The organism is Nocardia vermiculata NBRC 100427 (assembly GCF_001613265.1).
Taxonomy (GTDB): domain Bacteria; phylum Actinomycetota; class Actinomycetes; order Mycobacteriales; family Mycobacteriaceae; genus Nocardia; species Nocardia vermiculata.
Window position 1 is genome coordinate 572,963 of record NZ_BDCA01000001.1, and the last position, 115,343, is coordinate 688,305.

The 115,343-nt window shown below is 68.0% G+C and carries 101 protein-coding genes and 1 riboswitch (2 of these 102 running past the window's edge); of the genes, 36 read left to right on the plus strand and 65 right to left on the minus strand.

All coding sequences use genetic code 11. The annotated features are described in order from the left end of the window. Together NV2_RS02695 and NV2_RS02700 are read right to left on the minus strand one after the other, a co-directional pair. Window positions 1-456, minus strand: partial view of an FAD-dependent oxidoreductase gene (locus NV2_RS02695; protein WP_067868520.1) — the start only. The gene continues 1,128 nt to the left of window position 1, outside the view; the window shows 456 of its 1,584 coding nt (coding positions 1-456); it begins with the start codon at window positions 454-456; the stop codon falls past the left edge of the window. A gap of 14 nt (window positions 457-470) precedes the next feature. Beyond that, window positions 471-1,478, minus strand: coding sequence for an AurF N-oxygenase family protein (locus tag NV2_RS02700; RefSeq protein ID WP_067868523.1), 1,008 nt, complete (start codon window positions 1,476-1,478; stop codon window positions 471-473). A gap of 281 nt (window positions 1,479-1,759) precedes the next feature. Between NV2_RS02700 and NV2_RS02705 the strand changes: the two genes are divergently transcribed. Then, a complete protein-coding gene (locus tag NV2_RS02705) occupies window positions 1,760-2,422 on the plus strand; it encodes a GntR family transcriptional regulator (RefSeq protein WP_067868526.1) in 663 nt (220 codons plus the stop codon). After that, entirely contained in the window at window positions 2,419-3,723 is a 1,305-nt protein-coding gene (locus NV2_RS02710; RefSeq protein WP_067868529.1) for an MFS transporter, read from the plus strand. Before NV2_RS02705 ends, NV2_RS02710 begins: the two co-directional genes overlap by 4 nt. A 70-nt stretch (window positions 3,724-3,793) precedes the next feature. On the opposite strand, the gene NV2_RS02715 is transcribed toward NV2_RS02710, so the two are convergent. The 8 genes from NV2_RS02715 to NV2_RS02745 all read right to left on the minus strand — a co-directional run bounded on the left by NV2_RS02715 (window position 3,794) and on the right by NV2_RS02745 (window position 10,399). Next, on the minus strand, window positions 3,794-5,023 hold the full coding sequence (locus NV2_RS02715) for an Hsp70 family protein (RefSeq protein WP_157102710.1): 1,230 nt from the start codon (window positions 5,021-5,023) through the stop codon (window positions 3,794-3,796). Between the two features lie 295 nt (window positions 5,024-5,318). Next, a complete protein-coding gene (locus tag NV2_RS02720; RefSeq protein ID WP_067868532.1) occupies window positions 5,319-6,314 on the minus strand; it encodes a sulfate/molybdate ABC transporter ATP-binding protein in 996 nt (331 codons plus the stop codon). Then, entirely contained in the window at window positions 6,311-7,120 is an 810-nt protein-coding gene (cysW, locus tag NV2_RS02725) for a sulfate ABC transporter permease subunit CysW (protein WP_067868537.1), read from the minus strand. The genes NV2_RS02720 and cysW overlap by 4 nt, the downstream gene beginning before the upstream one ends. Before the next feature lie 136 nt (window positions 7,121-7,256). Further along, window positions 7,257-8,138: a sulfate ABC transporter permease subunit CysT gene (gene cysT / locus NV2_RS02730; protein WP_067868540.1), complete on the minus strand. Its 882-nt coding sequence runs from the start codon at window positions 8,136-8,138 to the stop codon at window positions 7,257-7,259. Beyond that, a complete protein-coding gene (locus NV2_RS02735) occupies window positions 8,138-9,211 on the minus strand; it encodes a sulfate ABC transporter substrate-binding protein (RefSeq protein ID WP_067869294.1) in 1,074 nt (357 codons plus the stop codon). Before NV2_RS02735 ends, cysT begins: the two co-directional genes overlap by 1 nt. A 200-nt stretch (window positions 9,212-9,411) precedes the next feature. After that, entirely contained in the window at window positions 9,412-9,501 is a 90-nt protein-coding gene (locus tag NV2_RS32925) for an Ms4533A family Cys-rich leader peptide (RefSeq protein WP_312030890.1), read from the minus strand. A gap of 224 nt (window positions 9,502-9,725) precedes the next feature. Then, window positions 9,726-9,986 (minus strand): hypothetical protein, encoded by a 261-nt coding sequence (locus tag NV2_RS02740; RefSeq protein WP_067868543.1) that lies wholly within the window; start codon window positions 9,984-9,986, stop codon window positions 9,726-9,728. A 113-nt stretch (window positions 9,987-10,099) separates the two neighbouring features. Then, a complete protein-coding gene (locus tag NV2_RS02745) occupies window positions 10,100-10,399 on the minus strand; it encodes a hypothetical protein (RefSeq protein WP_157102712.1) in 300 nt (99 codons plus the stop codon). A gap of 91 nt (window positions 10,400-10,490) precedes the next feature. Here NV2_RS02745 and NV2_RS02750 point away from each other — a divergent pair, with 91 nt between their 5' ends. Further along, on the plus strand, window positions 10,491-12,554 hold the full coding sequence (locus NV2_RS02750) for a glycoside hydrolase family 15 protein (protein WP_174550539.1): 2,064 nt from the start codon (window positions 10,491-10,493) through the stop codon (window positions 12,552-12,554). 34 nt (window positions 12,555-12,588) lie between these two features. Here NV2_RS02750 and NV2_RS02755 read toward each other — a convergent pair whose 3' ends face one another. The 3 genes from NV2_RS02755 to lepA all read right to left on the minus strand — a co-directional run bounded on the left by NV2_RS02755 (window position 12,589) and on the right by lepA (window position 18,858). Then, on the minus strand, window positions 12,589-14,373 hold the full coding sequence (locus tag NV2_RS02755) for a P-loop NTPase family protein (RefSeq protein ID WP_245662406.1): 1,785 nt from the start codon (window positions 14,371-14,373) through the stop codon (window positions 12,589-12,591). Beyond that, window positions 14,370-16,781 carry a hypothetical protein gene (locus tag NV2_RS02760; RefSeq protein WP_067868546.1) on the minus strand — a complete coding sequence of 804 codons (2,412 nt, stop codon included), beginning with the start codon at window positions 16,779-16,781 and terminating at the stop codon, window positions 14,370-14,372. The genes NV2_RS02755 and NV2_RS02760 overlap by 4 nt, the downstream gene beginning before the upstream one ends. Window positions 16,782-17,016: 235 nt before the next feature. After that, entirely contained in the window at window positions 17,017-18,858 is a 1,842-nt protein-coding gene (lepA, locus tag NV2_RS02765) for a translation elongation factor 4 (protein ID WP_084473783.1), read from the minus strand. 86 nt (window positions 18,859-18,944) lie between these two features. Here lepA and NV2_RS02770 point away from each other — a divergent pair, with 86 nt between their 5' ends. From NV2_RS02770 to NV2_RS02780, 3 genes are all read left to right on the plus strand, one after another. Further along, window positions 18,945-19,511 (plus strand): type II toxin-antitoxin system PemK/MazF family toxin, encoded by a 567-nt coding sequence (locus NV2_RS02770; RefSeq protein ID WP_067869304.1) that lies wholly within the window; start codon window positions 18,945-18,947, stop codon window positions 19,509-19,511. A gap of 212 nt (window positions 19,512-19,723) precedes the next feature. Next, complete coding sequence (rpsT, locus tag NV2_RS02775; protein WP_067868552.1) at window positions 19,724-19,987, plus strand: 30S ribosomal protein S20; 264 nt, start codon at window positions 19,724-19,726, stop codon at window positions 19,985-19,987. 150 nt (window positions 19,988-20,137) lie between these two features. After that, window positions 20,138-21,205, plus strand: a complete 1,068-nt coding sequence (locus tag NV2_RS02780; protein WP_067868555.1) for a phosphatidylinositol-specific phospholipase C — start codon at window positions 20,138-20,140, stop codon at window positions 21,203-21,205. A gap of 22 nt (window positions 21,206-21,227) precedes the next feature. Here the strand turns inward: NV2_RS02780 and holA are convergent, their stop codons facing one another. The 12 genes from holA to NV2_RS02840 form a co-directional block, all read right to left on the minus strand. After that, window positions 21,228-22,199 (minus strand): DNA polymerase III subunit delta, encoded by a 972-nt coding sequence (gene holA, locus NV2_RS02785; protein WP_067868557.1) that lies wholly within the window; start codon window positions 22,197-22,199, stop codon window positions 21,228-21,230. 201 nt (window positions 22,200-22,400) lie between these two features. Further along, window positions 22,401-23,999, minus strand: coding sequence for a ComEC/Rec2 family competence protein (locus tag NV2_RS02790; protein ID WP_245662407.1), 1,599 nt, complete (start codon window positions 23,997-23,999; stop codon window positions 22,401-22,403). After that, on the minus strand, window positions 23,996-25,126 hold the full coding sequence (locus NV2_RS02795; protein WP_245662408.1) for a ComEA family DNA-binding protein: 1,131 nt from the start codon (window positions 25,124-25,126) through the stop codon (window positions 23,996-23,998). The genes NV2_RS02790 and NV2_RS02795 overlap by 4 nt, the downstream gene beginning before the upstream one ends. A gap of 124 nt (window positions 25,127-25,250) precedes the next feature. Beyond that, window positions 25,251-26,093 (minus strand): DegV family protein, encoded by an 843-nt coding sequence (locus NV2_RS02800; RefSeq protein WP_067868563.1) that lies wholly within the window; start codon window positions 26,091-26,093, stop codon window positions 25,251-25,253. A gap of 17 nt (window positions 26,094-26,110) precedes the next feature. Further along, entirely contained in the window at window positions 26,111-26,923 is an 813-nt protein-coding gene (gene octT / locus NV2_RS02805) for a diglucosylglycerate octanoyltransferase (protein WP_157102730.1), read from the minus strand. Window positions 26,924-27,104: 181 nt separating this feature from the next. Further along, window positions 27,105-27,794, minus strand: a complete 690-nt coding sequence (locus tag NV2_RS02810) for a histidine phosphatase family protein (protein ID WP_067868567.1) — start codon at window positions 27,792-27,794, stop codon at window positions 27,105-27,107. Beyond that, window positions 27,791-28,204 (minus strand): ribosome silencing factor, encoded by a 414-nt coding sequence (gene rsfS / locus NV2_RS02815; RefSeq protein ID WP_067868571.1) that lies wholly within the window; start codon window positions 28,202-28,204, stop codon window positions 27,791-27,793. Before rsfS ends, NV2_RS02810 begins: the two co-directional genes overlap by 4 nt. Continuing rightward, the gene (gene nadD, locus NV2_RS02820) at window positions 28,201-28,842 is read right to left on the minus strand and encodes a nicotinate-nucleotide adenylyltransferase (RefSeq protein ID WP_084473785.1); all 642 of its coding nucleotides are present in this window, start codon (window positions 28,840-28,842) and stop codon (window positions 28,201-28,203) included. The genes rsfS and nadD overlap by 4 nt, the downstream gene beginning before the upstream one ends. Window positions 28,843-28,853: 11 nt before the next feature. Further along, window positions 28,854-29,564: a hypothetical protein gene (locus NV2_RS02825; protein WP_067868577.1), complete on the minus strand. Its 711-nt coding sequence runs from the start codon at window positions 29,562-29,564 to the stop codon at window positions 28,854-28,856. Between the two features lie 55 nt (window positions 29,565-29,619). Next, complete coding sequence (locus NV2_RS02830) at window positions 29,620-30,987, minus strand: vWA domain-containing protein (RefSeq protein ID WP_245662423.1); 1,368 nt, start codon at window positions 30,985-30,987, stop codon at window positions 29,620-29,622. A gap of 141 nt (window positions 30,988-31,128) precedes the next feature. Further along, window positions 31,129-32,061: an AAA family ATPase gene (locus tag NV2_RS02835; RefSeq protein ID WP_247609854.1), complete on the minus strand. Its 933-nt coding sequence runs from the start codon at window positions 32,059-32,061 to the stop codon at window positions 31,129-31,131. Between the two features lie 128 nt (window positions 32,062-32,189). Next, window positions 32,190-33,458: a glutamate-5-semialdehyde dehydrogenase gene (locus NV2_RS02840; protein ID WP_067868584.1), complete on the minus strand. Its 1,269-nt coding sequence runs from the start codon at window positions 33,456-33,458 to the stop codon at window positions 32,190-32,192. A gap of 78 nt (window positions 33,459-33,536) precedes the next feature. Here NV2_RS02840 and NV2_RS02845 point away from each other — a divergent pair, with 78 nt between their 5' ends. The 4 genes from NV2_RS02845 (at window position 33,537) to NV2_RS02860 (ending at window position 36,619) form a co-directional block, all read left to right on the plus strand. Then, a complete protein-coding gene (locus tag NV2_RS02845; protein WP_067868587.1) occupies window positions 33,537-34,010 on the plus strand; it encodes an SRPBCC family protein in 474 nt (157 codons plus the stop codon). Window positions 34,011-34,055: 45 nt separating this feature from the next. Then, the gene (locus tag NV2_RS02850) at window positions 34,056-34,964 is read left to right on the plus strand and encodes a ribokinase (RefSeq protein WP_084473786.1); all 909 of its coding nucleotides are present in this window, start codon (window positions 34,056-34,058) and stop codon (window positions 34,962-34,964) included. A 116-nt stretch (window positions 34,965-35,080) separates the two neighbouring features. Next, window positions 35,081-35,953: an IclR family transcriptional regulator gene (locus NV2_RS02855; protein WP_084473787.1), complete on the plus strand. Its 873-nt coding sequence runs from the start codon at window positions 35,081-35,083 to the stop codon at window positions 35,951-35,953. Window positions 35,954-35,989: 36 nt separating this feature from the next. Then, window positions 35,990-36,619 carry a PadR family transcriptional regulator gene (locus tag NV2_RS02860; protein ID WP_067868597.1) on the plus strand — a complete coding sequence of 210 codons (630 nt, stop codon included), beginning with the start codon at window positions 35,990-35,992 and terminating at the stop codon, window positions 36,617-36,619. A gap of 1 nt (window position 36,620) precedes the next feature. Here the strand turns inward: NV2_RS02860 and NV2_RS02865 are convergent, their stop codons facing one another. Then, window positions 36,621-37,283, minus strand: a complete 663-nt coding sequence (locus NV2_RS02865; protein ID WP_067868600.1) for a class I SAM-dependent methyltransferase — start codon at window positions 37,281-37,283, stop codon at window positions 36,621-36,623. Between the two features lie 129 nt (window positions 37,284-37,412). Between NV2_RS02865 and NV2_RS02870 the strand changes: the two genes are divergently transcribed. Next, on the plus strand, window positions 37,413-38,657 hold the full coding sequence (locus tag NV2_RS02870) for a bifunctional 3,4-dihydroxy-2-butanone-4-phosphate synthase/GTP cyclohydrolase II (protein WP_067868601.1): 1,245 nt from the start codon (window positions 37,413-37,415) through the stop codon (window positions 38,655-38,657). Here NV2_RS02870 and NV2_RS02875 read toward each other — a convergent pair. Both NV2_RS02875 and NV2_RS02880 read right to left on the minus strand, forming a co-directional pair. After that, a complete protein-coding gene (locus NV2_RS02875) occupies window positions 38,654-39,016 on the minus strand; it encodes an MmcQ/YjbR family DNA-binding protein (RefSeq protein ID WP_067869318.1) in 363 nt (120 codons plus the stop codon). The two genes, NV2_RS02870 and NV2_RS02875, sit on opposite strands and share 4 nt — an antisense overlap. 60 nt (window positions 39,017-39,076) lie before the next feature. Next, entirely contained in the window at window positions 39,077-39,988 is a 912-nt protein-coding gene (locus NV2_RS02880; RefSeq protein WP_067868605.1) for an LLM class F420-dependent oxidoreductase, read from the minus strand. Between the two features lie 170 nt (window positions 39,989-40,158). Here NV2_RS02880 and NV2_RS02885 point away from each other — a divergent pair, with 170 nt between their 5' ends. From NV2_RS02885 to NV2_RS02895, 3 genes are all read left to right on the plus strand, one after another. Beyond that, window positions 40,159-42,495: a LuxR C-terminal-related transcriptional regulator gene (locus NV2_RS02885; protein WP_067868607.1), complete on the plus strand. Its 2,337-nt coding sequence runs from the start codon at window positions 40,159-40,161 to the stop codon at window positions 42,493-42,495. A gap of 42 nt (window positions 42,496-42,537) precedes the next feature. Next, the gene (locus NV2_RS02890; RefSeq protein ID WP_084473788.1) at window positions 42,538-42,741 is read left to right on the plus strand and encodes a hypothetical protein; all 204 of its coding nucleotides are present in this window, start codon (window positions 42,538-42,540) and stop codon (window positions 42,739-42,741) included. 95 nt (window positions 42,742-42,836) lie between these two features. Beyond that, on the plus strand, window positions 42,837-44,060 hold the full coding sequence (locus NV2_RS02895) for an RtcB family protein (RefSeq protein ID WP_067868609.1): 1,224 nt from the start codon (window positions 42,837-42,839) through the stop codon (window positions 44,058-44,060). A gap of 86 nt (window positions 44,061-44,146) precedes the next feature. On the opposite strand, the gene NV2_RS02900 is transcribed toward NV2_RS02895, so the two are convergent. Beyond that, on the minus strand, window positions 44,147-44,626 hold the full coding sequence (locus tag NV2_RS02900; protein WP_067868611.1) for a hypothetical protein: 480 nt from the start codon (window positions 44,624-44,626) through the stop codon (window positions 44,147-44,149). A 152-nt stretch (window positions 44,627-44,778) separates the two neighbouring features. Between NV2_RS02900 and NV2_RS02905 the strand changes: the two genes are divergently transcribed. The 3 genes from NV2_RS02905 to ligD all read left to right on the plus strand — a co-directional run bounded on the left by NV2_RS02905 (window position 44,779) and on the right by ligD (window position 49,009). Beyond that, entirely contained in the window at window positions 44,779-45,663 is an 885-nt protein-coding gene (locus NV2_RS02905; protein WP_067868613.1) for an alpha/beta fold hydrolase, read from the plus strand. A 92-nt stretch (window positions 45,664-45,755) separates the two neighbouring features. Beyond that, window positions 45,756-47,846, plus strand: a complete 2,091-nt coding sequence (locus tag NV2_RS02910) for a RecQ family ATP-dependent DNA helicase (protein WP_067868615.1) — start codon at window positions 45,756-45,758, stop codon at window positions 47,844-47,846. A gap of 200 nt (window positions 47,847-48,046) precedes the next feature. Next, complete coding sequence (ligD, locus tag NV2_RS02915; RefSeq protein WP_067869324.1) at window positions 48,047-49,009, plus strand: non-homologous end-joining DNA ligase; 963 nt, start codon at window positions 48,047-48,049, stop codon at window positions 49,007-49,009. An 81-nt stretch (window positions 49,010-49,090) separates the two neighbouring features. On the opposite strand, the gene NV2_RS02920 is transcribed toward ligD, so the two are convergent. Then, entirely contained in the window at window positions 49,091-49,552 is a 462-nt protein-coding gene (locus tag NV2_RS02920) for a nuclear transport factor 2 family protein (RefSeq protein WP_067868618.1), read from the minus strand. A gap of 199 nt (window positions 49,553-49,751) precedes the next feature. Here NV2_RS02920 and NV2_RS02925 point away from each other — a divergent pair, with 199 nt between their 5' ends. Then, entirely contained in the window at window positions 49,752-50,684 is a 933-nt protein-coding gene (locus NV2_RS02925; protein WP_067868621.1) for a D-isomer specific 2-hydroxyacid dehydrogenase family protein, read from the plus strand. Between the two features lie 48 nt (window positions 50,685-50,732). Beyond that, on the plus strand, window positions 50,733-51,824 hold the full coding sequence (locus NV2_RS02930; protein WP_245662410.1) for a methyltransferase: 1,092 nt from the start codon (window positions 50,733-50,735) through the stop codon (window positions 51,822-51,824). On the opposite strand, the gene NV2_RS02935 is transcribed toward NV2_RS02930, so the two are convergent. From NV2_RS02935 to NV2_RS02970, 8 genes are all read right to left on the minus strand, one after another. Then, on the minus strand, window positions 51,802-52,374 hold the full coding sequence (locus NV2_RS02935) for a hypothetical protein (protein ID WP_067868624.1): 573 nt from the start codon (window positions 52,372-52,374) through the stop codon (window positions 51,802-51,804). The genes NV2_RS02930 and NV2_RS02935 overlap by 23 nt on opposite strands. 247 nt (window positions 52,375-52,621) lie before the next feature. After that, the gene (locus NV2_RS02940; RefSeq protein ID WP_067868625.1) at window positions 52,622-53,584 is read right to left on the minus strand and encodes a UbiA family prenyltransferase; all 963 of its coding nucleotides are present in this window, start codon (window positions 53,582-53,584) and stop codon (window positions 52,622-52,624) included. A gap of 46 nt (window positions 53,585-53,630) precedes the next feature. Beyond that, window positions 53,631-54,590 (minus strand): ScbA/BarX family gamma-butyrolactone biosynthesis protein, encoded by a 960-nt coding sequence (locus tag NV2_RS02945; RefSeq protein WP_067868626.1) that lies wholly within the window; start codon window positions 54,588-54,590, stop codon window positions 53,631-53,633. Further along, complete coding sequence (locus NV2_RS02950) at window positions 54,587-55,489, minus strand: nucleoside-diphosphate kinase (protein WP_067868627.1); 903 nt, start codon at window positions 55,487-55,489, stop codon at window positions 54,587-54,589. The genes NV2_RS02945 and NV2_RS02950 overlap by 4 nt, the downstream gene beginning before the upstream one ends. After that, entirely contained in the window at window positions 55,486-56,589 is a 1,104-nt protein-coding gene (locus NV2_RS02955) for an SDR family oxidoreductase (RefSeq protein WP_067868630.1), read from the minus strand. Before NV2_RS02955 ends, NV2_RS02950 begins: the two co-directional genes overlap by 4 nt. Then, window positions 56,586-56,837 carry an acyl carrier protein gene (locus NV2_RS02960; RefSeq protein ID WP_067868633.1) on the minus strand — a complete coding sequence of 84 codons (252 nt, stop codon included), beginning with the start codon at window positions 56,835-56,837 and terminating at the stop codon, window positions 56,586-56,588. The genes NV2_RS02955 and NV2_RS02960 overlap by 4 nt, the downstream gene beginning before the upstream one ends. Then, window positions 56,834-60,223, minus strand: coding sequence for an AMP-binding protein (locus NV2_RS02965; protein WP_067868636.1), 3,390 nt, complete (start codon window positions 60,221-60,223; stop codon window positions 56,834-56,836). The genes NV2_RS02960 and NV2_RS02965 overlap by 4 nt, the downstream gene beginning before the upstream one ends. Next, window positions 60,213-62,897 (minus strand): phosphoenolpyruvate synthase, encoded by a 2,685-nt coding sequence (locus NV2_RS02970; protein ID WP_067869330.1) that lies wholly within the window; start codon window positions 62,895-62,897, stop codon window positions 60,213-60,215. Before NV2_RS02970 ends, NV2_RS02965 begins: the two co-directional genes overlap by 11 nt. Before the next feature lie 191 nt (window positions 62,898-63,088). On the opposite strand from NV2_RS02970, the gene NV2_RS02975 reads away from it, so the two are divergent. The 3 genes from NV2_RS02975 (at window position 63,089) to NV2_RS02985 (ending at window position 65,544) form a co-directional block, all read left to right on the plus strand. Continuing rightward, window positions 63,089-63,793 (plus strand): ESX secretion-associated protein EspG, encoded by a 705-nt coding sequence (locus NV2_RS02975; RefSeq protein WP_067868639.1) that lies wholly within the window; start codon window positions 63,089-63,091, stop codon window positions 63,791-63,793. A gap of 294 nt (window positions 63,794-64,087) precedes the next feature. Beyond that, window positions 64,088-64,462 (plus strand): hypothetical protein, encoded by a 375-nt coding sequence (locus tag NV2_RS02980; protein WP_067868641.1) that lies wholly within the window; start codon window positions 64,088-64,090, stop codon window positions 64,460-64,462. Beyond that, window positions 64,459-65,544: a hypothetical protein gene (locus tag NV2_RS02985; RefSeq protein ID WP_067868644.1), complete on the plus strand. Its 1,086-nt coding sequence runs from the start codon at window positions 64,459-64,461 to the stop codon at window positions 65,542-65,544. The genes NV2_RS02980 and NV2_RS02985 overlap by 4 nt, the downstream gene beginning before the upstream one ends. A gap of 105 nt (window positions 65,545-65,649) precedes the next feature. Here the strand turns inward: NV2_RS02985 and proB are convergent, their stop codons facing one another. From proB to NV2_RS03040, 11 genes are all read right to left on the minus strand, one after another. Next, window positions 65,650-66,777 (minus strand): glutamate 5-kinase, encoded by a 1,128-nt coding sequence (gene proB / locus NV2_RS02990; protein ID WP_067868647.1) that lies wholly within the window; start codon window positions 66,775-66,777, stop codon window positions 65,650-65,652. A gap of 139 nt (window positions 66,778-66,916) precedes the next feature. Beyond that, window positions 66,917-68,377: a GTPase ObgE gene (gene obgE, locus NV2_RS02995; RefSeq protein ID WP_067868649.1), complete on the minus strand. Its 1,461-nt coding sequence runs from the start codon at window positions 68,375-68,377 to the stop codon at window positions 66,917-66,919. Between the two features lie 125 nt (window positions 68,378-68,502). After that, window positions 68,503-68,769, minus strand: a complete 267-nt coding sequence (gene rpmA / locus NV2_RS03000) for a 50S ribosomal protein L27 (protein WP_067868651.1) — start codon at window positions 68,767-68,769, stop codon at window positions 68,503-68,505. 48 nt (window positions 68,770-68,817) lie between these two features. Further along, the gene (gene rplU / locus NV2_RS03005; protein ID WP_067868653.1) at window positions 68,818-69,129 is read right to left on the minus strand and encodes a 50S ribosomal protein L21; all 312 of its coding nucleotides are present in this window, start codon (window positions 69,127-69,129) and stop codon (window positions 68,818-68,820) included. A gap of 333 nt (window positions 69,130-69,462) precedes the next feature. After that, window positions 69,463-72,957 (minus strand): translation initiation factor IF-2 N-terminal domain-containing protein, encoded by a 3,495-nt coding sequence (locus NV2_RS03010; RefSeq protein WP_084473789.1) that lies wholly within the window; start codon window positions 72,955-72,957, stop codon window positions 69,463-69,465. A gap of 516 nt (window positions 72,958-73,473) precedes the next feature. Continuing rightward, window positions 73,474-73,881 (minus strand): nucleoside-diphosphate kinase, encoded by a 408-nt coding sequence (gene ndk / locus NV2_RS03015; RefSeq protein WP_067869332.1) that lies wholly within the window; start codon window positions 73,879-73,881, stop codon window positions 73,474-73,476. Between the two features lie 46 nt (window positions 73,882-73,927). Next, a complete protein-coding gene (locus NV2_RS03020) occupies window positions 73,928-74,350 on the minus strand; it encodes a DUF4233 domain-containing protein (RefSeq protein ID WP_067868655.1) in 423 nt (140 codons plus the stop codon). Between the two features lie 45 nt (window positions 74,351-74,395). Next, complete coding sequence (folC, locus tag NV2_RS03025) at window positions 74,396-75,820, minus strand: bifunctional tetrahydrofolate synthase/dihydrofolate synthase (RefSeq protein ID WP_444980690.1); 1,425 nt, start codon at window positions 75,818-75,820, stop codon at window positions 74,396-74,398. Window positions 75,821-75,870: 50 nt separating this feature from the next. Beyond that, complete coding sequence (locus NV2_RS03030; RefSeq protein ID WP_067868656.1) at window positions 75,871-78,573, minus strand: valine--tRNA ligase; 2,703 nt, start codon at window positions 78,571-78,573, stop codon at window positions 75,871-75,873. Between the two features lie 378 nt (window positions 78,574-78,951). After that, a complete protein-coding gene (locus NV2_RS03035) occupies window positions 78,952-79,941 on the minus strand; it encodes a YegS/Rv2252/BmrU family lipid kinase (protein ID WP_067868659.1) in 990 nt (329 codons plus the stop codon). Then, window positions 79,938-81,515, minus strand: coding sequence for an FAD-binding oxidoreductase (locus NV2_RS03040; protein ID WP_067869338.1), 1,578 nt, complete (start codon window positions 81,513-81,515; stop codon window positions 79,938-79,940). Before NV2_RS03040 ends, NV2_RS03035 begins: the two co-directional genes overlap by 4 nt. 139 nt (window positions 81,516-81,654) lie before the next feature. Between NV2_RS03040 and NV2_RS03045 the strand changes: the two genes are divergently transcribed. Then, window positions 81,655-82,266, plus strand: a complete 612-nt coding sequence (locus tag NV2_RS03045) for a TetR/AcrR family transcriptional regulator (RefSeq protein ID WP_067868671.1) — start codon at window positions 81,655-81,657, stop codon at window positions 82,264-82,266. A 39-nt stretch (window positions 82,267-82,305) separates the two neighbouring features. Further along, complete coding sequence (locus NV2_RS03050) at window positions 82,306-83,871, plus strand: glycerol-3-phosphate dehydrogenase/oxidase (protein ID WP_067868674.1); 1,566 nt, start codon at window positions 82,306-82,308, stop codon at window positions 83,869-83,871. Between the two features lie 68 nt (window positions 83,872-83,939). On the opposite strand, the gene NV2_RS03055 is transcribed toward NV2_RS03050, so the two are convergent. Both NV2_RS03055 and NV2_RS03060 read right to left on the minus strand, forming a co-directional pair. Then, complete coding sequence (locus NV2_RS03055; RefSeq protein WP_067868677.1) at window positions 83,940-84,734, minus strand: VOC family protein; 795 nt, start codon at window positions 84,732-84,734, stop codon at window positions 83,940-83,942. Window positions 84,735-84,814: 80 nt separating this feature from the next. After that, the gene (locus NV2_RS03060) at window positions 84,815-85,243 is read right to left on the minus strand and encodes a hypothetical protein (protein ID WP_157102713.1); all 429 of its coding nucleotides are present in this window, start codon (window positions 85,241-85,243) and stop codon (window positions 84,815-84,817) included. Window positions 85,244-85,445: 202 nt separating this feature from the next. Between NV2_RS03060 and NV2_RS03065 the strand changes: the two genes are divergently transcribed. From NV2_RS03065 to NV2_RS03080, 4 genes are all read left to right on the plus strand, one after another. Continuing rightward, the gene (locus NV2_RS03065) at window positions 85,446-87,749 is read left to right on the plus strand and encodes an FdhF/YdeP family oxidoreductase (protein WP_067868685.1); all 2,304 of its coding nucleotides are present in this window, start codon (window positions 85,446-85,448) and stop codon (window positions 87,747-87,749) included. A 50-nt stretch (window positions 87,750-87,799) separates the two neighbouring features. Beyond that, a complete protein-coding gene (gene fdhD, locus NV2_RS03070) occupies window positions 87,800-88,636 on the plus strand; it encodes a formate dehydrogenase accessory sulfurtransferase FdhD (protein ID WP_067868687.1) in 837 nt (278 codons plus the stop codon). Window positions 88,637-88,719: 83 nt separating this feature from the next. After that, a complete protein-coding gene (locus tag NV2_RS03075; RefSeq protein ID WP_067868689.1) occupies window positions 88,720-89,094 on the plus strand; it encodes a nuclear transport factor 2 family protein in 375 nt (124 codons plus the stop codon). A 92-nt stretch (window positions 89,095-89,186) separates the two neighbouring features. After that, on the plus strand, window positions 89,187-89,720 hold the full coding sequence (locus tag NV2_RS03080; RefSeq protein WP_067868691.1) for a hypothetical protein: 534 nt from the start codon (window positions 89,187-89,189) through the stop codon (window positions 89,718-89,720). Between the two features lie 210 nt (window positions 89,721-89,930). Here NV2_RS03080 and NV2_RS03085 read toward each other — a convergent pair whose 3' ends face one another. After that, complete coding sequence (locus NV2_RS03085; protein ID WP_067868694.1) at window positions 89,931-90,380, minus strand: MarR family winged helix-turn-helix transcriptional regulator; 450 nt, start codon at window positions 90,378-90,380, stop codon at window positions 89,931-89,933. Between the two features lie 45 nt (window positions 90,381-90,425). Next, a complete protein-coding gene (locus NV2_RS03090; RefSeq protein ID WP_067868697.1) occupies window positions 90,426-91,025 on the minus strand; it encodes a TIGR03086 family metal-binding protein in 600 nt (199 codons plus the stop codon). A 141-nt stretch (window positions 91,026-91,166) separates the two neighbouring features. Between NV2_RS03090 and NV2_RS03095 the strand changes: the two genes are divergently transcribed. Further along, window positions 91,167-91,745: a carboxymuconolactone decarboxylase family protein gene (locus NV2_RS03095; RefSeq protein WP_444980691.1), complete on the plus strand. Its 579-nt coding sequence runs from the start codon at window positions 91,167-91,169 to the stop codon at window positions 91,743-91,745. Window positions 91,746-91,829: 84 nt separating this feature from the next. On the opposite strand, the gene clpX is transcribed toward NV2_RS03095, so the two are convergent. From clpX to NV2_RS03120, 5 genes are all read right to left on the minus strand, one after another. Continuing rightward, window positions 91,830-93,110, minus strand: coding sequence for an ATP-dependent Clp protease ATP-binding subunit ClpX (clpX, locus tag NV2_RS03100; protein WP_067869340.1), 1,281 nt, complete (start codon window positions 93,108-93,110; stop codon window positions 91,830-91,832). Between the two features lie 375 nt (window positions 93,111-93,485). Continuing rightward, window positions 93,486-94,151 carry an ATP-dependent Clp protease proteolytic subunit gene (locus NV2_RS03105; RefSeq protein WP_067868714.1) on the minus strand — a complete coding sequence of 222 codons (666 nt, stop codon included), beginning with the start codon at window positions 94,149-94,151 and terminating at the stop codon, window positions 93,486-93,488. 35 nt (window positions 94,152-94,186) lie between these two features. Continuing rightward, on the minus strand, window positions 94,187-94,774 hold the full coding sequence (locus NV2_RS03110; protein ID WP_067868715.1) for an ATP-dependent Clp protease proteolytic subunit: 588 nt from the start codon (window positions 94,772-94,774) through the stop codon (window positions 94,187-94,189). A 262-nt stretch (window positions 94,775-95,036) separates the two neighbouring features. Continuing rightward, on the minus strand, window positions 95,037-96,458 hold the full coding sequence (gene tig / locus NV2_RS03115; protein WP_067868718.1) for a trigger factor: 1,422 nt from the start codon (window positions 96,456-96,458) through the stop codon (window positions 95,037-95,039). A 241-nt stretch (window positions 96,459-96,699) separates the two neighbouring features. Continuing rightward, window positions 96,700-97,287, minus strand: a complete 588-nt coding sequence (locus tag NV2_RS03120) for an FKBP-type peptidyl-prolyl cis-trans isomerase (RefSeq protein WP_067868729.1) — start codon at window positions 97,285-97,287, stop codon at window positions 96,700-96,702. 256 nt (window positions 97,288-97,543) lie between these two features. Here NV2_RS03120 and NV2_RS03125 point away from each other — a divergent pair, with 256 nt between their 5' ends. Together NV2_RS03125 and NV2_RS03130 are read left to right on the plus strand one after the other, a co-directional pair. After that, window positions 97,544-99,955 (plus strand): phosphoketolase family protein, encoded by a 2,412-nt coding sequence (locus NV2_RS03125; RefSeq protein WP_373863529.1) that lies wholly within the window; start codon window positions 97,544-97,546, stop codon window positions 99,953-99,955. Window positions 99,956-100,083: 128 nt separating this feature from the next. Further along, a complete protein-coding gene (locus tag NV2_RS03130; protein ID WP_157102714.1) occupies window positions 100,084-100,713 on the plus strand; it encodes a condensation domain-containing protein in 630 nt (209 codons plus the stop codon). Between the two features lie 46 nt (window positions 100,714-100,759). Here the strand turns inward: NV2_RS03130 and NV2_RS03135 are convergent, their stop codons facing one another. Continuing rightward, complete coding sequence (locus NV2_RS03135) at window positions 100,760-102,820, minus strand: ArnT family glycosyltransferase (protein WP_067868735.1); 2,061 nt, start codon at window positions 102,818-102,820, stop codon at window positions 100,760-100,762. Between the two features lie 300 nt (window positions 102,821-103,120). Here NV2_RS03135 and NV2_RS30605 point away from each other — a divergent pair, with 300 nt between their 5' ends. Next, window positions 103,121-105,046 carry a DEAD/DEAH box helicase gene (locus NV2_RS30605; protein ID WP_084473790.1) on the plus strand — a complete coding sequence of 642 codons (1,926 nt, stop codon included), beginning with the start codon at window positions 103,121-103,123 and terminating at the stop codon, window positions 105,044-105,046. Here the strand turns inward: NV2_RS30605 and NV2_RS03145 are convergent. From NV2_RS03145 to NV2_RS03170, 6 genes are all read right to left on the minus strand, one after another. Further along, window positions 105,043-105,357 (minus strand): DMT family transporter, encoded by a 315-nt coding sequence (locus NV2_RS03145; RefSeq protein ID WP_067868738.1) that lies wholly within the window; start codon window positions 105,355-105,357, stop codon window positions 105,043-105,045. The genes NV2_RS30605 and NV2_RS03145 overlap by 4 nt on opposite strands. 17 nt (window positions 105,358-105,374) lie before the next feature. Next, a riboswitch (guanidine-III (ykkC-III) riboswitch) is annotated at window positions 105,375-105,442 on the minus strand. A gap of 129 nt (window positions 105,443-105,571) precedes the next feature. Continuing rightward, complete coding sequence (locus NV2_RS03150; protein ID WP_067868741.1) at window positions 105,572-106,270, minus strand: DUF8020 domain-containing protein; 699 nt, start codon at window positions 106,268-106,270, stop codon at window positions 105,572-105,574. Between the two features lie 50 nt (window positions 106,271-106,320). Continuing rightward, entirely contained in the window at window positions 106,321-107,619 is a 1,299-nt protein-coding gene (locus NV2_RS03155; RefSeq protein ID WP_067868744.1) for an MFS transporter, read from the minus strand. 28 nt (window positions 107,620-107,647) lie between these two features. Continuing rightward, window positions 107,648-108,865, minus strand: a complete 1,218-nt coding sequence (locus NV2_RS03160) for a CaiB/BaiF CoA transferase family protein (protein WP_245662411.1) — start codon at window positions 108,863-108,865, stop codon at window positions 107,648-107,650. Window positions 108,866-108,875: 10 nt separating this feature from the next. Next, complete coding sequence (locus NV2_RS03165; RefSeq protein WP_067868746.1) at window positions 108,876-110,345, minus strand: dihydroorotase; 1,470 nt, start codon at window positions 110,343-110,345, stop codon at window positions 108,876-108,878. A gap of 40 nt (window positions 110,346-110,385) precedes the next feature. Next, on the minus strand, window positions 110,386-111,747 hold the full coding sequence (locus NV2_RS03170; RefSeq protein ID WP_218018941.1) for an FAD-dependent oxidoreductase: 1,362 nt from the start codon (window positions 111,745-111,747) through the stop codon (window positions 110,386-110,388). A 210-nt stretch (window positions 111,748-111,957) separates the two neighbouring features. Here NV2_RS03170 and NV2_RS03175 point away from each other — a divergent pair, with 210 nt between their 5' ends. The 4 genes in view from NV2_RS03175 to NV2_RS03190 are tightly spaced (at most 3 nt apart) and all read left to right on the plus strand, a layout consistent with a single transcriptional unit that may run on beyond the window. Then, complete coding sequence (locus tag NV2_RS03175) at window positions 111,958-112,752, plus strand: IclR family transcriptional regulator (RefSeq protein WP_067868753.1); 795 nt, start codon at window positions 111,958-111,960, stop codon at window positions 112,750-112,752. Then, window positions 112,749-113,582 carry an HpcH/HpaI aldolase/citrate lyase family protein gene (locus tag NV2_RS03180; protein WP_067868754.1) on the plus strand — a complete coding sequence of 278 codons (834 nt, stop codon included), beginning with the start codon at window positions 112,749-112,751 and terminating at the stop codon, window positions 113,580-113,582. The genes NV2_RS03175 and NV2_RS03180 overlap by 4 nt, the downstream gene beginning before the upstream one ends. 3 nt (window positions 113,583-113,585) lie before the next feature. Continuing rightward, window positions 113,586-114,425: a cyclase family protein gene (locus tag NV2_RS03185; RefSeq protein WP_067868756.1), complete on the plus strand. Its 840-nt coding sequence runs from the start codon at window positions 113,586-113,588 to the stop codon at window positions 114,423-114,425. Further along, a protein-coding gene (locus tag NV2_RS03190) for an MmgE/PrpD family protein (protein ID WP_067868759.1) crosses the window boundary here: on the plus strand, window positions 114,422-115,343 show its 5' portion. The gene runs 506 nt beyond the window's last position; the window shows 922 of its 1,428 coding nt (coding positions 1-922); its start codon is at window positions 114,422-114,424; its stop codon lies off the right edge, out of view. Before NV2_RS03185 ends, NV2_RS03190 begins: the two co-directional genes overlap by 4 nt.

Below are 115,343 nucleotides of genomic sequence, written 5' to 3' on the forward strand. Positions count from 1 at the left end.
GGGTGCCACCCCGTGCCGAGCCAGACCATAAGGCACCGGCAGCCGGTCGAACACCGTCACCGACACCTCCGGCTGCGTCAGCAGTTCGTCGGCGGCATACATCGCCGAGGGCCCCGACCCGACGATCGCAACCCGCAACGGGCCGTGCCCGGGAGCCACCTCGGCCGGTGGCACCGGCTGCGCCAGCACCGGGCGCGGCCGATCGAACCGATAGAAGTCGGCATTGATCTCGATGAAGGGCTGCTGTTCGTCGGTGAGCTTCTTCGAGGAGGTGATCGCGTCGACCGGACAGGCGGTCGCGCAGGCCCCGCAGTCCACACAGGACGCGGGGTCCACGTACAGCATCTCCGCGGTCGCGAAATCCGGTTCGTCGGGCGTGGGATGGATGCAGTTGACCGGGCACGCGTAGACGCAGGACGCGTCGCTGCAGCACGACTGGGTGACTACATACGGCACTGTACGGCTACCCTTCAGGCTGCTGCGCGCTTGGTGCGCAACGGTTCCGAGCGGTACCGGCTGGCCGGCCCGTCGATCTTCAACAGCTTCCAGACGTTCTTGGCCACCGGATTCATCAGTCCGAGGTCGTGCGCGAGCGCCCGCACGTCGACGAAGTAGTCCGCGAAGGTCTTACGCGCCTCGGCCGATCCGTAGAACAGTTCCTTGCGCACCTCGTCCGGAATGTCGAACTCCTCGAAGAACGACTTCGGCGGTGTGGCGATGGACCGGCCCAGGATCCACATCACCAGCGGCATGGCCAGCGACAGCACGAAACGCTCGCGCGCATTGCGCTCGGGGACATGCTTCTTCAGGTACTCGTGCGCGAAGGAGATGTGACGCGCTTCCTCGGCCACATGGATCGCCATCACACCGCGCATGATCGGGTGCACGTCCTCACCCGAGCGCAGGATCTGCTTCTGAATGTGGTCGATCGGCTCCTCGCCGGCGAGCACGGCCATGAAGAACAGGTTCGGGAACCAGGAGGCGACCGGAGCGGCGGCGTACTTGAACTTACGCACCAGCGGCCCCATACCCGGAACGTCGATGCCGATCCGGTTGACCATCTCCTGGAACATCAGGGTGTGGTTGTGCTCCTCGATCATCTCGTGGGAGCAGTACCGGAATTCCGGCGAACCGTTCGGCAGGTCGAAGTTGTGGGTCACCATGCCACTGATCAGGATCGACTCGAACTGCAGACCGACCTTGGCCACATTGGCCTGGCGATACTTACCGAGGGCGATCTTCACCTCGTCGGGCAGCGCCAGGTACCACGGGTGGCGCCCCAGCGGATCGGCCGATTCGGGCAGGATCCAGCGATGCTCGCCGGCGTCGGGAGCGAAGTCGGGATTGTCCCAGTCGATGTCGGTGAACGGATCGAAATGCCGGTCGACCGAGCCCTCGGACAGCAGAAGCAGCTTCTGGGCGTATTCCATGGCCTCGGCGACCACAGGGTCCACGTCCGGCGTCGCGGCAACGGACATCGTCGTCACAGCCTCTCCCTCTCGCACGGTTAACTGTTTCCCATGGTTACACCTACAGCGTCGGAGGTCAACAGCAGCCGGGCCGCCCACGGGACACAATCGCGCAACCATCCGAGCCAGACACGAAAACCCCAGTTCACCAGGGACGAAAAAGGTATTACCGGACAGTTTTGTGACTGGCGTCACGGACCGTGAATCGACCTCGGCAAGCCCCGAGAGCGGGCCGCCGGTGTCGACGCCCACATAGATATCCACCCCCACGCAGGGCTAAGCTACAACTTGTGTCTAAGACGTATTCATCGGCCGAGCGTGCCTATCGCGAGATCAAGGAACGCATCCTGACCGGGACCCTTCCCGGCGGAGAGCTGATCAGCGAGGGAGAGATCGCGACAGATCTCGGCACCTCCCGCACCCCGGTGCGGGAGGCCTTCCTCCGACTCGAGACCGAAGGCTGGATGCGGCTGTATCCCAAACGCGGCGCACTCGTGGTACCGATCTCGTCGCACGAGGCCGAACACGTCGCCCACGCACGGTATGTCGTGGAAACCGCAACGGTGCGTGCGCTCACCGGCGACGACCGCACCGCACTCGCCACCACGCTGCGTGATTCGCTGACGCGTCAACGCGAACTGCTGAGTGAACTCACCGAATCCGATCCCCAGGTGCTGGCCCGCTTCGCCACCGAGGACACCGACTTTCACCGCACCTATGTCGTCGCCGCCGGCAATCCGCTGCTCACCGGGTTCTACGACTCGCTACGCGAGCGGCAGCGCCGGATGAACAGCGCCGCCCTGCACCGGGCGCCGGCACATGTCGCCCGCATCGTCGAGCAGCACGCGCAGCTGGCGGACCTGATCGCCGCCGGAGACACCCAGGCATTCGACACCGCGCTCGCCGAACACCTCGCGGGCGTCCATCAGCTGGAATTGAAAGGACTCCGATGAGCGCCCCCGCCGTCGACCACCGATTACCGAACCACCGCACCGTGGGCACCGACCCGCGGGTGTGGTGGGGCGTGGCCGCGGCCGTTTTCGCGATCGCCTGGGGCGGAAACGAGTTCACGCCGCTCCTGGTCATGTACAAGAACGACGGGCTGCCGGTCACCACCGTCAACCTACTGCTGTTCGAATACGTCCTGGGCATCGTGCCGGCGTTGCTGATCGGCGGACCGCTGTCGGATCGCTACGGCCGGCGACGGCTGCTGCGGCCCGCCCCCCTGATCACCGCACTCGGTTCGACCCTGCTCGCCTTCGGTGACGGCGTGGTGCCGATGCTGTCGCTGGGCCGGGTGCTGTGCGGTATCGGCCTCGGCCTGGCCATGGCGGTGGGCAGCAGCTGGATGAAGGAGCTCTCGCAACCACCGTTCGGACCGCAATCCGCCCTGGGCACCGGTGCCCGCCGCTCGGCGATGAGCCTGACCGGCGGGTTCGCGATCGGCGCCGGAGTGGCCGGAGTGCTGGCGCAATGGGCACCGTGGCCCTCGACCCTGGCCTATCTGATCAATGTCACGCTGTGCCTGGCCGCCGCGGTCTGGGTGCGGCGAGCTCCGGAAACCGTTGCCTTGCAGGCGGTCCGGAAACCGCTGGGCGAGGATCTGCGCATTCCGGCGGCCGGGCATCGGCGATTCGTGCGGATCGCGTTGCCGCTGGCGATGTGGCTGTTCACCTCCGCTGCCACCGCGTACGCCATCCTGCCGACACTGGCGGCGGACCGCATCGCGGCCGCGCCGATCGCCTTCTCCGCGCTGATCACCGTAATCACCCTCGGATGCGGCTTCGCCATCCAGTCGGTGGCGCGGCGGCTCGATCTGCCCGGTACCGCGCGCATCGCCGTGTTGTCGCTGCTACTCACCACGATCGGAATGACACTGTCGGTCTATGCGGCGGCATCGCTGGCGCTGTGGGCCGTCGCGATCACCGCCGCCGTACTCGGCTGTGGATACGGCATCGGCCTCGTCGCCGGGCTGCAGGAAATCGAGCGGATCGCACGGCCCGACGACCTCGCCGGACTGACCGCGGTCTTCTATTCGGTCAGCTATCTCGGATTCGGTGCGCCGGTCCTGTTGTCGCTGCTGCACAACGTCTGGAATCTCGGCTATCCGCTGATGTTCGCCGCCGGTGCCGTGATCGCGCTGGGATGTCTGGCGGTGGTGCTTGCCAACTATCGCGACGCGGACCTCGACGTGGTGTCCACCGGCGTATCCGGTGTCGAACCGGCCGTGGGCGCCACCGAATTTGTTCGCTGACGCCCACGCCGGCCACCGGTTCGTGATGTGCCCCGCCCCCGGTAGGGCGCGGGGCACACCACAGCAGCACTCAGTGCTGGAACTCGACCGGGCCGGCGGCGCCCATCGATGGTGTGCTGACCGCGTCGCCGACCACTCCGGTCGCAGCGAACAACGCGCCGCCGGCGGCCACGGCGACCGCCACCGCGGTCCGGGCCACGCGGCGCCGCACCATCCCGGGCACGACCACCGGTTCGGGCTCCGCGGCCGCCGCACTCTCGCGCGCGGCTGCGGCGGCACGCTCCCGGGCGGCATCGGCCGCACGACGAGCGAGGATGGCCGCGCCTTCGGCGATCGTGCGTTCCGGGTCGGCAGCGACGATCACCGGCCGCGCCAAGGCCGAGGACAGCACCGTGGCGACCTCGGGCGGACGGGCCGCCCCTCCCACGACCAGCACGCAATCGACATCCGCCATCGTGACGTCGGCGCGGCGCAGGCATTCGTAGACCACGTCCAGAGAGGCGCGGACATGGCCGGTACGCAGCGTCGTGATCGCCGCATCGTCCGAGGCCCCGCCCGCGCGCCAGTCCCGCTGATCGGCCAGTGTGGCACCGAACGCCCGGCCGCCGAATGCGTGGGAGCGCAACGGTGCTCCGATGAGCGGGCGCGACGGATTACCCGCGCCGATGCGCACCAGCGTCACCGTCAACCCGGCGCCGCCGAGGTCGTAGACCAACGCCAGTCCCGGCATCAGTGGTCCGTGCGCCACCGCCAGCCAGGCCGCGGCCGCCACCGGCTCCGCGATCAGTGCGGCATGTGACAGCCCGCTCTCGTCCAGCGCGGTGCGTAGTTCGGCCACTCGCTCCCCGGAGTAGCTGACCGGATGTGTCACCGCCACAGCGGTTTCCGACCGTTCCGCATTCCCGGCCACCACATGGGCGGAGGTTTCCGCCACCACCGTCCGGGCCACCGTCGCCACCAGGTCGGCCGCCGACAAGGCGCGATGGCGAACCCGTGCGGTCCGGGCGCAGGCCGTGAGGTCGGCGAAGTCGGTGAGTGCGCGACCGTGGCGGGGAATGCGCCCGACCCGCGCTGTTCCCGCACTGTCGAATGTGAGCGTGGTGCGCCACGTTCCCGGCGCGCCCGGTGGCTGCGACCGGCCGGGCCCCGAATTCCGGGTTCCGAGACCGGCGCTCGCGCGCCGGTCCGAGCCGGCGGACGCGCCTCGTCTGCGTCCGCGAGTGTTCTTACCGCGCTCCGGAGTATCGATGGCGCACACCGTGTTGACTGTGCCGATACTCACTCCGAGCCCAACCGTCATCACACAAATCCCCTCGATCGACGAGCGTACGTTCGCTATCTGACCCGATCCGGCATTCAGGCAACCATTGTGCTGAAAGCTTGCCAAGCACCGGACAACAGGTTGTCCGGTCTACCGCCGCACCAGGCTCCGACCTCGCCGATACCGTAACAACACCCGTCAACCTGCAATAACGATTCGGATAATTCGCACGCGCAGAGGACAATTCACGACACCGACCGACCGGTACCGATTTGCTGGACATGTCCTGTTGCGCGGCATCCGATCTCGGAGATCGCGCCGCCGCCCAGGGGACTCAGCGCACGGGCAGCTCCGGGATACGGGTGGCGCGGGCGTAGACCGTCTCCCCTTCGGCCAGCTGCAACGCTTCTGCATCGCCTCGGGTCACCTGTGCGGTGAACTGATCCCCGGTGGCCGCATTACGCAGTTCCAGACGGACCTCGAACCCCAGTCGCACGATCCGCTCCACGGTCGCCCGGGTGACGCCGGCCGACTCCGCAGTACCCTCGTGCTCGGCCAACGCCATGCCGGCATCGCGGCCGATCCGAATATCGTGCGGACGCACCAGATGTCCGTTGAGTTTTGCCACCGCGCCCAGGAACGACATGACGAATTCGTTGGCCGGCCGGTCGTACACGTCCTCGGGGCTGCCGATCTGCTCGATGCGCCCGGCATTCATCACCGCGATCCGGTCCGCGACGTCGAGCGCCTCCTCCTGATCATGGGTGACCAGCACCGTGGTCACGTGCACTTCCTCGTGCAGGCGGCGCAGCCAGGTCCGCAGATCCTGGCGCACCTTGGCATCGAGCGCCCCGAACGGCTCGTCCAGCAACAGCACCTTCGGATCGACGGCGAGTGCGCGCGCCAGCGCCATGCGCTGGCGCTGACCACCCGACAGCTGCGACGGATAACGATGCTGGAATCCGTCCAGGCCGACGATCCCGAGCAATTCGTCGACGCGCTTGCGGATCTCGTTCTTGGGCCGCTTGCGGATCTCGAGCCCGAAAGCCACATTCCCGCGCACCGTCATATGTTTGAATGCCGCGTAATGCTGGAACACGAAACCGATATCACGCTTCTGCGGCGACACCCGCGTGACATCGTTGCCGGCGATGGTGACGATGCCGGAATCCAGCGTTTCCAATCCGGCGATCGAACGCAGCAGCGTCGACTTCCCGGACCCGGACGGTCCCAGCAGTGCGGTCAGCTCGCCGGAGGGGATATCGATGCTCACATTGTCGAGCGCGGCGAAGGTGCCATAATTCTTCCGGGCATCGGTCACGGTGATCATTGGGCTTTACCCCGCTTACGTTCGAGAAGAGTCATCAGGAGGAGGGTGACCAGCGCCATACCCATCAGCAGGGTCGCCGCACAATACGCACCGAAGATGTTGCGGTCGTTCATATACCGGGCGTGCACCAGCAGGGTCAGGGTCTCACCACCGCCGGGCAGTCCGGTCGAGACCATGAGCACCGCACCGAATTCACCGAGCGCTCGCGCGACGGTGAGCACGATGCCGTAGGTCAGACCCCACCGGATCGCCGGCAACGTGATCCGCCAGAAGGTCTGCCGGCGCGAAGCCCCCAGGGTGGTGGCGGCCTGCTCCTGATCGTCACCGATCTCGTGCAGCACCGGCTCCACCTCGCGCACCACGTACGGCAGCGTGACGAACAGCGTGGCGATCACCATGCCGGGCAAACCGAAAATCACCCGGAAGCCCAGATTCTCGACATCACCGAACCAGCCACCCGCACCCCACAGCAGGATCAGTGAGACACCGACCACCACCGGGGACACCGCGAACGGCAGATCCACCACCCCCTGCAACAGACTGCGGCCCGGGAAGTTCCCGCGCACCAGCGCGGTCGCGGTGATGATGCCGAAAATGACGTTCAACGGGACCACGATGAGCACGATGATCATCGAGATGTTGAATGCCGAGATCGCCGCCGGCGTGGAGATCCAGTCATAGAACTGCCCGATACCGTGCTCGAAACTACGCCACAGAATGAGCGCCAGCGGTAGGACCAGCAACATCAGAATGTAGGCCAAAGCGACGGTACGCAGTGAAATTCGGGTAACCCCGGAAAGCTTCATCGGCTCGCTCCATCCAGCGGGAGAGCCCGCACCCCGGCGAGTCGGTGAAAGGCTGCGCCAGTGTATTTCATCGACACTCCCCTCTGCGGGAGAGCCCGCACCCCGGCGAGTCGGTGAAAGGCTGCGCCAGTGTATTTCATCGACTCGCCTGCTCTTTCCGGGCGCTGCGGTCGGCGAACAATCGCAGGACCAGCAGCGCGACGAATGCGATCACCAGCAGTGCGACCGAGACCGCGGCGGCATTGGTGGGCCGGTCGACCTCGATCTGCTGCTGGATGTACTGCGAGGCCACCTGGGTGCGGCCCGGAATCGAACCACCGATCAGCACCACGGAACCGAATTCGCCGATGGCCCGGGCGAAGGCGAGACCGCCACCGCTGATGATGGCCGGCGCGAGAGTCGGTAACACGATGCGGCGGAACGTGGTCAGATTGCTCGCACCGAGCGAGGCAGCGGCCTGCTCCACATCGGCGTCGGCCTCGATCAGCACCGGCTGCACCGCCCGCACCACGAACGGCAGGGTGACGAAGGCGAGCGCCACGATCACACCCGGCTGCGTCGCATTGAGATGCACATTGATCGGGCTCTGCGGGCCGTACAGCGACAACATGACGATGCTGGCCACGATGGTCGGCAATGCGAACGGCAGATCGATCAGCGCATTGACGACGCTCTTACCGGGAAAGTCGTCGCGCACCAGCACCCAGGCGATGAGGGTGCCCATGACGACATTGATCAGCGCCACCACCACGGAGACGACAATCGTCACCCGCAACGCGTCGACTGCCCCGGGCGCGGTCACCGCGTCCCAGAAACCGCTCCAGCCGTCGTCGAAGGAGTGGAAGGTCAACGCCGCCAACGGCAGCAGCACGATGATGCTCAGCCACAACGCTGCCGTCGAGACGCCGAGCGGGCCGACGGAACCGCTGACCCGGAACCAGGAACGGAGCCGAGTGCGTAACGGGGACGGGGGTCTGCTGCCGGCATCGGCGCCGGCACTGGTACTCGGTGCGCTCACTATTTCGTCGCCTTGTCGTAAATGGTCGCGATACTGCCGGATTCGGGAGCGAACAGTTCCTTGTCGACCTGCTTCCAGCCGCCCAGATCCGCAATCGTCCACAGGGTGCGCGGCTGCGGGAACTCGGAGGTGAACTCCTCGGCGACGCCGGGGTCCACCGGCCGGAAACCGGCACGCGCCCAGGCCCGCTGCCCAGCGGGGGTGAACAGGAAATCACGGAAGGCGACGGCGGTCTCCATATGCGGAGCGTTCTTCAGCACAGCGACCGGATTCTCGATCTTGAACGTCACCGGCGGCACCAGGTAGTCGATCGGCTCGCCCTCGCGCTGCGCGAAGATCGCCTCGTTCTCATAGCTCAGCAATACGTCGCCGGTGCCCTGTAGGAATGTCTCGGTGGCCTCGCGTCCGGACTTCGGCTGCACCCGCACATGGTCGGGCGAGATCAGCCGGCTCAGATAGTCCAACCCGGCCTGCGGGTTCTTCCCACCGTCGCTCTTGGCGGCATACGGTGCGAGCAGATTCCACTTCGCCGATCCGGAGCTGAACGGATTGGGGGTGACCACCTCGACGCCCGGCTTCAGCAGATCGTCCCAGTCGTGGATGCCCTTCGGATTCCCCTTGCGCACCGCCATCACCACGACCGAGCCGAACGGGATGCCCTTGTTCGCATCCGCATTCCATTTCGGATCGACCAGTCCGGCGTCGACCAGGCGGGTGATATCCGGTTCCACCGAGAAGTTGACGACATCGGCCTGGGCACCGTTCTTGACCTTGCGGGACTGGTCACCCGACGCTCCGTAGGACTGCTGCACCGCGACACCGGCACCGGCGGAGGTCTTGGCGAACGCCGGGATCACTTTGTCGAAACCGGGCTTCGGTGTCGCGTAGGCGTACAGCGTGAAGGTGCCGCCGCTACCACCGTTTCCCGAGGTACCGGGGATATCGCTGGCGCCGCCACTACAGCCGGCGAGCACGAGTGTGGCGCAGGCGACCACGAGGGCGATCACGAGGCGGGCACCGGAGTGGCGGCGCGTACGGCCGGTCCCGGCGGCGTACCGCGGGCTGCGAGACATCGGTCGAACCTTTCCTGCCATCCGCCACCGGCCGGTCGGCGCGGTGGCGGAGTACGGGGGAATATGTCGTGCACGGCGCTGGGGTCGCTGCCATCCGATCATCGAATCGTCGGTGCCGTCCAGGCCTGCGGCCGACGGCGAAACACATTCGGATACGGGTGAGCGAGCTGGATTCTACGGGCGCGCCACTCCCTTGCCCGTCAGCGACAGTGGATATCCGCAACCGCGAGACAGCCGACCGCGATCAACGCCAATTCATGGCGGACCTGCGGCACGGTGCTCGACGACATGGGCAGACTCTAACAAAGCGCCCCGAGGTGCGCGAATCGAAGTGGACATTTGTCACATCCGCGCAGATCACCGGGACACGCTCTCTACCTGCGACGACACCTGCCGCAGCGGTAGCTGTGGCAGGTGCACCGAGCGGGGCACAACACGAAGGGGCTCGCGCGCGGGTGGTACCGACCACATTCGCGTGCGAGCCCCGAAGCACACCGTCCGGCGGGCGGGTGCGCTATTCCTCGTCCTCGGCCGCCTCCGGCGGGCTCTCGTACAGGTCCAGCACCCATTCCTCGACGACGGTCTCGTCGCCGTCCTCGTCGGGTTCGTCGGGTCGCACGCGGTTCTGCAGCCGCACACCCAGGCCGAGCAGTTGCGCGGCGCGCACCATCTCGATCGCCTCGTCGGAGGCGATGTAGTGGGTGGCGATCAGCCGCGGGCCGTCCTCGATTTCGAGCAGTTGTTCGAGGTCCACGAATTCCTCATCGGTTGGCATGGGTGCACAGTACCCGCACCTGCCGACGCCTCACGGTCAGCGCGTGAACAGCCAGGCGACCACGATCAGGACGAGCAGGGCGACCAGCGCCAGTTGTACCCGGGAGCGTGGCATCAGACCGCTTTCTCGTGCATGGAACCGGAACCGTGCATCGAGGCGCCGGACAGTACCGGCTCGGGGCGCGGCACCGTGTCCTCGGAAACCTCCGGCGCCACGGGCACCTGGGGGGCCGAATCCGCGCGACGATCACGGCCCAATACCCGCAGCGCGAGCCGTAGACCACGGTCGAGCAGGTATGCCAGCAGGAAGCTGACCGGGACCGCCCCGATCAGGACCACGGCGAACTGCGGGATGAACGGCAACCCGGCCACCCACAGCTCGAAGCCGTCCCACCAGCCTGCAATGTGATGCACGCTCCCCAGCCTAGTCGGTGCGGACCCCGACCCGGCGACGGCGTAGCCGCGGTGTCCACCATTCGCGGGCCGCATCCCCCATCATGGCTGTATGGCGTCCCACGACGAACCGATGACCGATGCAGCGACCAGTACCGAATCCGCCATCGAAACTCTCGACGACATGTCACCGCCACGCGATGTGCTGGGTGACATCTCCGACGCCGCGGTCTCGGCGAACTATCTGCCGAGCTCGGCGGGAGTGGTCCACCGATCCTCCTACCCGCCGATCGACGACTACGCCTTCCTGTCCGATTGCGAGACCACCTGCCTGATCGCCCGCAACGGCGCCGTGGAATGGATGTGCGTGCCGCGGCCGGACTCGCCGAGCGTGTTCGGTTCGATACTCGATCGCAGCGCCGGCCATTTCCGGTTGGGCCCCTACGGCGTGAACGTGCCCGCGGCGCGGCGGTATCTCCCCGGCGGCATGATCGTGGAGACCACCTGGCAGACCGATACCGGCTGGATCATCGTGCGCGACGCACTGGTGCTGGGCCCGTGGCACAACACCGACAAACGCAGCGCGACCTACCGCCGCACCCCCGAGGACTGGGACGCCGAGCACATGCTGCTGCGCACCGTGAAGTGCGTGAGCGGCGTGGTCGAAGTCGAGATGAGCTGCGAACCTGCCTTCGACTACCACCGCGCCTCCACTCGGTGGGAGTACACCGGCGAGGTCTACGAACGCGCCACCGCGGTCGCGACCTGCGACGACGGCGAGATTCCGGGCGGCGAACTCACGCTCACGACCGATATGCGCATCGGGTTGGAAGGCCGCGAGGCACGCGCCCGCACGCGGATGCGTGAGGGTGATGCGCTGTACGTCGCCCTGTCGTGGTCGCCGCTGCCGGCCCCCGCCACGTTCGCCGAAGCCGAGCAGAAGATGTGGCAGACCACCGAATGCTGGCGGCAGTGGATCACCCTCGGCAAATTCCCCGATCATCCGTGGCGCGGCTATCTGCAGCGCAGCGCGCTCACCCTCAAGGGGCTGATCTACTCCCCCACCGGCGCGCTGATGGCTGCGTCCACCACCTCGCTGCCGGAAACGCCGGGCGGGGAACGCAATTGGGACTACCGCTACAGCTGGGTCCGCGATTCCACCTTCGCGCTCTGGGGCCTCTACACGCTGGGCCTCAACCGGGAGGCCGACGACTTCTTCGCATTCCTGCACGACGTCGCGACCACTGCCGACGGCGAGATGCGCCCGTTGCAAGTGCTCTACGGCATCGGCGGCGAACGAGTACTGGAGGAATCCGAACTCCCGCATCTGCACGGCTACGACGGAGCCCAGCCGGTCCGCATCGGCAACGGCGCCTACGAACAGCGCCAGCACGACATCTGGGGCGCCATCCTGGATTCGGTATATCTGCACGTGCGGTCGCGCCAGCAGGTGCCGGAAACGCTGTGGCCGATGCTCAAGGCACAGGTCGAGGCGGCCATCGACAACTGGCGTGCGCCCGATCGCGGGATCTGGGAGGTGCGCGGAGCACCGCAGCACTTCACCTCGTCGAAGGTGATGTGCTGGGTGGCGCTGGATCGCGGCGCCAAACTGGCCGAACTGCACGGTGAGACCGGCTACGCCGAACAGTGGTCGGCGATCGCCGCGGAAATCCACGCCGACGTCCTCGCGCACGGCGTCGACGAGCGCGGCGTGTTCACCCAGACCTACGGCGGCGACACCCTGGACGCCTCACTGCTGCTGGTTCCGCTGCTGCGGTTCCTGCCGCCCGACGACCCGCGAGTGCGGGCCACGGTGCTGGCCATCGCCTCGGAGCTCACCGAACACGGACTGGTCCTGCGCTATCGCACCGATACCACCGATGACGGATTGTCCGGCGCCGAAGGCACCTTCACGATCTGCTCGTTCTGGCTGGTGTCGGCGCTGGTGGAGATCGACGAGGTGCGCCGTGCCCGGCATCTGTTGGAACGACTGCTCGGATATGCCAGTCCACTCAAGCTCTACGCCGAGGAAATCGACCCCTACACCGGCCGGCACCTCGGCAATTTCCCGCAAGCCTTCACCCATCTGGCGCTGATCAACGCCGCAATGCACGTGATCCGTGCCGAACAGTCCAGGGGGGCGGGGCAGTTCCGCCCCGCCCATCCGGCCGGCTGAGGGCACACGGCACGACGGTGCCACGCACTCGGCGCTACGGTGCGTCCGCGGACTCGCGAATCTCCCGCAGGCGCACCATCGAGCGCTCGATCTCGGTGAGACGCCGCTCCCGGCTCTCCGGCGAATTGATCGCCGCGGCCTCCTCCGCCGCACGCAACGATTCGTCGACCGAACGCAAGTTCTGATCCGCCAGATCGGTGAAATGATCCCGGAGGATGCGTTGCGTAGCGCGCAGCCGGTGCCGCGATTCCTTGCCCACCTGGAAGATGACGTCGTCCATCAGCCGGGCCACCGCGACCTTGCCCTCGGACTGGCGGCGATCGCGGCGCAGCTTGCGGTCCTCCCACAGCGCACTGATACCGAGCAGTGCCGCGGCCGTACCCGAATACCAGTTCACCAGCGGCATTTTCAGCATGCTGGTGAGCACACCGACCATGAGCAGACCGCCGTAGGAGCCGCGCATCACGTTCAACACCGGCTGGATCAAGCCGACCTTCGCGGTATCCAGCGGCTCCAACGAGGCAACCGGCTCGAGCACATCGCCCGGATCCTCCAGTCGCAGATCGGGCAGCGGGACATCGCGCGAATCGGCCGGGAACTTATCGGTGACCTGTTCGGCCAGCTCCACGGCCCGATAGTGGGCGACGACGAAGTTCTCCTCGACCGCCTCACAGATTCGCGAATCCAGATCCGCGCCGAACTCGGTCCAGCGACGAGCCGGATCGTGTTTGGTGATCTCGGATTCCGCGTCGCGAACCAGACTGCGCAGCCGGTGGCGCAGATCGTGTTCGATATCGGCCATCAGCTCCGCGCACCCGTCGGCGAGAGTGACCTGCCAGTTGGCACTGCGCCGCCGCAGCTCGTCGGCCTCGGTGCGGGCCGACCGCAGCTGATCGGTGATCGCGCTGTAGCGGCGCGGATCCCGCAGCGTCTCCGCCTCACTACGCAGAGCCAATCCCAAATGATCGGTGATGGTCCGGATATCGCGCAGTGCTGCCTCCCGTGCCACCGCATCGGCGCGGGCGAGAACATAGCCGCGCAGATGGTCGATCAGCTGCGGCACACCGGATTCGATATCGCGGCGCTGGTCCCGGCCCGCCCGCAGATGCATCTCCGCGGAGATCGGCGCCACCGCGAAACCCAGTCCGGCGTCGTCGAGCAGCTCCCGGTTGCGTTGCTGCACATCGGCCCACTGGGGATACCGGTCGATCTTGTTGAGCACACAGATCACGGTCGGGCAGACCTGCCGGATACGTTGCAGCAGCGCGATCTGTTCGCCGGTGTAGGCCGTCGCGGCGTCACCGACGTAGAGGACGGCGTCGGCGGCGGCGATCAGCGACCAGGTGGTCGGGGCGTCAGCCGGCGCGCCGGGCGCGTCCATCACCACGAATCCCTCCCCCAGCAGCGGGCTGGGTTCGGTGAATTCGGCCCGGATCACATTGTTCGCCTGCAGTGCCGGACCGGGATTCAGCGGATCCACCGGCTGGCGTTCGGTGCGTCCGCCGGGCAGCGAGCGCACCAGAGTGGCGCTGGGCTCGGTCCCGTATTCGGCGATCACCGGAACACTGAGCGCACCACCGGTAGCGCTCACAGGACTACCGACCAGGCCGTTGACCAGCGTGCTCATCCCGTTCTTGGGTTCGCCGATGACCACCAGCCGGACGCGCGGATCGGCCACCCGAGCCCGCGACATGCTCAGCCGCCCGGTCAGGTCGGCCCGTCCCGCAGCCCGGGTCAGCTCCAGCAATTCGTCGATCTGCGCCAGCAGTGGCGCCATCGCCTCCGGGTGTTTGGCCCCGGAGGCCTCCACCGCCGTCACAGCGTGAGGTGCAGGTCGGCGACAGGATGGAGCACCAGGTGATGCGATTCGGCGTAACCGGTGTCGTGCAGACCGGCCGAAAGTCCGGTGGGAGCGACGCTGGTGAGACCGTGCCCGGGATCCGCGAACACTCCGGCATCGGGCGAAGCACTCACAGAGGAGATCGGCTCGACCGGCAGCCCGGCGTCCGGAACCGGATCGATCGTGGTCGGGGGTTTGACCGCGGTCGGGGCGGCCGGTGCGGTGTGTGCGGGCATGCCCGCGCCCGGATCGGCGGTGTGCGGTGCGGTCGGCTGCTGGGTGTGCTGCGTCGGCATCGATTGGGTCGGCACCTGCTGCGTCGGCCCGGTGTCGTGGTCACTGCTGGGCGCATTTCCCTGTGTCGGTCCCACCGCGCCGTCGGCGGTACCGGGCGCCGAGGTGTCCGCACCGGAGGACGTCCCCGGCGAATGGGTGGCGCCGGGAACACTCGTGGTGGCGTCGGGGCCGGTCGTCCCCGGTGTGGTCACCTGCCCGGAATCACCGCCGGAATGCCCGGAGTCACTGCCGGAATCGGAACCGGCACTGGTGGACGGCGGGTGCGTGGCACCGGTACCGGTCGAATCGCCGCTGCCGGGCCGGGTGGTGGTCGGCGTGCCGTGTTCGGTGGTGTCGCGGCCGGTGGACGTCCCGGGACTGGTCGTGGTGCCGGGCGTGCCGGTGGGCGCGACCACGGAGGAGTGCCCACTGCCGGTCGTCGGAGTGGTGCTGTGCGAGGTGCCGGGTGACGTGCTGGGATGCGACGTCCCCGGATGCGAGGTGCTCGGATGCGGCGTGCTGGTGGGCGCGTGCGTCGTGGTCGAGGTACCCGACGAATCATCGGCACCGGTGCCGGGAAATTCCACCTCCGGCACCGGATTCGCGGGCTGGTAGTCGAACAACGCCGGCACCGCCGCCGCGGGCGCGGTCAGCGGAGACGGCCCCGGATGGGCGGTGATCACGTTGGCCACCGGATGAGTAGCGGCCTCCGGCTGGATCGTGGTCTGCAGCGGCGTCGACGCCACCGGCTGCACCGGCACCGGTGCCGGGGCGGGTGGCGGCGGGGCCGGCGCGGCGACCACTGGAGCCGTCGTGATCGGCTGCGGCGCAGCCACACTCGCCATCTGCGGAGCCGGGAACGCCGCGGGCGCGGCGGGCGCCGGTGCGATGGCGGCATGCTGACCGGACACCGCGGCACTCTGGGTGGCCGCGACGCTCTGCGACGTCGCCACCCCTTGCGCGCCCGCCGTACTCGCCTGTGCGGCACCGGGTTCCACCGGCACACCGGCCGCCCCGACCGCCGCAGGCTCGGCACCGGCCGACGGTGCGACGGCGGCGCCCAGCGCACCGGGCACCCCTGCATCGGCGGATGACGGTGCACCGCCGGGGATCTCACCCACGCCGGAGCCGAGCCACTGGCCGTAGTCGTCGAGTTGGCTCCCCACGTCACCGACGGCGAAATCGACCTTCGTCTCCGTGGTCAACCAGATGCCGTCCAGACCGATATGCGCATCGACGTTCATCTCGGCGCCGAGGAAGATGCCGGGGTTGCCGCCGTCGCCGACTCCGTCGTAGTCGGGAGCGCCGACGCCGGACACATCGTCGCCCCAGCCGAGGCCACCCGGGCCCAGCCCGTTCATGCCCGGCAGGTTCAGACCGTTGGTGCCGGGCAGCCCCAGGCCGTGCCCCGGCAGCGGCGCGGTCGGGTGGGTGTCGGCGCCGGACAGATCGCCACCGTGCTGACGGTCGTCCTCGGCGGCCTGCTGACGAGGGAGGCCCAGCCCGGAATCGTTGGTGCCCCACCCGGGAAATCCCAGCCCGCCGGAGGAGTCCGCGGTATCGGCCGGATGTGATCCGGGGATCGAGAACCCTTGGTTCCCACCGGATCCTGGAAAATCGAAGGTATCGAGCCCACCGTTCGGGGCGTCGGAGCCCGGGATCGAGAACGGTGCATCGGTACCGCCCTGGGGAGTCGAGGGCAGCCCACCGACCCCAGGCGGCGGCGGTGCCTGCTCGGCGAACGGGAACTGCGGGACCGGGAATACATCGGTGCCGTACTCGTCGGCGAACACATTTCCCGGCGCGGGTGGGGGCTGCGGCGCCGAGTACGTCCCGAGGTCCGGCGGTACGGAGTCCGGAGAGGGGTCCGGATAGGTCACCACGGGACTCGGCACATCGGGATCCGGATCGACCGTCGACCAGCCGGTGAAGTGACTGTTGTGTGACTCGTTCTCCGGGGCCGGCGAACCGTTGGAGGCAATCAGTGCGCCACCTGTGACATATGCCCCGGCCCGAGCCACCCGCGCGACGCCGGTCGCGACGCGATACGCCGCATCACCGGCCTCTTCGCCCGCGCCCGCGTCATCGTCGAACGGCAGCTCACGCGTCATACAAACTCCACTCTCAGCGTTCGGGTCCGAAGCCGAACGGGGTGTTACCGAATCCGGGTCTCTTTACACATTATTTCCGGAAAACAGACCTGTCACATCCTTCAAGTCTTTTTCGGGGAGGAACGACACGCATAGTCGTGCCGACAGTCTGCCGCCGACCCACCCGTCCGGAAAGCCCCGAATCCGACGGGCAGCCGGCGAACCAGCTGCCCGTGGATCCGCAGAACTGCGTAGTTTACTTCTTCGGCTTGTCCGAAGACGAATCGGTGGACAACGCGGCGACGAAGGCCTCCTGCGGTACATCGACCCGACCGATGGTCTTCATGCGCTTCTTGCCCTCCTTCTGCTTCTCGAGCAACTTGCGCTTACGGGAGATGTCACCGCCGTAGCATTTGGCCAGCACGTCCTTGCGGATCGCTCGAATATTCTCGCGCGCAATGACCTTCGACCCGATCGCCGCCTGGATCGGCACCTCGAACTGCTGACGCGGAATCAGCTCACGAAGCTTGGTGGTCATCTTGTGGCCGTAGGCCTGCGCGGCGTCGCGGTGCACGATCGCCGAGAATGCGTCCACCGCCTCACCCTGCAGCAGAATATCCACCTTGACCAGCGCGGCTTCCTGTTCACCGGACTCCTCGTAGTCCAGCGAGGCATACCCGCGGGTGCGCGACTTCAATGCATCGAAGAAGTCGAAGATGATTTCCGCCATAGGGAGCATGTACCGCAGCTCGACCCGGGACTCCGACAGGTAATCCATGCCCAGCAGCTCACCGCGGCGCGACTGGCACAGTTCCATGATGGTGCCGACGAACTCGCTCGGTGCGATGATCGTCACCTTGGTGATCGGCTCGAAAATCTGGCGGACCTTGCCCTCCGGCCAGTACGACGGGTTGGTGACGATCTGCTCGGTGCCGTCCTCCAGGATCACCCGGTAGATCACGTTCGGCGCGGTCGAGATCAGATCCAGACCGAACTCGCGCTGCAGCCGCTCGCGGGTGATCTCCATATGCAGCAAGCCCAGGAACCCACAGCGGAAGCCGAAGCCCAGTGCCACCGAGGTCTCCGGCACGTAGGTCAGTGCCGCATCGTTGAGCTGCAATTTGTCGAGCGCGTCACGCAGATCCGGATAGTCCGAACCGTCCACGGGATACAGCCCGGAGTAGACCATCGGCCGCGGTTCCCGGTACCCGGTCAACGCCTCGGCAGCACCAGCGCGCGCGGTGGTGACCGTGTCACCGACCTTGGACTGACGCACATCCTTCACACCGGTGATCAGATAACCGACCTCGCCCACGCCCAGGCCCTGAGTGGCCTTCGGCTCCGGCGAGACGATGCCGATCTCGAGCAGTTCGTGGGTGGCGCCGGTGGACATCATCTTGATCTTCTGCCGCGGGGTGAGCTTGCCGTCCACCACACGGACGTAGGTGACCACACCGCGGTAGGTGTCGTACACCGAATCGAAGATCAGCGCACGGGGCGGTTCCTCGGACTCACCGACCGGCGACGGCACCACGTCGATGACCTTGTTCAGCAGTTCCGCGACGCCGACACCGGTCTTGCCGGAGACCCGCAGCACATCCTCGGGCTCGCAGCCCACGATGTGGGCCAGCTCTGCGGCGTAGCGGTCCGGGTCCGCGGCGGGCAGGTCGATCTTGTTGAGCACCGGGATGATCTCGAGATCCTTGTCCAGCGCCAGGTACAGGTTCGCCAGCGTCTGCGCCTCGATGCCCTGGGCGGCATCGACCAGCAGGATCGCGCCTTCACAGGCCTCCAGCGCCCGCGAGACCTCATAGGTGAAGTCGACGTGGCCCGGTGTATCGATCAGATGCAGGACGTAATCTTCACCGTCCACGTTCCAGGGCAGCCGCACGTTCTGGGCCTTGATGGTGATCCCGCGCTCGCGCTCGATATCCATCCGGTCCAGGTACTGCGCACGCATCTGCCGCTCCTCGACCACCCCGGTCAACTGCAGCATGCGGTCGGCCAGCGTCGACTTACCGTGGTCGATGTGCGCGATGATGCAGAAGTTCCGGATCCGCGAGGGATCGGTGAACGTCGTATCGGCAAACGTGCTGATGGGACACTCCTACCCGTGAACAAGTCGTAAAGTCGCCATCCGGCAGTCTACGTGCAGGGGTTTCGCCCGCCGTTATGCTCCCGGACATGGCCGGCACATGGAGCTCTCTGGGCAAGCAGCTAAGTACCATCGCCAAGGAGCAGGGACCCCGGATCGTCCGCAATCAGGCACCCAAACTCATGGAGCGCATGCAGCGCTCACCACTGTGGGATCGCGCGGTGGGCCGCCGCACGCAGCCGGTCACGGTACGCCCGGCGGCATCGACTCCGGTGCCCACCCACGAGCGCGCCCGCCGGATCGTCTACTCGCCGCAGCTGGACGGACGGGCCGATCCGGGCGAGATCGTGTGGACCTGGGTGCCCTACGAGGAGGACCCGGGTAACGGTAAGGACCGCCCGGTGCTGGTGGTCGGCCGGGAGGGCCGCACGCTGCTGGGGCTGATGCTGTCGTCGAACGCGCGCCGCGACACCGAGCACAACTGGGTCGGGATCGGATCCGGCTCGTGGGACCACGAGGGGCGCGACAGCTGGGTACGCCTCGACCGCGTACTCGATGTTCCGGAGGACGGCATCCGTCGGGAAGGGGCGATCGTCGCGCGCAAGACCTTCGACCGGGTCGCGCACCGCCTGTGCGCGGAGTACGGCTGGGGCTGACAACCGGCCCGTCCCGCTCGATCGCCCGATCCGGTCGCACGCTGCCGATGCGCACCCAAGGGCGATTTCGCGTCGCGTGCGTGCAGCTGGTAATCTCGACCGTCGGCACAGCGCTACCTGTTGTCACGTAGTGCGCCCAGAGACTTTGTACAGAGATTTTGCGAGCAACACAGGCTCATCCAACTGACGAGAAGGAATCAGAGGAAACAGGCGTGGCCAACATCAAGTCCCAGATGAAGCGGATCCGCACCAACGAGGCGGCGCGGGTGCGCAACCAGTCGGTGAAGTCCGCGCTGCGCACCTCGATCCGCAAGTTCCGCGCGGCCGCGGCCGCGGGTAACAAGGAGCAGGCGCTCGCGGAGCTCCAGAGCGCGAGCCGCGACCTGGACAAGGCCGCCTCGAAGGGCGTCATCCACGCCAACCAGGCCGCCAACAAGAAGTCGGCGCTGTCGCTGGCCTACAACAAGATCGGCTGAATTTCCGGTACCGGTCTTCCGGTTTCGATATCAGCGCGGCACCGACCGCCGCACAACAGCATTCGCAACGCCGCCGTGGCAGAGGATCTGCATCGCAGATAACCACGGCGGCTTTTGTTGTGGCGCGCCCGATCCGCTACCGTCGATCGGGTGTGGGGTGGGGAACTTCTCGAGAACGCTCGTAAATCTGCATGGATCGTCACGGTTGCGGTCCTGACCGGGCTCGCGCCGACCGGATGTGCGACGACCACAGAGCAAGCGGCGCAACCGGTTGCGGCGGCCCAGCCCGCCGGTCCCGAGGCCGCCGGCATGCCGCGCGCCGACACCGGTGCGAAGGATCACCTCGACACGGCCCGCCATCCCGAGTGGATGAGTGCCCTGCCCGACGACGTGTCGTTGAGCACCCTGTCGATACCAGGTACCCACGACACCCTGTCGATCCACGGCGGGAAGGCCGGTCCGGCCGTACTCACTCAGGAGAATTTTGACACCGGATGTGCGCAGCCGGATCTCCGGTGCCCGTCGGTGCAGACACTGAACACGCAACTCGAGTCCGGTATCCGAGCACTGGATATCAGGGTGCGGCGAGACGAGGCCGGAAATCTGGCGGTCCAGCACGGCGATTTCTACCAACAGTCGAATTTCGACGATGCACTCCGCGTGACCAGCGAATTTCTGGCGCGCCATCCTGGCGAGACCGTCCTGATGCGGGTGAAGGCCGAATGCACCAACGACGGCGCGCCCTTCCGATGTGCGGACGCCGGTGGCTTGCCGCCCGATTCGGGGCTGATCGACCGATATCTCGATGCGCAACCCCGCGTGTGGCGTCCCGCCGCGTCCGGCCCGGTGCCTGTTCCACGGCTGGGTGAGGTGCGCGGCGCCCTGGTCGTGATGTGCGCCGACGGCGTCGATGAGCGCGGCCTGCCACTCGCGGTGCAGGATCTGTGGGACGGGCCGAGCCGGGAAGAGAAGTGGGCGGCCGTTGCCGCACACCTGGACCGGGCCGAGGCGAACGACGGCCGAACGCTGTCGGTGAACTATCTGTCGGCCTCCGGTGTACCCGATCCGAGGAAATTTCCGGGCCGGTATGCGGACTACGAGAATCAGCAGGCGCTGGACCTGCTGCGGTCCCAGCCCACCCTGGCCACCGGTGTACTGATGATGGACTTCCCCGGACCGGCCCTGGTCGGCGAGATCATCGGGCACAATCCACACTGAGCTGCGGCAGAGCGGACCGATATCACTCCGCGGAACGCAGATCCAGAATGGCACCCAAGGCGTGTTCGAGCGCGTAATCGGTATCGGCCGCACCGCCTTTGACGTCGGCGTTGAGTGTGGCGACGACCTGCAGCGCGCTGCCGATGGTGGCGCCGTTCCAGCCCCGGGCCTGACCTTGCGCCTTCTTCACCTTCCAGGGCGGCATACCGAGCCGGGAGGCCAGCGCACCCGGATCGCCGCGGCCGGCCGATCCGACCTTGGCGATGGTGTGCACCGAGTCGGCCAGCGCGTCGGCGAGCAGCACCGCCGGCACGCCGCGATCGGTGGCCCAGCGCAATGCCTCCATGGCGGCGGGGCGATCACCGGCGACCGCGAGGTCCGCGACCTCGAACCCGGTGACCTCGGCACGGCCGGAGTAGTACCGGCGGACGGCGGCGGTGTCGACCTTGCCGCCGGTATCGGCGGCCAACTGCGAGCTGGCCGCGGCCAGCTCCCGCAGATCCGAACCGATCGCCTCCACCACGGCCTGCACCACATCGGCGCTCACTCGCACTCCGGCCGCACGAAATTCGTTGCGCACGAATTCGTTTCGTTCACCAGCGCGGGTGATCTTCGCGCACGTGTGCACCTGAGCACCCTTCTTCTGCAAGGCCGGTGCCATCGCCTTCGCGCGACCGCCACCCGAGTGCAGGACCGCCAGGACCACACCATCGGGCAGATCGCCGGCAGCCTCGGTGATCAGCGCCACCGCATCCTTGCCCGCCTCCGCAGCCGACTCCAGCACGATCACCCGATCCTCGGCGAACAACGACGGGCTCAACAGCTCCGCCAGTTCCGCGGCGCTCGCATCCCCGGCCCGCAATCGATCGACCGGCAAGGAGTCGGGATCCGCAGTCGCGGCTCGGGCCTCGGAGACAATCGAGGCAACGGCCCGTTCGACGAGCAGCTCCTCCTCACCGAGTACCAGGTGCAAGGCGGCAAGGCGATCGGTCACGGCACGATCCTACGGGTGCACGCCGACAGATCCGGCGCCTGTCACCCACGCGGAGCTGTACCGACGACACCGTCGCTTCGGCAGCCCGCTACACACCTTCCCTCCACTGTCACCGCAGCACACCGCACCGCTCCTGCGGCCCGCACTGCCATGTCGTACCCCGCCGACCGTGCGCGGGGCTCCTGCGGCTGCCGGTCGCCCTCAGCTTCGGTAGGTTCGCCTCAGCTCCCCCGACGGCGGGCGGCCGCGGCGTGCCCCCACCCGCGCCAGTAATGCCACGGCGATCACGACGAGCAGCAGTCCGAGCAGCGCACCGGCCGCTCCGGAGGGTATCGGCAGCGTAACTCCCAGTGCGGCTGTGTGTTCGGCGACGGTGAGCAACCACCACATCGGCAGTTCGGTGAGGTTCAGCACCCAGATCGCGGCCGGCTGCCACAGGCACGACAGTGCCGCCGCGACCACTCCCAGCACGGTGACGGGAGCAACGACCGGCTCGACCAGCACATTCGCCACGATCGCGAGCCCGCTGACCTTGCCGGTGAGGGCAGCGATGATCGGGGTGGTCACCGCGAACGCCGCCGCGGCAACCCCGAAGGCCTGTGCCATCAGCGGCGGCCAGCCTCGGCGTTCGAGCCACTGTGACCAGCTCGGCGCCACCAGGATCAGGGCACCGGTGGCCAGCACCGACAGCGCGAAACCGATGTCAACCGCTAGTTCGGGCCAGATCGCGAGGAGCACGATCATCGCCGTGCACAGTGCTGGAAGTGCCTGTTTCCGTCGGCCGGTGAGGATTGCGAGAATGGCGATGGCTCCCATCGCGGCGGCACGCAGCACCGACGGCGACGGTCTGGCCAGGACGACGAATCCGAGCAGCGCCGGCCCCGCGAGAATCGCACCCCAGCGGGGATCCAGAGTGAGTGCACGAGTGGACAGCAGCACGGCCCCGAGCACGATCGAGACGTTCGTACCGGATACGGCCAGCAAATGTGTCAGGTCGACGGCACGGAAGTTCTCCCGCACCTCATCCGGTACCCGGGAGACATCACCGTCGATCAGACCCGGTAGTACCCCGGCCGCATCGGGTGGCAGGGCGCGCTGCGCCGCGGCGGCCAGATCGGTGCGAACTCTGGTGGCCGCCGCCTGCCACCAGGGCCGCGGACCGGCTTGCGGTGGTCCCTCGGCCCGCAGCACCGCGACCGTCAGATCCCGCCGCCACGGCCGGTCGAGTTCGGCCCGGAATCGCACGTGCTGTCCGGGTACCAGTGCCGACCAGCCCCGTTCGGGCATGATCACCGTCACCGCCGCCTCGCCGCGCGTTGTCGTCGCGCCATAACGGAATTCCACGAGAGTGGCCCGCATCAGCCATTGCCTGCCACCGAAGGATCTGCCGGGCAACGGTTTCGGATCACCCACGACCACCTCGGCCGTCACCGTGCTGCCGGTACTCAGCAGGCTCAGCGGATGTGTACTCACCCGATACTCCTGCCAGGCCGCCGCGAGCGCGAACCCGGAAGCCGCGGTGAGAGCCGCGAGGACCGACCACGTCACACCCCGCCGCGACGGCCGCACGCCCCCGCGGCGCACGACCACTGCCGACGCCAACGCCGCGGCGGCCAGGACTACTGCGGTCGCCACCCCGAACCGCCACCCCAAGGCCACCCCGACGATGGTGGCGATCCAGCACCCCACCGCGGTCGGCACCAACCGTGCATCCAGCGGCACGCTCGGCGCCCGCACACTCGACCGCCCCGTTGCCGGTGCGGAACCGTATTCGTCGGCTGCAGCGATCTCACCGTTCACAGCGTCACCTGATCGCGCAACCGTTCCAGCTTCGCGGGCCCGATTCCGGTGACGTCGGTGAGCTGATCGATGCTGGTGAACCGACCGTGTTGGGTACGCCATTCCAGGATGGCCGCCGCGGTCGCGGGGCCGACACCGGTGAGGCCGTCGAGTTCCTGCGCGGTGGCGGTGTTGAGGTTCACCTGGGCCCCTGCCGTCCCGGAAACCCCGGGCGTGGAGCTCGCTCCGGGCGCAGCCGGCGGGTGCGGGGCACCCGCGACGACCGTACTTCCCAGCCGCGGCTCGCTCGCGGGGGCCGGGAACCCGACGACGATCTGATCACCGTCGGCCAGCCGCTGGGCCAGATTCAAGCCGGCGAGGTCCGCACCGTCGCGCGCGACCGCGGCAGCGACGGCATCGGCGACTCGCGAACCGGGCGGAAGATGCAGTAGCCCCGGGTGTTCGACCACGCCGATCACACTCACCACCAGTTCGGCAACGCCGTTGGCGGCGACCGATGCGGCCTGCGGATCCGATGACCGCGCGCCGGCTGCCGGGACCGGAGAGTCGGCCCGCGGAGATACCTCCGGAGATCGGACAGCCGCGGTGGTCGGCGACGGGAGTGGCTCGACCGCGCTCACCGAGCGGTCGTCGCGATGCGCGGCCGCCGCCGCGGCGATCACCGCTACGGCTCCTACGCCGGCGAGCACCAGCGCACCTCGCCGCCCGAGATCCAGCCGGGTGTCGCGCCACCGCTCCGGCACGATCCGTCGCCACCACGGCACCGCTACCGGCTCGCTCAACCATGTCGGCAGCCGCGGCATATCGTCGCCGGACTCATCCGCCGGGAACGGTGAGCGGCGTCCGCGACCGGTCGCCTGGCCACCCGAATCGACTTCCGGCGCGACCTTTTCGGCTCGGGGCGTACGCCCACCGCGCGGATACCCGGAGCCGGCATCAGCGGAGGGCTCGACCGCCTCCATTTCCTCCGGGCCGGGCGACACTGCCGTGTGGTCCCATAATCCGTCCCGGTCCGGCTTCGGCCCCCTGGCAGCCGAACCACGGCCCTGGGTTGCGAGTGCTCCGGAGTGGGGAGTTGTCTCGTCGAGCCGCTGCCATAGCCGTAGCCGATCCTCGTCTCGCGCCATGCCGGTCACCGTAGGCGCGGTGACCCCGGAGAAGGGTGCCGTCACCTGGGCTTTCGGAAACTCTGGGGATACTCGTCCCGGCTGTGCACAACGCCAGGTGGGCGGTGCGGTGCGTGCGACCGATTCAGCCGCAACCGCCGGGAACGACCAGCACGCCCACTGCGCCGGTACCGAGGTGCACGCCCAGGGTGGGGCCGAATTCGGCGGTGATCAGCTCGCTGATCCGCGGCACCAGTTCACCGAGCTGCTCGGTGATCGCGGCCGCAGCCGAGGCCGCACCCAGATGCTGGACCGCGACGGCCGCACCGTCCTCACCGGCCGCGTCCACCGCGGCCGCAACGAGTTTGGCGTGTGCCTTGGACCGGGTGCGAGCCTTCTCGCGTAACTCGAGCCGGCCGTCGACGATCTGCAGAATCGGCTTGGTCACCAGTTCGGTTCCGAAGAACAGGGCCGCCGAGCTGAGCCGCCCACCGCGACGCAGCTGTTCGGTGCGGTTGACCACGATGAAGGTGCGGGCACGCCCGGCGGTGGCGACGGCGGTGTCGTAGACGATGTCGAGGCTCGCCCCGGCGTGCGCCCGCCGGGCAGCCGCCAGCACCGGCAGACCGGTCCCCAGCCCGGCGCTCAGCGAATCCACCAGCCGCACCCGGTCGGCGGCGTCCATATCCCGCACGGCCTGACGACCGGCCTCCCAGGTGGCCGACAACTGCCGCGAGATGTGCACCGCGACCACTCCGGCGCCACCGCTGAGCGTGAGCGCCCGCTCGTAGGCAGCGCGCAACTCCCCCGGCGAGGCCGACGAGGTCGTCACCGCCGAATTCCCGTAGTCGATCTCACACTCGTCGACGCCCTCGGCGATCGCACGATCGTCGACCAGCACGTGCAGCGGCACCACCATGATGTCCAGTTCCGATGCCAGATCGGCGGGCACGGCGGCCGCCGAATCGGTCACCACGACAACGGGCATGGCTTATCCGGACCGGTTCATGCCCCGGCCTCGGCCGAGCGCACCTCCGACAGCACCTTCACCATTGCCCGCGCCACCGCGGCGTGTCCCTCCCATCCCCAGTGGATGCCGTCCGGATTCGAATCACCGGAGAAAATGTTCTCGCGCACGGCCTCTCCCAGATCGACCAGCGGCACACCGGATTTCGCCGACCAGTCGCGCAGTGCGCGAACCGCCGGCTCCCGGCCCGAGTGCACCCGCCCGTAGGCATCGCAATCGTGTACCGAGGGCAGGACCGATACGACCGGCAGTTCCGGGCGCAGCTGAGCCAACGCGTGGCGCGACTGCTCCAGATAGTCGATACTCACATGTGGCGGAAGCGCCACCGGCCGACCGAGTTTCGACAGCCGCGGCTGCAGCCACTGATAACCGGTGCGTACCTGGCGTCGTAGCAGCGGCGGGCGCAGATAACGGATCAGCTCACGCAGCGCGGTGGGCAGCGGCGAGGGCAGGGTGTCCATGCCACCTGTCGCCACGACCACGGCACCTGCGCGCGGTACGGCGGCCCACACCCGCGGATCTCCGATCAGTGCCCAATAGGCGTCGCGGCAGGTCCAGCCGATCCGCGCCACCAGCTCGACATCCCAATCCAGTTCCGCTGCCACCAGATTCGGCCAGATCGCGGGATGATCGGCAGGCAGACCGCCCTCGGGCCCGAAATACGACAGCGAATCCGCGAGCACGACCAGTACCGGACGTTGCGCGCCACCTCCTGGACCCGGCGCGACCGTATCCGGCAATGGCACCGGCGCGGAATCCGCTTCCGATACCGCCTCGTCGACACCGGACATCGCATCGGCGTTCGGCGCGCCGGGCGCCGGCTCGGAATCGGGTGCGGCGGCCGGAGTGGCCGGACCGAACAGGGCATCCGGTATCTGCCGTACCGGCCCCTCGGAGGCCCGGCGCAACTGTTCGTCGGACACCCGGCGCGCCGTGTCGTCCGGGTCGTCGCCGGCGGTGTGGGGGGTGGGTTCAGAGGACATCGGGCGCTACCTTGGCCGCCGCATTCCACACATCCAGCCGCCATCCGGGCTGGTCGATATCGGGACCGTGACTGCTCAGCTGTACCCAGCTGGTATTGGCCAGTCCACCGAGGATCGGCCATTTGTGCTCGGGCAGTTCCAGCAGCGCGGCGGTCAGCGCCGCGATCAGCCCACCGTGGGCAACCAGGATGACGGTGCGGCCGGGCCAGTCGGTGCGTTCGGCGTACAGCTCACGCACCACCGGCAGCGCCCGGGCACCGACCTCGAGTTTGCTCTCGCCGCCGGGCGGGGTCACCGTCGGATCGAGCCGCCACGCCTTACGTGCACCCGGGTACCGCGCATCCACCTCGAGGTGGTCGAGCCCTTCCCATTCCCCCAGACTCGTCTCGCGCAGCCGGGTATCGCGGACGACCTCGAGGCCGCTGCATTCGGACAGGGCCACCGCGGTGTCGTAGGCGCGCCGCAGGTCCGAGCTGACGATAGCTACCGCGTCCTGGGAAACGAGTTCGCGCGCAGCATCCTTGGCTTGCCGTCGACCGAGTTCGCTGAGCTCGGTATCGATCTGCCCCTGCATACGATCGGCGGCATTCCACTCGGTCTGCCCGTGCCGCAACAGAATCAGACGTCGCGCGTCGGGATACTTGCTCGCTCGCGAGCCCGCGCCTGCGCTATCGGTCACGCGGGGTCCTCGGAAGCCTCGGTGCCGGCTTCGGCAGTCGGCGCGGGCGCGGCGAGGCCCGGCACCTCCACCGGCGGGCAGTCCTTCCACAGCCGTTCCAGCGCATAGAAATTGCGTTCGTCGCTGTGCTGAATGTGCACCACCACATCGATGTAGTCGAGGAGCACCCAGCGGCCTTCCCGCGCCCCCTCGCGACGGACCGGCTTGTGCCCGGCCTCGCGCAGCTTCTCCTCGACATTGTCGACGATCGAGTTCACCTGCCGCTCGTTCGGCGCCGAGGCGATGACGAAGCAATCGGTGATCACCAGCTGATCCGAGACGTCCAGCACGACGACATCGGTCGCCAGCTTCTCGTCCGCGGCCAGGGCCGCGATCCGCGACATCTCCACCGCCTGTCCCGATGCAGTCATGTGCCCACCTTCCCGTTCCCTACCGGCACGTACAGGTGCCGCTTCGATATGTACTGCACGACGCCGTCGGGAACGAGGTACCACACCGGACGCCCCTCGGCGGCGCGGCGACGGCATTCGCTCGACGAGATCGCCAGGGCCGGGATCTCGATGACGGTGACCGCATCGGCCGGCTGATCCCGCAGGTGCGCCTCGAGATGGTCGACATTCAATTCGTACCCCGGACGGCTCACCCCGACGAACTTCGCCAGCTCGAACAGTTCCGCCCAATCCTGCCATGTGAGGATGCTGGCCAGCGCGTCCGCACCCGTGATGAAGTGCAAATCCGCGTCCGGATGCTGATTCTGCAGGTCACGCAGGGTATCGACGGTGTAGGTGGCCTTCTCCCGGTCGATGTCGGCGCGACTGACCGAGAACCGTGGATTGGACGCGGTGGCGATCACGGTCATCAGATACCGGTCCTCGGCCGCGGAGACCTGGCGCGCGGACTTCTGCCACGGCTGCCCGGTGGGTACGAAAATTACTTCGTCGAGGTCGAAACGGTTGGCGACCTCACTGGCGGCAACCAGGTGCCCGTGATGGATCGGATCGAACGTACCGCCCATCACGCCCAGTTTGCGCCGGCCTGTCTTGTGCACGAACGCCGACTTTACTGGTCCTGGCCCGGAAGGTCCTTTTCCCCGTCGACCCCGCCCTGTCGCCCGTCGCCCCTGCCCGGGTCACGGCGCTGTCCGTCACGATTCCGGCAACGGTCGGCAGCGGCGGCCAGATCCGCATGCAGCTCGGCCCAGCACGCGTCGCCGGCGATCAGATCCGCACCCGCACGATAGGCATTCGCCGCGTCCCGATGTCGAAGCCGCTCCTGCAGACAGCGGCCCAGCAATTCGTACAGCACGGCGATTTCCTCCGGCGGGTACGGCAGCGCACCACTGTGCAGCGCAGTAGCGAGCAGCTGCCCCGCCGAGGCACGGTCGCCGCCGCGGTACCGGATCCGAGCCGCGACCACGGTGTGGTGCGCGGCGTCCGCCGCGGAGATTCCCGCCCAGCTGCGGGCCGCGGCCAAGGCCGCGTCGACGAGGTCCTCCTCCCGGCCGGGCTGCTGGGCTACCGCCGTCACCACCAGGGAGCGAATCCGGGCACACTGCTCACGGTCCAGCATCTCCGCGCCTGTTCCCAAGACCTGCAGCAGAATCCGCTCGGTTTCGGCGGGCGCGGTCGCGAGCAGCGCGGTAGCCGACTCGATCAGCGCCTGTGCTCTCGCACCGGGCGCGTCGGACAGGTCGATACGCTGACGCGCCGCACGGACGCACGACTGGTCGGCGGGGATATCGTCAGCGAACTCCCCCGATGGGCTCGGCACCCGCGAATGATCCTGCTGCCGGCTTGGCAATCGCTTAACGAACGCTGATCACCGGTTACACCGGCAGCAACCTGCTCACCACCGCGGTCAACTGACGTGCCGAACGGCATTCGTGCATATCGATCACCCCGGCATAGCGGTCGGCGGCCGAATCGCCCGACCCCCACATCTTCTCCGCCTCCGGATTGAGCCAGTGCGCATGCTTGGCCACCTCGACCAGTCCGCTCAGCGTGTTCAGCGCCGGATCGCGGTAGTTGGTGCGGGCATCACCGAGGATCAGCAGCGAGGTGCGGCTGGTCACCGCGTCCGGCCAGTCCCGCGCGAAGCCTTGCAGTGCCGCACCGTAATCGGAGTGTCCCTCGAATCCGACGACCTGAGTTTCGGTGAAGATACGCCGGGTCACCTGGTCCAGCGGAGTGCTCTGATCGAACAGATGGGTCACCTCGTCCACCTGGTCGACGAACGCGAAGATCCGCACCCGGGAGAACTGCTCGCGCAGTGAATCCACCAGCAGCATGGTGAAACTGGAGAAGCCCGCCACCGAACCCGAGATATCGCACAGCAGGACCAGATCCGGGCGGCCCGGCCGGGGTTTGCGGCTCACCAGGTCGATCGGTACGCCGCCGGTCGACATGGACCGGCGCAGTGTCTTGCGCAGATCGATCTCGCCGCGCCGGGCACGTCGTCGGCGCGCGGCCAGCCGAGAGGCCAGCACCCGCGCCAGGCGCTGCGAGCTACGCCGTAGCTCGGCCAGTTCGTTCTCGGAGATGCGCAGGAAGTCGGCCTCCTCGGCCTGACGTTGCACACCGTATTTCGCGACCCGTTCGCGGCCCAGTCGTTCGGCGACCCGGCGCCGGGTTTCGGCCTCCACCGTGGCGCGGAACTCCTTCACCCGGGTACGGGCCGCGCGGCGCGCCACCTCGGTATCGAACTCGGAGTTGTCGACGCCGCCGGCCAGTCCCGCGAGAATCTTGCTGATCAGGACCTCGGGCTGCACATCCTTCAGCGTCTGATACGCCGAGAAGGAGGGCCCGTTCGCGGACTGGTACTGCCCCATCTGCTCGACCATCTGCGCGGCCAGGTTCTGCAACTGCCGCTGCTGTTCCTCGCCGGGTTCACCACCCAGCATCTCGGCCAGCAGCCGGCGCAGCTCGAACAGATCGATCTCGCCGTCGTCGCGGCGCGGCAACTCGATGTCCTCGGCACCGGACCGCTCGCCCAGCGCCGCCGGAAACCACAGTTCGAACAGCCCGTCGAAGGTGGCCCGCTGGGTGGGCCGCCGCAGCAGGGCGCAGGCCAGCCCTTCGCGCAGCATCTCGCGGTCCATCAGATCGACCACGGTGAGTACCTGGCCGGCATCCACGGTCTCCGACGGCCCCACCGGAATTCCTCTGGCTCGCAAGGCTTCCACGAAGCCGACCACATGTCCGGACAGGCCGTGCGGTGCGAGCTGTCCGGGCTCGGGCGCACCCGGCTGCGAGGCACCGGAGCCGCGTCCGCCGGCGCCGGTTCGCCGCGCCGAGGCGACCAGGTCGCGGGCGGTGACGCGCTTACCGGTCACGGCTCAGGCCAGTTTCAGTTCGGCCAGCGCGCGCTGGTGATCGCTCTGATGCTTGAGGACCACGCCCAGGGTCGCACGCACGGTGTTGTCGTCGAGATCGTGCATCCCCAGTGCCAGCAGGGTGCGCGCCCAGTCGATCGACTCCGCGACCGACGGCAGCTTCTTCAACGCCATCCCGCGCAGCACGTGCACGACCCGGACCAGCTGGGCGGCCACGGCAGGTTTCAGCTCCGGCACCCGGCTCGCCAGGATGCGACGTTCGAGTTCCTCGTCCGGGAAGTCGATATGCAGGTAGAGGCAGCGACGCTTGAGGGCCTCCGACAGCTCACGGGTGGCGTTGGAGGTCAACACCGCGAACGGGCGGCGGGTCGCGGTGATGGTGCCCAGTTCCGGGACGGTGACCGCGAAGTCGCTGAGCACCTCGAGCATCAGCCCCTCGATCTCGACATCGGCCTTGTCGGCCTCGTCGATGAGCAGCACCGTCGGTTCGGTGCGCCGGATCGCGGTCAGCAGCGGGCGTGACAGCAGGAACTCCTCGCTGAACACGTCGGCTTTCGTTTCGGCCCAGCCGTTGTCGCCACCGGCGGCACCGGTGGACTGGATGCGCAGGATCTGCTTGGCATGGTTCCACTCGTAGAGCGCGCGGGCCTCGTCGATGCCTTCGTAGCACTGCAGGCGGACCAGTTCGGCCCCGGCCACCTGGGCGACCGCGCGGGACAGTTCGGTTTTGCCGACCCCCGCCGGGCCCTCGATGAGCAGCGGCTTACCGAGTCGGTCGGCGAGGAACACCGAGGTCGCGGTCGCCTTGTCGGCCAGATAGCCGGTTGTCGCCAGCCGGTCCAGCACATCGTCGACCGATGCGAAGATCGGCTCGTGCACGGATTCCTGCACAGTTGCGGCCCTCCTTCGACGGGCCGGAACCGAGCACCCGCCCATATCGATGAACAACAGCGCAGCCCACCACAGGTATGCACCGTAAAGAACACGTGTTCACGACGGTACACACGCCTGCCCGTATCCGAGACACCGGTGGCGGCGGCAGTAGCGTCGCCACCGGTCTCGGGTCAGCTCGGGCGCACCTGCCCGTCACCCCAGACGATCCACTTGGTGGAGGTCAGCTCGGGCAGCGCCATCGGGCCGCGCGCGTGCAGTTTCTGGGTGGAGATACCGATCTCGGCGCCGAACCCGAACTGCTCGCCGTCGGTGAACGCCGTGGACGCGTTGACCATGACAGCGGCCGCGTCGACCCGGGCGGTGAATTCGCGCGCGGCGGACAGATCGGCAGTCACGATGGCCTCGGTGTGGCCGGTTCCCCACTCGTTGATGTGGTCGACCGCGGCATCGAGATCGTCGACGACCTTGAGCGCGATATCCAGCGACAGGTACTCCTGCGCCCAGTCGTCGGCGGTGGCCGGAACCAGGCCGGGCAGATCACCGTGCACGGTCACCTGCGCCTGTTCCAGCGCGCCGGTGAGCCGCGCGACCGCGGTCTCGGCGATGGCGCGGTCGATCAGCACCGTCTCCGCGGTATTGCACACGCTGGGGCGGCGGGTCTTGGAGTTCAGCAGGATGGATTCGGCCATGTCCAGGTCCGCACCCGCGTGGACATAGACGTGGCAGTTACCGGTGCCGGTTTCGATGGTCGGCACCAGCGCATCGCGCACGACCGCGTTGATCAGCCCGGCACCACCACGCGGAATGACCACATCCACCAGACCCCGCGCCCGGATCAGATGGGTGACACTCGACCGGTCTTCGCTGGGCAGCAACTGCACCGCGTCGGCCGGAATGTCCTGTGCTCGCAATGCATCCCGCATGACCTCGACCAACGCGGCATTGGAGTGCGCGGCCGAGGACGACCCGCGCAGCAGCGCGGCGTTCCCGGATTTCAGCGCCAGCCCGAAAGCGTCGACCGTGACATTGGGGCGCGCCTCGTACACCATGCCGACCACGCCGAGCGGCACCCGTACCTGCCGGATCTCGAGCCCGTTGGCCAGGGTGGAACCGCGCAGCACCACACCCACCGGGTCCGGCAGACCTGCGACCTGTCGCAGTCCGGAGGCGATGCCGTCGATCCGTGGCTGGGTCAACCGCAGCCGGTCCAGCAGCGATGCCTCGATACCCGCGGCCTCCGCGGCGGCGATGTCACGAGCATTGGCGGCCAGCACCGTATCCTTCGCTGCGAGCAGCGCGTCGGCCGCGGCATGCAGTGCCGCATCCTTGCGCGCGGTGGTCAGCTGAGCGAGCACCCGTGACGCCACCCGCGCCCGCCGCGCCGCCTCATGCACCGCCTCGCGCACGGTATCCACTTCGCCGACAGTTCCAGCAGTCATGGCCAACAGCCTACTGACCTGGCCTCCGGTGGGAAACGACGCATCGAATTCGGTCTCGCCTCATGTTTCGATGGACCGATGACCGCTGAAATTCGTAGGCCCACCGACACCGGAGTCGTCTCGGCGGAGCGGGAGATCGCCGCCCCGCCCGCCCGGATCTTCGAGCTGATCGCCGATCCGGCACGGCAGCCGCAGTGGGACGGCAACGACAATCTGGAACAGGCGCCGCGGGGGCAGCGGGTGCGGGGCACCGGTGCCGTGTTCACCATGACGATCACGACCGGCAGCGTGCGCGAGAACCACGTCGTGGAGTTCGACGAGGGACGACTGATCGCCTGGCGGCCGGCCGAGGAAGGCCGGCAGCCACCCGGACATCTGTGGCGGTGGGAACTGGAACCGATCGACGACCGGCGAACGCTGGTGCGCCATACCTACGACTGGTCCGCGCTCACCGAAGAGACCCGCCTGCCACGCGCCCGCGCCACCACGCCGGACAAGCTGCTCCGGTCCATCGATCGGCTGGCCACGGCGGCGGTGTCCGACGACGACTGAGCAGTGTTCTCGGCTACCCGGCGCTAGCGTGCGTAGGGTGCGTAGATGGCACGGATCGCAGTGGTGGGCAGCATCAATATGGATCTGGTGACGCGGACGCCGCGGCCACCGCTGCCCGGTGAAACCATCCTCGGCATCTCCTTCGACATGCTGCCCGGTGGTAAGGGCGCCAACCAGGCGATCGCGGCACGCCGCTCGGGCGCGCAGGTCGATTTCATCGGCGCCACCGGAACCGACGTCTTCGGCACGGAGTTGCGAAAGGTTCTCGAGGACAACGAGGTAGGTACCGCCGGGCTGCGCACGAGCGACGGGTCCAGCGGGGTGGCCTGCATCGTCGTCGACGATTCCGGGGAGAACTCGATCATCGTGGTCGGCGGATCGAACACCCGGCTCACCGCGCTCACCGATACCGACCGCGACATCATCGCCGAGGCCGATATCCTGCTCTGCCAGTTGGAGATTCCGGTGGACACCGTTGCCGAGGCGGCCCGGCATGCCCGCGCACACGACACCCTGGTGCTGCTCAATCCCTCACCCGCGCAGCCACTGTCCCCGCAGCTGTGGGAGCTGGTCGATATCGCCGTGGTCAACGAGGGGGAAGCCGAGCGACTGAGCGCGGAACTCGAAGGCGTCGACCACGTACTGACCACCCGCGGCGGCGCGGGCGCGACCTACCGGGGCCCGCGGGACAGTGTCACCCACCCGGGTGTGGCGGTCGAGGTGGTCGATACCACCGGCGCCGGGGATGCCTTCACGGGCGCGCTGGCCGCACGCTGGGACGAGGGCCCCGAGGCCGCCCTGGCATGGGCCTGTACCGCGGGCGCACTGGCCGTGACCACGCTCGGCGCGATCGCTGCCATCCCGGTCGCGTCCGAGATCCAGCGCATCGTCCACCTACTACGCAGACAACCGCCAGACCCGCTCACCGGGCAACTTTCGGTACGACATACGTAGTTCTACCGATTCGCCGACGGTGGGTATGCAGCCACTGTGACTGGTAACACACGTTTGAACCGACATATGCCTGATCGACATAGACCTACAGTGCATATGAGCTACCGGAGGTACCCATGACCGTCACCGTGCTGCCCGCCGCGGAACGCGCCACCACCGCCACGCACCACGCGTCGACGGACACCACGGTGCGGACCACCACTCATCGCACCGCTCAGGCTGCGCGCTCCGGCGCGACCCCCGTGTCGATGATCGAGCGGATGACGCTGATTCTCGACGCCTTCGACGTCACCACGCCCACCCTGACACTGCTGGAGATCGTCGAGCGGACCGGGCTGCCGCGTTCGACCGTGCACCGCATCCTGGACCAGATGATCCGGCTGCGCTGGCTGGCGCACTCCGCCGGTGGGTACCGACTGGGCATGCGCACCCTCGAACTGGGTGGCCTGACCGCCGACCACAACGAGATCCGCGACGAGGTGAGCCCGCTGCTGCACGAGTTGTCCCAGCGCACCGGGATGGTGGGACATCTCGCGGTGCTCGACGGTCGCGAGGTGGTGTACCTCGACAAGGCGGGGGGCCGGTTCGCCGCATCCCTGCCGACCCGGCTCGGTGGCCGGATGCCCGCGCACGCGACGGCGCTGGGCAAAGCGATGCTCGCGACGCTGGAGCCGCCCATAGCGGAGGCCGCCTTCCGTACCCGGATGCCGCGTCTGACCGCCCGCACCCTGTGCGAACCCGACGCGCTGCATCGCGAACTCGGTCAGATCCGCTTGCGTCAGGGGGTGGCCGTCGATCGCGAGGAGGCCGTGGCCGGTACCGCGTGCGTCGCGGCACCGCTGCGGGGACGCGGCACCCCTCCGGCCGCACTGTCGCTGACCGGGCGGGTCGACGGGATGAGCTTCGACCGGGTGGCCCGGGTCGTCCTCGAGGTCGCGCACGAGGTCGGCCGTGCCCTGGCGACCCCGCACCACTCCCGGCGGCGCTGAGCACTGTCCGGACGATCGAACGATAGAACTCGCACCATGGCACCTGGCACCGATCTGCCGACCACCTCGTGGGCCGTGCTCGGAATGCTGTCGCACACGGATGAACTGTCGGGTTACGACCTCAAGAAATGGGCCGACTGGAGTCTGCAATTCTTCTATTGGAGCCCGTCGTTCAGTCAGATCTACTCCGAACTCAAACGACTCGAGAAACACGGCTACGTCGTCTCCCGGACCGTGACCTCCGACGACGGGGTCCGCGGCAAACGGATGTACGCGATCACCGACACCGGCCGGGATGCGGTGGCGCACTGGGTCAATCATTCACCGGTCGAGGCACCGGTGCTCAAACACAGTGTGCTGCTGCGGGCCTGGCTCGGCCATCTCGCCGAACCGGACCGGCTGCGTGACATCCTCACCGAGCACATCGACTACGCCGAACAGATGCGCCGGCGTGCTGTCGCGGATGCCGCCACCACCGATGCCGCGGACTCCGACTCGGACCCGCAGTGGGCCTTTCCCAGCGCGGTACTGCGCTGGTGTGTGCGCCACTACGAGGCCGAGCGGCAACTCGCCGAGGATCTACTCACCGATCTGGAGATGCTGAACACACGAGGCAGACTGCCCCGCAGCCGCGAATCCCCACTGGCCCCGGTACCCCCCGAATGATCTACACGCGGCGGATCCGGGCCAGCCAGGCGGCGGTCTCGACGATGCTGTTGTCGGACACCTCCAGGTCGCGGGCCTCTTCCGCGACGAGTCCGGTGATCCGGCCACGGTAACGCGAGGGCTGCAGCTGCTCCAGTTTCCAGCCGTCCCCGAACGAGTCGCGGATGAGTTGATCGCTGATCCGCGGACCGATTCCGGGTTCGGAATCCGACAGCGCCAGCAGATGCACCAGCCCGCCGGGCGCGCACAGCGCATGCAGGGCCCGCACATAGGTGGCGCGGGTGTCGGGTTCATCGCGGAAGACATGGAACAGCGCGCTGTCGACGATCGTGTCGAACACGCCGAGTTCCGCGGCCGCGGCGGGGTCGGCGCCGAGCCGTACCGCGTCGACGACCTGGAAACGTGCGGTCGGCACTGCCTTGTCCGCCGCGTTGCGACGGGCGTACTCGACCGCACTCGGCGACAGGTCGACGCCCAGCACGTCGTACCCGCGGGCGGCCAGCGCGATGGTGTGCTCGCCGGCGCCGGCGCCGATATCGAGGACCCGGCCGCTGATGAGCCCCGCACTCTCGATCTCGAGGACGGCGGGCTGCGGCTCGCCGATCACCCAGGGCGCGGTGTCGTTGTCGTAGACGGTGTTCCAGAACTCTGTGGTCTGTGCCATGACACCAGCGTGCACCCTCAACTTCACTCGAGGTCAAGATCGGCGGAATTCCAGAATCTCACTGAGCGGAACCCTTCCTGGCGACCGCACAGTTCGCATATTTCTATTAGGCATAGCAGGAGGTGCACGATGTCCGGTGAATTCGATTCCATCCAGAAAGCACTCGACGCCCTGGCTGCCGGCCGCCCCGTGGTGGTGGTCGACGACGAGGACCGCGAGAACGAGGGCGACCTGGTGCTGGCCGCGGAATTCGCGACCGCGGAGACCATCGGCTTCCTGGTTCGCCACACCAGTGGCGTGTTGTGTGTGCCGATGCCCGGCGCCGATCTCGACCGCTTGTCACTGCCCCCGATGACCGCGGTCAACGAGGATCCGAAGGGGACCGCCTACACCGTCTCGGTCGATGCCGCCACGGGAATCAGCACCGGGATCTCGGCGGCCGATCGAGCCCGCACCATGCGGTTGCTGGCCGACCCCCGCACCGGCGCTGCCGACCTCACCCGCCCCGGGCACGTGTTCCCGCTGCGGGCACATCCGCGCGGCGTGCTGGGCCGGCCCGGTCACACCGAGGCCACCGTGGACCTGCTGCGCGCGGCCGGACTGCGCCCGGCCGGAGTCATCGCCGAGGTGGTCGCCGACGACGGATCGATGGCGCGGCTCCCGCAGCTGCGCACCTTTGCCCGGACCCACGCGCTGCCGATCATCTCCATCGCCGATCTCATCGAGCATCGCCGGCGCGGTGAGCACACCATCACCCGGCTCGCGCAGACCCGGCTGCCCACCCGCTACGGCGATTTCCGGGTGTTCGGCTACCAGGACGCCGGATCCGGCACCCAGCCGCCGGTCGAACACCTGGCGCTGGCGTACGGCGATCCGGCCGGCGTCGATGTGCTGGCCCGGCTGCATTCGGAATGCCTCACCGGCGATGCCTTCGGATCGCTGCGCTGCGACTGCGGCGAACAGCTCGACGCGTCACTGCGCGCGGTGGCCGCCGAGGGACGCGGTGTGGTTGTTTATCTGCGCGGTCAGGAAGGCCGTGGCATCGGGCTGCTGAACAAGTTGCGCGCCTACGAATTACAGGACGCCGGCGCCGACACCGTCGACGCGAATCTGCGCCTCGGCCTGCCGATCGACGCCCGCCGTTACGATGCGGGCGCACAGATCCTGACCGATCTGGGGGTGGAATCGGTGCGGTTGCTCAGCAACAACCCGGACAAGGAAGCCGGGCTGGCCGCGCACGGTATCGCCGTCACCCGGCGGATCCCGCTGCAGACCGACCCGACCGAGCACAACGTGCACTACCTGCGCACCAAGCGCGAGCGGATGCGGCATCAGCTGACCGGGCTCGACGCCGTCTCCGCCGCCGCGAACTAGAGCCGGTCCCCGGCGAGCCACCGCCGGGCCCGGGCGGCCGAGGCGCGCGACAACCACGCGTCCTGTACGACCTCCCGGAGCTCGTCGATGTCGAGTTCGCCGACGTGCGCGCCACGCAGCAGGACCGACTGGTGTCCGTCGAAATGGGCGGTGGTGAAGAAGGGCGAATCCGGATCCTGCACCAGCGCGAGTTTGTCCGATTCCGACGGCACCCAGAAGATGATCACGTCCGGATAGCGCTCGCCGGTATCGGGGTCCGTGGCGTCGCGACTCGGGGTGCGGAAGTAGACGAAGGATTTGCCGCCGACCTGGTAGATCGGGTTCCCCTGGGAGCCGTGCACCACGCTCACATGAGGCATCGCCGCGGCCAGCTGCGCCACGTCGTCGAGCCGCGCCCGCCGGGCCGCCCGCGCCACCGCTCAGTCCGCCAGCCGGGTGAGCAGCGCCCGGGTGCGCGCACCGGCCTCGCCGCCCACGAACGGCGCGGCGACGAACTCGGTGGCGCCGGCCGCGAACACCTTCTCGATGCGGGCCGCGACCTGTTCCTCGGTGCCGATGATCGCCAGATCCGCGGGCCCCTGCGCACCTTCGCGATCCATCATCGCCCGATACGACGGCAGCGCACCGTAATGGCCGAAGGCAGCAGCCGCCTTCTCCCGGCCCTCGTCCACATCGTCGGTGACCAACACCGGCAGGGCACAGACCACACGCGGGGCGGGACGGCCGGCTTCGGCTGCGGCCGCGTTGATGGTGGGCGCGATATGTTCGGCGACGGTGACCGGGCCCGTCATCCACAGCACGGTGCCGTCGGTGCGCCGCGCGGCCAACTGCAGCATGCGGGTGCCCATCGCCGCGACCAGCACCGGCACCCGGCCGGTCTCACCGGCGGTCAGGCCCAGATTCGCCGACAATGTCTCACCGCTGTAGGACACCGGCTCACCGTCGAGCAGCGGTCCCAGGATCGACAGGTACTCCTTCATGTGGCGGGCCGGGCGGCCGAAATCGTAGCCGAACATATTCTCGATCACGATCTGGTGCGACAGCCCGATACCGAGGGTGAGCCGGCCGGGGCCGACGGCCAGGGCGGTGGTCAGGGCCTGCTGGGCCAACGCACCGGGATGGCGCGGATAGGTCGGCACCACAGCGGTGCCGAGTTCGATATTCGGAACCCGGCTGCCCGCCACCGCGAGTGTGGTCAATGCGTCGAGGCCGAAAATATGTGACAACCAGGCTGATTCGAAGCCCTCGTCCGCGAATTGCTGCAGTTGGTCGGTGGCGCGTGCGAGCGCTCCCGGGCCGGTCTGTTCGCTGAGCATGATGCCGATCCGCATCGGGCCTCCTGAATACGACGGGTCCTCGAGTTCACGGTCAGAGTGAACTGTCAGAGCGACAGCTGTTCGACGATCCACACTATTCCCGATCACCGCATCCGTCGGGTTCCGGGCCGCGAAGCCGCGATGTGGCCTGCCCCCGTTTCATCCGGGGTATAGGGTTGGCGATCATGGCGCGGCGTGTCACCGGGAATCTTCCCGCCGAGGTCACCAGTTTCGTCGGCCGCCGCGAGGAACTGGCCACCGCGAAGCGGATGCTGCCCGCGACGCGGGTCCTGACCCTGCTGGGTCCCGGTGGGGTGGGCAAGACGCGGTTGTCCCAGCAGGTCGGCGCGGCAGCGGCGCGGGCCTTTCCGGACGGCGTGTGGTTCGTGGAGCTGGCCGAGGTGCACGAACCGGACCTGGTCACCCTCGGTGTCGCCGAGGCGCTACAGCTGCGCGACGACACCTCCGAGCCGCAGCAGCGGCTCACCGAGTTCCTCGCCGACAAGCGGCTGCTCCTGATTCTCGACAATTGCGAACATCTGATCGGCGCCTGCGCCGATCTGGTCGCACACCTGGTCAGCGCCACCTCCGAACTCACGGTGCTGGCCACCAGCCGGGAGGTGCTCGGTGTCCCGGGCGAACAGGTGATGCCGGTTGCCCCGCTCCCGGCCGCCGACGAGGACAGCGATGCACTGCAACTTCTGGTCGAGCGGGCGCGCGCAGCCAACCCGGCCTTCACTCCCACTCCCGCCAACCGGCCGGTCCTCGCTGCGATCTGTCACCGTCTCGACGGCATTCCGCTGGCGCTGGAGCTGGCGGCGCTGCGGTTCCGGATGTTCACCCCGGAGCAGATCCGCGACCGGCTCGACGACACCCTCGGTCTGCTCAGTGCCGGACCTCGGACCGCGCCACAGCGACAGCAGACCATCGAGGGCGCCATTCGCTGGAGCCACGAACTGTGTACACCGGCCGAACAGGCGCTGTGGCACCAGTTGTCGGTGTTCACCGGTGGCTTCGACCTCGAGGCCGCCGAGGCGGTGTGCATCGTGCCACCGGGCCCGCAGTCTCTGCTCGACGCGCTGTCCGGGCTGGTGGACAAATCGGTGGTCCGGCTACGGTACGACGAGTCCACGCCGCGCTATTCGATGCTGGAACCGATCCGCCAGTTCGGCCATGCTCGTCTCGCCGAGGCGGGCGAAGAAGTCGGAATGCGTACCCGCCACCGCGATCACTACGGCGCGATCGCCCTGCGCGGACTGCGCGCCTATGCGTCCGCCGAGGATCTGCCGTGGTTTCGCCAGCTGGATCGAGAACACGCGAATCTGCGTTCGGCACTGCAGTTCTCGATGGTCGAGGCACCACACTCGGCGCTGGTCACCGCGACCGTGCTGCGCCCGTTCTGGGAGCACTACCGATTCCTCTCCGAGGGATACCGGTGGCTCACCGACGCGTTGGCCCGCAGCACCGAGCCGACCTGGGAACGTGCGCGAGCACTGGCGTCGGCCTCTTCGCTGGCGGCACTGCTGTCCGACCGGGAATCGGCGGTGCGGTTGCACGAGGAATGTGTCGATACCGCAACGGCTCTCGGTGCCGGGGAGCTGCTGATCGAGGCGGAGCTGGGCGCCGCGCTGATCGCGTTCACCGAATCCGATACCGAACGGGCACTCGACCGTGCGGAGCGGGCGGCGGCGATGGCCCGGGAACACCGCCACGCCGGTGCCGAAATGGACAGCCTTGCTTTCGGTTTCATGTGTGCCACCCTGCTCGGCGTGGATCGTGCGTCCGATATCGCCCGTGATTTTCACGCGCTCACGCAGCGTCGGGGGCCACATATGCTCGGCGGCCTGGCCCTGTGGATGCTCGGCATCGACTCCTGGCGCAACGACGATCAGGACTCCGCGGAGGACTACTTCGGCCGTGCCATCGAGGAATTCGCCTTGTTCGACCGCTGCGTGTGGCTCGCTTCCGGGTTCGACGGCATGGCCTGGTCGGCCGCGGTCCGAGGCGAGACGGACCGTGCGGCATGGCTGATGGGCGCCGCGGAAACCCTGCAACGCAACACGATGCGGCTGGCCGATTCGATGTCCAGTGCAATCGGCGCCCAGGTGCGGGAATCGGTTCGAAAACAGCTGGGTGACAGAGCTTTCCGTGAAGCCTTGGAGGTCGGTGCGGCGATGACGCTACCCGCGGCGATCGACTACGCACTGGGCCGCACCGCAGCCACCGGCCCGGCGGCCACCGGGGCCACAGCAGCCACCAGGCCCGCTACCGCTGCTGCGTCCGCAACCTCCACCGCATCGAGATCCCCCACCTCCGCCGACCCCACCGCTCTGGCTCTGCTCACCCGGCGCGAGCGCGACGTCGCGCGCCTGGTCGCCGCCGGTCACAGCAACAAACGCATCGCCTCGGAACTGGTGATCTCGGTGCGCACCGCCGAAACTCACGTCGAGCACATCCTGACCAAACTGGGCTTCACCTCGCGCACCCAGGTGGCGGGCTGGGCCCGCGATCACGGGCTGTGAGGACCAGTTCACAGGGGTTGTGCCGCGGAGTACCGTGGAGATATGGGTATGGGAAACCGGATCACTCTGGGAGACCACCCCCAGCGCACTCCGTTCTACGGAGTGGCCATGCTCCTGGCGGTGCTCTTCATCGGGTTGTGGGTGCACAACCTGCCGAACGTCGCCCTGCAGGTCATCGTCTACATCGCCCTGTTCGCCGTGGCGGCGGTCGGCTTCGTGATGACCTTCCGCGACTACTCGCGGTAGTCGTACCCGGCGCCGAGCCGGGGAAATTCAGGTGCGCCGCATTCCGGCGATCTCTACCGTGAACAGCGTTATTCGTTCACGGAAGGATCACGAACATGTTTCCCGTCGAGCTGCGCGGCTCCCAGGCGCAGACGCTCATGTGGGCCCACGAGCACGAGATCGACCAGGGCGCGCTGCAGCAGCTGCGCACCCTCTCGCAACTCGAATGGGTGTACGGCGTCCGCGTGATGCCGGATGTGCATCTCGGTAAGGGAGCCACGGTCGGATCCGTCATCGCGATGAAGGACGCAGTGGCACCGGCCGCGGTGGGCGTGGATATCGGATGCGGGATGGAAGCGGTGAAGACGTCGCTGACCGCCTCCGACCTGCCCGACGATCTGCGTTCGCTGCGATCCCGGATCGAGGCTGCGGTGCCGGTCGGTTTCGCTGCGCACAAGGATCCGGTGAAGGTGACCCCGCTGCAGGTCCGGGTGCACGGTCAGCGCGCCGCGGGTACCACCCTGCGCGCCGGCTGGTCACGGTTCTGGAGCCGGTTCGCCGACCTCGACCCGGCCGTGGCGCCGCGCGAGTCCAAGGCGCACAAGCAGATGGGCACGCTCGGCGGTGGGAACCACTTCATCGAGGTATGTCTCGACACCGAGCAGAACGTGTGGATTCTGCTGCATTCCGGAAGTCGCAATATCGGTAAGGAACTCGCCGATCGCCATATCTCGGTGGCCCGGTCGTTGCCGCAGAACCAGGATCTGCCCGATCGCGATCTGGCGGTATTCCTTTCCGGTACACCGGAAATGGATGCCTACCGCCGGGACCTGAGCTGGGCTCAGGAGTACGCTGCCCGCAATCGGGCGGTGATGCTGGATCTGGTGTGCGCGGCGGTACATGACGAATTCGACACGCTACCGGTGCATTTCGACTCTCCGATCTCCTGTCACCACAACTACGTGGCGGAAGAGACCATCGACGGGATGCCCATGTTGGTGACCCGCAAGGGCGCGGTCCGGGCGGCCGCGGGTGATCTGGCGTTGATTCCCGGTTCGATGGGCACCCGCTCGTATGTGGTGCGAGGGAAGGGCAACCCGGCCTCGTTCCGGTCCGCCTCGCACGGTGCCGGGCGCCGGATGAGCCGCAACGCTGCCAAGCGGCAGTACAGTGTGTCGGACCTGATCGCGCAGACCGACGGTGTGGAGTCCCGTAAGGACGCCGGGGTGATCGACGAGATCCCGGCCGCCTACAAGGACATCGATTCCGTCATCGCCGCCCAGCAGGACCTGATCGAGGTGGTTGCCCAGCTCCGCCAGGTGCTGTGTGTGAAGGGCTGAGCCGGCACCGAACCGCATCGCAGCGCCCGGCCCGGGGTGGATCGGCCGGTCCGGTACGTCGTCACGACGTGCCGGACCGGCCGGATCTATTTCCGCAGCATTCCGGCCAGCGCGGCACCGAGCAGCATCATTCCGGAGATGAGCGCGAACCCGTCGGTGATCCAGGCATGCAGAGCCACCTGCATCGAATCGTCCAGGAACGGGATCTCCCCGATCAGCCGCAAGGTGTCGCCGGGAAAGAGTAGATGCAGCACACCCGGGAACAGGCCCCACACCAGGCTCGCCGCGACCGTCCCCATCGGGGAGAACGCGGCCATCGCCGCCACCAGCAACAGCAGCAGCGAGCCGCCCACGATCTCCAGCGCCGCGGTCCACCGATCCGTCACTGCCCCCACGATGACCCAGGATCGGATATCGGCGCCACCCTTGGCTGCGAACGCGATGCCGATCGGGGTCACGATCAGTCCGGCCAGGACACCGGCGGTGGTCCGGTTGGTGAGTGCGCGACTCTGGAATTGCGCCCCGGGCGGGGCCCAGCCCGCCGGTGATTCGAACTTCTTCGCCATCGCCGGTGTTCCTCCCGCACTCGCCGCGCATGCCCAGTGGACCTCATAGCCTGTTCGGTCCCATTGTCCTGCCTGGCGGCCGGATTTTCCCGAGGCGCCGGAAAAACGTTCGTGGCGTGGCGGTCCCGGACAGCCGGTGGTTAGCATCGGGTATGACTGCGATCCGCCAGGCTGGCCAACCGCCCGAGATCCCCGGGGTTCGACGCAGTTTCGTCGAGGCCCGCGGGGTCCGATTCCATATCACCGAGGCCGGGGTGCCCGACGGCAGGCCGGTGCTGCTGCTGCACGGCTGGCCCCAGCACCACTACGCCTTCCGGCATCTGCTCGCAGATCCGCCGGCCGGGCTGCGGCTCATCGCTCCCGATCTGCCCGGTTACGGCTGGTCGGGTCCGCCGCCACACCATTGGGCCAAGGAGGACGTCGCCTCCGATCTGCTGGCGCTGCTGGACGAGCTCGGGCTGCACCGGGTGCTGCTCGCCGGACACGATTGGGGCGGTTTCGTCGGATTCCTGATGGTGCTGCGCGAGCCCGGCCGCGTCGAGGGCTATCTGCCGCTCAATATCGCCCATCCGTGGCTCACCGCTCGCACCTTCGCACCGCATGCCTGGCGTTTCCTGATGTACCAGCCGCTGGTCGCCGCATTCGGTGTGCCGCTGCAGCGCTACACGCCGTTCGTCGACCGGCTGCTGCGGCTGGGCGCATCCGACCGCGCGATCGGGCCGGACGTCGCGCCGATCTACGCCGAGCGCTTTCGCACTCCGGCGGCGGCCCGTGCCGCCACCGACACCTACCGCACCTTCTGGCTGCGTGAGCTGCCCGCGGCGCGGAACCCGGAACGCCGGCGGGCGATCGTCCCGATTCGCGCACTGTTCGGTACTCGCGATGCGGCCGTTCACCACTCGCTCGCCGCCGCCGAGACCGCGCGGGCCGACGATTACACGGTCGAATACGTCGACGGATGTGGGCACTTCATTCCGGAGGAACGACCCGATCTGGTCCGGGATCGACTGCTCGCTCTGGCCGCCGAAACAGGATGAATCCCCCGGTACCGCCGGCCGGCGCGGTGGGCGGGGTGCGGCTGGTGCCGATCCGGACCGGATGACGGCATCTGTCGGTCGGTTCGGGCACGATGGAGCGCGTGACCACGACCGAGTTGCGCGACACCGCCGAAAGCCTGCTGCGCGAGCTGGCCGGACCCGGAGCACGGCTGCGCGAGGACCAGTGGACCGCCATCGAAGCGCTGGTGGTGCAGCGCCGCCGAGCCCTGGTGGTGCAGCGCACCGGCTGGGGTAAATCCGCGGTGTACTTCATCGCCGCACGCTTGCTGCGCGCACAGGGCCGCGGCCCGACGGTGATCGTGTCACCGCTGCTGGCGCTGATGCGTAACCAGGTCGCCACCGCCCGCCGGGCCGGAGTGGTGGCCGAGACGATCAACTCCGGCAATGTCACCGAATGGGACGATATCCATGCGCGGGTCACCTCGGGCGCGGTCGATGTCCTGCTGGTCAGCCCGGAACGGCTGAACAATCCCGACTTCCGCGATACCGTGCTGCCGAAGCTGGCCGCCGACGCCGGCCTGGTGGTCGTCGACGAGGCGCATTGCATCTCCGACTGGGGCCACGACTTCCGTCCGGACTACCGCCGCATCCGCACTCTCATCGCGGACCTCGGCGAGGACATCCCGGTCTTGGCGACCACCGCCACCGCCAACAACCGCGTCGTCACCGACGTGGCCGGACAGATCGGCACCGACACCCTGGTACTGCGCGGCACGCTGGACCGGGAGTCGCTGCACCTGTCGGTCGTCCGGATTCCCGATGCGGTGCAGCGCACCACCTGGCTGAGCAACCGGCTCGCCGAACTTCCCGGTTCCGGAATCATCTACAGCCTCACCGTGGCCGCCGCCCACGACCTGGCCGACGTGCTGTCCGACCACGGCTACCCGGTCGCCGCCTACACCGGCCGCACCGATCCGGCCGAACGGGAGGCCCTCGAACAGGCGCTGCTGGACAACGAGGTCAAGGCGTTGGTGGCAACCTCGGCGCTGGGGATGGGATTCGACAAACCCGACCTCGGATTCGTGGTGCACGTCGGTGCGCCGTCCTCCCCCATCGCCTACTACCAGCAGGTCGGCCGCGCCGGACGCGCCACCTCCCGCGCGGAGGTTCTGCTGCTGCCCGGGCCGGAGGATCGCCAGATCTGGAACTACTTCGCCTCGGTGGCCTTTCCACAGGAATCGGTGGTGCGCTCGGTACTCGACGCGCTCGACTCCGAGCGGCCGATGTCGACGGTGGCGCTGGAGCCGTTGGTGGAGCTGAGTCGGTCGCGGCTCGAGATGGTGCTCAAGGTGCTCGATGTGGACGGCGCGGTGCGGCGGGTGCGTGGCGGTTGGCTGTCCACCGGCATGCCGTGGTCCTACGACGCCGAGCGATACGAACGCCTCGATCGGGCGCGCGCTGCCGAACAGCAGGCGATGCTCGATTATCAGAGCACCACCGAATGCCGGATGAACTTTCTGCGCCGTCAGCTCGACGATCCAGGGCTCACCGCCGACGCCCCCGGTTGTGGCCGCTGCGACAACTGCACCGGTCACCATGCCGACACCGCGGTCTCCGCCGACGACACCGCCGCCATCCGCACCCGTCTGGATCGCCCGGGTATCGACCTCGCCCCCCGCAAACAGTGGCCCACCGGCCTGTCCACGTTGGGAATTCCGCTGTCGGGCAAGATATCCGACGGCCCGGAGGTGGGCCGGGTACTGGGTCGGCTCAGTGATCTGGGTTGGGGGCAGCGGCTGCGCACCCTGCTCGACGCGCCCGACGGTCCGGCACCGGGCCATATCGTCGAGGCCTGCATCGCGGTGCTGCGGGAATGGAAGTGGACGCAGCGTCCCGGCGCGGTCATGGCCCTGCAGTCGGCCACCCACCCGAAGCTCGCCGCCGACCTCGCCGCCCGCCTCGCGCAGATCGGCCGCCTCACCGATCTCGGCATCCTGCACACTCGTCCCGACCGGCCGCCGGTGTCGGCCGCCAACTCCGCCCACCGCGTCGCCGCCCTGTTCGACTCGTGGGAAGCCCCCGACCTCACCGGCCTGGACACCCCCGTCCTGCTGGTCGACATCCACACCGATACGGGCTGGACCCTCACCCTCGCCGCCCGCACCCTCCGCCACGCGGGTGCCCCGGCGGTGCTGCCCTTCGCCCTCGCCACACCCACCTGAGCCGACCAGGTGCGCGCCTCACTCCACGCCCCCGATCGGACGCGTTCTGTCCCGGTGACCAGGCGACACGACGTCAGCTCGTGCCGCCGAGCACCACGGTGCGCCGCCGGCGGCCGCCCACCGGTCCGGTCAGCACCGAGTGCGTCCCGGTTCTGCACAAGTCCGTCCGCGCGGTACGTCCCGCGACTATCGTCGGGCCGATGACCAGTAAGTCGACGCCGGCGGTGGAGTTGACGGTCGGCGAGCACACGGTGCGAGTGACGAATCCGGATCGGATCTACTTTCCCGAGATCGGTGCGAGCAAGCTCGATCTGGTGCAGTACTACCTGAGCGTGGGCGATGGGATCGTCAACGCGCTGCGGGATCGCCCCTGCATGCTGCATCGATTCCCGAAGGGGCTGCCCGGTGGGAAGGTGCATCAGAAGCGACTACCGGCGGGCGCCCCGGACTGGATCCCGACCGTGCGGGTGCATTTTCCGCGCTACAACCGGTACGCCGATGAACTCTGCGTCAGTGAACTCGCCGATGTGGTGTGGGCCGTGCAGATGTCCACCGTGGAGTTCCATCCGTGGAACTCGCGGCGCTTCGATACCGAGCGGCCCGACGAGTGGCGCATCGACCTGGATCCGATGCCGGAGTGTCCGTGGTCGCGGGTGCAGCGGGTCGCGGAGGTGGCACATGAGGTGCTCGACGAGTTGGGCGCGGTCGGCTGGCCGAAAACCTCTGGTGGGCACGGGCTGCACATCTACGTGCGAATCGCTCCCGAGCACGGTTTCCGGCAGGTCCGGCGGGCAGCGCTGGCCTTCGCACAGGAGGTGGAGCGGCGGGCACCGAAGGATGTGACCACCACCTGGTGGCGGCGCGACCGCGATCCGCGGATGCTGTTCGTCGACTACAACCAGAACGCCCGGGACCACACCATCGCCGCCGCCTATTCGGTCCGCGGCACGGATATCGCCACCGTGTCGACACCGGTGCGCTGGAACGAGATTCCCGATATCGAGCCCAACGATTTCACCATCACCACGGTCGGAGCCCGCTTCGCCGAACTGGGCGATCTGCACGCCGGTATCGACGATGCGGTGTTCGATCCGACAACACTGCTCGAGTGGGCCGATCGTGGTGGTGTCGAGGTGGATCTGGACGACGCGGAGGCGCAGTAGCGGCGTCGGAGTAACCGAGCACGGCACTCGACTCGAGACCGGTTGTGGTGCAGGTTGCACGGTGTCCGGGCAGCACGGCGACTACTGCAGGGGAAGCTCCTCGTCGTCGGAGCCGGTCGGGCGCGGTCCGAATATCCGGCGCTGGTCCGCGGTGATGGCCAGGTCGTTGATGCTCGCCTCCCGGCGTGACATCAGCCCCGCTGCGGTGAACTCCCACAGTTCGTTGCCGTAGCTGCGCCACCACTGCCCGGCCCGATCGTGCCATTCGTACTGGAAGCGCACCGCGATCCGGTTCTCCCGAAACCCCCACAGGCTCTTGCGCAGTGCATAGTCCAGCTCGCGTTCCCACTTCGCGGTCAGGAATTCGATGATCGCGGCGCGCCCGGTGACGAAGAGATCGCGGTTACGCCACACCGAATCGGGTGTGTATGCCAGGGCCACCCGTTGCGGATCACGGGTGTTCCACGCATCTTCGGCGGCTCGCACCTTCCGGGCGGCGGCTTCGGGAGTGAACGGCGGGTACGGCGGTCGAGAGTCGGACATGCGGCATTCCTTCGTAACCTCGTGCAGAACGGTCGTTCTCCATCGCGATCCCACGGTAGAGAACGACCGTTCTCACTGTCAAGGGATTCGGCCCCAGCACCCGCAGTACGTCGGCGGAACGCCGACAGGACGATCCGGACCGACAACTCGTCGGCGTAGTCTGACCTGCACGACACCGGCAGACCGAGGAGTGCACCACATGTCCGACACCGCCGTTCCCATTGCACTGGGGCCGACCTCCACCGACCTGCTGACGCGCGCGATCACCGACGCCGGAGCACAGGTCACGGACCTGGACCGGGCTCGGGCGCTGGTGTGGAATGCGGGGCCGGACGGGTTCCCGGAACTGCCGGAGTCGGTGCGGTGGGTGCAACTGTTCGCGGCCGGGGTGGAGGAGTTTCTGGCCGCCGGAATCCTTGCCCGCAATCCGGATGTCGTGTTCACCTCGGCCGCCGGGGCGTTCGCAGGCAGTGTGGCGGAAGGAACAATGACACTGCTGTTGGCCGGGGTGCGCTATCTGCCGGAACATATTCGCGCGCGGAGCTGGCGGCAACACGAATTCTTCCCGCATATCGGCACATTGCGCGGTTCGACGGTCGCGGTGGTCGGTGCCGGCGGGATAGGCCGCGAGGTGATCTCGATGCTGGAGCCGTTCGGTGCGCAGGTCATCGCTGTCAATCGCTCCGGCCGGACTGTTCCGGGCCCCCATGTCGTGGAAACGCTACCCGCCGAACAACTCCCACAGGTGTGGCCTCGTACCGACCATGTGGTGGTAGCCGCGCCCGCAACCGCCGACACCCGGCACCTGATCGGCAAAGACGAACTGGCCCAGCTGAAACCGCATTCCTGGGTGATCAATGTGGCGCGCGGCTCGCTGATCGACACCGATGCGCTGGTCGCCGCACTCCGCGACGGCACCATCGGCGGCGCCGGCCTCGATGTCACCGACCCCGAGCCCCTGCCCGACGGCCACCCGCTGTGGGATCTGCCCAACGCGATCATCACGCCACACGACTCCAACCCGAGCCGGCTGCGCGCGGCCGCATTCGCCGACCATGTCGCGGAGAATGTGACCCGCTTCGCGGCGGGACGAGACCTGATCGCGCGGATCGATACGACAGCAGGCTACTGACCCCGGCGGCTACACCCCGGCCGCCCCGGACGAAAGGGAGCTCTCGTCGTGTTCGCCATACCGAAACTGCCACCGATCCCGGTGGTGCGGGCCGTCGAAACCGTTCGATACGGGATCGCCGAGGTGTACCGGCGGCTGGTACCAGGGCCGATGGCGATGATGGAGCTACTCGCCGCGGGATGGTTGACCCAGGCGATTCACGCCGCGGCAGTGCTGGGGATCGCCGACGAGCTGGCCGCGGGGCCGTGTACGAGCGCCGAGCTGGCGCGCCGGGTGGGCGCCGACGAGGATGCGCTGCGACGGCTGCTGCGACTGCTGATCGGGCACGGGATCTTCACCCAGCGCCGGGACGGGCGTTATGCGCTGACCGCCCCGGCGCACGCCCTGCGCCGCGATGCACCCGGTTCACTGCGCGACGCCGCGTTGTTCTTCGGTTCCGCACGGCACCGGGAACATTGGACGCATGTGGTGGATGCGGTCCGCAGCGGCGAACCGGTCGGCCGACAGATCGACGGCGCCTCGTTCTTCGACTACGTCCGCACCGACCGCGAGTTCGGTGAACTCTTCGACAGCGCCATGACCAGCATCGGAACCCTCACTGCAGACGCGTTGTTCGCAGCCTACGACTTCGGGCGTTTCTCCACCGTGGTCGATGTGGGCGGCGGACAGGGACGGATGCTCGCCGAGATTCTGCGACGAGCGCCGGGAACGCGTGGGGTGCTGATTGATCTGCCCGATGTGGCAGCTCGCGCGGCCGAACGCTTCACCGCGGCCGGGCTGGACGGACGAGCCGTGGTCGCGCCCGGCTCCTTCTTCGACTCGGTGCCGCCCGGCGGCGATGCCTACCTGCTCAAACATATCGTGCACGACTGGCCGGACGAACGCGCCGAACAACTGCTGCGCACCGTGCGTGCCGCTATGAGCCCGGTCGCCCGGCTGGTGATCGTCGAAATCGTGCTGCCCCGGCACCGTCGCCCGCATCCGGGGAACTTCACCGATCTGGAAATGCTGATCAACAGCGGCGGACGGGAACGCACCGCTGAGCAGTACCGGCAACTGCTGGCCCGCACCGGATTCGAGCTGACCCACATCGCCGACACCGTCTCACCGGAGAGCGTCATCGAGGCGCGACCGAATTAGGTGGTTGCCCGGTCCGAGCACCGGCTTGCGATCGTTGCGCGCCCGGCGCGGCGCGCGCGGCCCACTCCTCGGCCAGGGCGGCGACGGCCGCCCACGCTGCCCGCACCCGCTGGTCATCGGCGGCGGTGGTGCGCACCAGGTGGTTGGCCCGAACCTGGGCGGCAGCCAGGGCGTCGACCGCGGCAGCGAGCGATGCCGCGCGGGCCGGCACCGTACGCTCACTCACCCACTGGTCGATAACGACGATCAGTTCCCGGCGACGGCAGTCGATTTCGGCAGCGCGCATGGGCACGGTCCGCCGGGACAGATGCAGCTCTGCGAGCCGGTACGTCCAACGGGTGAGCGGGTGATCATCGCTGTGGTCGCCCAGATGTCCGCAGCAGGCCGCGAGTAATTCCTGCACATCGGGTATTTCGGGTCGGTCGGCTCCGGCCGTGCCCGGGGCGCCCGTCCCCACGGCGCCCCGGTCTACCGCCGCGGCGCAACGGCCGCGCAGCCCGCCCGGACGTGCCCGCGCGCCGCGGCCGTACGGCGGCGAGGCGGCGGACATCGGATACCTCCGGAGGGGTCGTGGATGCACCCGACGCCACGAACGAGTCACCGGACCGCGAGCCCGGTGCGGCAAGGGCGAACCACACCGGATCCGGTGCCTCGAACGATGCGAAGGGGGCAATCCTGCGGCGCCGGGTGCTACTACTCAGCGTGCGCCTTCACGGCGGCCCGGTCACTGCCCTTCCGGTGGCCTTACGGTGCCCCTCGGGCACGTTTCAGCCGGAACCCACTGCCCAACAGCGGGATTATCGCCAGGTCAGCGCCTGGATCACAAGTATCAGGTACAGCACCAGTACAAATACCACAGCAGGAACCACCGGGTACTCGCGGGGCCGCGAATCGGGTGCCGGCGCAGCACGAAGAAAGCGGTACGCGCCGGTGACCGGAAGTGCCAACAGCAGCACCGGAATCCACATCAATGCTGCCCACGGCAGCCCGTGATCCCATGGCCGTAGCAAGACCACATCGGCGCCGACCGCCACCACCGCGAAGGCGAGAATCGCGCAGGTACTCCGCTGGGGGCCCAGCACATTCGAATAGTAGGACTCGGATCTCCGGTCGTGCGCGGTTTTCCGCGCGAATTCGAAGTGCAGGAAGGCCCCTGCGAACAGCACCGCCACTCCGGCGCTACGCCAACCGGATTCGACCTGCCCGGTGTCGACGGCCGACACCACGAGGTAAGCGATGATCCACAGCTGCACCGGATAGGTGACCACCAGGTTCAGTAGCAAGGTGTCGCGCACCCGCGCCGAGCGCGCCTCCAGCGCCCACAATCCCAGTCCGTAGGCCATCGCGGCGACGACCAGCACCGCCGACCACCACGACAGCAGCAGCGACAGACCCGCCGACACCGCGGCGACCACTCCGATCGCCGCCCACAGCTCGCCGACGCCAACCGCCCCGGTCACCAGCGGGCGATCCGGATTGTGCTCCCGGTCGTAGTCGAGATCCTTGATTTCGTCGACCATTCGCAGATACAGCAGCAACATCGCGACGACAACCACCCGCACCGCGGTCTGCCAACCGGGACGCCAGGCGGACCCGGGGTGCGAGACAACCGCCGCGGTGGACTCGACCGCGGCCACGAACAACACCGCGTACAGCAGATGGTGAGTTTCGTAGCGCACCACGGTGAACCGGGCCAGACGGCGTATCGACGCGAGCAGACCGGGAGCAGGTGCGCCCACCCGGGGCGGCGCGGACTTCATCGGCTCTCGCGGTACCGGCCGCGCGCGATCGGCTGCCCGCGAACCATCAGCACTCCACCGCGTCGGTCTCGTAGCGCAGGCCGATCCGGGCGGCGACCGCACCGCACTGGTGAATCTCGCAATCGATCTCGCCGGGCATCGTCTCGGAAATCCGGACCACACACTCGGTGCGGCAGTCCAGTTCCACGAACCTGTCGAACGAACTCGACACTCCGATCAGCCGCGGCGCCGGCGTGGCGGACATGGCGGTGGCACCCTGCCGCGCCGCTTCCAGCAGCAGACTGCCCGGCACATGGTCCAGCGGATGATCGAACAGGATCGGATGGCCGGTATCGACCCGCAGTTCCGCCACACCCGCGGCATCGACGCGCCGCACCGGACCGATCACCACATTACGGCTGTTCGCCCGGGACACGTCCGCGGTCGCGGCGGTCTCCTCGGGCAGCACCGTCGCCCCGATCTCGCCCAGGCCCAGCCCGGTGCGGTAGCCGCTGCGCAGCGCATCCCAGCGGGCCGGCGGCACCCAGGTGAACGAACCGTCGACGATCATCATCGGCGCACCGTCGCATTCGATCTCCAGCACCATGTCGACGCCGACCAGCGTTCCGCCGCGGGTGTGCCGTCGCGAGATCTGCACCGACATCACCAGATCCGCCGGCGCCGAACCGATCCGCCAGCTGTCGCTACCGGTCACCGCACCGTTGAAGGTCCGTACCACGAATCCGAAATCATGGGGGACCCCGAGGAACTCGTGCGACAGGGCGATCGATGCCTGGCGGGCCGCCTCCATCACCAACATCGGATCATATTCGGCGTCATAGGGAGGTAGATGGTCGCCGTAGAAGGCGTGCATGCGCGGCAACTGCGCACCTGCGACGAAGTCGTCACCGGTGCCCTGCAGCGAGGTGACGAACACCTCCGAGACCGCGCAGCGGTGCGCGAGATGCCGGGAGACGGTACGGACATGGCTGGCCGTCGGGATGGTCGGCGTATCGAGCGTCGTCATGGTTGTGCCTCCAACCAGTCGTGCGCCGAGACGGGGGGCAGGATCTGCCGCCGCCCGCCGGAGCGCATGGGTAGTACATGGGAGCCGAGAACTATCGCCGGCCAGGGATCGACATCACGTCCGGTGGCCCAGGCCCGGCGCAGCAGCGCCGCACAGTCCTCATCACTTCCTGGATCGAAATCAACTGGCACACTACCGAATTCGGTGGCCAGCTGCCGAGCGGCGGCGATACGGTCGAAATCTCGAGCCGGAGTGCGAGCGTATAGTTCCGCGGCATACGCAGCCGCCTGCTCCCCCTGCTCGGCATCGGCGACGATATCGCGGAGCAGTTCCGCGCGGGTCGTCTCGTCGAAGTAGATCGAGAATTCGCGCAAGACGTCGGCCGGATCGTCGGGTGAGTGCACCAGATTCAGCAGATAGCTGTATCGGCCCAGCAGGTAACGCAATTCGCCGGGTCGGCGGGCTGCCGGGGCGGTGGGCCCCTTGGCCGAAGTCAGTCGCACGGAGGTGGGCAGCGCTCCGGATTCGGAGGACACCACCAGGACAAGCGCATCGGAGATCCCGACGAGCAGGTCCGCCAGCCGACGCCGTTCCGGCGAGGCGATATTCCAGGCGAAATACCACAGCGCTCGCACCAGATGCCGGTCGACCGCGCAGATACGCGATCCGACGATGCGGAACTCGTTGTCCTGCAACCATTTCAGCGTAGGTTCCACTGCTCGCGCGACGATCGCGTCCGGCTTCAGCAACAGCAGCGAGTACCGCCGGGAGAACTCCGCCGGATCGATACCCGCCTCGTCGAGCTGGGCGACCGTCTCCTGCACGTAGGTGTCCTCGGCGTAGCGTGCCGCCTTCTCCGGCAGCGCGGTCGAGGATGCCAGCAGTTGCTCCAGGTTCATCGTTCACCTCCCGCGCCCGTCGGCGCCTCGCCCGGCACGAAGCGGGCCAGGACATCGTCGACCGAGGGCAGCGGTTCACCCAGATAGCCGGACTCCAGGCAGTAGTCGAGCAGCAGCCGCAGATACGCCTTACCGGTGGGCGGGCAGGCACGGCCGAGCACGGCGCGGGTGGTCGTGGTGTCGAACAGCGGGCGGCGTGCGAAATAGCTCGTGTAGAGCACCCCGATACGCTCGTAGTACTCCCGCTCCAGCGGCTCCAGGTCCGATACCTCGAAGGAAGCCTCCGGCACGAAGGTGGCCACCCGGAACGACGGATACTCGGCGAAGACATCCGAGATCTCCCGCAACGACAGGCTGTCGGCGCCCACCGCGTGCAGCGTCCGTCCGGCGACGGCGTCGAAATCGGCGACCGCCGCGGTGATCACATCGGCGACGAAATCGACCGGGGCGGGTGCGATGGTGGCATCGTAGCGTCCGGGCAGCGACCGCAGTTTGCCCTCGACGATCAGCTTCACCACGGTATAGAGGTTCTTGTAGTCGCGGATCACACCGGTGCCGGTAGCCCCGGTCACGATGCCGGGCCGCACCACCGACCACCGCAGGCCGGGCGTACACCGGATCAGGCGCTCGGCCCGGAACTTGCTGTCCTCGTAGCCGTTGCCGAAATGCTGCCCGGCATCGAGCTCGTCCTCGGTGATCGTCCCGGATCGCATCCCGCACACATAGGCGGTACCGACGTACACCAGCGGCACATTCCAGCGCAGCGCCAGTTCGATGGCATTCGCGGTGCCACGGACGTTCAATTCCTCGTACTCGGCCGCCGTGGCGTCGAAGGCGGTGGTCGCCGCGGAGTGCACGATCATGCCGACCCGATCGCCGAGTGCGGCGAGGTCGGCCCGCGACAGCCCCAGGTTCGGGGAGCGTACATCGCCGCGCACGGTATCCACTCCGTGCACCTCGGCACCGTCGTTGCGGACGATGCGTGAATTGCTGTGCAGCAGCCCGGCGACGACGGTTCCGGCGCCGACCAGCCGCGCCACCACCTCGGCACCGACCAGACCGCCCGCACCGGTGACCAGGACCACGTCCCGTTGGCTCACAGGCGTGTCTCCTCGATCAGGGCGACCACATCCGTGATGCGCCGCACGTCGATCAGTTGCTCGGGGCGAAAGCGCGGCAGACCGAAGGCGCGCTCGAGTACGAGGGTCAACTCCATCAAGCGGAGTGAGTCGTAGCCCAGATCCTCGATCAGCCGGGACTCGTCGGCCGGTTCGGTCGCCAGATCCGGTGCCATCGCCACGACGAGCTGCCGGGCCCGCGCTCCCACGGAGCTGTCCACATCGGTCATCGCGAACCTCCCTGAGATTGGTGGGGCTGCTGCCCGCCCGATCCCAGCAGATCACGGGCTTCCTCGAGGGGCAGTTCGGTATCGAGATATGCGGCCGGACGCAACCAGTGGTAGCTGATGTCCAGGGTTCTGCGCCACTGTTCCGGCGAATCGAACGAGGCCGGGAACTGGGTGCCGCCCGCGATCGTGCGCACCGCGGCCATCAGTTCGTCGAGTGTCGCCAGTTCGTCCGAACCGGTTCCGCCTGCGGCGAGTGCCGCGCCGAGTCGAACCTCGGCGGCGCGCGCGACCAGCTCGCGCAGTTGCTCGCACTCGGGCAGCACGGATTCCAGGGTGTGCACCGGAGCGACGTCGGCCGGAAGCGGATGAACCCCGTAGGTGGACAACACCATCCGCACACACATGGCGACCGCACGGTGGGCCGCGATATCGGCGACCTCGGCCTGCCCGGCCTGCACCGCCCCCATCAGATCCTCGCGCGCGTTCTCCAACACCACATTCGACCACACCACCTCGGTCGCGCAGGAGATGAACCGCTGCGCAGGCAACGGTGAGAGGGTGGCAACGGCACGGTCGGTGCCGCCACCGGCCAGGCCGAGCGCGGGAGTACGTGCCGACGGGACCGGAGTGTAGGGCCGCAGCGGTTTACACATCGCCAGCGCCGGTTCGAGCACGGCGCCGCCGCGCACCGCGAGCCCGACGAAGCCGAGCCGCACGAATTCGGCAAGCTCGGGCCCGATCGACGCCCGACGCAGGATCTCGGCGACCGATTTACGCGGCACCACCGTGCGCCACGCCGCGGCGCCGCGGTCCGACAGCGCGAAGACGTCCAGGTCGTCGCGGATCACATGCAATCGCTCGCCGATCGGCCACGTCGTCACGGCGTCCCGGCGGGTCAGCAGCACTCGTTCCGGGTCGTCGGCCACCCCGGTGACCCCGAATTCGGCTGCCAGTGCCAGAATGTCGCCGAACGGCGTGGACGGTCGCACCGCCCGGTATGCCGCGATCGTGCGTCTCGTACCCGCATCGGCCGTCGCTTCGATACGTTCCAGCTGCTGCGGAACCCATTTCGTCTCGAGATAGGTTTCACCCCGGCCTGCCGCCCAGGATTTCACCGCCTGCAGCAGGCCGTCCCGAGCCCATGCACCGGCCTCCGGTTCGGCACCCAGCGCCCGCAGTGCGACCGCGAACCACAACGCGTGCTCACTGCGCCGCGCCCACCACCGTGTCACGATGTCGGCGAAAGCGGGTGCAGGTAGCAGCGCGGACAGGCCGTCGAGGTCGACACCGGCGCCGGGACGCAGCACTGTTGCGTTACCGAAGCGCTGGCAGCGGTTCAGTACGTCCTCATCGAGTTCGGCGACCTCCGCCGCACCGGCCACCCGCTCGAGTTGCGCGCGCAACTGCGCCACCGACCGGGTGCGGACCTCCACGCGACGACCGTCGGCGAACACCACCGTGGGCAACGTCGGCAGCTCCTCGGCGCCCGGTGCCACGATCAGGAAGTCGATATCGGACCCGTCGTTGCCGAATCCCTCCGCCAGCGACCCCTCGAACAGGGCGGCGGAATCCGGCGGCACCGAAACCTTCTCCAGGGCCGCGGCCAGCAGGTCCGCGACACGATCCTCGGGCAGCGCCGGATCCGCCGTGGCACCGGTGCCGGGAAGGGTGGCGGCCGCGGCGACGAAATGGGCTGCGGCGACGGGATGGGCTGTGGCCCCCTCAAGCCGGTCCTCGGAATACAGCTGCCACATGTGCCGGCGTCTGGGTTTACCGCTCGACGTGCGGCGAATGAACCCGCGTGGCCCGGTGACCACGTCGGTCGTCCCGGCCGGACCCAGCTCACCACGGATCACCGTGCGCGCATGCGCAATCCAGTCCCCCGGCCCGGTCTCGGCGAACAGCACCACTCCGGGCGCCGCACCGCCGGACAGCGCCACCGCCGCCAATTTCCCCTTGGTGATCCCGGTCTCGCGGGCCACCTTCGATTCGATGTCCTCCATGAACACCGAGCGGCCCCGCACCTTGAGACTCGTCCCCATTCGACCGAGTACGAAAACCTCGTCACGATAAAGGAATCCGGCGTCACCGGTATACAGCACTCCGTCGCTGATGCGGGTGGCGCTCTCGCTCGCGTCGGTGTATCCGAGAGCCACCGAATCGCCGGCGACCACCATCTCGCCGAGTACCCCGTCGGGCAGCTCCCGGCCATCGTCGTCCACCACTCGTACCGTCGACTCCGGCGTGGAGCGGCCGAGTCCGGTGATCCACCCGGGGCCGCTCACCCACTGCCCGTCGGTGAGTTCGGCCGCGGCATTCACCCGCACCGGCTGCCCGGGCCGCAATGTGGCGGTGTCCAGGCGCAGGGCGGTCAGCGGGCGATCGCGAGCCGAGGAGGTCACCATCAGGGTGGCCTCCGCGAGGCCATAGGCCAGCGTGTACGCCTGTGCGGAGAACCCCAGCGGACCGGTGAGCTCCGCGAACGAGCGTAGATCCTCGACCTCCACCGGTTCGGATCCGACGGCCAGCGTCCGCCAGCCCGACAGATCCAGCTCCGCGATATCGGCTGGTGATACCCGATGCGCCACATAGCCGAGCGCGAAGGACGGTGACGGCGAATGCTGTGCATGCGCCATGGCCCGCAACCAGCGGGCCGGATCGCGCACGAACTGATCCGGGCGCATCAGATACAGATCACCCTGATTCGCGACCGTGGTCAGAAAGGCGCCGACCAGCCCCATATCGTGGTACAGCGGCAGCCACGACACCATCGCCTCACCCGGCCGCCAGTCGATCAAGCGGCTGATCATCTCGATGTTGTTGGCCAGGTTGTGCCACGACACCCGCACTCCACGCGGTGCGCCGGTGGAGCCGGAGGTGAACTGCAGCAGTGCGGTCTCGGCGGCCGGCGCGAGCACCCGCTCGGCAGGAGCCGTGCCGGAGTCGGTGACCACCACCGGCTCGTCGTCGCGGCCCGCCGCCGTCATCGCCTGCCGCACCAGGGCTTCCAGTTCCACCGACGTGACGACCACACGAGGGGACGCCTGCACGAGAATCGCCGCGACATGCGAAATGTACTGGTCCATATCGGCGAACATCGGCGGCGCGATCGGAGTGAACACCCCGCCGCACGCCCAGACCGCGTAGAACGCGGCCACACAGGGAAATCCGGTCGGCATGACGACACAGGCACCGGCCGCGCCGTCGAGTCCCCGGCGACGCAACTCGTCGGCCACCGACCAGGTGAGCTCGGCCAGCTCGGTGTAGCTGCGGAACCGCCAGCCGTCGTCCTCGTCGGCGAGATGGATGCCGGTGTCGGCAGCGGGGTTCACCAGCCAGCCGCGCACCACCGCGCGGTCGTCGGCTGTCGTCGACTCACTGGGCATCGGGTTCCTCCCCGGATTCGAGAACGGTCACGGTTCCGGCGGTGCCGTCGACGTGCAGCGGCATTCCGGTGCGGACGGTGCGGGTGATACCCGGAAGCTGCACCACGGTGGGCACACCCAGCTCGCGGGCGACGATGGCGACATGGGTGAGCGGGCTGCCCCGTTCGATCACCAGGGCGGTCGCCGACGGCAACACCGCCACCCAGCCCGGGTCGGTGCGATAGGTGACCAGTACACCACCAGCGACATCACGGGGCTCGTCCACCACCACGGCAGGACCGGTTCCGGTACCACCACCCGAGGGGGTTCCGGTGAAGACCGCACCTGCGGTCGCGGCGGGTGTATCGGTGATCGCCGCCCAGCCCGCCGAGGCCAGTTCCGCGGGCCCGAAACCGTCACCGTGGGTGACGAACCGGGCGGGCGCGGCCAGCCGCGCGTCCGCGGCTCGCTGCTGTTTGCGCGCGGCGACCACGGACCGCAGCCCCTCGGTCTCACCGCCCTCGTAGCAACTGCGCAGCTGCGGAAGCGTCAGCTGGAACACATCCGAGAATTCGTCGACAATATTGCGCTGCACCAGGTCTCGCCCCATGACCCGGATGGTCCGCTTGACCATTCCGAAGGCGCGGGTGCGACAGAAGCGCAGCGTTTCCCGGTGCGCGGCGCAGCGAGAGACCTTGCGGCGCAGCCGTTCATACACGGAGCGGCGCCATCCGGTGAGGTTCTCGTCGAGATAGCGCTGCGCATCGTCGGCGGGCTCGTGCCTGGTCTGTGGGAGCGCGGCCAGCAGCATGACGAAGAATCCGGACGGGTCCTCCCGCAGGTCGGGCGTTTCCAACTTCAATTCGTCGACGCTGCGGTAGCCGTAGCGGTCGATGTACTCGTCGACGCGTGCCCGGAAATCGTCGTGCCCCGCCGCGGCGAGCGCATCGTAGGCCTGCTCCGGAGCACTGGACTCCAGCAACGTACGCAGGTGGGGCTCCGCACGCACCCGCTCCGCCAGTGCGCTCATCGCCCGGGCCGGTTCGGCGGATTCGACATCGGCGCCCGGCCCCGCGACCGCGTAGAGGAACCACTCCGGTGCCTTCGGCAGGAACAGCCGGGTGAGCACGAACAGCGCACCGGTCAGTGTCAACAGCATGGCATCCAGGACCATCATCGGCCCCCACCGATGCACCAGCTCCCGGTCCAGCTCCCGATAGCGGGCGTAGGCCTGCGGGCCGGTGTCGGCGCTGTCGTCGTGCGCTTCGAACTCGTCGTACACCCGGTAGAAATCGTCGAGGAAATCACGCATCATGGCGTCGATACCGGCGATGCGGCGGCGATAGATCACGGCGGTGCGTGCCCGAGAGACCAACCGCCGGACCGGATTGCCGAAAGTGAATGGGCGCAGAGTTTTCGCGACCTCGGACGGCAACGGTTCCGCCACTCCGAGCGCCGCCTCCAGCACCCGGCGATTGAGGGGGTAGCCGGGCGCGATGCCGACCATCCGATACCAGTGCAGCAGGTTGTAATAGACCCGGCCGTGAAAGTACCCCAGCAACACCGGAGTCCAGTCGTCGGTCTGGCGCAGCTGTTCGGGCGGCACACCCAGCGAGCGTGCGTAATCTCGGTACACGCGGCCGTAGATATCGGCGGCCGTGGTGAAGGTCAGCGGGGAGGTGATCCCGTTGAAACTCTCGATGATGTTGGAGTTGTCCCAGATTCGCTCCTCCCCCGCCGGAACCGACTCTCCGGCACCGCGCAACGGAGCACCGACCGCGGTGGTGACGGGGCGCGCCTGCACCACCCACAATCGGTCCGCACCGTCGAAGGCCCACTCGATGTCCTGCGCTGCACCCGCGAATTCCTCTGCCGACCGGCCCATGTCGATGATCCGGCGGATCTGCTCCGCGGACAGCACCCGGCGGCCACGAAGCTCCGGCTCGACCTCTTCCGCGGTACAGCCGTGCTCGCCGTCAGCGCGGTAACGAAGCTCCTTGTCACCCACCACCGTCTCGACTACCGCACCCGACACCTTGTCCACGGTGTGGGTATCGGCATCGACCGCACCCGACACCAGCCCCTCGCCCAGTCCGTAGACCGCACTGAGCAGCATTCGATCCGACGCTCCGGTATTCGGATCACAGGTGAACAGCACCCCACTGCACTCGGCGTCGACCAACTTCTGCACGATCACCGACGGAATCTCCGGCAGGGGCAACCCGTGCGCGAAGCAATACCCGATGACCCGTGGCGACAAGGCCGAGGCCCAGCAGGCCAGCACCGCGGTCGCGATCGGCTCGGCACCCGAGACGTTGAGGAACGAATCGAACTGACCGGCGAACGAGTGTGCGGTGCCGTCCTCCACCGCCGCCGACGACCGCACCGCGACCGGGGCGCGGTCCAGACTGTCCCACACCTCGCCGACCACCTCGACCAGCGCCGGCGGCGGCACCGAGGTCATGATCCCGGCCCGCAACTTCGCGCCCCGCTCCAACGCCTCACCCACATCGGACGAACGCACGAAATCCGCTGCTGCGGTGACGATCTCGTCCGGCATCCGATCGAACAACTGCGGTGCGACAACCAACCAGTCCGGTACCGGTAGCGCCGCTTCACGCAAGCGACGCAATCCGGCCGCTTTACCACCCTCGGCCGGAACCGACCCGGCGGCGCTCGATACGGTTTCGTGCACCAGCTCTCCCGTCTTCACCACACATTCGACAAATGCCGAGGTGAACAGGCAGTCACCTCGGCGTTGTCTCGATATACCGATCTCCACCGCCGGTGTTAACGCCGATCGGCAGAACTGTCACTGGCCGCCCGCCGCGCACACCGCTAGGCTACGGTCAGGCGCGGGACGATCGGTGAAGGGTGTAATTCGGCGTGAGTTGGGCATTCACACCGGACGAGTTCGCGCACATCTGGCGCGAAACCGACCTCGATCGCCATCCCTTTCCCCTGCGGATCCTCGAAACGCCACGCACCGAGGACGACGCCACGGCACTACGCAAGAACCTCGATACCCGGCTGCCCCTGCACGCGGACCCCGACCTGAGTGCGGTACTACGGATCCTCGCGGCGCCGCACACCCGAGTGGCAGTAATCGGCGGCGCACACACCGCGGGCAGCGAGATCCGGGCGCTGGGCGCCGTCATCTACGACCACGCGGTCCTCGCCACCCAGGACGCCGGACGCACCCGCGGCTTCGGCGGCGATATCCGGCTCTCGATCGGGCACACCGGCAAACTGGGCGCCCGCATCGCCGCACTGCTCCCCACCTGTCCGGCCGGACGCGAACCCGCACGCTCCGCCCCCGCCGCCGCCGTCCGCGACGAGGACTGCCCACGCCCCGCCACTCCCGCAACAGCGCGCATCCGCCGCCTACTGCTGGAACCACACACCGCCGAAGGACATATCCGCATCGAGTCCGGACTACACCGCACCACGCCTGCCCCACCGCTGTACTACACGTGGATCGACGTCGCCGACGACGGCCGCTACCTGATCAGAGCCGGTGACGACGTCCACCTCGTACCGGCCGGCAGACAACAGATCGCAACCCACCTGCAGAAACGACTGTCGGGATAACACCGGGCTGCTGCCTCCGGCCCGCCGCATTAGGCTGTATCGGTCGCAGCCCAATCCGACAGACCTCCGTGGTAACACTGCGCTGCCGCCTCCGGCCCGCCGCATTAGGCTGAGTCTCCTGCAGCCCAATCCGGCGAACCTCCGTGGTAACACTGCGCTGCCGCCTCCGGCCCGCCGCATTAGGCTGAGTCTCCTGCAGCCCAATCCGGCGAACCTCCGTGGTAACACTGCGCTGCCGCCTCCGGCCCGCCGCATTAGGCTGGGACCCGGACCGACCGATCTCAGGGGGTGCGCATGACGATCGAGACCAGCCAGGTCGATATCGCGCGGTTTCTGCAGGCCGCGCGTGGCGGGGCCGTCACCTTCGATCCGGATGCCGCGCGCAGGTGTGCGCAGATCTATCAGGAGCAGGCCGACCGGCTACACGAACTCCAGCAGCGACTGGATACGGTCGCGCAGCTCAACGGGTTCGGCGGATTCTTCTCGGCGGAACAGTTGCAGGCCGGATTCGGCCGCAAGGCACGAGATGCGGCCGAACTGCTCGACCAGTACATCGCGGCGGCATACCGGATGAAGGAGGCATTCCTGATCAGCGCGGGACTGTACGAGGAAGCCGACTCCGCCGCCGCGGCCGCGCTGCGGGCCGTGCCACCCGGGGTGCCGCGATGAGCACCGAATTCCGTTACGGCCCCGACACTTCACGCAACGACCCCGAATACGTCAGTGCGATGGAGCATTTCGAATCCATGACGCACGAACAGATTCACTCGGGTACCGACAAGATCGACGCTGCCGAGATCCTGCAGACCTCACTGATCTGGTTGGAGGCCGCCGCCACCCTGAGCGGGTCGATTCCGGTCACCCGCGGACACACCGAACACGCCATCGATGCCGCGGGCTGGCAGGGCACCGCCGCCGACGAAGCCGCCACCAGCGCCCGCAGCTTCGCCGCCGCAGTCGACGAACTGGCCGCCGTCTTCGGCGAGGTCGGTGCCCGGCTCGGCGCCGTCGCCGGTGCCGCCGAGGCGGTGAAACTGGCCGTTCCACCCCCCGGCGCCGGCGGCCCGGTCGGTGCCATCGCCCAAGCACTCGGTGCCGCCCACATCATCGACGCCCGGATCGCGCAGGAGGTCATGCGCCAGGAGGCCGTGCTCGCGATGAACATGATCTACAAGCCCGCCTATTCCGCGGCCGGATCCGCGGTCCCCGCACTGCCAGCCCTGCCGGATCCGGACCGTCCCCCGCTCGCGCCCGCACCGGAGCACCCGAAAGACACCCCGCGACAGCAGCACCCGACCGCACCATCACCGGCGCAACCTTCGCACCCCGGTGTACCGCACCCGGCTGCCCCGGAACAACCACCTGCTCCCCCCGGCCCCGGCACGCCCGCTCCCAGCGGGCCGCCGCCCGCACCGACACAACCGGCCCCGGCTCCACCCGAACCGGCACCCCACCCATCGGTTCCGGCGCCAGAGCCGCCGGCAGCAGCGCCCCCACCTGATGCACCTCCACCGAACTCGAGCCCACCTCAGCCGGACTCCGTACCCGAATCCGCATCTCCGCCACCGGCACCCGAACCGCCGGACACGCCCGAGTCGCCCGCACCGGTTCCTGTTCCCTCCGACACCGAGCCTGCGCCCGGAACGCCACCGCTCACCGACCAGGAAGGCCAGCCCGGCATCACCGGGCCGATACCCGACCCCGACACCCCGCCGACACCCGACCAGCCCGGGGTCTCACCACCCGGCTGATCCGGCCGCGGTCGTTCGGCAGGGCCACCCGCACGAGCCGGGACCAGGTTTCCGAGGGCCGACTGGGGGTGGTGTCCGATCCGGACTGGGCGGATGGGGTGAAGGTCAGACTTTCACCAGGTCGTCGGCATGAATCACCGGCCGGTGCATGCCCTCCGGCAGTTCGGAGGTGGAGTGGCCGGCCATGGTCTGTAACTCGGTGCTGTCGTATTCGACGACGCCGCGGGCCACGATCCGGCCGTCGGGAGCGAGCAGATCGACCACGTCACCGCCGTAGAAGCGGCCCTTGACACCGGTGATACCGGCGGCGAGCAGGGAGCGGCGGGACTGTGCGACCGCTTTCACCGCGCCGGCGTCCAGGTGGACGGCACCCCGGCTGTCCGCGGCGTGGCGGACCCAGAACTTGCGGGCCGACAGTCGCACCGGGCGCGCGGCGAAGGCCGTGCCCACCGAGGCGTCGGCCAGAGCGGCGGCCGCATCGGATGCGGCGGCCAGCAGAACCGGCACTCCGGCATCGGCCGCCAGCCGCGCGGCGGACAGTTTGGAGGCCATACCGCCCGTCCCCAGCGCACCGCCGCTGCCGGCGATCACACCGTCCAGATCGGCACTGCCACGCACCTCGGGAATGAAGGTCGCATCCCCCTTCCGGGGGTCACCGTCGTAGAGTCCGTCCACATCCGACAGCAGCACCAGCGCGTCGGCGCCGACCAGATGCGCCACCAGCGCCGCCAAGCGGTCGTTGTCGCCGAAGCGGATCTCGTCGGTGGCGATCGTGTCGTTCTCGTTGATCACGGCCACCGCGTGCAGCGATCGCAGCCGATCCAAGGTGCGTTGCGCATTGCGATGGTGTTCGCGGCGTGCGAAGTCGCCGGCGGTGAGCAAGACCTGTCCGACGACCCGGTCGAACCGTGCGAAGGAGGTGCCCCAGGCGTGGGCGAGCGCCAACTGGCCGACACTGGCGGCAGCCTGCTTGGTCGCGAGATCCCTCGGTCTGGACGTCAGTCCGAGCGGAGCGACGCCGGCGCCGATGGCACCGGAGGACACCACCATCACATCCGATCCGGCCCGCATCCGGTCCTCGATGGCCTCGGCCAGCTTGTCGAGGCGCGTACTGTCCAGCCCCCCTTCGAGACTGGTGAGCGCCGACGAACCGATCTTGACCACGACGCTGCGCGCCGTCCCGATCGCCTGCCGGGCGGATACCGAGGCTTGAACCGAAACTTCCTGTCCCATAGGAAAACCCATTTCGACTAACGAATAACCAGCTACCGCAATTCAGATGGCCACGCAGGTGGCACCGCAACGCCGCGAGCGTCGCATCGAATGGCCCGGCTCTCCGCGGCACACGCTCGCCAGGCGCCGCGGCGGGCCGCTACGGCTGCTCTTCGTCGTCGGAGGTCAGGCCGCGGCGCACCCGGGACGCATGCTTGCGCTCGGCGGCAGAGATTCGCTCGGTCTGGTCCAGGCGCGGATCGGTGCCGCGGCCGGTCATCACCATGTCCACGCCGGCGGAGATCTGCGGCTCCCATTCGAAGCTCACATCGCCGATGGTCACCTCGGCGCCGGGCTCGGCGCCCAGACGCACCAGTTGATCTTCGACGCCCAGCCGGGCGAGCCGGTCCGCCAGATAGCCGACGGCCTCATCGTTGTCGAACTGGGTCTGGCGCACCCACCGCTCGGGTCGTTCACCGCGCACGATGAAGCCGCCCTCGACCTCGGGATCGCGCACGACGGAGAAGGCGGGCGCACCGGCCACCACCGGGCGCAGCACGGGACGTTTCGGCGCCGCCTTCGGATGGGCCTCGCGATATTCGCGCACCATCTCCGCGAGCGCGAAGGTCAACGGCCGCAACCCGGCTCGGCTCACCGCCGAGATCGTGAACACCGGCCAGCCACGCTCGGTGAATTCCGACGTCACCATGTCCGCCAGTTCGGCCGCGTCGGGAACGTCGGCCTTGTTGAGAATGACGACCCGCGGACGGTCGGCCAGATCGCCGAGCCCGGAATCGGCCTGCAGCGCCGGACGGTAGGCCGCCAGTTCGGCTTCGAGGGCGTCGACATCGGAGACGGGATCGCGCCCGGGCTCCAGGGTGGCGCAGTCGACCACATGCGCCAGGACCGCGCACCGCTCCAGGTGGCGCAGGAAATCCAGGCCCAGCCCGCGGCCGTCGCTGGCGCCGGGGATCAGGCCGGGCACATCGGCGACGGTGAACGTGGTGTCACCGCTGGACACCACGCCGAGATTGGGCACCAGTGTGGTGAACGGGTAATCGGCGATCTTCGGCTTGGCCGCCGACAGCACCGATACCAGTGAGGACTTTCCGGCGGAGGGGAAACCGACCAGGCCGACATCGGCCACCGATTTCAGCTCGAGAACGAGATCGCGCTCCTGCCCCTCCTCACCGAGCAGCGCGAAGCCGGGCGCCTTCCGGGCACGCGACACCAGCGCGGCGTTGCCGAGACCGCCACGTCCGCCGCGTGCCGCGACGAACCGGGACCCGGCACCGACCAGATCAGCAACCACCTCACCGTCACCATCGATGACAACGGTGCCGTCGGGCACCTTCAACAGCAGTTCCGTGCCCTGCTTACCGTCGCGATTGCCGCCCTCACCGGGTTTGCCGTTACCGCCCTTGGCGTGCGGGTGGAAATGGAAATCCAGCAGGGTGTGCACATTCGGGTCGACCTCGAGGATCACATCCCCGCCGTTGCCGCCGTTACCGCCGTCCGGTCCACCGAGCGGCTTGAACTTCTCCCGATGCACCGAGGAACAGCCGTGCCCGCCCTTACCGGCGCGCACGTGCAGTACCACACGATCGATGAATTTGGACATGCCTGCTGGACCTCTGTGTTGAGTGGACGGTGGTGGCGAGCCTCCGGAAACGGCGAACGGGCCAGGGTTTATCTGCTAAACCCTGGCCCGCTTCGAAGAATGTGTGGAGACGGCTCCGACGAGGCTCAGGCCTGCGCCGGCTCCGGAACCACGATGTTGACGGTCTTGCGGCCACGCTTGGTGCCGAACTTGACCGCGCCCGCCTCGAGGGCGAACAGCGTGTCGTCACCGCCACGACCGACGTTCACGCCGGGGTGGAAGTGGGTTCCGCGCTGGCGAACCAGGATTTCGCCGGCCTTGACGGCCTGACCGCCGAAGCGCTTCACACCGAGCCGCTGAGCATTGGAATCGCGACCGTTGCGAGAGCTGGACGCACCCTTCTTATGTGCCATGTCTGATAACTCCTCGATTCGAAACCGGGTGGTTCCGCTGGGTCGAAATTACTTGATGCCGGTGACCTTCAGGACCGTCAGCTTCTGACGGTGTCCCTGACGCTTGTGGTAGCCGGTCTTGTTCTTGAACTTGTGGATCCGGATCTTCGGGCCCTTGGTCTGCTCGACCACTTCGGCGGACACCGAAACCTTGGCCAGCTTGTCGGCATCGGTAGTCAGCTCGGCGCCGTTCACCACCAGCACCGGCGACAGCGATACGGCCGCACCCGGTTCACCCTCGATCTTCTCGACCTTCACCAGGTCACCGACCGCGACCTTGTACTGCTTTCCGCCGGTCTTGACGATCGCGTACGTTGCCATCGGTCGGCTGCCCTCTTTCCTCAACTAGTGCTCGGCACTCTGTTCACACGGCCGCCTACCGGTGGACACCGGAAACCGCCGCACGACTGGTCTGATAGTCACCGCCGCCTCGGTGCCACGTTCCGCACCGGAGGACTCGATATTCGAGTCCGATCTGACGACAAGCAGCGTTTTCACGGTGCTGTCACCGGGCAGCGACTGTCCAAGATTACAGGACCGCTACGCCGTGCACAAAACGGGGCGGAGCGCCGCCACCGGCACCGCACACGGCGACGCCCCGCCCGGGATCCGGGCGGGGCGTCGAGTGCGCTGACTACAGCGAATACCGCCTGGTCAGTTCGATGTTTCCGGCGCTCCGGCGGACCGACCGGCCGCGCGGCGGCGCACCCGAGCCCGCGGGGTCACCTCGGCAGGAGCCAGCTCGTCGAGGTTGAACTTCGGCGCGCTGTCCGCATCGGAATCGGTGAGCACGAACACCGCGCCCTGGTTGTCCGCTGCCGGCGCGGCCGTGGTGCGCGCCACGCGCCGGCGCCCGCGACGGGCTCCGGCCGACTGCTCGTCCGGTCCCGCCACGGCCGCGGACTCCCGCGCCGGGGCCGCGGCGCCTGCCTTCGCCGGCTGCTCGGTGGCAGTGGTGGTCTGCGAACCGGCGGGGGCCGACTTCGACTTCGACTGTTTCGGCTTCGACCCGGACCCCGGCGCGGTCACAGCCGGTTCCGTGGCATCGGCTCGGGCGCCCTTGGGCATGATCCGTCCGGTCACCACCGGAGCCGCGGTGGCGGCCGCTTCCGAAGCCGGCTTCACCTCGTCCGCTCCGGCCGTGCCGTCGTCCGCCGCCGGCTCACCGTGGTGGGAGGCCATTGCCAGCGCGACCGGATGGGCGCGCTTGGCTGCCGCCTCCTCCTCGGCGTGCGCATCGACGACCTCGGACGCGACCGCAGTGGTCTGCTTGTCGCCCGACTGCTTGTGGTCCTTCTCGCGGTCCTTGTCCTTGTCCTTGCGGCGGCGACGGCCCTCGCGACGATTGGACCCCTCTTCGGCCGGCGCGGTCTCCACCGGATAGTTGTGCACGATGATCCCGCGCCCGTGGCAGTGCTCACAGGTCGTGGAGAACGCCTCGACCAGGCCGGTGCCCAGCTTCTTGCGCGTCATCTGCACCAGGCCGAGCGAGGTGACCTCCGAGACCTGATGACGGGTGCGGTCCCGGCCCAGGCTTTCGGTGAGCCGGCGCAGCACCAGATCCCGATTCGATTCGAGCACCATGTCGATGAAGTCGACGACGATCATGCCGCCGATATCGCGCAACCGCATCTGCCGCACGATCTCCTCGGCGGCCTCCAGGTTGTTGCGGGTGACCGTCTCCTCCAGGTTGCTGCCGCCCGAGCCGGTGAACTTGCCGGTGTTGACGTCGATGACCGTCATGGCCTCGGTGCGATCGATGACCAGGGTGCCGCCCGAGGGCAACCAGACCTTGCGGTCGAGGGCCTTGGCCAGCTGCTCGTCGATCCGCAGGCTGCCGAACACGTCCACGCCACCGTTGTTCTCGTAGCGCTCGACCCGGTTCAGCATGTCCGGGGCGACGGTGCGGACGTAGTTCTCCACGGTCGTCCATGCCCGGTCACCCTCGATGACCAGCTTGGAGAAATCCTCGTTGAACAGGTCTCGAACGACCTTGACCAGCAGATCGGGCTCCTCGTACAGCGTCTTCGGCGCCGCGGAGGTGTGCTCGGCCTGCTTCTCGATGGTCTTCCAGGTGGCCTGCAACCGCTCCACGTCGCGCGCGAGCTCGTTCTCACTGACGCCCTCGGATGCGGTGCGGATGATCACACCCGCGTCCTGCGGGACGATGTCGCGCAGGATCTCCTTGAGGCGTTTGCGTTCGGTATCGGGCAGTTTGCGGCTGATGCCGGTCGAGGAACCACCGGGGACGTAGACCAGGAAGCGACCGGCCAGGCTGATCTGGGTGGTGAGCCGGGCGCCCTTGTGCCCGACAGGATCCTTGCTGACCTGCACCAGCACCGTGTCACCGGGCTTGAGGGCCTGCTCGATCTTGCGCTCGCGGCCACCGAGCCCGGCGGCCTCCCAGTTCACCTCACCGGCGTAGAGCACGCCGTTGCGGCCACGGCCGATATCGACGAAGGCGGCCTCCATGCTGGGCAGCACATTCTGCACCTTGCCCAGGTACACGTTGCCGACCATCGAGGCGGTACCGGTGTTGGTGACGAAATGCTCGACGAGAATATTGTCCTCGAGCACTGCCACCTGGGTGGTGGCACCGGAGTGTGAATGCTCACCGGCGGGGAAGATCTTCTCCCGGACCACCATCACCCGGTCGACCGATTCACGGCGGGCCAGGAACTCCGATTCGGTGAGGATCGGCGGCCGGCGACGCCCGGCCTCGCGGCCGTCGCGGCGGCGCTGACGCTTGGCCTCGAGCCGCGTCGAACCACTGATGCCCTGCACCTCGTCGACGACACGGCGCTTGTTGCGCGGTTCCCGCTCGTGCACGACCGTGTTCGGCGGATCGTCCTCGGCCGAATCCGAGGAGGTGTCGTCCTCCCCGCCCTTGCGGCGGCGACGGCGGCGGCGACGACGGGTGGAGCCCTCCGCGGGCGTGCCCGACTCGTCGTCGTTCTCCTCACCGGCCTGCTCGGCGCCGGACTCCGCATCCGACGTGTCGGAGTCACCGGAAGCGGGACGCGCCTCGCTGTCGTCGGAATCGGACTCGTCGTCGGAATCGTTGTCGGCGTGCTGTTCGCCACGACCACGGCCACGACCGCGACGGCCACGGCGGCGCCGACGCGAGCGGCCGCCGTCTTCCTGGTCGTCTCCGGCGTGCTCATCGTCGGCATCCGAACCGGTATCGGCATCGGTGTCGGCGGCCGCGACCGGCTGCGCCGGGGCGGGGGTGGTCTCGGTTGCCTGCTCGGCGACCTCGACCTCACGCTCGGCGCGCCGCTTACGGCGCGCCTCTTCGGCGGCGGCCGCATCCGGCGGCAGGAATAGTGGTGCGGCCACCACCGCGGCCGATTCGAAGACCGGCTGTTCCGCCGGTGCGGCGTGCTGCTGGAACGGGCTCGTGAACAACGAGGTGCGTGGTGCGGGTTCGGCCGGCGGGGTCTGCGCCACCTCCACGGAGGCCGTGGCCTCGACCGTGGTTCCGGCCGCCGTGTCGGCGACGAAGATGTCGGCCGCGGCCTTCGGGTCTCCGGACGCGGAGTCGGTTGGCGGTGCGCTCACCGGCACGGCCCCCGCGGGCTCGGTGGCCCCGGTGGACTCGGCACCCGCGGACTCTGCAGGCGCAGCACCCGCGGAACCGGCGGGCCCGGCTGCCGCCGGGTCGGCAGGCGCAGCCCCGGCGGGCTCGGCACTCGACGGCACTGCAGCACCGGTCGTGCGCCCGGTGGTGTCCGGGAGCGCGGACTCGGCAACCTCGGCAGCGTGGGTGTCGTCAACAGCTCCGGCGGCCGGTTTCCCGGAGGTAGCCGGCTCCGCGCCGGGCGACTCGGTGGAGTTGTCCGGCGCGGTTGCGGCTCCTTCGCCGGTCGCGGGCGCGGGGGCGGTCCCCGCTTCGTCGGCGGGGGGCGTCAATGCCTCACGCACCGACTCCGCCACGGTGCGGTCCAGGCTGGAATGTGCACTGCGCGCTGGTGCGCCCAGTTCGGTCAGATGGGCAAGGATGCGTTTGCTGGTGGTTCCCAGAATCTTCGCCAGCGCGTGCACCCGGATACGTTCGGGCAACTGCGCCGCCTCCCCTACCCCGGTCACCTCATTGGAGGTGGATTCACCATTGCTTTGCGATGTTCCCTGCGGCTCTTGGTCGGCCACGAAATCTCCTCGGGCCCCCGGGCGCGTCCCACTCGTACGAGAGTGACGCGGCCGACGCGGGGGCGCTGTCCGTTCGCCTCACGCCCGTGGGCGCGAGGTCTGATGGTCTCGCCCCGCGTGCCCGGTTATCACCATGTCGTACGTCGTTCCGGCTAACTGGTCACGCGGCGCCTGGCTGTTGGCTCCACATCGACACTCGAGCGCTCATCCAGCGTGCCGCCGGACAGCCGAGTCTTATAACCGTCCAGGGCAGCGATGATCGGCGTCGAGCCGCGATGCCGTTCCGGTTGCGCTCGCCACCTGCCCCTATGGGTAGGCGTCGATCGCATCCGCCTCCAGTATCCCATACAGAACGCCGGGGGTTGGCCACAGGAGCCCGAGCTCACCCATTCCGAATCGGGGCCGGACGATGTTTCCTACGCTCGAGTAGGTCGTTTCCGGCCCGGAATCGCGCGACTCACCGGCCGAAAGATTTCCGCCACTCCCGCGGAGTGGCGGCCACGATCAACAGCGAAGCTAGCGCTGGAACCAGAGCGCGATCTCGCGCTTCGCGGATTCCTCGGAGTCGGAGCCGTGGACGAGGTTGAACTGGGTCTCGAGGGCGTAGTCGCCGCGGATGCTGCCCGGGACGGCCTTCTCGACCGGGTCGGTACCGCCGGCGATCTGCCGGAAGGCGGTGATGGCCCGCGGGCCTTCGAGGATCGCGGCGACGACGGGCCCGGAGGTGATGAATTCGATCAGCGAGCCGTAGAAGGGCTTGCCTTCGTGCTCGGCGTAGTGAGCGGCGGCCAGGTCCTCGGATACCTGCTCGAGCTTCAGGGCAGCGATTTTCAGGCCCTTGCGTTCGATGCGGGTGATGATCTCACCAACCAGGCCTCGGGCCACGCCGTCCGGTTTGATGAGTACCAACGTCTGCTCAGTCACGGCGGACACTCTATCGGGCGCTGGTCGCGAGCTCCGAACCGAGCCGTCAGGAAGAGCCCGGTACCCGCTGGCTGGGCAGCAAACCCCGATCCATGCGGCGTTTGACGTCGGAGCGCAGCATGAGAATCAAGCCCCATACCGCGATGAACACGATGCCGATGATGCCGATCGACAGATGGATGATCCCACCGGCCAGCACCAGGACCTGCAGGCCCAGGTTGAACGGCATCGCCCAGGAACGCCGCTGCATTCCGGAACCGAGGAACATCAACACGGCCAGGCCGACCAGGTAGGTGATCGACCACCAGCTCAGGCCGCCACCCACGGTGGCGACCACCGGCAGCGCGAGTAGCACCGCGATGGCCTCGAGCACGAGCGCCCCGGCCATGACACCGCGGAATCCTTTCCACGGATCGGTCGCCGGAGCCGGAACACCGCCCTCGCGTGCCTCTGTTTCGTCGTTACCCACGTTGTCTCCTCACGCCTGACCGCACGCGGCCCCGCCGGCCGTGTCTCACGCGGGGTCCTTACCGAACAACGAGCGCGCCGCGCCCGCGGTGACCACCGAGCCGGTGACCACGATCCCGGCACCGGATACCGGTTCACCCGCACCGCCGGCCTCCTCCGCGATCGCGATTGCCGTTTCGATCGCGTCGGCCAGGGTGTTCGCGGCGACGACCCGCTCGTCTCCGAAACGCTGTACCGCGAGGTCGGCGAGTTCGTCTACCTCCAGCGCCCGGGGCGAACCGTTGGTTGTCACCACGATCTCGTCCAGGACCGGTTCCAGCGCGCCGAGGATACCCGCGGCATCCTTGTCCGCGAGCACCGCGACCACACCCACCAATTTACGGAAGTCGAATTCTCCGGTGAGAGTCGCCGCCAGCGCCTGTGCGCCGGCCGGGTTGTGCGCGGCATCGATGAAGATGGTCGGCGCGCTGCGCATACGTTCCATCCGGCCGGGGCTGGCTACCGCGGCGAAGCCGGCTCGCACGGCGTCGATGTCGAGTTGCTTCTGGGCTCCGGCCCCGAAGAACGCTTCGACCGCGGCCAGCGCGAGTGCCGCATTGCGGGCCTGATGCTCACCGTGCAGCGGCAGGAAGATCTCGTCGTAGACCCCGCCCAGTCCCTGGATCTCGAGTACCTGCCCGCCCACGGCGACGCGCCGCGACCGGACCTGGAACTCGGAGCCGGCCCGCGCGACCGCGGCATCGGCGTCGACCGCACGCCGCAGCAGCACATCCATCGCCTCGGGGTCCTGCTCGGCGACGATGGCGACCGTATCGCGCGGAATCAGCAGGTCCTGCGGCGATTTCTTGATGATGCCGGCCTTCTCCCCGGCGATCGAGGTCAGATCGGGGCCCAGGTAGTCGGTGTGGTCGAGGCCGATCGGTGTGATCACCGCGACCTGGCCGTCGATGACGTTCGTCGCGTCCCAGGTACCGCCCATGCCGGTTTCGACCACCGCCACATCGACCGGTGCTTCGGCGAAGGCGGCGTAGGCCATAGCGACCAGGACCTCGAACTTGCTCATTCGTGGCCCCGGGGTACCGCCGAGCGCACCGTCGGTCGACTTCGCGTCGATCATCTCCACATACGGCAGCAGCTCGCGGTAGATCTCGACGTAGCGCGCCGGGGTGATCGGAGTGTTGTCGACGGCGATGCGTTCGGTGGCCAGTTGCAGATGCGGGCTGGTGAACCGGCCGGTGCGGCGGTGCAGGGCGGTCAGCAGCGCGTCGACCATCCGGGTGACCGAGGTCTTACCGTTGGTGCCCGCGATGTGGATGGCCGGGTAGCCGTGCTGCGGAGAGCCGAGCAGATCCATCAGGGTGGCGATCCGGGTCAGCGACGGCTCGATCTTGGTCTCACCCCAGCGCTGATCGAGTTCGGCCTCGACCAACGCCATTTCGGCGAGGTCCACCGGCGAGGGCCCGGACTGCAGCCGGTCTGCCCCGCCGGGTAGCGGTTCGCGGTCGGGTCCTTCGCCGGCGGTCACTTGTTCGCCACCGACTCCGCGATCCGGTCCAACCGCTCACCGATTCTCGCCACCTCGGATTCGGCGACCTCACGCCGGGTCCGGATCTTGGCGACGACGTTGTCGGGCGCCTTGGCCAGGAACGCCTCGTTGCCGAGCTTGGCCGTCGTGGTGGCGAGGTCCTTCTGTGCGGCCGCGAGGTCCTTTTCCAGCCGGCGACGCTCGGCCTCGAGGTCGACAGTGCCGGAGGTGTCGAGTTCGACGGTGACGGTCGCGCCGGACAGGCGTACCTGAACCGCCGCCGTGGCGGAGAAATCGGCACCTGGTTCGGTGAGCCGGGCCAGGCTGGCGATCTCACTGCGCTGCCCGTCCAGATCGGCGGCGTCGATGCCGTCCAGAGTCGCGGCGACCTTCTGCTTGTCGGTCAGTCCCTGATCGCTGCGGAAGCGGCGGATCTCGGTGACCAGCTTCTGCAGATCGGTGATGCGCTGTGCGGCGACGGTATCGGTGGCGATGCCGTTGTCCTGCGGCCAGGCCGCGACCACCACCGATTCACCTGCCGCCCCCTCGGTGAGAGCCTGCCACAGCGTTTCGGTGACGAACGGCATGGCCGGATGCAGCAGTCGCAGCACCGAATCCAGCACCGTGCCGAGCACGATTCTGGTGGTCGCGGCGCGCTGTTCGGATTCGGCGAACTGCACCTTCGCGAGTTCGAGATACCAGTCGCACAACTCGTCCCAGGCGAAGTGATAGAGCGACTCACACGCTTTGCCGAATTCGTACCGATCGAAGGTGGAGTCGACTTCGGCGCGAACCTGGTCGAGCCGGTCGAGAATCCAGCGGTCGGTATCGGTCAGCTCGTCGCGGGCCGGCAGCTCGCCGGTCGCCGCACCGTTCATCAGCGCGAATTTGGTGGCGTTGAACAGCTTGGTGACGAAGTTGCGTGAGGCCTGCACGTGGGCAGGGCCCACCGTCAGGTCGCTGCCCGGCTGGGCACCGCGAGCCAGGGTGAAACGTGTTGCGTCGGCACCGTATTCGTCGATCCACAGCAGCGGGTCGACGCCGATCCCCTTGGACTTGGAGTATTTGCGGCCGAGTTCGTCGCGGATGAGCCCGTGCAGGAAGACATCGTGGAAGGGCACGTTGCGCTCCGGCGCCCCCTTACCGGTGGCAATCGCCGGATCGTCGGAGACGAACATGCCGAACATCATCATCCGGGCCACCCAGAAGAACAGGATGTCGTATCCGGTGACCAGCACACTCGTGGGATAGAACTTCGCGAGTTCGGGGGTGGCGTCGGGCCAGCCCATCGTGGAGAACGGCCACAGGCCCGAGGAGAACCAGGTATCGAGGACGTCGGGGTCCTGGACCCACCCGTTGGGTGCCTGCTCGTCGGGGCCGAGGCAGACGACCTCACCTTCGGGGCCGTACCAGATGGGAATGCGGTGCCCCCACCACAGCTGCCGCGAGATGCACCAGTCGTGCATGTTGTCGACCCACTCGAACCAGCGCGGCTCCTGGGAGGCCGGGTGGATCTGCACCGCACCGGAACGCACCGCGTCACCGGAGGCCTTGGCCACCGACTCCACCTTCACCCACCATTGCATCGACAGGCGCGGTTCGATGGGTTCCCCGGAACGCTCGGAGTGCCCGACGCTGTGCACGTACGGCCGCTTCTCCGCGACCACGCGCCCTTCGGCGGCGAGCCGCTCCCGAATCTTGACGCGGGCCTCGAACCGGTCCATACCGTCGAATTCGGTTCCGCTGTCGGCGATCTTGCCGGTCTTGTCCATGATCGTCGGCATCGGCAGGTTGTGCCGCAGGCCGAGTTCGAAGTCGTTCGGATCGTGGGCGGGGGTGATCTTGACGGCGCCGGAACCGAATTCGGGATCGACGTAGTCGTCGGCGACGATCGGAATCTGGCGGCCGGTGACCGGGTGGTACACGGTGGTGCCGATCAGCGAGCGATAGCGCTCGTCGTCGGGGTGCACCGCCACCGCGGTGTCACCGAGCATGGTCTCCACACGGGTAGTGGCGACGATCACGTGCGGTTCGTCGTCGTTCAGCGATCCATAGCGCAGCGAGACGAGTTCGCCCTCGACGTCCTCGTATTTCACCTCGACGTCGGAGATTGCGGTCTGCAGGGTGGGCGACCAGTTCACCAGGCGCTCGGCACGGTAGATCATGCCCGCGTCGTAGAGCCGTTTGAAGATGGTCTGCACCGCACGGGACAGGCCCTCGTCCATGGTGAAGCGGTCGCGGCTCCAGTCGACGCCGTCGCCGAGACGGCGCATCTGTCCCTGGATGGCGCCGCCGGACTCGCGCTTCCATTCCCAGACCTTCTCGACGAACTGCTCGCGACCGAGGTCCTCCTTGGTCGTGCCGGACTCGGCCAGCTGCTTGACGACCAGGTTCTGGGTGGCGATTCCGGCGTGATCCATTCCGGGCAGCCACAGCACCTCGTAGCCCTGCATGCGCTTGCGGCGGGTGAGCAGGTCCATCAGGGTGTGATCGAAGGCATGGCCCATGTGCAGATTGCCGGTGACGTTCGGCGGGGGCAACACGATCGAGTACGGCGGCTTGTCGCTGGCCGGGTCGGCGGTGAAGTAACCGGCCGCTACCCAGCGCTCGTACAGGTCGGCCTCTACGTCGCCGGGGTTCCAGCTCTTGGGGAGGGCGTCGGCACGATTTCGCGAGTTATCAGGGGCTGCGCTGGTCACCGTGCGATTCTACGAGTTGGGCCGCGAGCCGCCACACTGCCCTTCGCACCCGGCGCCGGAACGCGCCCGGACACCCGCATGCAGCCGGTGGTAGGACAGGGACCACGGAAGTCTCACGCGACCGGTGAGCGCACCGGCCCACGGCGAGCCGGAGGGGACAGGGCGAGACACCGCAGCATCGCCGAGGATGGCGTAAGCGAGGCTTTCGGTGGATGAGGGACACCGAAAACCCCGCCCACATCTTCGAGACTACCGGCGAATCGACGCCGTGGCCCCGATCCAAAGGCAATTCTCAGCTTCGGGCCGAACTCGTTGCGCAGGTGCGGGTTTGCCGCTGGTACCACCGTTCCACCGCAGTCACACCGGAGCGCGGCGGGCTCAGTGCGGCACCAGCACCGACAGCGCACCGGGGTCGGCGCGGAAGGTGGCGGGCAGCCGCTCGGCCGGATCGCCGTCGGCGGTCGCCGGCACGTCCGCGGCCACGGTGACGGCCTGTGCGCGATGGTGAGTAACCGCCGGGTGTTCCACCCGCCGACCGGCGGCCAATGCGGGCAGCATCCGGATCAACTGGGCCCGTGACATCGCGCCGACGACGGTGAGATCGAGCAGCCCGTCGTCGAGGATCGCGTCGGGGCAGATGAGCATGCCGCCACCGTAGGTCCGGGTGTTACCGACCGCCACCATCACCGCATCCGTCTCGATCACCCGCGGGCTCGTTCCCTCCGGACCGCCGGACAATTCGATCCGAAACGGCACCGCGAGCTGTCCCAGTAGTTCGGGGACCGCGGCACAGGAGTAACGCAGCGACCCTTTGGGTCGGCGCATCCGGTTGGCACGCAGTGTTACTCGCGCATCGAAGCCGGTGGCGGCGACGGTCGCGAACCGCATCGGACGCGGCAGTGTGGAGACCGCGGCCGGGTCCGACGGGTGTGGACCGTCCGATCCGGCGGGCTCCTCGATCACGCCCAGGTCGATGGTGCGCACCACACCGCCGAGCACGATCTCGGCCGCGGCCCGCGAATCACCTTTCGGCACACCGAGTTCGCGTGCGAGATCGTTGCCGGTGCCGCCGGGCAGCAGCCCGAGCGCCACATCGGTCCCGGCCAGCGCCTGCACGGTCACGCAGACCAACCCGTCGCCACCCGCGCAGACGACGGCATCGGGGCGGTCCGCCGACTGCACAGCGGCCCGCACCAGAGCTACCGTGTCCGCGGCATCGGCACCGCGGATCTCACGTACCCGCATGCCGTGCTCGGCGAACAGGGCTGCCGCAGCCGTGGCGGCGGCGAGCCCGCGACCGTGCCCGGAATGCGGGTTGATCACCAATGCGACGGACCGGATCTGGCGCCGGCTCACCGACGTGTTCATGGAATCAGCTTGCCCGGGTTGAGGATTCCGGCCGGATCCACCGCGTCCTTGACCGCGCGCAGTACCCGGACGCCCAGTTCACCGATCTCGGCGCCGATCCACGGCCGATGGTCGGCACCGACGGCGTGGTGGTGAGTGATGGTGCCCCCGGCATCGACGATCGCATCGCCGGCAGCGCGCTTGGCCCGAGCCCATTGCGCCAGGGGATCCTCGGCCTGCTTGGCCACCACGGTGAAGTACAGCGAGGCGCCGGTGGGGTAGGTGTGCGAGATGTGGCACATCACCAGCGCCGGGGTGCCCTGGGCGCCGAGCGAGTCGCCGAGCGCGGTGGTCACCGCCTGCTTCAGGTGCGCGATATTCGACCAACCGGTGGCGGTTTCGAGCGTTTCGCACAGCACACCGACGTCGAGCAGCGCATCGCGCAGGTAGGGCGCCGCGAAGCGGCCGTGTTCCCATTCCCGGGCGGCCTGCTCGCCCAGTGCCGTACCACCGAGCGCGGTGAGTAGTTCCTGTGCCTCGGCGCTGCGGGCCGCGACATGCGCCGCGGTGCCCTCGAAGGTGGTGACGGCCAGGCAGCCGCCGACCGGTGTCCCGCCGACATCGCCCGACCGGGCCAGATTCAGGCCGGTCTCCGCCTCGTCGGACAGTCGCAGCACGGTGGGGGCAGCGCCGTGCTGGATCACGGTGCGCAGCGCATTGGCTCCGGTCGCGAAGTCCGGGAAGGTCCACGCCTGGTAGCAGGTGGTTTCCGGTACCGGGTGGACCCGCAACGTCACCTCGGTGATGACGCCGAGCACACCTTCGGACCCGGCGAACAGCTCACGCAGGTCGGGGCCGGCCGCCGACGCCGGGGCGCGGCCGAGATCAAGGGTGCCGGTGGGGGTGGCGACCTTCAGGCGCATGACCATGTCGTCGAACCGGCCGTACCCGGCCGACGCCTGTCCGGAGGAGCGGGTGGCCGCGAATCCGCCGATACTGGCGAATTCGAAACTCTGCGGGAAGTGGCCCAGTGACAGCCCGTGCCCGGCGAGCAGTTGCTCCGCCTGCGGGCCGGTGAGCCCGGCACCGAGAACCGCCGTACCGCTGACCGGATCGACGTCACCCAGGCTGTCCAGGCGGCGCAGATCAAGGGCGAGGACCGTGTCGAAGCCGCCCCGGTCCGGTTCGACACCGCCGACCACACTGGTTCCACCACCGAACGGCACCACCGCGATCGACTGCTCCGCACAGTAGGCGAGCACGGCCAGCACCTGATCGTGATCGGCCGGGAAAACGACCAGGTCGGGTGCGTCCTGCGGTGCACCACGGCGGCGCCGCAGCAGGTCCGGAGTGCTCTTACCACCGGCATGGAGCAGGCGGTCACGATGTTCGCCGCTGACGTGCTCGGCACCGACCAGCGCGGCCAGTCCCTCACGCTGAGCAGCGGTCGATCGCGATTCACGCAGCTCTACCTCACCCTCCGCGCGACGGGCCACCGGCTCTCCGGATACCGCGAAAACCTGCGCGATCAGTGCGCGGATCTGTTCCGGCAGCGGAGCATGGGCCGCGGCGACCCCCCAGGCATCCCACACCATCTCCGGGCGCTCGGACGCGTGTTCCGCGCGCGGGGCACCGGACTGTGCCGCGGCGTTGTTCTGTCCCATGTCGACCATGCGTTACAGTCTTACATAGATTGTCAAGCAGTAAACAGCGCACCCGATAGCGAGTCTGTTCATGGAATCGAGTCGAGACACCGACAACCCTGCCGACGCGGACGTGTCGGCCATCGACCTGGCGATCCTGGCCGCCGGCCGGGCGTGCGTCGAGGAATTCGGGGTCCGGCGAACCACACTCAGCGAGGTCGCCCGGCGTGCGGGAGTCAGCCGACCGACGGTGTACCGCCGCTGGCCCGATACCCGCTCACTGATCGCCGAACTGCTGGTGCGCGAGCTGAACGACATCACCGAGGCGAGCGTGCCGACCACGGGTCCGGCCCGGGACCGGCTGGTCGAGGGGATCGTCGAGGGGGCGGCGCAGATCCGATCGAATCCGCTGTTCGCCAAGATCTTTCGCATCGACACCGATCTGATGCTGACCTACGTTTTCGGCCGGCTCGGGCGCAACCAGCGGCAGTTGCTCGCGGTGTTCTCCGCGGCGATCCGCGAGGGACAGCGCGATGGTTCGATCCGCGCGGGCGACCCCGACCACCTGGCCACCATGCTGCTGCTGATCGTCCAGTCGACGGTGCAATCGGCCAACACCGTCGGCCATCTCCTCGACGAAACCGGCCTCGATATCGAGCTGGCCCGCGTAGTCGACCGCTATCTACGCCCCGACCTCGACTGACCCACCTCCAGCGACATCGACCCAGGAAGCGAGAACCGCATGCCCGACAGAACTGCATCGGCGCGCACCGGGCGCGGCGATTGGGCGCTCAACACCGCTCGCCGCAGTCGCGAACTGCGCGAACTCGGCGACGCGGACCGGATCGACGTTCTGGTCGTCGGCGGCGGAATCACCGGCGCCGGCGTCGCGCTGGACGCCGCCGCGCGCGGCTTGCGCACCGTGCTCGTGGAGGCGCACGACCTGGCCTTCGGTACCAGCCGGTGGAGCTCCAAGCTGGTCCACGGCGGCCTGCGCTATCTGGCTTCCGGTGGCGTCGCGATCGCACACGAGAGCGCAGTGGAGCGAGACGTGCTGCTCACCACCACGGCGCCGCATCTGACGCGCGCGATTGCACAACTCGTCCCTGCATACAGCGGTATCACCGCGCAACGTGCGCTGGTGCGGGCCGGATTTCTCGCCGGTGACGTGTTGCGGCGCACCGCCGGAACATCGCCGGCAGTGTTGCCGCGCTCTCGCCGGGTAGCGACCGCCGAGGCACTGCGACTGGCACCCACGCTGCGACGTGCCGGACTGCGCGGCGGCATGGTCGCCTGGGACGGTCAGCTCGTCGACGACGCACGGCTGGTAGTCACCATCGCCCGCACGGCCGCAGCGCACGGCGCCTCGGTCCTGACCCGCGTGCGCGCGGAGCAGGTGACCGGCGAATCAGCTGTCCTGCACGACACCCTCACCGGCGAAACCCTCACCGTGCGGGCCCGCACGGTGATCAACGCCGCCGGTGTCTGGGCCGACCGCGTCGATTCGAGTATCGAATTGCGCCCCAGCCGCGGTACCCACCTGGTATTCGATGCGGTGACTTTCGGTGGGCTCGACGCATCGCTCACCATTCCGATCCCGGGGAGCACCAGCCGTTTCGTCTTCGCCTTCCCGGCTGCACACGGCCGGGTCTACCTGGGGTTGACCGACGAGGACGCGCCCGGCCCCGTCCCCGACGAACCGCAGCCCACCGAATCCGAAATCGACTTCCTGCTCGACACCGCCAATACCGTGCTGCGCGAACCGTTGCGGCGCAGCGATATCCGGGGTGCGTTCGCCGGGCTGCGCCCCCTGCTGCGGACCGCCGACGACGCCACCGCCGATATCTCCCGCGAACACGCAGTACTGCACTCCCCCGGTGGTCCGATCACGATCGTCGGCGGCAAACTGACCACCTACCGGCAGATGGCGCAGGATGCGGTCGACGCCGCCGTCACCGCCGCCGGGCTGACCGCCGGCCCATGCCGTACCACCCGGCTGCCGCTGGTGGGTGCGGTGGCCGGACAGGCCCGCGACCGTGTCGCCGCCGCACCCGTACTGGTCGGCCGTTACGGCGATCAGGCCGAGCAGGTGGTGGATGCCATGCGGCGCGACCCGCACCTGGCAGAGCCGGTGGCACCCGGGATCGATGTGGTCCGCGCCGAGTTCGCCTACGCGCTCTCCCATGAGGGCGCGGTCGACGAAGACGATCTGCTGGACCGTCGCACCCGAATCGGGTTGGTCGGCTCCGACCGGGCCGCCGCCTGGTCTGCTGCGCGGGACGCGGTCGCCGAGGCGGCATCGGGATAAGCCGGTGGCAGCTATCCGTGTGCCACGGCCGGGCGTCCGGCCCCGGTCAGCGCACCCGAATCGGCCGCTCAGCTCGGATTGCCGCCGATCCGGAACCGCACGCCGAGCGGGTCCACGACCGCCGCGAGACGACCATAGGGCGAATTCTGCGGCTCCATCTCCACCGAACCGCCGAGCTGCACGATCTGCTTCGTGGCGGCGTCCACATCGTCCACGCCGAAATACACGTTCCATCCACCGGTAGCTCCGGGCTCGAGCATCGCCGACGCATCCATCACACCGCCGAGCATCGGAGTCGCGGAATGGATTGTCGTATAGCGAAATTCAGGAATGTCCGATACCACGAACGGATCCCGCCAGTCGAAGACCTCACGATAGAAGGTGAGCGCCTCGGAATAGGTCGGCGTGTGCAGCTCGAACCACGACGGACGCCCCGCGTGGTCCTTCCACTGGCCGCCGGAGACGATACCGACGGCACCGAAACCGCGGTGCACGCCCGGCTGCCACGCCCCCACGCCGGCACCGGACGGGTCAGCGAATACGGCCATGGTTCCCAGGTCGCCGACGGCCATCGGCTCCACCACGACCGCACCGCCGTGCTTCGGTACGGAGGCTGCGGTCGTGTTGGCATCGGTCGTGGTCAGGTAGGTGGTCCACTGGTCCGGCCCCTCGGCGCCGCCCGGGTTACGCATTCCTCCGGCGACGGCGTTGCCGTCCTTACGGAAGGTGAGATAGCCGCCGTATTCCTCGGCGACCTCGACCGTCCAGCCGAACAGTTCACCGTAGAAGGTGATGGATCGTTCCGGATCGGAGGTGAACAGTTCGACCCAGCACGGGTCTCCGGGCTCGAATGTGTAGGACATGATCGCTCCTCGGCGTAGTGGCTCTCTCTCACCTGTACGACGACCTGGACCACACGATCTCATCGGTCCCGACCGATGGGCTATCCGCCGCTGACCACGCAGGCGTAGCCGATCCGGATACCGACTCCCACCGGGAGAACCAGGGTGGCTGCGGTCGGCTGCCCGCCCTGGACGGCGCTGAGCGTGTGCTGCCCGGAATAGGCCGGGGTCCACTTCAGCAGCGCATACGCCCCGCCGGGCCGGGCGACACCGATCGGTGTGCCGTTGTCGTAGAAGGTGACCGGCGCACCGGGGTCGGTGACATCGGCCTGCAGGGTGTAGTCGCAGTCGCTGCCGTAGTTGGTCGCGATACCGAAATTCATGTCGGGCATGGCGCCGAGCCGGGTCACCTCGGCGTGTGCGGCGGGCGGGGCCGCGACACACAGCACCGCCGCGATACCGAGGATGCCGCCCCCGAGAGTGTGGGCGACGCGACGCCCGGCCGGATGAATGACAGTTCTGTTGTGCATGATGCCGTCCTGGTCGTAGGCACCGGGTTCCGGCGCGGTCCGAGACTGCTTGAATTGCGCGACCACCTCCCCGCGAGTGCCGCACGATCTGTCGGCACGATACCCCGGTCCCGGCACCACACGACCGCTATTTGTGGCGATTCACTGCCGACACCGGCGGGCCGGAGGGCATGCTCGGGGCGAACAGGAGGACGATGGAGACATGCACCGCAAACCGCCCACTCGCGATATCGACGAAGCCGAACTGGCGGTGAACCCGCCCAAGCAGCAGGCCGCCGGGATGACAGCGGTCGCGATCGCGCTGGGGCGCGCGGTCGAGGAGATGGGTGTGGTCCGCACCGCACGGACCCTGACCCGGCTCAATCAACGCCACGGCTTCGACTGCCCCGGGTGCGCATGGCCGGAACCGACCGGACATCGCAGGCCGGCCGAATTCTGCGAGAACGGCGCCAAGGCGGTAGCCGAGGAAGCCACACTGCGCACAGTCACCCCGGAGTTCTTCGCCGGCCATTCGGTCGAGCAATTGGCCGAGCGCACCGGATACTGGCTGGGACAGCAGGGCCGGATCACCCAGCCGGTGGTACTGCGCCCCGGCGACACCCACTATTCCCCCATCAGCTGGGAGCAGGCGTATCGCTTGATCGCCGGCACGCTGCGTGAGCTGGACTCGCCCGATGAAGCGGTGTTCTACACCTCCGGCCGTACGGCCAACGAGACGGCATTCCTCTATCAGCTGCTGGTGCGCAGTTTCGGTACCAACAATCTGCCCGACTGCTCGAACATGTGTCACGAATCCTCCGGCACCGCACTGACGGGTTCGATCGGCATCGGCAAGGGCTCGGTGACGATCGACGACTTCACCGCGGCCGACCTGATCATCGTCGCCGGGCAGAATCCGGGCACCAACCATCCCCGCATGCTGTCCGCGCTCAGCAATGCCAAGGAGCACGGCGCCACGGTGGTCGCGGTCAATCCGCTTCCGGAGACCGGCCTGATCGGATTCCGGGATCCGCAGACGATCAAGGGATTCACCTCGGGGACCACCATCGCCGACGAATTTCTGCAGATCCGCCTCGGCGGGGATATGGCCCTGTTCCAGGGGCTTGCGAAACTGTTGTTCGACGCCGAGGACCGTGCCCCCGGCACGGTGGTCGACCGCGGATTCGTCGACTCCCGTACCGCCGGATTCGCCGAGTACGAAAAGTACATGCGCGCTGTCGATCTCGACGAGGTGTCCGAGGCAACCGGACTGACCCGCGACCAGCTCGAGCACACCGCGCGGCTGCTCGCCCGCTCGAAGTCCACCATCATCTGCTGGGCGATGGGACTGACGCAGCAGCGTTACGGTGTCGCCACCATCGAGGAGGCGACGAATCTGCTGCTCATGCGCGGCATGATCGGCAAACCCGGCGCCGGGGTCTGCCCGGTGCGCGGCCATTCCAACGTGCAGGGCGACCGCACCATGGGCATCTGGGAGCAGATGCCCGAGACCTTCCTCTCCGCACTCGAGACCGAATTCGGTGTCCCGATTCCCCGCGCCCACGGCTGGGACACCGTCGACTCCATCCGCGCCATGCGCGACGGCCGGGCCAGGGTCTTCATCGGAATGGGTGGCAATTTCGTCTCCGCCACACCCGACACCGAGGTCACCGAAGCGGCGCTGCGCGCCTGCGATCTCACTGTGCAGGTGTCGACCAAACTCAACCGCAGCCATATCGTGCACGGTCGGACCGCCCTGATCCTGCCGACCCTGGGGCGCACCGATCTCGATATTCAGGACGGCACGAAACAGCAGGTGTCGGTAGAGGATTCGATGTCGATGGTGCATCTGTCCACCGGCAGGCTCACCCCGGTCGGCGACGACCTGCGCAGTGAGGTCGCCATCGTGTGTGAACTCGCCCTCGAGCTGTTCGGATCCGGGCATCCCGTGCCGTGGGACCGCTTCCGGCGCGACTACGACACCATCCGCGACGCCATCGGGCGGGTGGTCCCCGGATGCGCCGACTACAATCGGAAAGTCCGCGAACGCAACGGTTTCCAGCTGCCACACCCGCCGCGCGACAGCCGCGAGTTCCACACCGCGACCGGGAAGGCGAATTTCGCGGTCAACGAACTGCGCTGGCCCGAGATTCCCGCGGGCCGGCTGCTACTGCAGACACTGCGCAGCCACGACCAGTACAACACCACGGTCTACGGCCTCGACGACCGTTATCGCGGAATCAGCAACGCCCGCCGGGTGGTGCTGGTACACCCCGACGATATCGCCGAATTCGGTTTCACCGACGGCGATCTGGTGGACATCGTCTCCGAGTACAGCGACGGAGCGCAACGGCGGGTCACCGGTTTCCGCGTCGTCGGTTACGCCACTCCGCGTGGTAACGCCGCCGCCTACTATCCGGAGACCAATCCCCTGGTTCCGCTGGATCACGTCGCCGAACGGTCCAACACCCCGGTGTCCAAGGCAGTCGTCATCCGGCTCGAACCGCACCGCCACGTCACCGGTTGAGCGCCGGCCCCCGAACTACGACAGTATCGACCAGCACAACGAGGCAGCTTGTGAGCAGAGTAACCGCGCGCAAACCGACCCGCCGCATCACACCGACGGGCGTCGTCTCCCGGCCCGACACCCTCGCCGTGGAGGAACCGCTGGAAATCCGTGTCGACGGCATCTCGGTGACGGTGACCATGCGAACGCCCGGGCACGACATCGATCTGATCCACGGATTCCTGTTCAGCGAGAACATCATCGAATCGGCCGACGACATCGTCTCGGCGCGCTACTGCGCGGGAACCGACGATCAGGGCCGCAATACCTACAACGTTCTCGACATCAGGTTGCGCACACCGGTACCCATCACGCCCCGGGGTTTCGTGACCAACAGTTCGTGCGGCCTGTGCGGTACCACGGCACTCGATCAGGTCCGCACCCGCAGCCGATTCCCGTTGCCTGCGCCGTCACCCCTGATCGATTCCGCACTCCTGGCTCGGCTGCCCGACGTGTTGCGCTCGCGGCAAACGGTTTTCGACGTTACCGGCGGCCTGCACGGGGCAGGATTGTTCGCCACCGACGGCACGGTCCTGGCGGTACGTGAGGACATCGGCCGGCACAATGCGGTCGACAAGGTCGTCGGCTGGGCCCTGCGGGAAGGGCGAGTACCCGTCGCCGAGACGATCCTCATCGTCAGCGGCCGCGCCTCCTTCGAGCTGGTACAGAAGGCTGTGATGGCGGGCATCCCGATACTCGGCGCGGTCTCGGCGCCGAGTTCGCTGGCGGTGGATCTGGCGGCCGACAACGGCCTCACCCTGGCCGGATTCCTGCGCGGCGACACCATGAACCTCTACAGCGGCGCGGACCGCATCCGGATCGTCAGCACCGAGACCGTCGGCGCCTGATTCCCGCTCCGAACACCTCCCCCTCGCTGGAGGCTACTGCTACCCTGCCAACTAGAACACGTTCCAATTCAGTGGGAGATGACATGGCAGCGCAGCAGGTCCGGGAAACAGCCGAACGGTACGTGCAACTGGTATCCACCGGTCCGACCGCGGAGATTCTGGCGCTCTACGCAACCGACGCCGTCGTCGAGGACCCGATCGGCAGCGACCCGCGCCACGGCCACGAGGCCATCGCCGAGCTGTACAACGCGTTGGAGTCCATGGAGCGCAAGACCGAACTGCACGCGATCCGGGTGGCGGGCAATCATGCCGCCCTGTCGTTCACACTGGTCGGCGAAGTCGGCGGGCACCGGATGACCCTGTCCGCCATCGATGCGATGGAATTCGACGAGCAGGGCAAGATCACGTCGATGCGGGCCTACTGGGGGCCCGAGGACCTGCTCAGCGAAAAGATCTGACCCCTCGGTCTCCGCTACGCCTGCGCCACCTCTTGTCCGCCGGCCGCCCCCGGCTTACCGTAAGTCGCAACCGGTGAACGGGAGGGCGGCTGATGCGGATCTCGATGCGCGGCACCGAGGGTGGAGTGCGGGTTCGGGTGCGGCTGGACGTGAACCGGCGCCGGTGGCTGATCACGCGGATCTCGCTGTGGCTGCTGGCGCTCACCGGTATCTACACCGGCGTCTGGGCGGTGTTGTTCCCGGCGGCCTGGTACCGCTCGTATCCGGGGCTCGGATTGGACTGGGTCGCCGCCGACGGCCCGTTCAATCATCATCTTGCCGCGGATGTCGGCGCCTTCTTCCTCGGCTTCGGGGTGCTGAGCCTGGCCGCGCTGTATTACGGCGACAGCCTGGTCGCCCGAGTCGCCGGCATCGGATGGCTGGTCATGGGCGTCCCGCACGTCGTCTATCACGCCGCCCACCGTCCCGAGCAACTCGGCAGCTCGAACTACGCCCTGAGCCTGTTCGCGGCGCTGCTCCTGCCGATACTGGCGGCGATCGTCGTGGTAGCCGCACCACGCGAACGTGTTCGGCTGCGTGACCCGGCACCGATGACTATTCGATTCCCGCGCCGTCGGAACAGATGAGGCGCCGGTAACAGGCTCGAGATTCCCGGCGATGAGTAAAGCATCGGAGAAAGGTTCAACGGCGAACTACGGGAGATCAGCGAGGACCTCCGATACGGGCGCGAACGGGCAACCGGTCGTCACCGCCTCCGTCGAACAGAATCGTCCGAAGCGCGTCATCGACGCGACCGCGCAGCAGTGCGGTCGTGCCGCGACGAGCGGCGACTACCGCTACTCCCTTCCGCCACCAACGATTTCGGCACGCGGGACTGCCGCCAGCGTGCGCAGCGCGTTGAGAAAGCCGCGGCGGTCGGCCTCGTCGAGACGCTCGAGCAGCGCCGCCTCTCCAGCCTGAATGTCGGCCTGGGCGGCCTGCGCGAGCGCCCACCCGGAATCGGTGACGGCCAGCAGGCGCGCCCGCCTGTCGGCGGGGTCCGGATAGCGTTCGATCAGCCCGCGCGCCTGCAGATCGTCGAGTACCGCGATGATGCGCGTCTTGTCTGCTCCGATCTCCTCTGCCAGGACCCCCTGCCCCCGCGCCCGCCCACGCCCCAGCGTCAGCAGTACCGAATACGCCCACATGGTCAGGCCGTGGGATTCGAGAACGGGCCGCTCCGCCGCCATCAGAGCACGACCGAGCGGAACGATCACCGCCGCCAGATCGGGTCGCAGTTCTGCCATGCCGAACAAGATACGTCCCCGTCCGGCGCCCCTTTCGCCCCAGTCTCATGTCGCCGGGGCAGTCCACTGCGGTGAGCGGCCGAGCAGGGCCAGAGTTCGCGCCAGCACATCCGGGGCCTCCCGATCCGCGGTGGCTGGAGCGAATGGCGCACCGGGAACCAGTCTCTCCTCACCGTCGGGCACGGCCTGCGCGATCTCCAGCGCCCGCCCGGCCACCCGCTCGTCCACGGCATACGGCACGGCGAGCGCCCGCGCCACATCCCAACCGTGCACGACATAGTCGACGAAATGAAACCCCACGGCCAGCTCACCGGGAGCAACGAATCCCGGCCCGAACTCGGGAAGTTCGAAATCACGTTGCAGCACACCGATTTCGGAGAATGCCGCCGACACCTCGGCAGCGGCGGCCGCGTAGTCCGCGACCGGATCGGACGACTGCCGCACCTGCCACGTCGACAGCTCGCCACCGTGGCCACGCGCGGCCGCGGCGAAGCCGCGATGCTGCGCGGTCATATGGGCGAGCAGTTGCGCGAGATCCCATTCGGCACAGGGAGTTGGTCGGGACAAATCGTCTGCCGTCGCCATCGACACGATTGTCACGGTGTAGTCGACCGCCACACGGTCCAGTTCGGAAATATCATTCATATGCCTATGGTAGGCATATGTATATCGTCTGTCTAAGCGTAATATTTTGTTCGGCATACTGAGATGTGAGTCACAACGAGGTCCCGTCACATGAACGGACGCTGCCTCGTCCAAGGGGATGAACCATGTTCGGAAGGGAGAATCATGAGTGTCACCCGCATCCCCCCGGTCTCGCCTCGAGATGCTCGCCCGCTGACCCGGCTGATGTACCGCATCACCAAGCGCCGCTACGGCGAGGTGCCCGAGCCGCTCGCCGTCACCGCCCATCACCCGAAACTCCTGACCGCCTACGCGCTGCACGAAACTCTCGTCGATCGGGCCACGTCCGTCGTGGCTCCGGATATCGCCGAGATCGCCGTGTACCGCGTGGCCTGGACGGTCGGTTGCTCGTGGTGCGTCGACTTCGGCACCATGCTGATGCGGCTGAGCCACCTCGACGTGGCCAAGCTCGAGCAGATCGCCGACTACGCGACATCGGACGCCTACAGCGAGGACGAACGCGCAGCCATCGCCTACGCCGACGCCATGACCGCCACGCCCACCACGGTGACCGACGAGCAGGTCGAGGATCTACGCGCCCGCTTCGGTGACGACGGCGTGGTGGAGCTGACCTATCAGATCGGCCTGGAGAACTCGCGGGCGCGGGCCAATTCGGCACTGGGCATCACCGCACAGGGATTCAGTACCGATTCTTGCCGCGTGCCCTGGGCTCAGGGCTGAGAACACACGAGCGGGGCGGGAGGTCTACACCTCCCGCCCCGCTGCGAACTCTCGGCGACGATCCGGACCGGGCCGGGACCGGCGCTAGGCCGACTTCTCCCGGCGTTCGGCCGCCTGGCGCTTACGCGGCACGATGGTCGGCAACACGTTGTCGTTGACGGTCTCGCCGTTGATGACGACCTTGGCCACATCGTCGCGGCTGGGAATGTCGTACATCACCGGAAGCAGCACTTCCTCCATGATGGCCCGCAGACCACGAGCACCGGTGCCGCGCAGAATCGCCTGGTCGGCGATCGCCTCCAGCGCGTCCTTGGTGAATTCCAGGTCCACACCGTCCATCTCGAACAAGCGCACATACTGCTTGACCAAGGCGTTCTTCGGCTCGGACAGAATGCGTACCAGTGATTCCTTGTCCAGATTGGTGACCGAGGCGACCATCGGCAAGCGGCCGATGAATTCGGGGATAAGTCCGAATTTGATCAGATCCTCGGGCATCACCTCGGCGAAATGATCGGCGGTGTCGATCTCTGCCTTCGACCGGACCTCGGAACCGAAACCGATGCCGCGTTTACCGATGCGGTCCTGCACGATCTTCTCCAGCCCGGCAAAGGCGCCGGCCACGATGAACAACACGTTCGTGGTGTCGATCTGGATGAATTCCTGATGCGGGTGCTTACGACCACCCTGCGGCGGCACACTCGCCTGCGTGCCTTCGAGGATCTTCAGCAGTGCCTGCTGCACGCCTTCGCCGGATACGTCACGGGTGATCGAGGGATTTTCGCTCTTGCGGGCGATCTTATCGACCTCGTCGATATAGATGATGCCGGTTTCGGCGCGCTTGACGTCGTAATCGGCGGCTTGAATCAGCTTGAGCAGAATGTTCTCGACATCCTCGCCGACGTAGCCGGCCTCGGTCAGCGCGGTCGCGTCCGCGATGGCGAACGGGACGTTCAGCATCTTGGCCAGCGTCTGCGCAAGGTAGGTCTTACCGCAGCCGGTGGGACCGAGCATGAGGATATTGGACTTCATCAGCTCGACCGGCTCACCACGGCTGTCGCGGCCTTTGTCACCGGCCTGAATGCGCTTGTAGTGGTTGTAGACGGCCACGGCCAGCGTGCGTTTGGCCGAATCCTGGCCGATCACATACTGCTCGAGGAAATCCCGGATCTCGGCCGGCTTGGGCAGCTCGTCGAGTTTGACCTCACTCGACTCGGCCAGCTCCTCCTCGATGATCTCGTTGCAGAGGTCGATGCACTCGTCGCAGATGTACACCCCCGGTCCCGCAATGAGCTTCTTGACCTGCTTCTGACTCTTTCCGCAGAACGAGCATTTCAGCAGATCGCCGCCATCACCGATGCGCGCCATCTCGTGGGTCCCTACTTCCTTGTCCGCGTGCAACCGTCTGTCGTGGATGCCGACAAGCCGCCGTCGAACAACGCTACCGCCGATAGCCGATCAGTGTCGCGTCTCGATCGGATTCTCACATTTTTCGGCGATTGTCGTCCGGGTCGGTCCCACCTGCCGACAACCCATGAGCCCAAGGTCCCTGGATCCGACCGTACCCGGTCCGCGCGACAGAGGTCGACAACTCGAGGATGTTTCTCGTTCACAAAGGTGTCGCGAACGGTCGGCATCCCACCGAGCCGAACAGCTTCGACCGCGAAAACACCGTGCCGATCGGCCGCCGCGGCATTCGCGTCCCGCGTTCGGGCGAGCCGGAATGCCGCGACGGATCGGGCACTACTTCTGCGCGCTCAGCTTCCGGTAGTCGAACACCTGGTCCACGATCCCGTACTCCACGGCCTCTTCCGCGGTGAGGATCTTGTCGCGGTCGGTGTCCTTGCGGATGGTTTCCGCATCCTTGCCGGTGTGGCGGGACAGCGTGGTCTCCATCAGGCGGCGCATCCGCTCGATCTCGGCCGCCTGGATCTCCAGATCCGACACCTGTCCCTGGATGCCACCGGAGGTGGCGGGCTGGTGAATCAGCACCCGGGCGTTGGGCAGCAGGGCACGCTTACCGGGAGTGCCCGCGGCGAGCAGTACCGCCGCAGCGGAGGCAGCCTGACCGAGGCAGACGGTCGCGACATCGGCACGCACGTACTGCATGGTGTCGTAGATGGCCATCAGCGCGGTGAACGAACCACCGGGCGAGTTGATGTACATCGTGATGTCGCGGTCGGGATCCTGCGATTCGAGCACCAGCAGCTGCGCCATGATGTCGTTCGCCGACACGTCGTCGACCTGGTTGCCGAGGAAGATGATTCGTTCCTCGAACAGCTTGTTGTACGGATCGGAGGTCTTGATACCGAAGCTGGTCTGCTCGGTGAACTGCGGCAGGATGTAGCGCGCCTGCGGCATCGTGGCTCCGGCGTAACCCGCGGCCCGCGGATCGATCATGTTCGACATAGATGTCTCCAAAGTCTGTGTAAGGGGCTGCGGGATCAGTTGCTGCGACCGGTCGCCTGGCTGGAGTGAGTGATCACATGGTCGATGAAGCCGTAGTCCTTGGCCTCGGCCGCGGTGAACCAGCGGTCACGATCGGCGTCCAGGGTCACCTGCTCCAGCGACTTGCCGGTGTGCAGCGCCTGCAGCTCGTTGAGTTCCCGCTTGGTGTGCGCGAACTGCTCGGCCTGAATGGCGATATCGGCCGCCGAGCCACCGAGACCGGCGGACGGCTGGTGCATCATGATCCGCGCGTGCGGCAGCGCGTAGCGCTTGCCCTTGGCTCCCGCGGCGAGCAGGAACTGGCCCATGGACGCCGCCAGGCCCATGGCGTAGGTAGCGATATCGCATTCGGCGAACTGCATCGTGTCGTAGATCGCCATTCCCGCGGTCACCGAACCGCCGGGCGAGTTGATGTACAGCTGGATGTCGCGGCTGGGGTCCTCGGCCGCCAGCAGCAGGATCTGCGCGCACAGCTTGTTGGCGATGTCGTCGTCGACCTGGGTGCCGAGGAAGATGATGCGGTCGCGGAGCAGACGCTCGAATACCGAATCACTGAGGTTGAGCCCCGTTGTCGGAGATGTCATGACCGGTCCCGACTTCGAAGGTGCCACAGCCTGATTGCTTGTCACGGATACCTGCCCTCTCTCGCCGGCGAGACGTCTGCCGGCACAGCCTGGTGTTCATTGCGGTCTCCCGGGCTCTTCGTGGTACGAAAGCTACCGCCTCCGTGCCCGACGCTCGACCGCGGCCTGATTCGGTTGACACAAACCCTAACGAAACAAGGCGGCACCGGACTCCCGGTACCGCCCTGCTTCGCTTACAGCTGACTCGATCTGTTGCCGGCGGTTACTCGGCAGCGGACTCCGAAGACTTCGCAGCGGACTCCGTGGCCTGCTCGGACTCGGCCTCCGAAGCCTCCGAAGCCTCCGCATCCGTCTCGGAATCGGCGGGCTCGCCGAACATCTCGGCGGTATCGACCGCGTTGCCGGCAGCGTCGGTGACGGTGGTCTCCAGCACCACGCCGGCCAGCGCCTTCCCGCGGCGCACATCGGCGAAGATCGCGCCGAGCTGCCCCGCCTGCTGGATCTGCTGGATGAACTGTTCCGGAGCCATGCCGTAGCGCTGCGACTGGAACAGGATCCGCTCGGTCAGCTCCTGCTGGCCGACCTCGGTGCCCTCGGCCTCGGCGATCGCGTCCAGCAGCAGCTGGGTCTTGACCGACTTCTCGGCGGCCTCCTTGGAATCGGAGTCGAACTCCTCGCGGGTGCTGCCCTGCGCCTCGAGCGCCTCGGCGAACTTGGCCTCGTCGTGATCGAAACCGTGCACCGCGTCGTGCAGCACGGCGTCGACCTCGGCCTGCACCGCGGCCTCGGGCAGCGGCACCTCCGTCTTCTCCAGCAGCGCCTCGAGCACCTTGTCGCGGATCTCGCCGGCCTGCTCGACCTTCTTGCTCTGCTCGACCCGCTTGCGCAGGTCGTCCTTCAGCTCGTCGATGGTGTCGAATTCGCTGGCCATCTGAGCGAACTCGTCATCGGCCTCGGGCAGCTCGCGCTCCTTGACCGAGCCGACCGTGACGGTGATGACCGCTTCCGATCCGGCGTGCTCACCGGCCACCAGGGTGGAGGTGAAATCCTTGGACTCCTCGGCCTTCATGCCGATCAGGGTCTCGTCGAGGCCCTCGATGAGCTGTCCGGAACCGACCTCGTGCGACAGCCCCGTGGTGGACGCTTCGCTGACCTCTTCACCGTCGACAGTGGCCGACAGATCGATCGAGACGAAGTCTCCGTCGGCCACCGCACGCTCGACGCTCTTCAGGGTGCCGAAGCGCTGGCGCAGCGACAGCAGCTGCTGGTCGATGTCCTCGTCGGAGATGCTCAGTTCGTCGACCGAGACCTCGATGGTCTTGTAGTCGGGCAGCGAGATCTCCGGGCGGACGTCGACCTCGGCGGTGAACGCCAGCTCGTCACCGTCTTCGATCTTGGTGATCTCGATCTCGGGCTGCCCGAGTACCTTCACCTCGGATGTGGTGACGGCCTCGCTGTAGCGCGCGGGCAGCGCATCGTTGACCACCTGCTCGAGGATGGCGCCGCGGCCCAGACGGGCCTCCAGCAGTTTGGCGGGGGCCTTACCCGGACGGAATCCGGGGATCCGCACCTGCTGGGCCAGGGCCCGGTAGGCCTTGTCGAAGTCCGGCTTCAGCTCGTCGAAGGGCACCTCGACATTGATGCGGACCCGGGTCGGGCTCAGCTGCTCGACGGTGCTCTTCACGCCACATGCTCCTTGTTCGTTGTTCTCTGGTGTGTGTCGGTTCGCCGACCGGACCTGCGCCCGGCGACGGGGGTGTTCGGGTGCCGCGCGGTGACGGCGCTGTGGTGCCGTCTGCCGACGGCTGTCCGGTGCCGTCTGCCGACGGCGCTGTTCCCCCCGAATCGCATCCCGATCAGGGTAGTCGACCACGGGGCCGGTCTCGCAAGCCGGGCCGTTTCGCCGAGCCCGAAGCTGACGCGGCTCAGCCGACCTTCACCGCATCGGTGACGAAGACCAGCGTCTCGTTCGGCTTCACACCCTGGCCGCCCGCACCGTAGCCGAGTTCCGGCGGAATGATCAGCAGCCGGCGGCCGCCCTCTTTGATTCCGACCAGGCCTTGGTCCCAACCGGGAATGACCTGACCGGCGCCCAGTGGAAGCGGGAACGTCTCGCCACGGTCGAAGGAGCTGTCCAGTTTCTTCTTGTCCGACCAGGTCACCAGCGAGTAGTTCATCTCCAGCTGCTGGCCGGGCTGCGCTTCGGGGCCGCTGCCCTCGACGAGATCCTTGGTGACCAGCTGGGTCGGCGGATCACAGTCGTCGGGAATGGTGATGGTCGGCGCCGCACCGAAATCGCCCGTCACACCGATGTCGTCGGCGGTGCATTCGCGGCCGTGACTCGGAGCCGGTGCCGCGGGGGCCGCGGTCGGAGCCGAGGCCGCCGCCGTGCTCGATGCGGCGCCGGTGGCCGACGCCGCGGTGCCTGCGTCGTCGTCGCTGCCGCATGCGGTCAGCGCGAGCGCGGCCGCCGCTGCCGCGGCCGCACCGATGATCCTGGCCATTTTCTGCATGCGCGCACCCTAATCGGTACCGGCCAGGCACAGCCGCCCGCCCCCGCACCCACCGCCGGCCGGTGCGGACGGGGTGCGGATCTGCGCAGCAACGCATCCTGCCGGTAGCCTGACGACGAATCTCCATCCGAAGCGGTTACCCGAACACCCCACTGTGAGGAGAACGACCGTGACCGAGTTGGCGAGTTCGGAAGGGCATGTCCCAGCGTCCGGTCCGGGCGCAGGCACGGACACCGCCGCCGACAATATCGGCGGCATCGGCGGTACCACGATCGCCCCCGAGCCGTATCGGCTGGCGGAGGTTCCCGGTCCGCTGGCCCCGGACGAGCTCGCCGCTCTGGATGCCTGGTGGCGCGCGGCGAATTATCTGTCGGTCGGTCAGATCTACCTGATGGCCAACCCGCTGTTACGTACCCCGTTGGCCGCCGAACACATCAAACCGCGGCTGCTCGGGCATTTCGGTACCGTGCCCGGCCTGAATCTGGTGTGGGCGCACGCCAACCGCGCCATCCGCGAGCGTGACCTGGACGCGGTGTTCGTCGCGGGCCCCGGCCACGGTGGGCCGGGACCGAATGCCTGCGCCTGGCTGGAAGGTACGTATTCCGAGCTGTACAGCCACATCTCGCGTGACGAGGCGGGTATGGACGCACTGTTCGCGCAGTTCTCGTTTCCCGGTGGCGTGCCCAGTCACTGCGCACCCGAGACACCGGGGTCGTTCCACGAGGGCGGTGAACTCGGCTATTCGCTGCTGCACGCCTACGGCGCCGCCATCGACCATCCGGAGCTGACGGTGTTCTGCGTCATCGGCGACGGCGAGGCGGAGACGGGCCCGCTCGCGACGAGCTGGCATGCGGGCAAATTCCTCAACCCGGCCCGCGACGGCGCGGTTCTGCCGATTCTCGCGCTCAACGAGTACAAGATCGCCAACCCGACCCTGCTCGCCCGGATTCCGGAGGCCGAGTTGCTGTCGCTGCTGCACGGGTACGGCTACGACCCGATCATCGTCGCCGGGAGCGATCCCGCGGCCGTACATCAGGCCATGGCCGCCGCCGTCGACCGCAGCCTCGACCGCATCGCCGAATTCCAGCGCGCCGCGCGCGAGGACGGCGACGGCATCCGGCCGCGGCTGCCGATGATCGTGTTGCGCACCCCGAAGGGCTGGACCTGCCCACCGGTCGTCGACGGCGACCGAGTCGAGGGCACCTTCCGCGCCCATCAGGTTCCGCTGCCGGCCGCGCGCACCGACGACAGCCACCGGCGGGTGCTCGAACAGTGGCTGCAGTCGTATCGGCCGCAGGAGCTGTTCGACGAGACCGGGCGGCCGTACCCGCAGCTGCTCCGGCAGGTGCCCGCGGGACCGCGCCGGATGAGTGCCAATCCGGTCGCGAACGGTGGTGCGACCATGCGGGACCTACGGCTGCCGGATTGGCGTGACCACGGTGTGGAAGTCACCGCACCGGGCGCCACGTCCCACGAGGCCACCCGGGTACTGGGCGGCTGGTTGCGTGATGTCACCGACGCCAACCGCGACAATTTCCTGATCTTCGCCCCGGACGAACTGGCCAGCAACCGCCTACAGGACGTGCTGTCGGTGACCGGGCGGGATTGGCAGGCCGAAATCGGCGAGTACGACGAGAAATTGGATCGCTCCGGCCGGGTGATCGAGGTGCTCTCGGAGCATATGTGCCAGGGCCTGCTGGAGGGGTATCTCCTCACCGGCCGGCACGGGGTCTTCACCTGCTACGAAGCGTTCATCCACATCGTCGACGCGATGTTCAATCAGCACGCCAAATGGCTCGACGCCAGCAGTGCGGTCGAGTGGCGGCGGCCGATTCCGAGCCTGAACTATCTGCTGACCTCTCACGTCTGGCGTCAGGACCACAACGGCTTCACCCACCAGGATCCGGGCTTCCTGGACGTCGTGATGAACAAAAAGCCCTCCGTGGTACGGGTCTATCTCCCGCCGGACGCCAATACGCTGTTGTCCACCTACGACCACTGTGTGCGGTCGCGCCACTACGTCAATGTGGTGGTCGCCGGAAAACAGCCGCAACCGGATTGGCTGTCGGTGGAGCAGGCCCGCCTGCACTGTGCGCGCGGCGCGGGGATCTGGGAATGGGCCGGGCACAACGACGAAGCGGGCACCAGCCCGGACGTGGTCCTCGGCTGCGCGGGCGATGTGCCGACATTGGAGACCCTCGCGGCCGCGGCCATACTGCGGGACCGGCTACCGCGGTTGCGGATTCGAGTGGTCAATGTCGTCGACCTGATGCGGCTGCTGCCGGAGAACGAGCATCCGCACGGATTGCCCGATCGCGAATTCGACACTCTGTTCACCCGGGACCGGCCGATCATCTTCGCATTCCACGGCTATCCGTGGCTGATTCACCGGCTCACCTACCGCCGGACCAATCACGCGGGACTGCATGTGCGCGGCTACAAGGAGAAGGGCACGACCACCACACCGTTCGACATGGTGATGCTCAACGATCTCGATCGGTACCACCTGGTCATGGACGTCATCGACCGGGTGCCGGGCCTGGGCGACCGCGCCGCCGGGCTGCGGCAGGAGATGCAGGACGCTCGCCTGGCCGCGCGGATCTGGACCCGTGAGCACGGTGCCGACATTCCCGAGGTCGCCGAGTGGCGCTGGCCGTACGGCAGCTAGGCCGACCGGTCACCGAACGAACCGGCGCGCAATCACCTCTTCGCGGTTAGGCTCCGCACATACCCGCAGACACCGGGGTATGTGTGCCCGTCGAGACGCAGGGCGCGAACGAGGAACGGAAGTACCGCATGGACATGCGCTCTACCACCGCGGTGGTCCCCTTGCGATCGGCCGGCCGGGCCGCACCGGGTACCGACTTCACGATGGCCTCGTTCGGCCGGGCATCGTTCGGCCAGGCATCGTTCACCCTCCACTTCACGGGATATCTGTATGCCGTCGGTTTACGTGACGCCTTCGCCGATCTGATGTTCCGGCACGAGCAATTGCGCACGGTCTATCCGATGCCTGGATCGAGCGCCGCCCCGCGAGTGTTGTCCGCGACCGACGAGATCGTGCCCTGCCTGGTGCCCGCGCCGGTCGCCGCGGCCGGCCTGGCCGATGCGGTGGCCGCATTCATGGACGAGGAGACGATCGCTCCTTTGGCGAAGCCGATGCGCGCGAGGGTGTTTCGCCCGCTGGGTGATCCCGAGGAGATTCCGCGGCATCTGCTGGTGGTGATCCTGCAGCGCGCGGCGGCCGACCGCGTGTCATCGGCGCGGATCGCCCGGGACCTGATGACCGCATATGCCGCGCGGCGACGCAGTCTCGTGCCGTCCTGGGATGTGGTGCGGCCCTCCCACCGGTTGCCGGTGCACGAGCTGCAACACGTGCAACTCACCGACATACCGCCGGGATGGCGCGCCGAAGCCTGCGGCTGATTCGGCGCACTCGCACACCGGCCCCGGGAGATGGACCTGCCCAGGTCTACGTGCCGGCCACGGGTTGTGTGAGGTCGTACACGGGGGTGCCACCCAGCACGATCGCCGAGTAGTGCTGCTGGACCCATTGCGTGATCTGCGCTGCCTCCGTGGTGCGTTGCGATCCGCGCGGCCCGTGTTGCTGGGATCCTACGAAGTAATGGATCCGGCCCTGCGCCACGTAATCCCGGAATCGGCCGAGCGTCGGCGACGGATCGCCGCCGCTGAAACCGCCGATCGGCATGACCGCCCGACCCGAGTCGAGTTGGAGGTCCGCAGCACCCATCGAGCTCACCGTGGCGGCCGCCCAGGTGTAGCTGTCGGCGCTGTCCTGCAACAGCTTCACGACGTCCTGGTTCGCGCGATCGCCGAGTCCCGGTCCAGCCCCGGGATGCACCGCAGAGTCGGCTCCGGGCACGTCCGCATCACCCTGCCCGGGAGCGGAGCCGATGGCGGACTCGGCGCCCTGGCCGGAGTCGGCGACGGGACCAGGGCTGCGAGCGGGGCGGGAGTCCGAGCCGGGACCAGCGAAACCGAAGCCGCCCTCGGTCTTCGGCCCGGCCAGCACGATGCCGCCGGTGTGCGCGACGGCGACGGTCTGTAGCGAACAGGCCACCGGTGCGGCGATCGCGACGAGTACCGCGAGGGTGGCCGTCGCCCCGACCACCCAGCGGAGCCGAGGCCGCAGCGGCAGCGCGACCAGCAGCACCACCGTGGCGGCCGCGCCCGCGACCCCCACCACCCATCGCAACCACGGCGCGAAATCGGGGCTCCGGTGTAGCAGCACCACCGCGGTGACCGTCGTGAGTGCCAGTGCCACCGCCAAGACCGCGCGGACCCGCGCCCGGTCGCGTTCACGCCACAGCAGCACCGCTCCGAGCGCAGCGGTCGCGGCTACCGCCGGGGCCAGCGCCACCGTGTAGTACTGGTGGAAGATCCCCTGCATGAAGCTGAACACCAGCGCGGTGACCAGCCCCCAGCCGCCCCACAGCAGCAGTGCCGCCCGGCGGGTATCGGTACGTCCGGACCTGCCGATCAGGACCAGTCCGGCGACGAAGACCACCAGTGCCGCCGGGATCAGCCAGGCGATCTGACCACCGACGGTCTGGCTGAACATCCGAGTGATCCCGGCCTCGGATCCGAAGAACGGGCCACCGTGCGCACCACCCGGATGCGCTCCGGGCCCCGACGACGGCGGCCCGAACCCACTGTCTCCCTCCGCACCGAGCCGCTGCAGCCCGTTGTATCCCAGCGTCAACTCGACGATCGAATTGTGTTTCGACCCGCCGAAATACGGCCGCGAATCCGCCGGCCACAGCTGCGCGATCAGAACCCACCAGCCGGCGCCGACAACTACCGAGATCCCGGCGGCCAGCAATTGCGTGATCCGTTTCCCCAGTCGCGGTGGCCCGGCGAACAGATAGGTCAGTGCCAAGGCCGGAACCACCAGCAGCACCTGTAACTGTTTGGCCAGGAAGCCCAGGCCCACGAATCCCCCGCACAGCACCAGCCAGCGCCACCGGCCGTCCTCCAGCGCGCGAGTCATCGCCCATACCGCCGCGATCATCAGCAGCACCAGCAGCGCATCCGGATTGTTGTAGCGGAACATCAAGGCGGCGACCGGGGTCACCGCCAGCGCCAGCCCGCCGAGCAGTCCGGCCGCGGGTCCGAAGCCGCGGCGGAGCGTGGCCCACAGCAACGCCACCGCCGCGACGGCCATGAGTACCTGCGGGGCCAGCATGCTCCAGCTGTTCATTCCGAACAGCCGCGCGGAGATCTCCATCGGCCACAGTGCCGCCGGGGTTTTGTCGACGGTGATCGAATTGCCCCAGTCGGAGGAGCCGAAGAAGAACGCCTGCCACGACTTCGCTCCGGACTGCACCGCGGCGGCGTAGAACGAATTGGCCCAGCCGTTGACACCCAGGTTCCACAGGTACGCGATCGCAGTGCCGATCAGCAGCGCCGCGACCGCGATGGGCTCCCACGGCAGTATTCGGCCCGGGGGGCGCTCGGACGGATTTCCCACCTCGTCCGCGGGCCCGCGGGACACGACAGCACCTTCGGTCATGCAGGCCATGATGGCCGGGCTCGCCGGTGTTACCGCTGGGACCGGGCTGGGAGGACCCTGTGAACCGCTGCTCCGCGGCCGGGGTGCCGCGCGGAGATGATCATCACCCGCATGCGATGAACATCGTCTCGACTCGACCGGATAGAGTGGTAGGTGCCGAGATCGGCTACGTATGCCCTTTCCAGTCGTGGATATCCAGTCTGCGCGTCGGCCACCCAGCGGTCAGAACACCGCGCGGACCACGAACCCGAGCACCATCTGCGGTTCACTATTGCTGCTCGAAAGGCACCCCGAAAACCCATGACTCCCCGCTCATCCGATCCTGCCGCCACGACCTTCGAGTCGATCGGCGTCTCCGCCCCGCTGGTGGAGGCCCTCACCCGCCGCGGCTTCAGCACACCGTTGCCGATTCAGTCGGCCACCCTGCCGGATACCTTGTCCGGGCGCGACGTCCTCGGGCGTGGCCGGACCGGCAGCGGCAAAACCCTGGCCTTCTCCATTCCACTGGTGGACCGGCTGGCCCGGCTCGACCAGCGGACCGCTCCGGGCCATCCGGCCGGCTTGGTACTCGCACCCACCCGGGAACTCGCGACCCAGATCGCCGCGACCCTGACACCGCTCACCGCGGCCTGCGGGCTGCGGGTCGTCACCATCTTCGGCGGGGTGCCGCAGTCTCGTCAGGTCCGCGAGTTGCGTGCGGGCGCCGATATCGTCGTCGCCTGCCCGGGCCGGCTCGAAGATCTGATCAAACAGGGGCTGGTCACCCTCGACCAGGTACTCATCACCGTGCTCGACGAGGCCGACCACATGGCCGACCTGGGATTCCTGCCGGGCGTGACCCGTATTCTGGCCGCGACTCCGCCGGACGGGCAGCGGATGCTGTTCTCCGCCACCCTCGACAACGGCGTGAACAAACTGGTGCAGCGTTTCCTGCGTAACCCGCTGTCGCACTCCGTGGACGAGGCGCATTCGCCGGTTCCGGCGATGACCCACCATGTTTTCGAGGTCACCGACGGCGAGGCCAAGCGTGCCCTGGTGCAGACCCTCGCCTCGGGCACCGGCCGCCGAATCCTGTTCATGCGCACCAAACATCACGCCCGTCGCCTGGCTCGGCAGCTGACCACCGCCGGAATTCCCGCGGCCGACCTGCACGGCAATCTGTCGCAGGTCGCACGCGACCGTAATCTGGCGGCCTTCGCCGACGGCAGCACGCGGGTACTGGTGGCGACCGATATCGCCGCACGCGGTGTCCATGTCGACGATGTGGAGTTGGTCGTGCACGTCGACCCGCCCGCCGAGCACAAGGCGTACCTGCATCGGTCCGGGCGCACCGCACGCGCGGGCAGCACCGGGGATGTCGTCACGATCATGCTGCCCGAGCAGCGCAAGGATGTGTCGATACTGCTGCGCAAGGCCGGACTGGAGGTACGGCCGCAGCAGGTGACGTCGAAGTCCGAGCCGGTCTCCGCTCTCGTCGGCACCGTGGCGCCGCTCACCGCGCCGCCCGCTCCGAAAACCGGTTCGGCCGAAGGTCATCCGGGCCCCGCCAAGAAGAATTCACGGCGGGCGCAGGGGAATTCACGTCGAGGTGGGAACTTCGCCACCGCGGGCGAGCGGGAACCCGGCCGACGCGGCCGGCGCGGGCCATCCGCGCACGGGCGTTCCGACGGCGGCTCCCAGTCGGCGGCACCCACGCATTCGACCGGATCCGAGTACGGCACACGTGTTCGCTCCTCGGCCGACGGCGCGGTCGGCACCGGCCGACGCGCGAAGACGCGGGCGCGGCGCGAGGCCGGACCAGCCTCCGCCACCTACACCACGTCCTCGGATACCCACCCGGCCTCCGGGACTCGCGGCCGTCGCGAGGACTCCGGCGCGCGCCCTGCGGCGCAGGCACGTGGTGCGGACAGACGAACCTCCGGAAGTGACCGCACCGGGAGCGGCCCGAGCCGCCAGTCCGGCGGGGGTACCCCGAGCCGTGGGCGGATTGCTCGCGACCACCGCGGTAGCGAGGACCGTACCCAGGATCGCCAGCGCGGCCGTGGTGAGGCTCCCGGCCGCACCGGTCACCGAGACGCACCCCGGGGCCGCAACGAGGAATCGGCGCGGGCCGACTCGAGGTCCCACCCCAGCGCAGCCCCGGTCCGTGCCGGCAGCCGGCGCGGCGGCGCGAAGCATGCGGGCCCGCACCGCCGTGCCGCGTCCGGTGATCGGGCCCGCGGTTAACCGGTGACCTTCAGGCCGACGACGGCGCCGACGATCACCACCAGCAGGACAATCTTCACCAGGGAGGCTTGTTCGGCGCCCGTCACCATCGCGTACAGCACGGTGAGCGCGGCGCCGATCCCGACCCATATCGCATAGGACGTGCCGATCGGCAGGGTGCGCATCGCGTACGCCAGCCCCGACATGGATCCGAGCAAAGCGATCGCGAAGACCAACGACGGCACCAGCCTGGTGAAACCGTGGGATTTTCCCAATGCGGTGGCCCAGACGGCCTCGAGACCCCCGGACAAGATCAGTACTATCCACGCCATAGTCAGCATTCCTTTCGGAAATACCGTCTTGTCGGGGTCCGGGTACGGTTGCGATCGTCCGGCCGACCGCGGAACGCGGCCTGTAGAGCAGAGCTTACCCATCGATGCACCGGCCGGCCTGCACCCGCGACGACCTGGTGGGGCGATTCACACCGCCCCACCAGGGTCGCCTCAGATCAGCAGCCGCACGCGACCGCAGCGGCTGCCGAGCCCGTCACTTCGCTGGGAAGGGCTCGTTGATCGTCGTGAAGTACTGTGCCGCACCGAGAATCGCGGCCGGTGCGGTCACCAGCAGCTGTCCCGCCACAGTCCCCAGAGCTCCGATCGCGACGATGCCGCCGAGGCAGCCGACCACCGCCGCGGGGACGAACGGACCGAACATCCCGACGATGGTGGCAGCAGCGACCGTCGCACCGGCGATACCACCGAGCAGGCATCCGACACCGCTGCCGGCCAGCCCGCCGACCAGGGTTCCGATGGTGGCACCGGCGGTGAGTGTGCTGGTCAGCCTGCTCCAGGCGGCCTGCTCACGGTCGTATGGCGTCTTCCACGGTGCCGAGTCCTGGTACGGCAGCGCGACGGGACGGTAGATCGCGTGCGCGGCATCCAGGCGGGGAGTCAGCGTCGCCGTGCGGCCGTCGATGTCGGCGTCGATCGGGAAGACGAAATCGTCGACCCGGAACGACAGGTCGGTGCCCGCGAGCACGGTCCCATCGGCAGCCTCGATCCTGAAGATTCCGTCGTCGTCGACCAGCGAGCCCGCATCGGTCTCGATGATCGTGGCGGCACCGGTGGTGGTGGCGGTGTAGTTCACCGCCGGGTCCGGGGTGTCCGCCGGAGCGACTCCAGTCGATACAACAGTGAATCCAACAGTCGCGGCCAGCAGTGTGCCTACGACATTCAGTTTCCTCATCGGTGTGCTTTCTGTTCGAGTAGCGGGCGAGCCTGCCCGCCGGGGAGCCGCTATACGGTTGCGGCGAGCCCGTCTTCGGTGGATGGGCGGTCATCCGGAATTTGCTGCGACGGCTCCCGGGCGAAGATCAGCATCGCCGCGGCGCCCACCACACACAGCACCGTCATCGTGATGAAACCGCCGTCGTAGGTCCCGGTCCGAGTCACCACGAAACCCATGACCGACGGCGCGACGATCCCGGCGAGCGCGAAGCAGGCATCCGCCAGGCCGGCCGCCGTACCGGGCTGGGTCGGCGCCGCGTCGATCGCGGCGACCCACCAGATGCCGCCGGTGACGAAGCCGAAGCCGACGCCGGCCGAGATACAGATCACGGCGACGGTCAGGTTGCCGCCGACCAGCGGAATCGGCAGCACCGACAGGCCCGCGAGTAGCAGCGCCACGCCGATGATGACGAATCGCGACCGAACGCTGCGAGTGCGCTTGTAGACGCGGTCGACGATGACCCCGCCCGCCAGCGCGCCGACCACCCCGGCGGCCCACGGCGCGATCGAGAAGCCTCCGACTTCCTTGATCGACAGCTCGAATTCACCTTCCAGGTACTGCGGGAGCCAGTACATGAAGGCCCAGAACATGAAGCCCCACGAGAAATAGCCGAGGCCCACGAGCCACAGGTTGCGGTTGCGCAGGATCTGACCCCAGTCGACCTTCTCCTGATGGCCGCTGTCCTCACCGTCCTGCTGCCCCGCCCGGATGTAGCGCAACTCTTCCTCGGAAACGAACGACGCCTCACTGGGCGAGTTCTTCAACGACGGGAGAGCCACGGCCACCCAAGCGATTCCGGCGACGGCGAGGATCCAGAACATGCCCTTCCACCCCGCGAAAGCGATCAGCTGGGTCAGGATCGGGCCGCCGACGAGCAGGCTGCCCGAGACGGCGACACCGCCGATGAGCGCTAGTGCCTTGCCCCGCTCCTGTACCGGCAACCACCGGCTGGTGATCCTGGTCGCGGCCGGGAAGCACGGCGCCTCACCGGAACCGAGGACGATGCGCAACAGGATGAGCCCGATGAACCCGCCGGCGAAGGGCGTCAGTGCCGTGGCCGCGGCCCAGATGAACATGCCGCCGATGAGGACTCGGCGCGCACCGAACCGGTCGACCATCGGCCCCGACAGCAGTGCGAAGAGCATGTAGCCGATGGAGAATGCGGAGCTGATGATTCCGTATTGTCCTGCGGTGATTCCGAATTCACTCTTCAGATCACTGGCTGCGTAGGATATGGCGCTGCGGTCGATATAGTTCACCACCACCAATCCCAGAATGATGGCGATAGTCAGCCAACGCGATTTCATAGCGAACTCCTAGTAGAGTTGTGGCAGGTCAGACGACCCCGCGCGACCGCAGCTTGTCGATATCCTCGGAGCTGCGCCCGAGGTGAGTGAGGACGTCGTCGGTGTCGGCACCCACGGCTCGTCCGGTGTGACGGATGGCGCCCGGGGTACGCCCCATTCGCCACATCACGTTCTGCATCCGCATCGGCCCGAGTTCGTCGTCGGAGACGGTGGTGATCATGTCGGTGGCGACGACCTGCGGGTCGCGCAACAGATCGCTCGGCTTGTATACCGGCGCGACTGCCGCCCCGGCCTCCTCGAACAGGTCTATGACCTGGTCGCGGGTGCGTTCGGCGATCCAGTCGCCGACATAGCGATCCAGCAGGTCCGCATGTTCGGCGCGGGTGCGGCCCGTCGCGAACCATTCCTCGTCGATCACCTCGGGATGCCCCACCAGGCGCAACACCCGTTCGGCGATCGCCTGTGCGCTGGTCGAGATCGCGACCCAGTTCCCGTCCGCGGTGCGGTACAGGTTTCTAGGGGCGTTGTTCTGCGACCGGTTCCCGGTCCGTTCCTGATCGATCCCCAGCTGGTCGGCGTAGATGACTCCGGGACCGACCGCAGTCATGATCGGGGTGAGCAGATCGAGGTCGATCTCCTGTCCGGTCCCGCCGTTGCGTTCGCGATCGAACAGCGCCATCGAGATCGCCGCCGATCCGGCGACACCCGCGATCGAATCCGCGAGGCCGAAGGCGGGCAGCGTGGGCGGCCCCTCCGGACCACCGGTCAGATGGGCGAAACCGCTCATCGATTCGACCAGCGTGCCGAATGCCGGGCGCTTGGCGTAGGGGCCCGTCTGACCGAATCCCGTGACGCGCAGCATGATCAGTCCCGGGTTGCGCCGGGTCAGCTCCTGGTAGGACAGCCCCCAGCGCTCGAAGGTGCCGGGGCGGAAGTTCTCGACCACGACATCGGCCTCGGCTGCCAGCTCCCGGAAGATGTCCTGTCCCTCCGGAGTACCGAGGTTCAGCGTGATCGTCTGCTTGTTGCGGCTGATCATCTTCCACCACAGTGGAGTTCCGTCCTTGTCCAGGCCGTGACCGCGCATGCCGTCCGGCTTGGCCGGATGTTCGATCTTGATGACCTCGGCACCGAAATCACCCAGGATCTGCGCCGAGAGCGGTCCGGCCAGGATGGTGGAGGCGTCGAGAACCTTGATACCGCGCAACGGGCCCGCGGGACCGTCCCCGGCTGCTTGCACACTCACCGCACCCTCCTCAGTACGGACGGGCCAGGTAGCGGCCCGTCGGATCACCGGTGACCGCACCGTCGGTCAGGACTCGGTTACCGCGAACGAAGGTGTCGGTGACCGCGGCGCTCAGTTCGAAGCCCTCGAACGGGGTGTACTCCTGAGTGGACTCCGACTCCGCGGCCCGCACGGTCCAGGTGCGCGCCGGATCGACGATCGCGATATCGGCGTCGCCGCCGACCGTCAAGCGCCCCTTGCCGGGCAGGCCGTAGCGGTCGGCCGGATTCGACGCGGTGAGCTGGGCGATGCGCCGCAGCGACAGTCCGCGCCGGGTGCCCTCGGTGATCAGCCCGGGCAGCAGGTATTCGGTACCGCCGAAGCCGGACTTGGCGGCGAACACATCGTCGCGATCCTCGCCGAATTTCACCTCGTCCTTGCAGCAGGCATGATCGGAGACGACCCAGTCGATATCGCCGGCCAGCAGATGCTCCCACAGCGCCTCGACGTCCTCGCGCGGGCGGATCGGCGGATTCACCTTGGCTCCCAGCCCGTTCACATTGTCGATATCGGTGAGCAAGTGGCCGATGGTGACCTCACGCCGGAAGTTCACGTGCGGGAACGCCGCCGCCATCTTCATGGCGGCCTTCAGTGCCTTCGCCGAACTCAGATGCAGCAGATTGATATTCGGGAGACCGGTCTCGTCGGCCAGGAACGAGGCGATGGTGACGGCCAGGCCCTCGGAGTGCTGCGGCCGGGAGGCACTATAGGCGGCCAGTCCGCTCAGCGTCCCCTCCTGCTCCACGAGCTTGGTGTAGGCACTCATGATCTCGGCGGTCTCGCAGTGCAACGACAGCGAGATGTGCTCGGCGAGTTCGGGGTACTGCTCACGGGCCCGCTGCACTCCACGCATGACGAACTCGAAATGCGCGATGTCGTAGCGCTCGTCCTCCGGGATCATCAGGAAGTCGCTCTGCGAGGTCGAGCGCCCGTGCAGACCGTGGCTGCCGTAGAACATGAAGATCTTGAACGAGGTCACGCCCTGGCCGGAGGCCAGGTCGGGAATCTCACCGATGTGCTGCTTCGACATCGGCGCGAGGTGGAAGGCGTAGTCGATATAGCTGCGCCCCGCCGAGGCATCGAGTACCTCGGGGAAGAAGTCGGCGTAGGCGCCGCCCTTGTTCAGGTAGTACTGCCCGGTGCGCATGTAGGTCAGGGCGGTGGTGACCCCGCCCTGCGCGCTGGCGCGGGATTCGGTGAGCGTGTCCTCGGCGAGCGGGTTGTAGATGCCCCAGTGCTGATGCGCATCCACCACACCGGGGAATACGAGCTTGCCGGTGGCATCGACGGTCTCGATGCGCTCCGGGTTCTCCGGGCGCAGGTCCGGCCCGATCGCGGCGATCTTCCCGTCCACGACGAGGACGTCGGCGGTCTCGCCCGCTTCGGGTGCCTCGGCGTCGGGTCGGACGACGGTGCCGTTCTTGATCAGGTAGTTGGTCATACTCTCGTTCCTTCTGCTCTATGACGAGTAGGCGAATAGGTCAGGCGGCGGCCTGCACGTGCTCGGCCGCGAGGTAGGCGAGGCCGAGCGCGGTGATGAGCCCGTTGCCGGCGAGGTAGCCGCCGGCCCCGTGGCCCGAGATCCCGATCGCCGCGCCGCCGGAGGCGTAGAGGCCCGGGATCGGTGTCCCGCTCGCCAGGACCCGCGCGTGTTCGTCCACCACCAGGCCGCCCTGGGTGTGGAACAGTGCCGGCGTGATCGCGATGGCGACGTACGGCGCGGCCAGCGGATACCGCCGGTCCACTCGGCCCTGCCGATCGGGTTCCGCACCACCGGCCGCGCGCTGGGCCGCGGCCAGCTCGTCGGCGAGTGCATCCGCGGGCACCCCGATGGCTTCGGCCAGTTCCTCGGCCGACCCGGCACGAATCAGTGAGCCGCCCGCGGCGGCGGTCCGGAAGTCGTCGAATCGTGAGCACAGCTCTTCGATGTGCTCGTCGATGACGATCCAACCGGCCGCACCGGGCTGGGCGGCGAGGATGGCGGCGAACTCCGAATATCCGGTCGATTCGGGTGCGAAGCGCCGTCCCTCTCGATTGACAATAATGCCACCGTGCACAACCGTGGCCCAACCGACCAGGGTCTGACTCCGTGAGGACAGCGCGGCATGCCCTTGATAGGCATCCAGAAATGCGGTGTCGGCACCCAGCTCCCGCCCGAGCCGCAGCGCGTCACCACGGCTGAACCGGCCGCCGTGGTAGTGGGAGTCGGCGATCTCGGGGATCAGTTCGCGCACCAGTGCGCTGTCGGCCCCGAAACCGTTGGTGGCCAACAGGACCGCGTTCGTTTTCAGCGATTCGGTATGTCCGTCCGGAGTGGCGATCTCGACACCCGACACGCGCCCGGACGTGGTATCCACTGCGCGCAGGGACATCGGCGCGATCAGCTCGATGCGCGGGTGTTCTTCGACGCGCCGCACCAGATGCTTCAGGAGCCGGGACCCGTGCCGGCCGGGGATGGTGTGACACCGATCGGCACTGTGTCCGGGGTAGCGGAAGTCGGTGACGAGTTCGAGGTCGAGGCCCTGCACGTCCGCCAGCCAGGTGACCAGCGGAGCACCGGCCAGGGCCAGCGCGCCGGCCACTCGGCGGTCTGCCGTCCCACCGGTCTTGCGTTCGATGTCGGCCAGGAAGTGTTCCGGGCTGTCGTCCACCCCGGCCGCCTGCTGCCAGCGAGTTCCCGCCGCCGGGATCATCGCGGTGCACATCGATGTGTTGTTGCCGCGCTGGAAATGCTCGTCCGAGTCGATGACGAGCACGGTCGAACCGAGTTCGGCCGCTCGCAGCGCGGCCACGAGGCCACCACCGGCGCCCGCGACGACGAGGTCGATTTCGGGACTCTCCACCCTTCCTCCTAACTCGTTCCGCTGAGCGGAACATCAGAATGTGGTACTCAGCACTATGCACGTTCAGCCAACGGCGCGCAAGGTCTCCCTACTGGTTTTACTTTCCGGAAACGCGGTTATAACTCAAACCGATAGCTAGACAATCGTTTCGCTAGGCGGTACAACTAGCTCAGGCCTTGTTCGGTGACACAGCGAAGAAACGGAGCCACGATGGAGCCCTCCGGTGGAGGCACCACAGCCGCGGCTCGGGCGGCGGAAGTGCTGCTCGAATTCGGGCGACGGTCGAGTGCATTGGGCGTCTCGGAGATCGCCCGGGCGACCGGGATGTCGAAGGCGGTCGCCCACCGCATCCTGACCACCTTCGTCGAATGCGGATTACTGCTGTACGAGCCCGACACCCGCCGATACCTGCTCGGACCGGCTGCGGCCACCCTCGGCGCCCGCGCACTGGACGTGTCACCGCTGCGCCGCAAGGCGCGCGAGGCACTGGTCGACCTGCAGCAGGTCACCGGCGAGACGGCGACGGTATCCGGTCGCGTGCCGGGCGGACGCGTCTATCTCGACCAGGTCGAGAGCACCCAGGAGATCAAGATGACCGTCGAGCTGGGACGACGGTTCGACCTGCACAGCGGCTCCTCCGGCCGCGTCATCGCCGCCCATCTGTCCGATGACGAGCAGGAAGATCTGCTGTCGCGGCCGCTCGAGCGCCTGACCACCACGACCGTCGTGGACCCTGCTGCGTTGCGCGACATCCTGCGAGCCGCCCGGCAGCGGGGAGTGTGCCGCTCCACGGGCGAACGACAGGAGGGGGCCGGCTCGATCGCGGCGGCGGTCTTCGGAGCGGACGGATCGGTGATCGGCGCGGTCTCGGTGTGCGGTCCCAGCTACCGGATGACCGACGAGGCCTGCGACCGCTACGAAGAGCCGGTTCTCGAAGCCGCACAGCGTATCTCCCGCGCTCTCGGCTACCGTCCGCCGAATTCGGCTGCCGCGGAGGCGAAATGATCCCCCGCAGCTGGCTCTACGTACCCGGTCATCGGGTCGAGCGGATCGGCAAGGCGTTCGCCAGTGCCGCCGACGCGGTCGTCATCGATCTCGAGGATGCCGTCCCGGTCGACGCGAAAGACCGCGCCCTGGACAACGCGCTCGCCGCACTGCGGGACGCACCCCCGGGCCGCCTGATCTGGTTGCGGCTGAACGCGGTCGGGTCACCGTGGCTCGACAACGAACTCCGGGCTCTGGAATCCGCGGCCGAGCTCCCGTCGGGTGTTCGACTGCCGAAAGCCGAAGCGCCCGAATCAGTTTCGGCGGCAGCCGGACGAATCCGCTGCCCGGTGCATGCCATCGTCGAATCCGCCGCGGGGTTGCTCGCGGCGCCACGGATCGCGCAGTGCCATCCCCGGGTCACCGGAATCGCACTGGGCGAGGCCGACCTCGCGGCCGATCTGCGGGTGCACCCCGGGGGCCTGGCCTGGGCACGGGGATGGATCGTCGCCGCGTCCCGCGCCGCGGGGCTGGGGTCGCCGGTGCAGAGCGTCTGGACCGCCGTCGACGATCTCGCCGGCCTGACCGAAACATCGCGTGCCGGGCTCGCCGCGGGGTTCTTCGGCCGGTCGGTCGTCCATCCGAAACAGATCGAGATAGTCAACAACGCCTATACGCCCACATCGGACGAGCAACGACGAGCTCGTCGAATCATCGACCGGGCCGCGACATCGCTCGCCGCCGGCGAAACAGCCGTACTCGACGAGGACGGCCGCTTCATCGACCCCGCCGTGGTCGCGAACGCCCGCGTGGTCCTCGATCGGGCGGCAGCGACTCAGTATCAGGAGTGAAATATGACCACACGTACCGTCAGCACCGAACCCGACGCGCTGTTGCACGCCGTCACATCCACCGACGTGGACACGGTGGAACTCGGGCACCCGCACACGACCGGCATGCCGTGCTCACCCAACCACCCCGGCTTCCGGATGACTCTGATCCGCCGGCACGGCGATATGGTCCGCCCCGACGGTGGGTCCGCGTCCAACGAGATCATCGTGACCGGTGGACACGTCGGAACCCATGTCGACGCGCTCTCCCATGTCAGCCACGAGGGAAAGCTGCACGGCGGTGTGGACGCGCAGGAGGCGCAGCTGGGCGGCCGATTCTCCCAACTGGGCGCGGAATCCATTCCGTTCCTGCTCCGCCGAGGCCTGCTGCTGGATGTGGCGCGCGTGCGGGGCGTCGACACCCTGGAGGCCGGGCAGGCCGTCACCGAACAGGATCTGTGCGACGCCGCCGACGCGGCCGGCGTGCGCCCGCGCCGCGGCGACGTGGTACTCATCCGCACCGGTTGGGCCCGGCATTTCGACGAGCCGCAGCGTTACCTCGGACAGCAGGACGGCGTTCCCGGCGCCGACGTCAGCGCCGCGCGCTGGCTCGCCGAGGCGGGCATCGTGGCCGCCGGCGCGGATACCACCGCGTTCGAGCAGATCCCGGCGGGCAAGGGCCACAGCGTGCTCCCCGTTCATCGAGTCCTGCTGGTGGACAATGGTATCCACATCATCGAGCACCTGAACCTGGAGCACGCGAGCGAGCGCGGCCTCACCGAGTTCACGTTCGTCATGGCTCCGCTGCGGATCACGGGCGGAACCGGTTCACCGGTGCGTCCGGTGGCGGTGGTCGCCCGATGAGCACGACTACCCGGCACGACCTGCAAGGGACCGTCGTCGGTCGGCTGGCCGCGCTCGCCGACCGGATCCGGATCGATGGCCTACCCGCCGACTTGCACCGCGACGTCGCTCGTCGGGTGCTCGATGTTCTCGGCAATTCTCTTGCCGCCCAGGGGCAACCGTCCGCGCGGGCGGTGACCGCGGTGGCTCGCGGCTGGGGCGGTGACCCCGCCGCCACCGGCATCGGCACCGGCGCCCGCTTCCCGGCTGCCACCGCGGCACTGGTGAACGGCACCCTCGCCCATTCCATGGATTCCGACGACACCCACCTGCCCTCGGTCCTGCATCCGTCCGCGTCGGTGATCCCCGCCGCCCTGGCCGTGGGTGAGGCGGTCGCGGCGACGGGTGCTGCGGTACTCGACGCCGCGGGAGTCGGTATCGAGATCGCGGTGCGCCTGGGGATGGGCGGCTACGACGAGGAACTCGGCAACTCCGAGTTCTTCGAGCGCGGTCAGCACGCCACCTCGATCTGTGGTGCGGTCGGCTCCGCCGCCGCGGCCGCGATGCTGTACGGCCTCGACGCCGAAGGTATCGCCGACGCGATGGGTATCGCTGCCAGTTTCGGTGCCGGCCTGCTCGAGGCCAACCGGACCGGCGGCACGGTCAAGCGTGCGCACTGTGGCTGGGCCGCACATTCGGGGGTGACCGCGGCCGAGCTCGCCCGACACGGTCTCACCGGGCCACCGACCGTTATCGAGGGCCGATTCGGATTCCTGTACGCGTTCTGCGGTGACCGCGGCGATGCCGCCAAGGTGACCGTGGACCTGGGCGAGCAGTGGGAACTGCCGGGCATCTTCTTCAAGCCGTATCCGTGCAACCACTTCACGCATGCGGGCATCGATGCCGCCCGTACCCTGCGGAGCGGCGGGCTCGATCCCG

Bases quoted from the DNA above. Each gene is read 5' to 3' on its own strand.
- NV2_RS30605 (WP_084473790.1), top strand. From the start codon at position 103,121: ATGACTCCCCGCTCATCCGATCCTGCCGCCACGACCTTCGAGTCGATC.
- NV2_RS02885 (WP_067868607.1), top strand. From the start codon at position 40,159: ATGGCGCGGCGTGTCACCGGGAATCTTCCCGCCGAGGTCACCAGTTTC.
- obgE (WP_067868649.1), bottom strand. From the start codon at position 68,377: ATGTCCAAATTCATCGATCGTGTGGTACTGCACGTGCGCGCCGGTAAG.
- NV2_RS02935 (WP_067868624.1), bottom strand. From the start codon at position 52,374: ATGTCCGCCGCCTCGCCGCCGTACGGCCGCGGCGCGCGGGCACGTCCG.
- NV2_RS03060 (WP_157102713.1), bottom strand. From the start codon at position 85,243: ATGCACAACAGAACTGTCATTCATCCGGCCGGGCGTCGCGTCGCCCAC.
- cysW (WP_067868537.1), bottom strand. From the start codon at position 7,120: ATGAAGCTTTCCGGGGTTACCCGAATTTCACTGCGTACCGTCGCTTTG.
- clpX (WP_067869340.1), bottom strand. From the start codon at position 93,110: ATGGCGCGCATCGGTGATGGCGGCGATCTGCTGAAATGCTCGTTCTGC.
- rplU (WP_067868653.1), bottom strand. From the start codon at position 69,129: ATGGCAACGTACGCGATCGTCAAGACCGGCGGAAAGCAGTACAAGGTC.
- NV2_RS02720 (WP_067868532.1), bottom strand. From the start codon at position 6,314: ATGATCACCGTGACCGATGCCCGGAAGAATTATGGCACCTTCGCCGCG.
- NV2_RS02835 (WP_247609854.1), bottom strand. From the start codon at position 32,061: ATGGGCGGGTGCTCGGTTCCGGCCCGTCGAAGGAGGGCCGCAACTGTG.
- NV2_RS03185 (WP_067868756.1), top strand. From the start codon at position 113,586: ATGACCACACGTACCGTCAGCACCGAACCCGACGCGCTGTTGCACGCC.
- NV2_RS02700 (WP_067868523.1), bottom strand. From the start codon at position 1,478: ATGTCCGTTGCCGCGACGCCGGACGTGGACCCTGTGGTCGCCGAGGCC.
- NV2_RS03130 (WP_157102714.1), top strand. From the start codon at position 100,084: ATGGACATGCGCTCTACCACCGCGGTGGTCCCCTTGCGATCGGCCGGC.
- NV2_RS02920 (WP_067868618.1), bottom strand. From the start codon at position 49,552: ATGTCCGACTCTCGACCGCCGTACCCGCCGTTCACTCCCGAAGCCGCC.
- NV2_RS02735 (WP_067869294.1), bottom strand. From the start codon at position 9,211: ATGTCTCGCAGCCCGCGGTACGCCGCCGGGACCGGCCGTACGCGCCGC.
- NV2_RS02890 (WP_084473788.1), top strand. From the start codon at position 42,538: ATGGGTATGGGAAACCGGATCACTCTGGGAGACCACCCCCAGCGCACT.
- NV2_RS02715 (WP_157102710.1), bottom strand. From the start codon at position 5,023: ATGACGGTTGGGCTCGGAGTGAGTATCGGCACAGTCAACACGGTGTGC.
- rpmA (WP_067868651.1), bottom strand. From the start codon at position 68,769: ATGGCACATAAGAAGGGTGCGTCCAGCTCTCGCAACGGTCGCGATTCC.
- NV2_RS32925 (WP_312030890.1), bottom strand. From the start codon at position 9,501: ATGTCGTCGAGCACCGTGCCGCAGGTCCGCCATGAATTGGCGTTGATC.
- NV2_RS03120 (WP_067868729.1), bottom strand. From the start codon at position 97,287: ATGCAGAAAATGGCCAGGATCATCGGTGCGGCCGCGGCAGCGGCGGCC.
- proB (WP_067868647.1), bottom strand. From the start codon at position 66,777: ATGGGACAGGAAGTTTCGGTTCAAGCCTCGGTATCCGCCCGGCAGGCG.
- NV2_RS02895 (WP_067868609.1), top strand. From the start codon at position 42,837: ATGTTTCCCGTCGAGCTGCGCGGCTCCCAGGCGCAGACGCTCATGTGG.
- NV2_RS03055 (WP_067868677.1), bottom strand. From the start codon at position 84,734: ATGTCCTACACATTCGAGCCCGGAGACCCGTGCTGGGTCGAACTGTTC.
- NV2_RS03090 (WP_067868697.1), bottom strand. From the start codon at position 91,025: ATGAATGATATTTCCGAACTGGACCGTGTGGCGGTCGACTACACCGTG.
- NV2_RS02865 (WP_067868600.1), bottom strand. From the start codon at position 37,283: ATGGCACAGACCACAGAGTTCTGGAACACCGTCTACGACAACGACACC.
- NV2_RS03035 (WP_067868659.1), bottom strand. From the start codon at position 79,941: ATGAACACGTCGGTGAGCCGGCGCCAGATCCGGTCCGTCGCATTGGTG.
- NV2_RS02880 (WP_067868605.1), bottom strand. From the start codon at position 39,988: ATGCGGATCGGCATCATGCTCAGCGAACAGACCGGCCCGGGAGCGCTC.
- NV2_RS02870 (WP_067868601.1), top strand. From the start codon at position 37,413: ATGTCCGGTGAATTCGATTCCATCCAGAAAGCACTCGACGCCCTGGCT.
- NV2_RS02795 (WP_245662408.1), bottom strand. From the start codon at position 25,126: ATGGCGCGAGACGAGGATCGGCTACGGCTATGGCAGCGGCTCGACGAG.
- NV2_RS02855 (WP_084473787.1), top strand. From the start codon at position 35,081: ATGACCGTCACCGTGCTGCCCGCCGCGGAACGCGCCACCACCGCCACG.
- NV2_RS03180 (WP_067868754.1), top strand. From the start codon at position 112,749: ATGATCCCCCGCAGCTGGCTCTACGTACCCGGTCATCGGGTCGAGCGG.
- NV2_RS02900 (WP_067868611.1), bottom strand. From the start codon at position 44,626: ATGGCGAAGAAGTTCGAATCACCGGCGGGCTGGGCCCCGCCCGGGGCG.
- NV2_RS02750 (WP_174550539.1), top strand. From the start codon at position 10,491: ATGGCGTCCCACGACGAACCGATGACCGATGCAGCGACCAGTACCGAA.
- NV2_RS02980 (WP_067868641.1), top strand. From the start codon at position 64,088: ATGACGATCGAGACCAGCCAGGTCGATATCGCGCGGTTTCTGCAGGCC.
- NV2_RS03080 (WP_067868691.1), top strand. From the start codon at position 89,187: ATGCGGATCTCGATGCGCGGCACCGAGGGTGGAGTGCGGGTTCGGGTG.
- NV2_RS03065 (WP_067868685.1), top strand. From the start codon at position 85,446: ATGCACCGCAAACCGCCCACTCGCGATATCGACGAAGCCGAACTGGCG.
- NV2_RS02840 (WP_067868584.1), bottom strand. From the start codon at position 33,458: ATGACTGCTGGAACTGTCGGCGAAGTGGATACCGTGCGCGAGGCGGTG.
- NV2_RS02760 (WP_067868546.1), bottom strand. From the start codon at position 16,781: ATGACGCGTGAGCTGCCGTTCGACGATGACGCGGGCGCGGGCGAAGAG.
- NV2_RS03135 (WP_067868735.1), bottom strand. From the start codon at position 102,820: ATGACCGAAGGTGCTGTCGTGTCCCGCGGGCCCGCGGACGAGGTGGGA.
- NV2_RS02860 (WP_067868597.1), top strand. From the start codon at position 35,990: ATGGCACCTGGCACCGATCTGCCGACCACCTCGTGGGCCGTGCTCGGA.
- NV2_RS03075 (WP_067868689.1), top strand. From the start codon at position 88,720: ATGGCAGCGCAGCAGGTCCGGGAAACAGCCGAACGGTACGTGCAACTG.
- NV2_RS03050 (WP_067868674.1), top strand. From the start codon at position 82,306: ATGCCCGACAGAACTGCATCGGCGCGCACCGGGCGCGGCGATTGGGCG.
- NV2_RS02845 (WP_067868587.1), top strand. From the start codon at position 33,537: ATGACCGCTGAAATTCGTAGGCCCACCGACACCGGAGTCGTCTCGGCG.
- NV2_RS03155 (WP_067868744.1), bottom strand. From the start codon at position 107,619: ATGAAATCGCGTTGGCTGACTATCGCCATCATTCTGGGATTGGTGGTG.
- NV2_RS02800 (WP_067868563.1), bottom strand. From the start codon at position 26,093: ATGCCCGTTGTCGTGGTGACCGATTCGGCGGCCGCCGTGCCCGCCGAT.
- NV2_RS02850 (WP_084473786.1), top strand. From the start codon at position 34,056: ATGGCACGGATCGCAGTGGTGGGCAGCATCAATATGGATCTGGTGACG.
- NV2_RS02910 (WP_067868615.1), top strand. From the start codon at position 45,756: ATGGAGCGCGTGACCACGACCGAGTTGCGCGACACCGCCGAAAGCCTG.
- NV2_RS02770 (WP_067869304.1), top strand. From the start codon at position 18,945: ATGGCCGGCACATGGAGCTCTCTGGGCAAGCAGCTAAGTACCATCGCC.
- NV2_RS03175 (WP_067868753.1), top strand. From the start codon at position 111,958: ATGGAGCCCTCCGGTGGAGGCACCACAGCCGCGGCTCGGGCGGCGGAA.
- NV2_RS03110 (WP_067868715.1), bottom strand. From the start codon at position 94,774: ATGACATCTCCGACAACGGGGCTCAACCTCAGTGATTCGGTATTCGAG.
- NV2_RS02945 (WP_067868626.1), bottom strand. From the start codon at position 54,590: ATGACGACGCTCGATACGCCGACCATCCCGACGGCCAGCCATGTCCGT.
- NV2_RS02965 (WP_067868636.1), bottom strand. From the start codon at position 60,223: ATGCCCAGTGAGTCGACGACAGCCGACGACCGCGCGGTGGTGCGCGGC.
- NV2_RS02905 (WP_067868613.1), top strand. From the start codon at position 44,779: ATGACTGCGATCCGCCAGGCTGGCCAACCGCCCGAGATCCCCGGGGTT.
- NV2_RS03150 (WP_067868741.1), bottom strand. From the start codon at position 106,270: ATGAGGAAACTGAATGTCGTAGGCACACTGCTGGCCGCGACTGTTGGA.
- rsfS (WP_067868571.1), bottom strand. From the start codon at position 28,204: ATGACTGCATCGGGACAGGCGGTGGAGATGTCGCGGATCGCGGCCCTG.
- NV2_RS03040 (WP_067869338.1), bottom strand. From the start codon at position 81,515: ATGGTGTGGGATGCCTGGGGGGTCGCCGCGGCCCATGCTCCGCTGCCG.
- NV2_RS02740 (WP_067868543.1), bottom strand. From the start codon at position 9,986: ATGCCAACCGATGAGGAATTCGTGGACCTCGAACAACTGCTCGAAATC.
- NV2_RS03145 (WP_067868738.1), bottom strand. From the start codon at position 105,357: ATGGCGTGGATAGTACTGATCTTGTCCGGGGGTCTCGAGGCCGTCTGG.
- NV2_RS02925 (WP_067868621.1), top strand. From the start codon at position 49,752: ATGTCCGACACCGCCGTTCCCATTGCACTGGGGCCGACCTCCACCGAC.
- octT (WP_157102730.1), bottom strand. From the start codon at position 26,923: ATGTCCGGTGTCGACGAGGCGGTATCGGAAGCGGATTCCGCGCCGGTG.
- NV2_RS02985 (WP_067868644.1), top strand. From the start codon at position 64,459: ATGAGCACCGAATTCCGTTACGGCCCCGACACTTCACGCAACGACCCC.
- NV2_RS03045 (WP_067868671.1), top strand. From the start codon at position 81,655: ATGGAATCGAGTCGAGACACCGACAACCCTGCCGACGCGGACGTGTCG.
- NV2_RS03105 (WP_067868714.1), bottom strand. From the start codon at position 94,151: ATGTCGAACATGATCGATCCGCGGGCCGCGGGTTACGCCGGAGCCACG.
- NV2_RS03165 (WP_067868746.1), bottom strand. From the start codon at position 110,345: ATGACCAACTACCTGATCAAGAACGGCACCGTCGTCCGACCCGACGCC.
- NV2_RS02950 (WP_067868627.1), bottom strand. From the start codon at position 55,489: ATGAACCTGGAGCAACTGCTGGCATCCTCGACCGCGCTGCCGGAGAAG.
- NV2_RS03085 (WP_067868694.1), bottom strand. From the start codon at position 90,380: ATGGCAGAACTGCGACCCGATCTGGCGGCGGTGATCGTTCCGCTCGGT.
- NV2_RS02940 (WP_067868625.1), bottom strand. From the start codon at position 53,584: ATGAAGTCCGCGCCGCCCCGGGTGGGCGCACCTGCTCCCGGTCTGCTC.
- NV2_RS02875 (WP_067869318.1), bottom strand. From the start codon at position 39,016: ATGCCTCATGTGAGCGTGGTGCACGGCTCCCAGGGGAACCCGATCTAC.
- NV2_RS02960 (WP_067868633.1), bottom strand. From the start codon at position 56,837: ATGACCGATGTGGACAGCTCCGTGGGAGCGCGGGCCCGGCAGCTCGTC.
- ligD (WP_067869324.1), top strand. From the start codon at position 48,047: ATGACCAGTAAGTCGACGCCGGCGGTGGAGTTGACGGTCGGCGAGCAC.
- NV2_RS02710 (WP_067868529.1), top strand. From the start codon at position 2,419: ATGAGCGCCCCCGCCGTCGACCACCGATTACCGAACCACCGCACCGTG.